Here is a 114,941-nt window from a genome sequence, read left to right as displayed (position 1 = left end):
GGCGGCGACGCGTAGGAGCAAGCGGGTTGCCAGACCGTGCAGGATCTGGGGTAGGGCCGCGGTGGCGTAGTGCAGCAGGGTCGGTGGGGTGGCTTGGAAGCGGTCTTTGGCGGTCAGCATTGCGGCGTGGGTGAGTTTCATGCGGTGTTGTGGGTCGGGTTCGCCGATCGGTAGTTCGCACAACATGATGGAGAATTGGTTGCCCGCGGTGCCGAGTTGCTCCTGGGTGCGCACCGATACCGGGATCGCGGCCACGGCGGGGGCGTCGGCTGCTGCGTCGTGGTCGTGTAGCCAGCGGCGAAATGCGGTGGTGCACAACGTCATTACCACATCGTTGACGGTGCCGCCGAAGCTGTTCTTGATCTGTTTGACGGTGTCGAGTGATACCGAGGCGAAGGCGAAGGACCGGTCGGGGCCGTTGGGGTGGTTACCGGGCAGTGTGGGATTGGCTTTGGGTATGTCGGTGAGTGTGTTCGACAATGTCGGTCCCAGGCGCAGCGGTAGGCGCATCCGATCGGCTTGGCGGGTCATCGTGTGCGCGATGCCGCGGCCGAGTATTTCGGCGGGGTTGGGCGTTCGTCCCAAGCGGAGCCCGTCGGGTGGTGGTGGTACGGGCTGGGGTTCGGGCACGATATCGAAGACCGCGGCCATGACCTCGGCTCCTGAGACACCATCGATCAGTGCGTGGTGCACTTTGGTGTAGATGGCTTGGCGGCCTTGGGTCAACCCGGAGATCAGGTGGCATTCCCACAGTGGTCGATTTCGGTCCAGGGGCTGGGCGTGCAGGCGGGCGGCGAGATCGGCCAGCGCTACATCGGTCGAACCTGCGGGTAGGCGTGTATCGCGTACGTGATATCCGAGGTCGATGGTGTCGCTGTCTTCCCAGTAGGGGAGGTCGAGACCTAATGGGACGGTGCGCAATCGCCACCTCAGGGGGGCGATCAGATGTAGTCGGCTCGCGATCAACCGTCGCAGCACCGTGACGTCCAGTGCGCTCCCCGCGGTGGAGGGCTCCAGTAGCGTGACCGACCCGACGTGCAGCAGCATGGTGGGTGATTCGGCATCGAGGAGCACGACGTCGAGCGAGCTGAGTTGCCGGGATGGCCCGGTTTCGCCCGATAACGGAATTTTTTGCGACAGCGTTGCCGGGTCAGCGGATGTGCCGCTGCCGAGTTGGCCCGGTGTCATGATGCGGACGTTCAGGTGGCGGGCGGGTTTCAGGTCGGCGTGGGACATAAGGGTCTCCGCGTTGTCGCTGGGTTCAGGACAGATTGCCAACTCAGTTCAGCGGGCGGTGTGAAGGTGCCGCGACGCTTGTATGGTCTGTCGGAATCTGCGGGCGCTAGGAACCGATAGAGCCGCTGTGCTCTTGCGGTGACACCGATGTCGTGTCGTAGACGCATCATTGATTTTAGTGGTCGGCGCAGTGCTGTCGGCCGCGGTCATGTGCCCTGCACGTTAATTCTGTGCAAACGACTCCTCGAATGTTCACTCGGATGCCCGCGCTGCCGCACTCACTGCACCGTCGACCTCACGGTCTCCCCGAGCTCGTCGTGGTCCTGGGTCCGCGTCCTGCTGCCTGCGGTGCTCGATCGAGCTGACGCTGAATCCATTGCCGTGCAACATGATCGGACACAGTCAGTTCGACCCTGGTTTTGTCCGTTTCGGGATACGGCGGCAGACCGGTCGACCCGGCTTGTGCGGGGATCAGAACATCGACTGATCGGTCGGGATCGGTTCGGGTTGGCGTCGTTGCGAGGGTAGTGCCATCGCGAGTTCCCCCCGTCGGGCAGCCCGCCACCACCGCTGTCCGGAGTCGATGGCACGCCGGATCTTGCGCACAGTCGGTACCTGTGTGAGCAGGTGTAGCTGATATCGCCACGGCATTTGGAGCCCGTGCCGAGCCGCCATCGCATAGGCGAACTGCACGGCGCTGCGGTCGAGATACCGGTCGGCGTGTTCGAACCAGATCATGCTGGTACGGGCGGCGGCCTGTATCGGGCGCATTGCAGCGCGCCGCTGCGCATCGTAGTTCTCCAGCGCGTCGGCGACCTCGGCATGCTCGTACAGGTTCTGTGCGAGCACGATGGCGTCGATGATTGCCAACCGGGTGCCCGAACCGATGGTGAAGTGCGTCGTGTGGGCTGCATCGCCGAGCAGCACCACGTTGTCGTGATACCAGGACTTGTTGGTTACCTCGGGAAAGCGGCTCCACCTTGCGAACTCGCCTCGTGTCTTGCTGATCAACGAGTGACCGTCGAGAAGGCGCGTGAATATGTTCTCCAGCACACGCAAGTTCTCCAGGTTGTCCAGGGAATCGAATCCCAGTCCATGCCAAGTCTGCGGTTGGCACTCAACGATGCAGGTGCTGATTTTTCCGGCGACCGACGGGTAGGCATGGAACCAGATCCAGCCGGCCGAGGTGTGTTCGAAGTCGAAGGTAAATCGGGTGAAGATCTTGTCCGTACCGAGCCAGATATATCGATTCTCGCCGAGTGTGACGGACGTGCCGAAACGACCCAGCTGCCGTACCCGGCTGTTCGCGCCGTCGGAAGCGACGATGAGATCGGTGCCGTCGAAGCCGGACAGATCGTGGACCTCTCGCCCGTGCTGGACATCGACGCCCAGGTCGCTCGCCCGTCGGGAAAGCACGTCGAGCAATGCCGCGCGCCCCATGCTGAACCCGTAGCCCCCGAAATGTGCGGTCTGGTCGTCGCGCACATGGATTGCCTGTTCACGCCACAGAACCGACCCGGCACGCACCGCCTGGGCGCTGTCGGGGTCATTCCGATACAGAATGTCGAGCAGGTCGTCCCAGTACACGACGCCCCAGCCGTAGGTGGACCCGGGCGGATCGCGGTCGATCACCGTGATGGCATGGGCCGGGTCGCGCCGCTTCATCGAAATAGCGAAGTACAACCCGGCCGGCCCGCCACCGATACACACAATCTTCATCTCGTCACCAGCGCCGGCCCGGTTGATCGAACCTGACTCCACATGATCGGTACTCGATATAACCGAGCCCGGCACGCTGTGCGTGTCCGGGCTCGGTTACCGGCGCTAGAAGCTCCCCCAGCCACCCCCGCCGAATGGGTTCCACCAGCCGGGGCCGTTACCCCAGCCGCCGCCCCAACCCCAGCCGCCGCCGCCCCAACCCCAGCCACCGCCGTGACCCCAACCACCGCCGTGACCCCAACCGCCGCCGTGACCCCAACCCCAGCCGCCGCCGCCCCAACCCCAACCACCGCCGTGACCCCAACCGGGGCCGTCGACGAGTTGGGTTGCAGACGTGGGCGTCGTTGCGCGCGCGGTAGGCGCTTGCGCTGCGGCTGCGACGACCGGAATCGCGGCAACCGCGGCTACACCGGCGGCAGCCGCCAGCCGGGCGAACTTCGTGTGTGAATTCTTTCTCTCAGTCATGATAGGGCTCCGAATGCTGTCCCGACCTGCTCGAATTCTACGCGGTTTCGCCGAACTCCAGAAGTCGCCGCAGTGGCCGATCTATAATGCCCGCCGCATTCCCGCCGTTGCCCAATCCGAGGATGCCCCCATGCTCCGTTGCCGTTGGCGACGGTTGCCAAAAGCAATAGGTGCTCGCGGCAACAGGGTTGACGAAGCCGAATCTACCGTGCACACTGCTCTCATTAGAGAGCGACGCTCTCGCGGTCTTATGGGAGAACGCACATGCAGGAAGTCTGGAAATGGGCCAACCTCACGCTGGCATTCGCGATGGAGTTGGTCGCGCTCGGAGCGCTGGGACTGTGGGGCTGGAAGACCGCCGCTGTGACTCCGGTCAAGCTCGTGTTGGCCGTAGGCGTGCCCATCCTCGCGGCGCTGGCCTGGGGCCTCTTCGCGGCGCCGCATGCGACATTCGGCAACCCAGTGCTCGCGGTCGTCACCAAGGTCGTGGTTTTCGGCAGTGCTGCGGTGGGACTGTGGGCCGTGAGTTACCGAGCGGGCGCGGTCGTCTTCGTCGCCGTCCTGGTAGCGAATCTGCTGGCGATCAGGTTTGGGCACCTGACCTCGTGAGCACGCCGCGTGATGTTGGTAGCGAGGCCGCGCCGACTGCGCACTCGAGTCAGCCAGGTGTGCGGTTCTGGTCAGCGGCCTAGGCGGGACGGCGTCGATGGCCTTCCGGAGGTGTCGGCTGTCGCGTAGGCCAGTGTCTTCCCACAGCGCGGGTGCCGGTGTGGCACCCCGGTTCGCGGGCGAGCCGGTCACTGCCGCATGGGACACCAGACTCGCGGTGACTGCCAGCCACGGCTTCCGTTGCTGAGCCGCGGGCTGGGTGGTGAGTCAGCCGCTCCCGAGTAGTCGAACGGGATCTAGGCGCATCCGGTGATTCCGCCGTCGAGCGGGATGATGGTGCCGGTGAGGTAGCTACCTGCGCGCGAGGTCAGGAAGGTGACCAGTCCGGCGATGTCGTCAGGCCTGCCGATGCGGCCGAGGGGGACTGTTTGGGCGACGTGTGTGCGGGCGGTGTCGGTGTCGAGCAGGAAGGCGGTCATTTTACTTTCGAATGGGCCGGGGGCGATGGCGTTGACGGTGATCGCTTCGGCGGCAAGGCGTTTGGCGAGGTGCCGGGTGAGCATGTGAAGCGCGGCTTTGCTCGCGGTGTAGCTGTAGTTGTCCATATCGGAGGGGCGGATGCCGTCTACTGAGCCGATATTGACAACGCGGGCCGGGTCGTCGGGTTCGGCGGCGGCGCGCAGTAGTGGCAGCAGGGCGACGGTGAGGTGGAAGACGCCTTCGACATTGGTGTGTATTACTCGATCCCATGCGGCGGGCGGGAATTCGTCCAGCGGTGCGCCCCAGGTGGCGCCGGCGTTGTTGACCAGGATGTCCAGCCGGTCGAACCGGGCGGCGACCTCATCGGCCAGGGTGTGCGCTCCCTCGGGGGTGGCCAGGTCGGCTGTGACCGCCACACAATCGCCGTGCTCGGCCAATTCGGTTGCCGCCGTGGTGATATCGGCGCTCTTGCGGGAGGCGATGATCACTCGCGCGCCCGCGGTGAGCAGGCCGCGCGCGATCATGAATCCGATGCCGCGGGACCCGCCTGTTATCAGTGCGGTCTTTCCTTCGATGTCGAACAGTCCTGTGGTCATTCGAGTCCGCCTGTCGGATCGGTATGTGCTGTTGGGGGCATGGATGGGGTGCGGCCAATTCGGCCAACGACACCTGAACGTCAGGCTTTCAGTGGCATGTCATGGCCCGAAAACAACCGTTCATACGGTAGCCGTGGCAGCAGCAGGCATTCCTCGACCGCATAATGGATCAATTCGATTGTGAACCAACGCTTTCGTGTCCAATCGTGGATCACATTGCGTGCCGCCACTATGGTGGCCGCGTAGTCGAAGGCCATGCCGCCCAGCCAGATTCGCAGGTGCACATCACTGCCGGGCCGGAGCCGCGCGTCGGCTGTCATGGCCTGGGCATCCTCGGGCGGCGTCGGACGAATGCCGCAGTCGAATCGGAGTCCATCACATGCTCCTGACTATTTCATCATATATGAACTATCCATCAGTTAACGCCGCTGAGCTGGCGGCGTCAAGCGTGCACTGTTTGTCGAACACCTGCCCGGGGTGCGGTCGGCCGGTGGCCTCGGAGCGGTGTAAGCAGAGCCGAGGACCGGCCATGCGATGTCGGCCGATGACCAGCGCGCGACCGTGCCCGCTCCAGAGCGAGAGCCCGCAGATCCCCGGGCCGGACTCTTTCATGCGCACTCGCCGACTGGGGTCGGCTCGGAAACCGCGGCCTTCTCGACCGCCGTTCGGCGCTCGATCAACCCAACTGTCACACCGGCGACGATGATCACGCCGCCGAAGACCTGTCCGAGCCGGACCGCCTCGCCGTTGATTCCCACAGCACCCAGCACACCGAACACCGGTACCAGGTTGAGGATGTTGACCGCGACGCTCGAGGTCAACCGGCGCAGACCGTAGTTGTAGAGAAGGAAGCCGCCGACGGAACATGCCACGGCCAGATGGGCGAGCAGCGCCGAGGTCGTGGCGTCCGGGACCCGCCAGTCCCCGATCTCGAAGAGCGAGGCGAGTAGGAACCCGGCGGCACCCGCCACGGTCTGGTGGTAGGTGAGATTCATCGCGTCCTGCCCGCGCCCCGCGTACTTGCCAAGCACGTTGTACCCGGCCCACACCAGCCCGCCGAGCAGCAGCAGGACATCACCGGACCAGCGCCCGCTGCCTCCGACTTCCGCCCCGTTGCGCACGACCAGGAAGGCTCCGGTCGTGGCGAGCAGCACGCCACCGACCCGCAGGGGCGGCATTCCGGCGCGGAAGACCACCAGCTCCACCAGCATGGTCATCAGCGGGTAGGTGGCCACGATCAAAGAGGCGTCGGAAGCGGTCGACAGTTCGACGCCGATGTTCTCCAGCACGAAGTAGACCGTGATGCCGAGTACGCCGCTCAGGTAGATCATCCGTCGCCGACGGGCATCCGGCCGCGCGACCGGATTGCGGCGCATGCGCACCATGATCCCGAGCAGCACGGCGGCGAGCGTGAAGCGGATGGCCCCGATGGTCAACGGACCGACATCCGCCAGCACCTTTTTGGTCACCGCATACGAACTGCTCCAGAACAGTGCGGCCGCCACGACCGAACAGATCGCCGAGATCCTGATCCTGCGCTCGTCCACCCCTGATGTCCCTTCCCGTCCGAACTTCCATCTCCGCCAGACCGCATAGTGGAGAAGCGCATCATGAACGGACTACAGCGTGCAAGCTAGCAATTAGTCCGGGAACATGGCACGCTTGCCGAACTAAATTCGAGTACCTGTGAGTGAGACGGAACATGGATGAACTAGATTCGGCGTTGCTGCGGCTTCTGCAGCAAGACGGTCGGCGCACCAACCGGGACCTGGCGCAGGAGTTGGGCATTGCTCCCTCCACCTGCCTGGAACGGGTGCGCTCCCTCCGTGAGCGCGGTGTGCTGCTCGGATTTCACGCCGAGGTGGACCTCCCCTCGATCGGCCGGGGGCTGCAGGCGATCATCGCCGTGCGGGTACGGCCGCCGACGCGTGCGATCATCGAGCAGTTCCAGGCCTTCGTGGCACGGATGCCGGAGGTGATCGGCGTCTTCGTGCTCACGGGCACCGAGGACTTCCTGCTTCATGTGGCGGTTCGCGACACCGACCATCTGCACGCGGTGGTCCTGGACAAGCTGACCGTGCGGCAGGAGCTCGCGGACGTGCGCACCTCGGTGGTTTACGGGCACCTGCGAAAGAGCGTCATCGAGCCGATTTGAGGCTCTCCCGATCGGTCCATTGCTTACCGGCGGCGGTCAGCCCGGCGACGAACCGAAAAATAAGTCCGACCATTAACAGGCAAACCCGATGCGAATCGTAATTTCGGATGCCGGATCGGCGATGGATAGACCGAAAGTCGAGTCCCAGCGGCCGGGTGGGATCTGGTTCTCGGTCGACAGGGTATGTCGTCGACCTTCGTGAACGAGCTCGTCGTCGCTGGTCACATGGGTTCGAGGTCGATGGGAGTGCGAGATGCGAGCATCCGAAGCCACGGTAATCGCCCGTCTTATTCAGAGTCGGAGTTACCTAATTTGCCGACCGGAATACTCATAACGGATCGAACGGGCGCCATGGACATGCGGCAAACTGTCGCCTATGCTCGGAGATATTCCGAAGTCGTCGATATGGCTGTCGGATATGAATATTCGAGTCCAAAATCTCTTTTCGTATGAAGGGGATATATCTATGGGCACAAGCACACACAGGGCACCCGACCCGCGTCGACAGAAGGTGGTCTCGATTGTCGTGGCGGGAGCGGTTCCACTGGCGCTCGTGCTCGGGGGAACCGCGATCGCGAACGTCGGCGCTATGTCGGCCACAGTGACCCGGTCCGTCTACGCACTGCCCGAGCCGCCTCCGCCGCACGTGCCTTCGCCCGAAGAGCCTCTGCTCGAGCAGCAGCACCCACGGCCCGAACCAGAGCAGACCCAGCCCGAGCAGACGAAGCCCGACCAGCCAGCTCAGTAATTTGTGGGCCGAGGCGTCGAACGTACGTCCCTGGTCGGCCCACGGCAGCGTCGCGAACTCGAAGTCGAGGTCCGCGAGTACCAACACGCCTGCCATTTGATCCTCTGCGCGTCGCGGAACGCCGCCAGCGCACTCTTATGTCTTCGAGCTCGTAGCCGTGATCCGGCTGTGCGGTGTCTTTGGCATGTCGATTGCCCATGCGTCGAAGCGTGCCGAAGCCGCGGCGAATGTCGGAGTAGTGCCTTCCGGGAACGACAGCTCTGGAACTGCTTTTTGGGTAGCCGACGGCCCCAGCATCACTATGGATGCGATTACGGTGACGGGATGTCGGGCGGCAAGCCATGTCCCGATGAGGCGGACTCTGTAGCGCAGCACTTCGCCGATCACCGCAGGCGGGCGCCCGGCCCGTGCGCCTGGTCCTCAGATACCGATCGTTAAGGTTCCTGCAAGGCCGACTGGCGAGGATGGGGGGCCAAACCCTCGATCTATCAATGGATTTCATATGCGCTCAGACTCCGATACCGACCGAGATCACCGAAATCGGAAAGACCCGATGCATAGCTCCCGATTCCGCGCCACTGTGATCACCTTGGCGCTCGCAGTAGCCGCCGGACTCGGTGTCACCGCGTGCGGCAAGACGGAACGCTGGTGCGAACGAGACCAAGACGATGTTGTAGTCGAAAACTGGCACTGCGAGCAAAACCTCGCGGGCTTCGAGTGGGAGCCCGACCACGACAAGCCGAAGACAAAGAAGAAGCCGAACAAGGCGAAGAAACAGACCAGATAACCGACTCTGCCCCACTGCCCCGGCCGATCCGAAGCATGCCGCCGCAGCCGCGCCAAGGTGAACCGTGTCCGGCCATTCGATGAAAAGATCGAGTGTTCTTGGTCGGCAGCATATTTCGACCTCGGCCGATTCTTGTCGGGGGTGGCACGATGAGCCGTGGCAGGCTCGATGCGAACGAGGGCAGCAGAATGACCGAGGTGCGCACCCGTGACAGGATTCGCGGGTCCCGGGGACCGGCGCGACCGGCTCGGGCTATCAATGGTTGGTTGATCGGCATCGCTGTTGGTCTCGCGTTGTTCCAGATGTTCTTGCTGCCGCTGGTGTTGCTGCCACGCGGCGCGATATGGGGCTGGACGCTGCTGGTCATGGTTTTGTCGACGACACCGTTCTGGTCGCTGCTCCATGAGGCCATCCACGGCAGTCTGATTCGCGGGCGTGCGGCTAACGACGCTTGTGGGCGTGTGCTGGGGGTGCTGTACGGTTCACCGTTCGCGATGCTCAAGGCGGGCCATCTGCTGCATCACCGGTACAGCAGGACACGGGAACGCACCGAGATCTACGACCCCGCGACATCCAGTTGGGTGCAGGCAGCGCCCGGGTATTACCTGCGGCTGTTCGGTGGTCTGTACCTGCTCGAGGTCGCGGCGGTGCTGCTGGCCGTGCTGCCTGCCTCGGTGCTGCGTCGCCTCGGTCGGCTGATGGACGCACCGGACTCTGTCACGGGGCTGCTTTTCGAACGTATCGCGCAGGCCAGGGTGCTGGGCCGGTTCCGTGTCGATGCGGCTGCGATCGTTGTGCTCTACGCCGCCGCGTTTGTCGCCTACGGTGCGGACGGCTGGATGCTGTTGGCGGCTCTGGGGGGGCGTGCGTTGGTTATCTCCCTGTCGGACAACGCTTATCACTACGGCACCGAACTCGACGCACCACTGGAGGCGATGAACCTGCGTACGCTTCGATCGCTCGAGCGTTTCGCGCTGAGCTTCAACCTGCACGGCGTGCATCACCGGCACCCGGGTCTGCGCTGGTACGAACTGCGTGCGAAGTTCCTGGACGAGGGCGGCCACTACCACCTCGGCTGGGCCACTGCGGCGGCGCGCCAGATCCGCGGCCCCAGCAAGCTCCGCTGAGGATCAGGTGCTGCGTTCGAACCACCGTGACCACGGGGTATCAGCCGCCGAAGCATTCATTCGGCAGGTGTACGTGCGGCGAGCTGGATTACCCTCTGCGGACGGTTCGGGTCCGCAGAGGGTGGGGTTCAGAGGGTGTCGAAGAACTCGAGCTTCGGGGGTGCGGCCAGAAGTGGCGCCATGAGCTTGCCAGCGGCGCGGAAGTGGTCGGAGCGCGTGTGGGCGTCCAAGGCTTCCTTGTCGGAATAGATTTCGAAGAAGCGGTAATTGTTGGGATCATCCTGGGAGCGGACCAGCTGGTAGGCGTGATTGCCGGGTTCGTTGGCCCGGACCTGGGCGACCAGATCGGCGACGACGGATTCGAACTCGGGGCCGGACCCGGCCTTGACGGTCACATCGGCGGTTACTGCGAGCATGGTTCTCCTCAGGGGTGAGTGGACTACAGACTGCATGGTTTCATCGATGCTCACAGCCGTGTCATCGAGATCGCTCAGGTAATCGCACGGCAGGCACCGTTGGGCGTGCAGGCCACATTGCGCAATGCCCGTGTTGCACAACGGGAAAGCGATGTGGCAGCCGAGGCCCTCGACAAATCGGCACAGGGCACGTACGGCATCACCATCGCCCACGGCAGTCCGATGCTGTCGCTCATTCCGAAAATGCTGTCCAGCACAGTGTCTTTCGCGGGCTTCTCGATGGGCATCAACTACGGCAGCAACAAGGTCCGCTACATCTCTCCGGTGCCGGTGGACGCCAAGTTGCGTGGCGTGATTCGCCTCGAATCGCTGACCCGCACACCGCACGGTGCGCAGGTCGTGTTCGGCGTAACGATCGAGCGTGAAGGTGCCGATAAGCCGTCGTGTGTAGCCGAAGTGATCAGTCTTCTCATCGAGTGACGTAGCTTCCGATCATGGTCGTGTTCCCCACCGTCCTCGGGGGAACACGGCCATTCGACGCTGAGGAACCAGATGACCATCACCATCGAAGACCCCTCGCCGGGCATCCGTGTCTTGACGATCGACCGCCCCGGCAAACGCAACGCTCTCGACGTCGACACCTACCGTCAACTGGCCGTCGCCATCGAGAGCGTGGATCAGGACCCGAGCGTGCGCGCGGTGGTGATCACCGGGCGCGGTGCGATGTTCACCGCCGACACCGAGCTCGTGGACTTCCGCGACGGCCCCGGCTTTCAGAACGCCGTGACCCTGCTACGAGCGCTGGTCAACTCTGATACGCCCATCATCGCCGCAGTCGAGGGCATCGTGGTCGGCGTCGGCGTAACCATGCTGCTGCACTGTGATTTCGCTTTTGCGGGTCGCTCGACCGTATTCTCGCTGCCTTTCGTCGAGCTGGGACCGACTGCGGAAGGCGGGGCCGGTCTGCTGTCGCAGGTGGCCGCCTCCGAAAAGGCGGCCGAAATGTTGTTGTTGGGCGATAAGTTCGGTGCGGGCCGAGCCGAGCGCGCCGGATTGCTGAGCCGGGTCGTCGAGGACGGCCACGCGTTGCATGCGGCCATCGAAACAGCTGAAGAGCTGCGCGAGTTGTCCGCCGAATCGGTCACGATCACCAAACGATTGGTGCGTCGAGGTCGTGGCGAAGTGCTGGAAGCGATCGACTTTTCGCCAGGCCCGCGGCGTCACCGCTGACCGTTCGGCGGCGATGAGCTGACGGACTGCGGCGGGATCGGCACCGAGAGCGGGGTCCGACAGTACGAATCCGGCGCCTTGTGGTCGGTGCGGATGCTGCTGACGCGGTGGATTCGCTGTCGGTGCTGTGCGTGGTCGGCGACCGGCCGCGGTGTCGGTGCCACCGAACGCCCGAATTCGGTGCTCAGGGGCTTATTCTGCCCAGGTGACAGGGGAACCGGCACGACCCTTTCGGCGGCGGATGCTGCTGCTGGCCGTCGTGGTTGTGCTGGCGGTGGGCGGGGCCGCGACTCGGCCGTTCAGTTGGCAGGCAACCGTGCTGGTGGCGGTGCCGGTGATCGTGGTGTCTGTGTTGGCGTTCCGCTCGCGACCCGAGCGGATTCCACCCACCGTCCGGCTGCGGCGCGGAGTGGTCGTTTGGTCGACGCTGCTGGTCGTCGCGTCGGTGTGGGAAGTGTATGCCTTTGTGCAGCAACCGGATTGGAGGCGAGCGAGCGACCTGCACCCGACCTTGTCGACGCTGCTGGATCCGGCGCTCGAGCAGCTGCCGCTGCGGTTGGCCGGATGGCTGGTGTGGCTGGGTGCTGGCTGGTGGTTGGTGTCGAGATGAGCGATCGGGTGATCGTCATCGTCGGGTTCCTGGTGGTGCTGGTGATCGCGCTCGGCATGGTCGTGGTCACGCATGTGCGCCGGGATCTGATCGCGCCCCTGGGGGAAACGATCGCGTATCTCACGGGCAATCGGGTGGCGCGGATTGTCGCTGTGCTCGTGTGGGCGTGGGTCGGCTGGCACTTTCTCGTCAGGTAGCGGGAGGCTCGCCGAGGTCCGAGGTCGTGAGATAGCCGAAGAGGCAATCGAATACGCCGATGCCCCGGAAGGGGCCGCTGGACCGGCCGAGGTTACGGGGTGGCGGGCAGGATCGGGGGCACGTATTCGAATGTCATGCCGAGCAGCCATACGAGCAGCAGAACCACCGGCAGGTGGAACAGGAACTGCAGGAACGTGAATCCGACGAGGTCGCGCGCCCGCAGTTTGAGCACTGCGAGCAGCGGCAGCATGAAGAACGGGTTGATGAGGTTCGGCAGCGCCTCGGCCACGTTGTAGATCTGCACCGTCCAGCCGAGGTTCATGTGGACATCAGTTGATGCCTGCATCACGTAAGGGGCTTCGACCAGCCATTTTCCACCGCCGGACGGGATGAAGACGCCGAGTACCACGGTGTAGAGGGCGATGACGACGGCAAAGCCTCCTCCGCCGCCGATGCTGGTGAAGAAGTGCGCGAGGTGTTCGGAGATGGTGAGGCCGCCCCGGCCTTTGGCTTTGGTGAGGATCGCGGCCATGGCGGCGTACAGCGGGAACTGGACGAGAATTCCGGCTGTGGCGGGTACGGCGAGGGAGATGGCCTGCAAGAACTTGCGCGGGGTCCCGTGCAGCACCAAGCCGAGCATGAGGAAGACGAGCAGATAACCGTTCAGGCTGCTGACCACGGTGAGCACCGGTTTGCTGGTGAGCTGGGAGATCAACCAGCCCACCGTCAACACCGCGGCCAGGACCGGCAGGATGCGGCTGTACTCGAGCCATTCCCCGGGCCGGGAGCGTGCAGCCACGTCCGCGGGCTGGTCATCGAGATCGACGTCCAGGTCCTGGGCGGTCTTGATCGCGGCGTCCTTCGGTGCGGAGAAGTGCGCGATCACCACCGTGAGCGCCATGATCACGGCGCACATGAGCAGGGACTGCCACGTGAAGATCGTGTGCCCGAAGTCGAGGACACCGGTGATTTTCAGCAGGGCCGGAGGCAGCGAGGTGGCGGTGGCCTGCAGCTGCGCGGCCGAGGAGGATATGCCCAGCGCCCACACCGCACCCAACCCCATGAACGCCGCCGCGCCCAGCGCGCGATAGTCCACGCGTAGATCGGCCCGACGGGCGATCGCGCGGGCCAGCAGACCGCCGAAGACCAGGCTGAGGCCCCAGTTCAGAAACGATATCGACATCGCGAGGAACGCAACGAAACTCACTGCGCTGCTGGCGGTTTGCGGCAAGGTGGCCAGTCGGTCGATGAGCCGGGCGATGGGTGGAGAGGTGGCGATGACGTACCCGGTGAGCACCACCATCGCCATCTGCAGGGTGAAGGCGGTCAGATCCCAGAAGCCGTCGCCGAACGCGTTCGCGACTGTTCGCGGGGACGAGCCGTTGGCCAGTGCGGCGACGGCCACGATGAATACACCCGCCAGCGCGACGACGTAGGCGTCCGGGAACCACTTCTCCGTCCACCTGGCGAGGGATTGCGCGACTCGCGCGAGACCCTTCTCAGAGCTGGTTGCTTCAACCTTGTCGGGGCTGGTTTCTGTATCGGCGGACGTCATCCCGTCGTTCCTCATCTTTCTCTCCGCACGAGGTTGTGCGGTGCATGTGACGCACCGCACAAGACTCGCCTGGCGAGTATCGATGCCCCGTTCGCGTCCAGGCAAGAGGGAAAGTTGCAGGTACCGTCTGCAAAAATGCAGAAATATCAGGTGGTGTGGCACTCCAGGTGACTCGGTTCGGCATGGAATCCACCGCTATCAGCGGCGTTTGCGCGGTACCGAGGCGGGCGGGGCCGAATTGGGCAGGCCGAGTGCGTGCGAGGCGTCGCGGGCCGCGGTGATCAGCAGTGGCGCGCAGGCGCGCACCTTCGCGCGATCGAGGTCGAAGGCCAAGGCCGATACGCTGATTCCGCCGACCGGCATACCGTGATGGTCGAGCACAGGGGCGCCGAGGCAGCGGGTGTGCGCCTCGTTCTCCTCGTCGTCGACGGCATATCGGTGATCCGAGTCGACCCGGACCCAGCCGAGGGCGGCCAGCTCTTGCAGAATCCGGTGCACGGTGGAGGTGGAAAGTCCAGTGGCCCTGCTTATTTCACTGATCCCGCGACAGGTCGGCAGTGCCTCGAGCACGAGCACCACCTTGGCGACCGCGCTCGGCGGGGAGTTCACGACGTGGTTCACCGGGCCATCCATCCACCGTCCACCACCAGAATGTGGCCGTGCACATAGGCCGCTGCGGGCGTGCAGAGGAAGACGATCGCGCCCGCGATATCCTCGGCCTCGGCCCACCGCCCGACCGGAATACGTTCGGTGACAGCGCGATTGCGTGCGGGATCGGCCCGCAGCGCGGCGGTGTTGGCGGTCGCGACATACCCCGGGGCGACCGCGTTGACTCCGACGCCGAGACCGGCCCATTCCGTGGCCAGTGCCTTCGTCAGCCCCGCAACGGCATGTTTGCTGGCGGTATACGCGGCGACATTGATGCCGCCCTGAAACGACAGCAGCGAGGCGACATTGACGATCCGGCCCGCACCGCGCTCGACCATGGTCGCACCGATGCAGCGCGCCAGGACAAACGCCGCATCGAGGTTGACGTCGAGTACCCGCCGCCATTCGGGAAGCGACACCTGGACCGCCGGACCGCGGCTGATGATTCCGGCATTGTTCACCAGCAGATCGATACGGTATTCGGCGGCAAGGGAACTCGCGAGGGCTTCGACGGCGGCGGAGTCGGTGAGATCCGCGCCCACGGTGCTGCAGGCGCGACCCAGCGCCTCGACCTCGGCAGCCACCGGTGCCAGGCCCCCAATCTCGCCGCCCGCCGCCGCGGCGAAGACCTGGCCGCCGCACTGCGCTCCGGACATCTGCTGGCCGGTATCGTCCTCGGGCGCCACGGCGACCACGCTGACCCCCCGACCGCCCGGGAATTGCATATTGCCCGCACCGGGCACGGGTGGCCCGACGCCCTCTGACCACGTCCGGCAACGCGGCTCGCAGCCGTCCGATGACACCCCCGGCGTCCGTCACCCGCATCAGCGCCCAGGTACTGGCCACCGTCAGCCGAGCGCAGCGAGCTTGCGCCGCAGCACCGTTCGCTCGCGTTCGTTGCCGCACAGCTTTGCCGCGCGCTCCAGTTCGGTGCGCGCCTCATCGGTGCGTCCCAGGCGGGTGAGCAGCTCACCCCGAACGCTCGACAGGAGATGCGAATTCGCAAGCGCCCCAGCCGCCAAGGTGTCCACGATCGGCAGCGCCGCAGCCGGTCCCTGGGCCATGGAGACTGCCACCGCCCGGTTGAGCTCGACCACCGGCGACGGGGCCAGTCTGCCGAGCGCCTCGTAAATGAGCACGATGCGCTCCCAGTTCGTCGTATCGACCGAGGCCGCGATGGCATGACATTCGGCGATCGCCGCCTGCAAGCCGTAGGCGCCGAGGCCACGGCCGACCTGCTCCGCGCGGGCCAGAGCGGCCCGTCCCCGGCGGATCGCGGCGCGGTCCCAGCGGCGGCGGTCCTGCTGCTCCAACAACACCGGCTCGCCGTCCGCTCCGGTACGGGCAGGAAAGCGCGCCGCGGTCAGTTCGAGCAGCGCGAGCAGACCGTAGACCTCGGGCTCGCTCGGCACCAGCCGGGCAAGCACCCGCGCGAGACGCTGTGCCTCGCCCGCCAGCTCGAATCGGATCAGCTCGTCACCGGAGCTGGCAGTCGAGCCTTCGGTGAAGATCAGATAGATCACGCTGAGCACCGAGCCGAGGCGCTCTGCCCGCTCTCGGGCCGACGGCACCTCGAACGGCACCCGCGCCGCCGCCAGAGTCTTCTTCGCCCGGGTGATCCTGGCCTGCACGGTGGCAGTCGGTACCAGGCCCGCCTTGGCGATTTCATCGCTGGTCAGACCGCCGACCACTCGTAGGGTGAGCGCCAGCCTCGCCTCCCGTGACAGCACGGGGTGGCAGGAGATGAATATCAATGCGAGCACGTCGTCATCGATCCGATCCGGATCCCAGAGCATGTCCTCGGCGTCGCGGTTGGGTTCGCGCCCGGAGACCACACCGCCCTCGCCCAGATCACGGGCGAGGGCGGCATATCTCTCGTCGAGGGCGGAGCGCCGACGGAACGCGTCGATCGCGCGCCGCCGACCGACGGTGAGCAACCACCCCGCGGGATTGCGGGGCGCGCCGTCACGCGGCCACGTCACCAGGGCCTCGGCCAGCGCCTCCTGGGCGAGGTCCTCGGCCAGCGCGAAATCACCGGTGTACCGCGCGAGTGCACCGACGATCCGCGCCGACTCGATCCGCCAGATCGCGGCGACGGCCGCCCGGCTGGTGTGCTCAGCCATTCGATCCGCTCAGAGCTGACCGGTCGCTTCCCGCCACTTGCGCTCCTTCTGGATCCACTCGTTGTCCTGCGGGAACTCATCGATCGTGGTGACCCGGCGGATTTCGGTCTTGAAGCCGGGACCGGTGAGCGGCGACCGCTTGGCCCACTCCACGGCCTCCTCCTTCGATGCCACGTTGAGAATGTAGAACCCGCCGAACAGCTCCTTGGTCTCGCCGTACGGTCCGTCGGTGACCACGGGCGTCTCGGAGGAATAATCGACGACCACGCCATCGGCGGCATCGTCGAGACCCTCCGCGGCGACCAGCACGCCCGCCCTGATCATCTCCTCGTTGTACCGACCCACGGTCTCGAGCATCTTGTCGAAGTCGAAATTCTCCATCCCCGCGTAGGCCTCGTCGGTGGCGCGCCAGATCAGCATGTACTTCATGGTTCATGTCTCCTCGGGTATCCGGGTCCCTCTCGGACCCTCTCACCTTCGAGTCGAACGGGGAATGCCGAAGATCGACGCGCCGCCGAAAAATCTTTACCACGCCCATAGCGGCACGCGAATGCACTTGCATCATTTGTGCATCAATATGAATCTACAGTGAGGGTATGGCCGCCTCCATCGTGTTGTTCACCCGGGATCTGCGTGTCCACGACAACCCGGCACTGCTCGCCGCGTGCCGCGAAGCCGAGTCGGTGGTGCCACTGTTCGTATTGGATGTCGACATCCTGGCAAGGCTGCGAAACGCGCCCAATCGGATGCGGTTCCTGGCCGCGGCGCTGCGTGAGCTCGACGAGCAGTTGCGGGCACGGGGTGGCAGGCTGATCATCCGCCGCGGCCGGGTAGTCGACGAGGTCGAGCGGGTTGCGATCGATGTCGGTGCGCGGAGTCTGCACCTCGCCACGGACGTCACCCGCTACAGCCGTGGTCGGGAGCACGCGCTGCGGGAACGGCTTTCGCGCATCGGTTGCGCCGTGCAGAGTCACGCGGCTTCGATCACCGCCGTGGATCCGGGTGCGATTCGGCCCGATACCGGGCGCGGCCATTACGCGATTTTCACGCCGTACTTCCACCGGTGGCTCGATACGCCGATACGGCGACCGCGCGCTGCGCCCGGCATGGTCACGGTGCCGCGGCTGACAAGTGAGCCGATACCGGACCCTGCCGACATCGGTGCCGGTTCACCCGAACTAGCGGTGGGCGGCGAGGCGACAGGCCGAAAGATGTTGGAGCAGTGGCTGTCCGGGCCGGTGCGCCGCTACGCCGATGACAAGGATATGCCCGCCGCCGATGGCACCTCGGGACTATCACCGTTCTTGCATTTCGGCTGTTTGTCCGCGGCCGAGGTGGTGACATGCACCGATACGGCCGGTCCGGGCGGATACGCTTTTGTGCGGCAACTGGCCTGGCGCGACTTCTATCACCAGGTGCTTGCCGACCGGGGCGAGGTGGCGGTGTCCGACTACAAGGCAGCGCACGAACCGTGGCGTTCGGATCCCCGGGCAGAGGCGGCCTGGCGGGCCGGGCGCACCGGATACCCGATGGTCGACGCCGGGATGCGACAGCTGCTCACCCAGGGGTGGATGCCGGGACGCGCCCGGCTGATCGCCGCGAGTTTCCTGGTCAAGACGCTGCGTGTGGATTGGCGGGCCGGGGCAGAACATTTCGAGCAATGGCTGGTCGATGCCGATATCGCGAACAACCGGCTGAATTGGCAGTGGATGGCGGGTACGGGCACCGACACCCGCTCCAGTCGTGTGCTCAACCCTCTGCGCCAAGCCGAGCGGTTCGATCCCGAAGGCGATTATGTGCGGCGCTGGCTGCCCGAGCTGGCGATGTTGCCCGGCGCGGAGATCCATCGACCGTGGCGGGCGGGTGTCGGCGCTGCCGACTACCCGCCGCCGATCGTCGAATTCAACGGAATGTGAGCATGATTCAGCGCGGTATTGCCCGGGGGCCTCGGACTCGGACCACTGCGTGCCCGCCTAGACCGGAGTCCGGCCGAGCCGTTCGACCGTCTCGGCCAGGCTTCCCATCCGAATGACCGCATCGGGCAGGATCGCATGGTCCCAGCCAGGTCCCCCGAGGTAGACCCGGGCACCGGCATCGATGCACGCGAGTGCCGCCGAGGTCAGAGCCGTCGCCTCTTGCTGGGACCAGAGCATGACGGCTGCGGGGACGGTAACTCTGGTGAGCGTGTCGTGCAGCGCGGCGGTGGGTACGTCCGGTCCGAGCATCTGCGCACCCGTGCCACGCTCTGCCAGCGCGGCGCGCGCCACCTCCAGTGGCAGGGAATGGGACTCGCCGCTCGTGCAGGCGAGGATCGTCGGCACCGGATCATGGGTGCGCGTCGGCGGTGCGGTCCGGTGCAAAGTCGCGATGATGCACCATGACAGCAGATGCTCGATATCCACGCACCCCTCGCCGTCGAGCTGGCGGGCGACGATATCGGCAAAAGCGGGGCGGCACAGTCGATCCCACGTGTCGACGACCCCGTAGGTACGCACATGCTTGTCCAGCAGTTCGCACACCATCGGCGTGTCGAGGGCGAACGCGGCGGACAGCAGGGCCTGGCGGTCGCCGAAGGTCAGCGCGGGTCCGCGCGCCGTGGCGGCCGCGCCGGCCGGTGTCGCGCCCGCGCGAATGAGTTCGACCATCCGGGTCAGCACTCCGATATCGGCTTCGGTGTACAACCGGTGCCGCCCGGGACGCTCCGGCTGCGGCCCGATTCCGTATCGGCGATTCCAACTGCGCAGCGTCGCAGTCGGGATCCCGAGCCGCTCGGCCGCCGTGCGGACCGAATAACCGGTCTGGTCCGGAGCGGGCATCGAACGGTGCGGCATGACCTGATTCTGCCTGTTCGTGGCTCGCGGATGCCTTCTCGACTCCGGCTCTCGCATGCCCGAGCATTTCGAGCACACCGTGCGGTGTGACGCTTTTGGCCCGCGGACGCGCGGGGACTACCGGCAGCCACTGCCGTTCCGATCAAGCACGGATGATGTTGTTGGAGAAGGCAATCGGTGCCTTGCCGCCACCCGGCATCAGAGGCCGGGTGGCGGAGGCGGTGGGGTTATTCGCGGGAGAGCATGGCGGCGGCTTCACGTTCGAGGTCGACGTACGGTTCGCCGCTGACGTCGACGGCCACCCGGTACAGTGTGCCGCCGGTGAACGCCCAGGGCGCGGTGCCGGGGTAGTCGTCGGTGACGGGTTCTCCGGTGTCGCGGCCTGCGCTGAGACCCTCGCCCGCGAGGGTGAATTTGCCTGGCTGCGTTCGGATCCGGCCCTCGCCGACCTTCCGGTCCCCGTGGAACAGGCTCAAAGTGCCGTGCGCGGTGCCGGGCGGGTCCTCACCGTCCTTGTCGAAAGAGGCGGCCAGGATTACGTTCTCGCCGGTCGGCAGATTCTCGGTGGCGACGATTCGCTGTTCCTCGCTGCCGAGGAAGTTGTATGCGTAGTGCAGCCGATTGTCCTTGACGTACAGCGTATGGCCGCCGAATCGGCCGCCATGCGCGAACAGCACCCCGGCCGCACCCGGTCCGGGAATGTCGGCGAGCGCCCCGATCGAATAGGAGCGGTTGCGGATGTTGACCGCCACCGACTCGGGAACCTCGGCCCCACCCGGCCGGTAGACGTACCGGTTGCGTGGCGCCGCGAGCTGCGGACGCGGGGTGGTCAGCACCTCGACGGCGGACCGGTCGTCGAGCGGGAACGCCTGGTTGGCACCGGCCTCGTGGAACCACAGCCCGATCATTTCCGCGAGCTTCCCGGGCTCCTCGACGGCGAGGTCGCGCAGCTCCGACCGGTCGACCTGGGTGTGGTAGAGCTCCCAGGTGTCCTCTGGGAAGTGACTCCAGCCGCTGACGGCGAGGTGGGTGGTGACAGCCTTCCAGCCGTCGTGCCAGATACCGCGGGTGCCGAGCATCGAGTAGAACTGGGTGTGCTTGGCAGTCGGGATGGTGGCCGCGTCGAAGCTGTACCGCATGCTCACGCCCTGCAGCGGGAGCTGGGTGTACCCCTTGACCGTGGCCGGGAGTTCGATCCCGAGGCAGTCCAGCACGGTCGGGACCAGGTCCACGGCATGGTGGTACTGGTCGCGGGTCTCGCCGCGGGCGGCGATCCCGGCCGGCCACGAGATGATGCACGGGTCGCAGGTGCCGCCGTTGAACGAATACCGCTTCCACATCTTGAACGGAGTGTTGAACGCCATCGCCCACCCGTTCGGGTAGTGGTTGTAGGTCTTGGTGCTGCCCAGCTCGTCGAGCATCCGCAGGTTCTCGGCCATGTCGTCTGCGATGCCGTTGAAGAACTTGTTCTCGTTGACCGAGCCGTTGGGGCCGCCTTCGCCGCTGGCACCGTTGTCGGAGACCAGAATGACGATGGTGTTGTCGAGTTGTTCGATGTCCTCGAGGTAGTCCAGTAGTCGGCCGATCTGGTCGTCACAGTGCGACAGGAACCCTGCGTACACCTCTGCCATGCGGGAGAACAGTCGCTTCTCGTCCGCGGAGAGGGTGTCCCAGGGGCGGGTGTAGTCCAGCGGCGGGAAGGGCTTGCCGTCGGGTCCGCTGCGCGTGTCGGGGGTGCCGATCGGATTCAGCGGGGGCAGTTCGGTCTCCTGGGGGACGAGGCCGAGCTCCTTCTGCCGCGCCAGGATCTGCTCACGCATGGCCTCGTAGCCGTCGTCGAACCGGCCCCGGTAGCGGTCGGCCCAGTCCCGAGGCACCTGGTGTGGTGCGTGCGCGCAGCCCGGCGCGTAGTAGAGGAAGACCGGTCGGTCAGGGGCGATGGCTTTGACGTCGTCGATGTACTGGATGGCTTTGTCGGTGATGTCGACGCTGAAGTGGTAGCCCTGCTCCGGAGTAGCTGTTTGCTGTGTGGGGTGGTTGTCGTGGACGAGATCGGGATACCACTGGTTGGTCTCGGCGCCCAGGAAGCCGTAGAAGCGCTCGAAGCCGCGGCCGACGGGCCAATTGCGCTTGGTGGAGGCCAGATTCATCTCGTCTTCGGGGCACAGGTGCCACTTGCCGACCATCGCCGTGCTGAAACCGTGTTCGACCAGAACCTCGGGCAGGGTGGCGCACTCGGGCGGAATGTGCCCGTTCCCACTCGGGAATCCGATGGCCGCTTCGCTGATGCAAGCCATCCCGTTGGTGGTGTGGTTACGCCCGGTCATCAAACAGGACCGGGTCGGCGAGCACAGGGCCGTGGTATGCCACTGGCTGTAGCGCAGACCGTTCGCGGCGATCTTGTCGATATTCGGCGTATCGATCGGCCCGCCGTAACAGCCGAGGCCGCCGAATCCGACGTCGTCGAGGACGATGTACAGGACGTTCGGTGAGCCGGGCGATGCTTTTGGCTGCTCGTATGGACCCCAGTCCGGCACGGAGTCGCGAATGTCGAGGTTGACTACACCCCTGAACGGTTTGGTCATGGTATGTCTCCTCTTCGATGCCCCTTTCTCAGCCAACCACTGGTCGTCGATGATTGCTAGCAAGTTGCTCGAATGATACGAACAGCGCCGACGAGGGGACGCCACCAAGCGGGGACGACGCACGCTTGTCGTGTGCCCGGCCTCGGTCGCAGGCTTGTGCCGATCACTGTCGAGTCGAACGGAGAACGTCGAATATCGGGTTGAACGACCCGCTTTCGAACCGCGAGTCAGCGGTGAAACAGATGTCGGATGCGGCTGCGGAGGCCGGGGGTCGGCCGCGGTAGGGGAGCGGCGGGTTCGGTTGTCGCCTCAGCTGTGGTTGCCTGCGCGAATCGCACGTGCAGCTGTTCGCGGACCTGGTCCGGGGTGTAGGCGCGGCGGCGGCGCTCAGCGCGCACGACCACCACGCCGGTGGCGACCACCCCGGCCGCACCTGCCAATCCCACTGCCTTCCACCACCTCATACCGCATAGGCTACTTCTATGACGGGGACGAGCATCAGTCTCGATCGGGCGCTCGAGCTCACCAGAACTGGCGATATCTGGTTGTTCCGTGGGCATTCGGCGGCCGATCGTGCGATTCGGATGACGACGAACAGTCCGGTGAACCATGTGGGAATGTCGGTCGTGCTCGATGATCTGCCCGCGTTGATCTGGCATGCGGAGCTCGGCCGATCACTGCCCGACATGTGGTCGGGTGTCGCGCACCGCGGCGTCCAGTTGCACAACCTGCGTGATGCGGTACTGGTATGGGCGCATCGCTACGGTCAGCAGGCATGGTTGCGCCAATTGAACCGTCCGGCAACCAAAGAGATGGAAGACAGCTTGCTGCGCACCATCGCCCGATTCGACGGAACCCCCTTTCCTTCCACCGCCGGTCTCGCCGGACGCTGGCTACGCGGCCGGGCACGCCTCCCGCGACCCCGGTCGCGCCGAACGGTCGTCCAGGAGTTGGAGAGCGCGTATTGCGCGGAGATCGTGGCCGCGACCTATCAGTCGATGGGGCTGTTGCCACCGGACCGAAGCCCGAATTGGTATGACCCCGGACGGTTTTGGAGTGGTGACGGGCTGCGGCTGAGTGGCGGTTACGAGCTGGGTGGCGAAATCGCCGTGGAGACACCCGTCTCCTGACCGGGCCGATGGGGCGCGCGGGTTCAGGAAGCGCGGAGACCGTCGAGCACGAACCGCAGGGATCGCTGCCATGCCGATTCGCCGGCGTTGTCGCCGAGAAGCGACAGCGCCCAGACAAGCTTCACCACGTCGTCGTCGGTGGCGTCGGCGCGTAGTGTCCCGTCGCGGCGAGCGCGGTCGAGCACTGTCGACAGATGTGTCATTCCCCGGCCCGACGCAGCTGCCGGTCCCGATCGCGGAGATCGACGTCGCGATCGCGCGATCGGCATTCGACTGGGTTTGGCCCGCGGTGCACGTCGTCGGTGCAGTGCTGCCCGGCATGCTCGAACGCGGTACCGGCGGGCTGTTTTTCGCGGGCGGGTTGTCCAGTGTGCGGCCCATGCCGATGCTGGGCCAGTTGGCTTTGGCCGCCACGGCGCTGCGCAACTATGCGCTCACCCTCAACGCCGCGCTGGCCGACCGCAATATTTACGCCGGAACGCTCACCATCGGCGGCTTGGTCGAACGCGGCGACATCCATGCCATGGTCACCGCTGATCCGGCGAAATGCGGGGCCGCAGAAGGACATACGCTCGATCCGGACCGCATCGCCGAGACCGGCTGGCGCATGTACGAGACGCGGGATCGCGCAGAGGCGGTGTTCGACGCCCTCGGCCAGTGACGGCGCGCGAATGCAGAACTCGCAGTGTGCCAATGTAATCGAGGCCGTTGCGGTGTGCACAATGGCGAGGGGGTGGGTATGGACTTCGGGCTTGACCTCCGGTCTCATTGGACTCGCGTGGCGATGCCCGGATAGTCGAGGATCAGGCCGTGCTGGTCGTAGGTCAGGCGGCAGGCGAAGTCGAATGCGGGGGCGGTGTAGTCGTAAAGCCGTTCGCCGGCACGCGAATACGTCTGCTCCAAGCGATCGACAGCAAGCCCGACCGCGCGGACGTATGCAGCTGGCGCGGACGTCGTTTGCCCGATCGGCAAATTCAGCCGGTGCACGGGAAACGTGTTGGTGACCGCTGAAGCTTCCAGGTCCAGATCCAGACACCCGCGCGGCTGCGGTGCGGGGATCCCATCGATCTGCCAGCTGCCCAAGCCATCCGATCCGATCACCGTGACGCGGGTCAGGCCGTCACAGCGGCCGGTGATCCGGGCGGACCTGGTCAACCACAATTGGTCCACTTCGATCACATAGTCCACGATCCAGGACTGGCCGTCCTCGGTGGCGGTGGTGACGCCCCGAACCTGCCGTCCCCCGTCGTCTGTGGTGAAGTATGCAACCTCGAAACCGGTTCGAGCCCCTTCGTGTCGCCAGGACGCGACTCTTGGCACTTCCATGAAAGTCATCGGCAATCTCCCCGGAATGTGGTCGGCAACTTGGCGTCTGGCAGCGACCGCGCGCGACTGTTCGGCATGCGGTCGGCGGCGCACGCTACGGGTTTGCGACCGGGCTCAGGCAGCTGGCCGGTGGGTCGACGAGCACGCAGATCGACGGGGCGCGGGTGGGGCGGTAACCGGCGGGGAGACCGCCCGCGGCGATTATCTGGGTGTAGGTGCCGACGCCATCGGTGGGGCGGCGGGTGAGGGTAGGGTCGGTGCGCACATCGACGGTGTAGAGGCCGAATCGTGGTGTGTAGCTGCCCCATTCGTAGTTGTCGGTGAGGCTCCAGTAGTTGTAGCCGATGACGTTCATGCCGTCTGCCTTGGCGCGCTGGATCCAGTAGACGGTGTCGCGAAGGTGATCGCTTCGGGTGTAGCCGTCGCCGCGGGGAATGCCGTTTTCGGTGGGCATGCCGTTCTCGACGATGTAGAGCGGCTTTCCCGGAAAGCGGCGCGAATAGTATTGCAGCGCATAGTAGATGCCTTCGGTGCGCACCGGCAGTTCCCAGATGCGCTGGCCGGGCAGCTGCGGCATTGCCGACCCGATGGCCCTGGTGATGGAACTCAGCAGCGACTGCACCGGATCGTAGGCGAAGTAGTAATCGACGCCCACGTAGTCGAGCCGGTTGGCGACGCGATCGACGAACTCACCGTTGACCTGCGCCTCCGAGCCGGCCACGTAGCCGACATTGCTGGTCACCTGGGCGCCGGGCTGGACCTGGTGGATGTAGTCGTAGATGGCGTTGTGGGCTTGGGCGAGGCGATCGAGCATCTCGGGTGCGCTCGCCGCGCCCCGGCCGGTCTCGTGCACGATGTAGGCGACCGGTTCGTTCACGGTGACCCACAACGGATTTCGGGATGCGTAGCGGTCGACGACCGTGCGCATATTGGCCAGCCAATCCTCGACCATGCCCGGATTGCGCCAGCCGCCGCGGTCGGCCGCCCAGCCGGGATAGACCCAGTGGTCCAGGGTGATCATCGGTCGCATCCCGGCAGCCACGATCTTCGCGATCACCGCGTCGTAGAAACCGAACGCCCCTGCATCCCAGGCGCCCGGCGCAGGCTGTACGCGAGCCCATTCGATCCCGATCCGGAACACCTTCACACCCAGCTCGGCCGCCAGGTCGATGTCGGAGGCGTATCGGTCGTAGAAGTCGACCGAATCGCGCAGTTCGTCGGCGCCGGAGTTCGCGATGTAACGCGTCCAATTGCTATCGGGCGCATGGCCTTCGGACTGGAAGCCGGATGACGCGACACCCCACAGAAAATCCGAGTCCAGTACCGGTAGCGCGTTCGACCGGATCGGCGGGACGGCCGAGGAGTTCGTGCACAGCAGCAGGGTCGACGCCGCGGCGGCGAGCGCGGCCAGGACGTACCGACGGAACCAACGCATCAATTCAGGGTAACTCGATTGCCGCTGGCGATGGACGAATCAAGAATGCCGGGCAGAATTTCGCGGTGCCAGCGTTCGGCCGCTATGCGGCGCTCGGCTATTCGCGGATTACAGCTCCGGCAACCGCTGACGCAGTAGGCAGAACTCGTTACCCTCCGGATCCTGGAGCACGTGCCACGGCTCGTCACCGGTCTGCTCGACATCGGCCGGTCGCGCACCGAGCGACAACAGCCGCTCCAGTTCGGCGTCTTGGTCGCGGTCGACCGGGTTCACGTCGAAGTGCAGCCGGAGCTTCGCGGCCTTCGGCTCCTCGACTCGGCTGAACACCAGCGTCGGAGCGGCCCCGCCGAATCCGGACGGCGGCCCGATCTCGATGCCGTCCTCCGGTTCCTCCCTGCTCAGCTCGACGTAGTCCAGCACCGAGCACCAGAAACGGGACAGGGCAACGGGGTCGGTACATTTGACGACCAGTTCGGACATGCGGCAGCTCATATGCTCAGACCCTAGACGCCGGGCGGTCTTCAGGTGGTGCGCCATGGCATCACGGGCCCACTTACCAGCGGCCGGTGTCGAGACGATCGCCCGGTGGTCAACTTTGCTGGCGGTCAACCAGATTCGTCCGGTCGCGCCCAAAGTAGCAGGGGCACAGGCTCGTTCAACGGCGTTGTGGCGGTAAGGGGCCAGGGCGGCGGCGATGACGGCGAGGATGCAGATTGCGCCGGAGATCGCGAAAGCGATGCTGTATGCGTCGAGGGTGGGTAGCAGGGTGCCGGTCATGGTGTGGGAGGCGAGGATTGCGGTCGCTGCCGCGGTGCCGATCGAGCCGCCGACCGAGCGCAGTGTCTGGTTGACACTGTTCGCGGCCGGTGCGGGCGGCGCCGCCGCGATCTCGCGTTTCGTCGGCGCGGCCAACGACGACACCGTTCGCGCGATACTCCGCGAACGCATCAACTCCGCCTTCGGAGACCTGCTCGCCGACCGCCTCGACGGCCCCGACACCGCCTTGCGCGCGGAACTTCTCGCCGCGATCATCGTCGGCGTCAGTTTCCTGCGCGACAAGATTCGGCACGACCGCGCTGTCGAGCGTCGACCGCGCCGCCCTCGGTGCTTACGTGGACCGGCTGGCCGCACCACTGCTTGCCACCGACCAAGTCCCAGAAGACTTTTCACCGGTCACATAGCGCCGCCAGCGGCAGCGCGCCGATTCCGGTAGGCAGTTCGAGGAAGTGATTCCGTAGAGTTCGGTCGAGGGCATCGCCGAGCGCGGATCAGGCGTTCGGCCGGAAGTCGAGATGGGGAGGCTCCGATCGAAACATCGCGCGCTCCGGCCGGAGGCGGACAGGACACCGCTACGGCACCGGGGTCCACGATCCTGACGGGGGCAGTTCTTGGTGTTGCGTTTCTCTTGTGTGTCCACCTCGACCGGGCTCCGTTCGTCACGAACCTGACCGGTCCCGATCGGCTTATCGTCCTGGTGGTCGGCGGGATTCTGCTGGGGACTTCCCTGCTGGGGTGGGCGATCAAGACGCTGTATCTGCTCGGTCGAGAGCGCCGGTGGTCCTGGAAAGTCGCCGCGGTGCCGATGGTTGTCGTCGCGGGGCTGTTGGCCGGGTTGATCTTTCGGCCCGCGAGCTTCGGTGCCGCACATCCGGAAATGGAGGAAGTCGCGGCTGGGATGCTGCGCGAGGCGGCGCCGAATACTCGTCGCGGCCTGAGTCTCGGTGGGCTCGATATCAGTTCGGTTCATCGCGAGTCCGATGGGCGCGTCTACTTCTACGACGCCGACGGCTTCGTGGGTTCCACCGTCCGCGGCTGGGTCTACTCGCCCGGCACCGAGCCGGTGGGGAGTAGCGCGCGCCGGTTCGAAAGGCTGTCCGGAGATTGGTATTCGTTCGTCTTCGACATCGACTGAGGCCGCCGGTGGCTCGACTCGACGGGCTGATTCAACCGCTGCCGAAGCGATCAGGAATCGAGAAGCGCTGGTCGCCGGGTAGAAAATAGCGTTAGTGCCATGAACATCACCATTAACCAAGCCGCTATCGAATCCGTCATCCTCGAGGTGCCCGACGCTGCGGCCGCAGAGGCCTTCTACACCGCCGCGTTCGGTCTCGGCGACAAGGTGCGCGTGCGCACCTCGGAGGCGCCGACGACCGGCTTCCGCGGCTTCATCCTCTCGCTCGTGGTGTCGCAGCCGAGTACCGTCGACAGCCTCATCGGCACCGCTGTCGCCGCGGGCGCGACGACACTGAAGCCCGCCAAGAAGAGCTTCTGGGGCTATGGCGGCGTCGTCCAGGCGCCGGACGGGGCGATCTGGAAGATCGCGACGTCGTCGAAGAAGGACACCGGTCCGGCCACCCGCGAGATCGACGATTTCGTGGTTCTCCTCGGGGTCGACGACGTCAAGGCGACCAAGCAGTTCTACGTCGACCACGGCCTGGCCGTTGCGAAGAGCTTCGGCAGCAAGTACGTCGAGTTCGAAACCCCGGCGTCCACGATCAAGCTGGCGCTCTACGGGCGCCGTGCCGCTGCCAAGGATGCTGGTGTGCCGCACGAGGGGACCGGGTCGCATCGGATCGTCATCGGCGGCAATGCCGGAGCTTTCACCGATCCGGACGGGTTCGCGTGGGAACCTTACTTGGCGTCCCAGTAGCACTCCACCACCGCGGTCGTGAACGGGAACCGCACCGGTGTCGGCCCGAAGGCGATCCGGCCCGCGGTTTCGGCCGCGGTCGCGATCACTTCGGCGACCGCCGTGGCTTCCTCGGCCGGGCAGTGCACGATTACCTCGTCGTGCTGGAAGAAGACGAGCTCGGCTCGGAGCCCGGCGTGCGTCATCGCATGACGCACGCCCGCCAGTACCAGCAGGGCCCAGTCGGCGGCGCTGCCCTGCACCACGAAGTTGCGGGTGAAGCGGCCGCGAGCGCGTGTCGCGGAGGTGCTGCCATACCCGTCCGCTTCGGGCGATGTGAGGGAGGCCGGCGGGCAGGTGCGGCCGAGCCAAGTGCGCACCAACCGGCCTTCTTCACCGGCGCGAGCCGCGTCGTCTACATACGCCACCGCGGCCGGATAACGTCGGCGCAGTTCGGCCATGTGGGTGAGGGCATCGCCGGAGGTCTGGCCGTAAATAGCGCCCAGCAGGGCGATTTTGGCCTGGGTGCGGTCGCCGCCGAAGACACCGGCGTACAGGTCTTCGCCGCGACCGGCCACCTCCATCAATCCCGGGTCGCGGGAGATCGCGGCAAGGACTCGCGGCTCCATCTGGTCGGCGTCGGCGACCACCAGGCGCCAGCCCGGGTCCGCGCGTATCGCTTGACGGATCACCTTGGGGATTTGCAGGGCGCCGCCACCGTTGGTGGTCCAGCGGCCGGAAACCGTACCGCCGGGCAAGTATTCGGGACGAAAGCGGCCGCCGTGCACCCACTGCTCGAGCCAGGACCAGCCGTGGGCGGTGTACAGGCGGTACAGCGATTTGTAGGCCAACAGTGGCGCTACGGCGGGGTGATCGATCTGCTGGAGTTCCCATTTTCGGGTGGAGGACAACAAGATCCCGACGCGGCCGAAGGCTCTGATGATGTCGTTGGGCAGGTCTGGCCGGACCCGCACACCTTCCCCGAATGCCCGCGACACCTCGTCGGCCAACTCCGCCATCCGGCGCGGCTCCAGCCCGCCGGGAAAGCGCTCACCCAGCAGCGTGTCCAGCAGCTCGCGGTGGACGTCGGCGCGCCAGGGGATCCCGGATCGGGCCATCTCCGTGGCAACCAGCATGCCCGCCGATTCGGCAGCAAGCAGCAGCCGCATACGTTCCGGATATTCGGTCTTCACCGTACGAGCCAGCTGGCCCGCGTAGACCTTCAGCAGTGCGTCGAACTCGTCCGTGCCGGGTGGCAGCGGTACCGGGCCGGATTCGAACAGTGACGGCTGGGTCTCGGCGGCACGCGCGGGCGCGTCCGGCGGGACGGGCAGGTTGTGCAGTCGCGCCCAAGCCGCCGCCAGCGAGCGGGCCTGACCCGACTGACCCTCCTCATGACCGATGAGCAGCGCCTCCGCGGCCTGCACGTCGTAGCACCGCTCGACCCGCACGCCCGCCGCCAGCAACGGTCGGTAGATCTCGGCCGTGGATCGCCAAACCCACCGCTCGACCTCGGGTCGTGCACGCACCGCCTCGGCGAGCGAGGGCTCGCGCACAACTGGTCCGGCGGGCCGGCCATCCTGATCGAGCGGACACAGAGTCGCACCTCCGTCGCCCGTTTCCGCCACCGCCCATCTCACGTCCCGAGTCTTGCACTGGGGTAGGACATCTACCGCGGTAGCGGGCTCGGGTCGGGAGGTTGGTCACCGACCCGACTGTGCTGCCGCCGCACGGGTGTCGAGTTGTGCGAGCGAGAGTGGGTGGCGCGGTGCGGAATCCAGGACGGTGGTCGATCGGACGCGTAGCTGGTCGTCGACGTGGAGTAGTTCGCCGGGTGCGAGTGCTCGCCAGCGTGGGTCCTCGTCGGTGCGTTCGCTGGCCACCACGACCGCGGGGAATTCGCGCAGGTGGCCGCTTCGGGTCCGGATTCCGGCTCGTCCGGCTTGGTCCAGGTGCCGATCGCCCTGTGGGCCGCCTGGTTCGCGTTCGAGGACGAAGAGGCCGTGGGTGTCGGGGTATCGGAGTGCCCACAGGTCTGTTGCCGTGGTGAGTACCAGGTTGAGGGCGTAGACGGGCAGTCGGTCCGCGATCCACCTGACCGCGTCGGTGATACCGGCGGTGACGTCGCCGTCGTGCTGATCGGTGCGCTGGGTGATCAGGGCGAAGAATCGTTCGGAATCGGTGTCGCCGTGTACCAGGTCCAGGTAGTCGCCGAGTTCGGAGTCCAGTTCGTCGAGGCCGTGCAGCACACCGTTGTGGGCGAACAGGCGCCCCCGTTGTTCGAACGGGTGGGTGTTGATGGGTTGCAAGCCGCCTGTGGTGGCGTAGCGGATGTGCGCGACGAACGTCATCGATTCTCGTTCGCGCGCCTCTCGAGCGAACTGGACGTCCTGGTACGCGGCGATCGGTTGTTTCTCCACCAGCGGGGCCTCGTCGGCGGTGAAGGTGCCGAGGCCGACGCCGTCGGGTTCACGTCTGCTCTGTATCGACAGACTGTCCGACGCATCCAGCAACCAGAACGTGGCACGCACGCGCCGCGGCGCGGCCGACAAACCGAACAAGCGACACATGGGACTCCTGCCTGGGCGTTGTCCGCGTGTGATGACTGTCCTGCGATCGTAGTCCCAGGTCAGCTGATCTTTGCGTTCCGGTCCGGAATCCCCGGGTCCGGTCCGGATTTCCTGTCCGGCCAGTGGACCAGGGAGTTCAGGGTGTGGGCCGACGCGGCTTCTCGATCGAGGAGGAACGCGCTCATATCGTGATCACGGCGCATCAGCGGGGGCGGGATGTCGGTAACCCCCTGTGTGCGCAAGTGATTTCGATTCTCAGGGGGACTGGTTATGTGGGAGTGGAGCAAACATGTCGCAGAGCACGCCGCCGCTGCGGCGTGGACCCGTCGACACGAGGAGTACCGACCAACGATTTGCGACCCGGAACCTGTGGCTGCACCAGGCAGCATGAACAACGGTGGCCCCGCAGCTGAGGACAACGGTGGGGAACATTCGACAGACAGCGCCGTCAAGATTCGACCGGAACCACCGTTGTTCCTGCGCTGTCGGCAATGCGGGTTGCGACTTCACGTGGTTGCAGATCGGTGGTGTCGATGACGTGGGCTTCCCGGCTGTGCCATGACCGGGCGGCGTCGTAATCGCCGAGGTGTTCCAGGCGCCATGCTGATCCCGGCTTGGTGGCGTCGGTTTCGATGGTCGCTGCGGCCACTACCAGGGCGCGCCAGGGCTGCCAGTCCTGGAAGTCCCGGACGATCTCGGAGGCGAGAACGTGGCGGAGCATTATCCCGACCTCTTCGGTGTCGAAGATCCGAGATCCGGGCAGCAATGCCGTCAATTCCTGTGCGGTCGTGGTCTTTCCGGCTCCGAAGGTGCCGTTCAGCCATATGATCACGTTTCGAGCGTATCGGGTTCGGCGTCGCGGCAGACGGTGTCGACGCCGAACCCCGGTCGGTTCAGCTCGTGGCGAGTGCTTCGCGGCGAATCCACTCGAGCAGGGTGGGGTTGTCGGCCGTGGTGATGACGCCGATGGTGGTGCGGACGTAGCGGTGGTCGTCCAGTAGGGCGAGCATGCTCGCGGCCAGGTCCGCGCGGGCGGTGAATCTGCCGTCGGCGTGGCCCTGGACGACGGTGTAGTCGGTGACCGACGGCAGGTGGTAGAGCCCGCTCGGGCGCACGATCGTCCAGTCCAGATCGGTGGACTGGATCAGGGATTCCATTCGCCGCATGTCGTGGTACAGGGTCTTACCCGCCACCCGCGTCACATATGGCAGTAGTAGGCGGTTGAACAGGAATCCGCCGTCGGAGTACGGGTGCGGGTCGACTCCGCTCGAGCTGACAACGGTGAGCCGACGTACCCGATGCCGTTCCATCGCGGCGACAATATTGGCCACACCACGCGAATAGGTGCTGATCGGTTCCTTCCCGGCGGGCACCCCGAGCGTCGACAGCACCGCATCCCGCCCTGCCACCGCGGTGTCGACGGCCGCCGGATCGAGCACATCTGCACCGACTACCTCGAGCCGATCATGATGCAGCGGAAACGAATCCGGCTGCCGGGTGACCGCCGCGACCTCATGTCCGGCGGCGAGCGCCTGGCCGGTGAGCAGGCGGCCGGTGCGACCGTTTGCTCCGAAGACTGTGATACGCATGAAGATTCGCCTTACGACACCAGAGCCGTGCGCAGCGGGGCCAGCGCCCGCGCCCACGCCAGCAACTCGTCGACCAGCCTGTGTACCGCCGCGACGTGCAGCTCACGCGGTTGGAAGTCGGCGAAATTCACGAAGTCCTCGCGCAGCGTCAGCGCCACCTGCGGCCCGATATCGGCCATCCGCAGCACACCTGCCTGCGCGCGCAGCTTCTGCACCGCCATGACCGCGCCGTAAATGCCGTAACCGACGTAGGCGACCGGCTTACCGCCCCATTCGCGGTGCAGGAAATTGATGGCGTTGGTCAGGGAGGCGGGCGGGGCGGTGTTGTACTCCGGCGTGACGAAGATGAAGGCATCGCAGGAGCCGATGCGCTCGGCCCATTGCCGGGTGTGCGGCTGTCGGCCTGGCTCCCGGCCCGCCGGGACGGGCTCGTCGAGCAATGGCAGCTGGTAGTCCTGCATGTCCACGAGCTCGAAATCCGCACTGTCGCTCGCGTGTTCGGCTGCCTGTCCCTGGACCCATCGGGCCACGCGTTCGCCGATGCGGCCGGGACGGGTGCTGCCGATGATGACGCCGATCTTCATATTCGATTCTCCTGTTGATCAGAAACTGGAAACGCCCGCGCGGGCGGACGAGAACGCACTGTGGGTGGTCATTTCCTTGAGTGCGACCGCGGTGCGTCCGGCGAAGTAGGCGCGCCGGACCGTGTCGTCGGCGTGGGTGAACTGTGCTACCGCGTCCTTCCTGCCCAGCGAGAGGCCGCGGCTGACGTACGGGAAGGAATGCGGTTTGGGCTTGCGGCCCGCGAGCAGGCGAGCGAAGTTGTCGGCGGCGTGAATGGCCTGCGGTAGGCGGTGTAGCAGGCGAAACGTGCTCCGGGCACGGCAGCGCAGTCGCCGACGGCGAAGATCCGCTGGTCGCTGACGCTGCGCAGGAACTCGTCGACGACCGCACGCCCGCGCACGTCGACCTCGAGGCCGCTGCGCGCCGCGAGGTCGGGTACGCCCGACACGATCGCCCACAGGGTCAGGTCCGAAGCCATCTCCCGACCCGACCGCAGCCGCACGATATCCGTTGCGCCCGAACCGACTTCGGCCACCTCGTCATCGATGATCTCGACGGTCAGTCGCTCCAGCCCGGCACGTACCCGCCGATGGGCCCCACTCGAAAGGCCGCCGCCCACCGAGGAACCGATCAGCCGCACTCGCAGATCGGGTCTGGCCTCGGCGATTTCGGCCGCGGTCTCGATGCCGGTCGGACCACCCCCGATGACGGTGACATGGTCACCCGCGGTGAGCGCCGCCAGCGCCGCGCGAGCTTGCTGCGCGCCTTCCCATGTGCCCACCGGCACGGTTCCGGGGATGGGCGACACCGTGCTGCCCACGGCCAGGAAGGCGTAATCGAAATCGATCCGCTCGCCGTCGGCGAGGGCGACGGTGCCCTCGCCGATCTTGTCGACGGTGCCTACCCGTGCCGTGATCCCTTCCCGCAGTACCTCCGCGAGAGGTGTTGCCGCCGAGTATGTTCCCGCGATCTGCTGGTGCAGCCGGACCCGCTCCACGAAGTCCGGGCGCGGGTTGATCACCGTGACCTCGGCATCCTTGACCTTCCTGGCCACCCGGTTCGCCACGAGCGTGCCCGAATAGCCGCTGCCGACTACGACGACCTGCATGTCAGCCTCCTGTCTTGGTAACTGGACGAACACAAGACGCTCGTGACCACGGTCCTGTGACGTCCGCGCTCACGTGACGGGCGTCACTGACGGCGGGTGTCACAAAGTGGGCAGGACCGGCGTCTCGTGTGTATGGCACAGTCGAGAGCAATGAGTGACGCGGGCGAACCCGAGCGCCTGGACCCCGCCACCGAAGCGTTCCTCGCGCACCGCAAGCTCCTGTTCACCGTCGCCTACGAAATGCTCGGTTCGGCCGCCGACGCCGAAGATGTCCTGCAGGAAACCTGGCTGCGGTGGGCCGATGTCGACCTGACCACGGTGCAGGACCAGCGCGCCTACCTGGTCCGGATCACCACCCGCAAGGCACTCGACCGGCTGCGCACCCTCGACCGGCGCAAAGAGTCCTACGTCGGCCCATGGCTGCCCGAGCCGTTGCTCACCGCTCCCGACGTGGCCGATGATGTCGAACTGGCCGACAGTGTCTCGATGGCGATGCTGCTCGTGCTCGAGACGCTGGCCCCGACCGAGCGCGCGGTGTTCGTACTGCGCGAGGTATTCGACCTGGCCTACGACGAAATCGCCGAAGCCGTCGACAAAACCCCCGCCGCGGTCCGCCAGATCGCCCACCGCGCACGAGCACACGTCGCCGCGCGCCGACCCCGCGGAGTGATCTCCTGGGACCAGACCCGCGACGCGCTCGCCGCCTTTCAACGCGCGGTGGAAACCGGCGATCTACAGCGCCTGCTCGAAATCCTCGCGCCCGATGTCGTCGCCCTCAACGACGGCGGCGGAATCAAACAGGCCCTCCCGCGCCCTGTCGTCGGGGCCGAGCGAGTGGCTCGGCTGTTCGCCGCCTACTGGAACACAATCGGAGCCGCGGCGACACTGCAACCGACACAGGTCAACGGCTACCCGGCGCTGATCATCCGGCTCGACGGCGAACTCGACACCGTCACCGCGGTGCGCATCGACAATGGCCTCATCAGCGGCATCTACTCCGTGCGCAATCCGCAGAAGCTGTCGCATATGCAACGTGAAACCTCGCTGCATCGCTGAGTCCGCAGCACTTCACCGCCGAAGCCGAAAATGCCGCTGATCGATTGTGCGCCAGGGACATCGAGGTGCCTATGCCGATGCTTCGATTGCCTGTTTCATTTCCTTGATGCCGTACTCGGTGCGGATTCGGATTTCGGGGGCGATGGTGTCGGGGAGGACGTCGGTTGTCCAGATCAGGCGGCCGCGCTCACCTTCGCTTCGGACCTCGAAGGACGCGTGGTGGTAGTCCAACGGCGGCCTGGCGCCTGCTACGACGGAGTAGGCCATTCGGCGGGTTTCGTCGTCGACGGAGACGATCAGTTCCCGGATTATGTGGCCGTCCGGAAATGTGAGGAAGCGTTCGACGCCCCGGATGCGGGTGTCGGCGACTCGGCCGGGGAGCAGGCGTGTGTGCACGGCCCCGACATCACGTACCACGTCCCAAATATGTTGTGGGGAAGCATCGATGACGATCTCGGTGCGGATGGTGGCCATGGGGTCGAGTCTTCCCCATCTCGGGGCGTGATCGACACACAGTGCTACGAGTCACGGATTGATCGGGTCGCCGTGCCAGGGGTTCACCCGAAGTCCCGCGCAAGAACAGCTCGGGCGCGAGCATCGGCCAAAAGCAGGCCCGCTTCTCGGCGCAGTCTGCCGAGTTGACGGCGCTGCTCGGCGTCGGGGGCTGTGCTCTCGAGTTCCTGGTCCAAGGAGCCGAGGGCGGATTGCAAGTCACCTACCGTCTCAACAGTCGTCCCGGTGCCGAGGTTTCGTGCTTCCTTGATGAGCTGGGCCAGTCGACCTTCCAGACTGAGCATTTCGCCTCCCGAGCGCGCACAGCTGCATGTCCGTCGGCGTCGCCGAAGTCCGGTCCGCCGATTGAATAAACCGCATCTATTGAGCCGTTAAATAACGGTACATCAAATGATGGAATGATGAAAGGGGCTGGCATCACCCGGAATTCACTGTGCTGTCGGACAATGGGGCGGTTGGTGATCACTCCTCCGGTCCGATGGGAGCCAGCGCTGTGCACGATGACCGTCGGTTGATCGAAGACCGCCTCGGGCGGGTCCTCGCAGAGCGGATCGTTCCGGCGATCTATCCGGAGTCGGTGCCGCTGCGGGCGTCGATCTGGGTTGCGCCGGACGAGCCGGTGCCGGTTGCCGAGGGCTTGGCCGCGCCTCGGACGCCCATCGAATCCGGTGCCAGGTGGGGCGCGCCATGGGGGACCAGCTGGTTCACGGTCGAGGGTACGGTGCCTGCCGAGTGGGCGGGCAAAACCGTCGAGGCGATCATCGATCTCGGATTCGACCGGAATATGACGGGCTTCCAGTGCGAGGGTCTGGTCTATCGGTCGGACGGGTCGCCGGTGAAGGGACTGCACCCGCGTAACCAGTGGGTGCGGGTGGCGTCCCCTTCGGTCGGTGGGGAGCACGTGCTGTTACATGTCGAGGCGGCTTCGAACCCGATCATCCCCTTCTTTCCGCCGAACGCTCTCGGTGACAAGCTCACCGCTGGTGACGACCCGCAATATCGGCTGGGCCGAATGGATCTCGCGGTTTTCGATGACGAGGTCTGGCAGTTGGTGCAGGATCTGGAGGTCCTCGGCGAGTTGATGCACGAGATGCCCGAGGAGCCTGCCCGCCGCTACGACATCGTGCGTGCGATCGAGCGCGCACTCGACGCCGTCGATCTACAGGATGTGAACGCCACCGCTGCGGCGGCGCGCGAATGCCTGGTCGATGTGCTGGCCAAGCCCGCGGTGCCGTCCGCGCACACGATTTCCGCGGTGGGGCACGCGCATATCGATACGGCGTGGCTGTGGCCGCTGCGCGAGACGGTGCGCAAGGTCGCGCGGACGACCTCGAATATGACCGCCCTCCTGGCCGACGAGCCCGAGTTCATCTTTGCGATGTCCCAGGCCGCGCAGTTCGACTTCATCAAGCAGCATCGTCCCGAGGTCTACGAGCGGGTCGAGCAGGCGGTATCGGAGGGACGGTTCGTGCCCACCGGCGGGATGTGGGTCGAGGCGGATACGAATATGCCGGGTTCGGAAGCGATGGCGCGGCAGTTCGTGCACGGTAAGCGGTTCTTTCTGACGGAATTCGGTGTGGAGAACGAAGAGGCGTGGCTGCCCGACACCTTCGGGTTCGCCGCCGGGCTGCCACAGATCATCAAGGCGGCCGGATCGAAATGGCTACTGACACAAAAGATTTCGTGGAGCCAGATCAACCAGTTTCCGCACCATACTTTCTTGTGGGAGGGGATCGACGGAACCCGGATCTTCACCCATTTTCCGCCGGTCGATACCTACAACTGTTCGATGCACGGTCGTGAGATCGCCCACGCCGCACGGAATTTCAAGGAGAAGGGCCGTGCGTCGATATCGCTCGCGCCGACCGGCTGGGGTGACGGTGGCGGCGGCACGACACGGGAGATGATCGCGAAGGCCGCCAGGATGGCCGATCTCGAGGGTTCACCGAAAGTGGTCTGGGACTCCCCATCCGGCTTCTTCGCCAAGGCCGAGGCCGAGTACGAGAACCCGCCGGTGTGGGTGGGGGAGCTGTATCTGGAGTTGCACCGTGGCACATTGACGAGTCAGGCGAAGACCAAACAGGGCAACCGTCGCAGCGAGCACCTGCTGCGGGAGGCCGAGCTGTGGGCTGCCACCGCGGCGGTGCGGAAGAACCTCGAGTACCCGTACGCGGCACTGGATCGAATCTGGAAGACGGTGCTGCTGAATCAGTTTCACGACATTCTGCCGGGCTCGTCGATCGCATGGGTGCATCGTGAGGCGGAGCAGACGTATGCGGCAGTGGCCGAAGAGTTGACGGCGATTATCGAGCGGGCGCAATGGGTGCTCGGCGGTGAGCGGGTGGGACCGAATATGTTCAACCCGACGCCGCACACCTGGCGAGCGGTTCCAGCCGGTGCGGCCGCTCCGATGGATTCGGGTGATTCATGCTCGGTGGTCGAGCGTGCGGGTGGCGGGTTCGTCCTCGACAACGGTCTGTTGCGGGTAGAAGTGGACGCGCGCGGGCTCGTCGCATCGGTTTTCGACCTCGAGCACCAGCGCGAGACGCTGCCACCGGGTTCGGTCGCGAATCTCCTACAGCTACACCCGGATTTCCCGAACTCTTGGGACGCTTGGGATGTCGATCTCTTCTACCGAAATCGGGTCACCGACCTGACGGCGGCGGAATTCGTTGTGGCAGAACCATATTCGGAAGAAGCAGCGGCGGTGCGGATCGGCCGCTCATTCGGGTCTTCCAAGGTCGAGCAGACGCTGACACTGCGGCCGGGTGCGCGCGGTCTGGATATCGACACTACCGTCGACTGGTACGAGACCGAGAAAATCCTCAAACTTGCCTTCCCCCTGGACATCCACGCCGACCGCTATGCGTCCGAAACCCAATTCGGGCACGTCTTCCGACCTACCCATACCAACACCAGCTGGGAGTACGCGAAGTTCGAAGCCTGCAATCACCGCTTCGTCCACTTCGCCGAGCCCGGCTGGGGTGTGGCGCTCGTCAACGACTCGACCTACGGCCACGACGTCACCCGTACTGTTCGAGCCGATGGTGGAACAACGACAACGCTGCGGTTTTCACTGCTGCGGGCACCCCGGTTCCCTGATCCGGAGACAGACCACGGTACGCACCACTTCCGGCACGCCCTGATTCCCGGCGCTTCGATCGGAGATGCCGTGCGCGCGGGCTACCGCATCAACCTCACCACCTCGCGCCCCGGTGTCGCCGAACCCGTTGCGCCACTGTTCACCATCGACAACGACGCCGTCGTGACCAGCGCCGTGAAACTCGCGGACGACAGCAGTGGCGACGTCGTGCTCCGCGTCTACGAGGCCCACGGCGGCCGAGCCTCGGCGCTGGTAACCACAGGCTTCGACAACGCCGGATTCCAAACCTGCGACCTATTGGAACGCCCCCTGCCAGAAGACACCTCCGCAACCCCGGAGGGCGCAGGAGTTCGCCTGCAGCTACGCCCTTTCCAACTCCTCACCCTCCGGTTCACCCTCCCGCAGGACTGATGACCACCATTCGCTGGTGTCGGTGGCTCTCGCCCGATGCCGCCATGAGCGCATGATGATCGTTTGACCAGTATGGAGGAGGTAGGTTCGCGCGAGTCAACTGGGAAAATTGCGTAGTCGAATACCCGTGTCGGGGTGCTCGACTCGGCGCAAACTCGGAGGTGACACCGGGGATGGCCGGGAGGAGGTGTTGCGTGGTCGAATCAGGTGCCACGGCATCGTCTGAGGGCGGGCGGCTGGGATTGCGGCGGCCCAGGTTGCTGCACCGGATGGCGGATGCCGATGTCACGGTGGTCATCGCGCCTGCGGGTTCGGGGAAGACGCACCTGCTACAGCAGCATGCCGCGGCCGACGGCGATGGCGTGGCTTGGTATCGGGCCGATCCGGACGATCTCGATGCCGAGCGTTTCGTGCGGCGGCTGCGGGCGGCGTCGGAGCACGGTCCGCGAACACTGATAGTGGATGATTTCCACTTCATTGTGGGCGGGCCTGCCGAGGCGGCCTTCGAACGATTCGCATTATCGGGTCCGGGTGTGCGTGTCGTCCTCGGCTCTCGGGTACGTCCCACCTTCAATCTGATGCGCGCGGAGATCGGTCGGGTGACCGTGCTGTCCGGTGACGATCTGCGCTTCCGCTGCTGGGAGGTCGAGGAGCTGTTCGCGAGCGTCTACGGCCATCGCCTGCCGCCGGACGAGGCGGCGGCGCTGTCCCGGTTCACCGATGGCTGGGCGGCGGGCTTGCACCTGTTCCACCTCGGCACCCAGACCCTCGGCGCCGGTGCGCGACGCGCGGCGATCCGCGCGCTCAGCGGGAGGGCGCGGTATCTGCAGGGCTATCTCGCGCGCACCGTGCTCGGTGAGCTGCCCGCCGAATTATGTGAATTCCTGCGCCGCACACACGTTTTCGAGACACTGACCGACGAGCGTTGCGACCGGCTGCTCGATCGCACCGATTCGGCGGCGCTGCTGGCCGAGTTGGAGCGGCGCCAGGCACTGACCAGTTCGGACGACGACGGCCACAGCTTCCGGTACCACGAGGTGCTGCGTCAGCATCTGGCCTCAGCCCTGCGCGAAGAACTCGGCGCGGCCGAGGCGGCCCGGTGGTGCCGCAAGGCCGCGACCCAACTCGAGGACGAGCACGCCTATCCGGAGGCGGCACGGTTGTTCGCGCGCGCGGAACACTGGACCGAGGTGGCCAGGCTGCTGAACACGCACGGGGCGCGGGTTGTCGGCGATCCGCGGAGTCCGGTGTGGTGCGCGGGCCTGCCCGCATCGGTGGTCGAGCAGGATCCCTGGCTGTCGTTGGCGACGGCTCGCCGTGAGGTTGCGGCCGGAAATCTGCGGCGGGGGTCGCAGCGGTATCGACATGCCGAGCGGTTGTTCTCCGAGCCCGATCTGCGTGATGCGGCTGCGCGGGAGCGGCGTCTGGTCGATATCTGGCTCGATGCCGCGCCGCAGGTCGAACTGCATTGGCTCGATCGGATCCGTGCCGCATCCATGCGTCGTCCGTTGGACTATGCCGACGATGACAAACACAGTGCCGGTATGGCTTTCGCGCACACGTGCGCCTTGCTACTGGCCGGTCACGTGCGTCGAGCCGATCAGCAAGCCCAGCTGTCGATCGACGATGCGACGGTCCCGATGCTCGAGCTGTGGACACAGTTCGTCGGCACCATCGCGGCGATGGTCTGTGGCGAGCACGTCGGGATGCGCATCGAGTTGCTCGCGGGTGAGGCCGAACGCGCGGGTGCGACGGCGTTGCTGCGGCAGTGCCGCGCGCTGTCACAGCTCGGCGGCTCCGAGGTCGCCGCGGAATGCGATGCGGCAGGCGATCATTGGGGAGCCGCGCTGGCGGCGGCGATCGCGGCGTATCGGGCATTGCTGGCGGGCGAGCCGTCGATGTCGTTGTGGCGGGCGGTCATCGAACGGTGCGTGCGGCTGCGCGCGGATACACCGAAGGCGTGGGCGTCGGCGTTCGAAGCCTTGGCGGCCGCGGCCGAAAATGCGGGGGATGCCGAAACCAAGGCGACGCGCGCCGAGGCCTTCGCTCGTGCGACCGGCGTACCCGGTGCTCGCGCGATCGCCTTGCTCGCCAACGCCGTCCGAACCGGCAACGTCGCCGCGGCGCCGTTCGCCGCCGCGCGTGCGCTCGCCGTGGAAATCGGTATGCCATTGCCGCAGGCGCTCGTCGACCGCGTTCGTGAGGCGAAACCCGTTGTCACGCTGCCGATCCCGGAGAACGCAGTGCTGCGGCTGCGCTGTCTCGGTGCCTTCGTCGTCGAGGTCGACGGCATCGAATTGGATCCGCGGACCCTCCGGCCACGCGCCGCCGCTGCCCTTCGCTACCTATCGATGCGCGCCGGGCGGTGGGTGCATCGTGACGACCTGGTCGCGGCGCTGTGGCCCGATCTGCCCGAGGCGCAGGCCCGGCAGAGCCTGCAGGTGAGCGTATCCGCGGTCCGGCGTTTCCTCGAACCCGATACCGGCCGCGGCAAATCGACGCTGGTGATGCGCCGGGGCGAGACGTATTCCCTTGTCCTGAACGGCCGTAGCACCGCCGACGTTGTCGCCTTCGAGACTGTGCTCGAGACGGGCCGGTCCGCACTGCAACTCGGTGACGAGGACCGGGCGCACAGTGCGTTCACGGCGGCGTTGGCCGAATACCGCGGCGAACTACTGCCCTCGGATGGAGCCGTCGAGTGGGTTGTTGCCGAACGCGACCGGCTCCGAACCCAGGCATCACTCGCCGGTGTCACCCTCGCCGAACTCGATTTGGGCCGCGATCGTGCCGCCGCCGCGATCGATGCGCTGCGGCGCAGCCTGGATATCGATCCGTACCTGGATCGCGCCTGGCGGCTGCTGATCTCGGCCTACCAGCGCGCGGACGATCTGGCCGCCGCGGAGCGAGCCCGGCGCGACTACGCGAAGATGCTCGCCGAGCTGGGCGTTCAATCCGCGAATCCGGTTACCGTGCTTGCCGGGCCAACTCGAACGGCACGTGCGCCGGGCACATCGCCTCGACCGCGCGTGCGATCCGCTGCCGGGTAGGCCCATCCCAGCGGTCGGGGGGTACCAGCACGACCAGGCGTGACACCGTATCGCCGGGGGCGACGGTGTCGGGTGTGCGGGACCATCGTGCGCCGCCGCTTTCCACCACCTCCACCTCGCAGCCGCACACCGTGCGGATGTGCTCCTTCATCGCCGCGACACCCCCGCGACGCGCGTGCATGCCGACTGCGGCCGCGACGACGGCACGCAGCCGATCCGTCGGCCACTGTTCGTCGGTGTCGGCATCGACCCAGCCCGCGAGCCAGGTCAGGAAGTCGGCGGGGGCGAGCGCGGGATCGACGTAGGTGTGCATGGCGTCGAGGGTGAGGAAGACCGGAGCGAGGATCTCGTCCATCCCGTTCGTCCAGCGCTGAACGAACGGGTCGTCCAGGTAGATGCCCGGCAGGAACTCGCCGAGCGGATGCGCCGACGGCAGCCCCGTGACCGTGCCCCTCATGACGTGACCTTGATCTGATGCTCGAACGAATACGCCAAACCATTGGGCGGCACGGTGATTCGCTGGGTTGCTTCACCGCGCGTGCCATTGATCGGATCGGCGGGGTACAACCGCAGGTCGTCGATCTGCTCGACGCCGTCGACACCCTGCAGCACCGCATACAGTTCCCCGGCCTGCACCGACCTGCCGAGCGGCCAACCCTGACCGCTCGGGCCATCGGTCACCGGGTGCAGATAGCTGTTGAGCGCTCGGATCGCACTCGCGCGGACCCGAGCCGGATCGCTGGTCGCACGTGCGCGCACCGCGCCGACGACGGTCACCCCGCGATAGCGCGGCGGTTCGACGATCAGGCGCGCCCCGATCATCCGCCGTTCGTCCAGATACGCGACGACACGCTGCAGCAACTCGTCGGACGGCTGCAGCCGTCCGAACGGGACGGTCGCCGTCTCGTCGCTGTCCACCTCGGGAACGATCAGCACCCGGACCACCGCCGCGTCCTGGCCCGTGCCCGCAAGACAGTGGGCGCGGGCTACGCGGGGCGAGGACGCCAGCGCGAGTAACTCGTAATCCCTTGTAGTGACGGCACGTTCGCGAGTGCGCAGCATCATCGGCGCGCGTAGTTTCGCATTCTCGACCGTCTCGCCGTCCACACCGCCGGTACCGGGTCGCCGGTTCTCGATGCGCGAAACGTATGGCAGCGAGCTGCGCAGCGAACGGACGGTGCCGCGCGCCACATTGCCGCGACGTCCGCCACCGGTCCGGTAGAGCGGTACCCGGATCGGGGCACCTTTCGGCGGCACGGCGCCGTAGTGGGTGACCGAGCCGTCCGGCTGACGGACGGCGGGTCCGAAGACGATGACGCCCGCGGCGGCGTCGAGGGTGAAGTGCTGGTCATCGGGTCGGCTGTCACCGAAGTGCTCGACCCGCATCCACTGCTGCCAGCCATCGCCCGCGGCGACCTCGACGACGATCTCCTCGTCCGGCTCGGCGACGACGGGTCGCTGGTCGAGCGGAAACTCTTGTGCTGGAACACCTTCGGACATACCGATGATCTCGTCGCGCACGATCTCGGCGTAGCGGGCGTCGACGGTTCCACCGATGGTAAAGGCCGAGGCGGCGAACACCCGGGGCGCGGCGGTATACGGCGGTTGGCCGGGGCGCACGGGCACCACGCGGCACCGCAGCCAGCCCGCCGTGCGCCGTTGGATCGGCGATGCCCGGTGCGTGGGCGGCACGTGCAGCACGACATCGCCGGGGCGGTTCAGTCCGCCGGTGTCGTCGCGTTCGAGTTCACAGCCCGCCCAGCGGCGTCCGTCCCATGCCTCCCACACGAGTGGTGGCTGGCGCGGGTCGACGCCGACACCTTCGACGCGGCAGTCGAATCGCAGCACAACGGCGCACGAGGGCACTGGATTCGACAGCCCGACGTACATCGTGTCGTCAGGTGCGGGAGTGGGGGAGAAGCAGGCGAATTGCGCTCCGGTGGTCAGCTCGTCGGTGCGATCGATCACGGGCCCGCCCGCAGCTCCGGTGGCGATCGCGCTCAATGCGCACGGCACGATAGGCAGGTCGACGGCGGTCGCGAAGACGACGGGTTCGATTGTCTCGGTGCGCCATTGATCGGGTCGGCTGGTGTCCTCGCGATCAGTGGCCGTCTGCGTGCCGACGGGCACCAGCACGACCTCCTCGCGCGGCGCGGAGAGCCAGAAGGTGACCGGCACTGTGGCGGCTGCGGGCGGGAACAGTCGAATGCCGAGGAGTTCGAGGAATTTCAGGTAGAGCCGGTCCGGCACCCGGTTGAGCCGGTAGAGCAGTTGGTCGACCACCATGGCGTACGTTTCCAGCAGGGTGACGCCGGGATCGGAGACATTGTGGTCGCTCCATTCCGGACAATGCTGCTGGACATAGCGTTTCGCGTCGTCGACGAGGTCCTGGAAGCCGCGATCGTCGAGGTTGGGCGCAGGCAACGTCACGACACACCACCCGATTCCGCGTGCTCCGGGATGACATAGAACGGGAAAACCAGATTGCGGGGGTCGTTGCGGCCCCGAATGCTGTATCGGACATCGATATACAGCGTTCCGCTGTCCACATCATCGAAACGCACCTGCACGGTGTCGACGTCGATGCGCGGCTCCCACCGCTCCAGCGCGGCGCGCACCTCGTAGACGATCTGCCCCGCCGTCGCGGCGTCCGCCGGTGCGAATGCGAATTCATGGATGGCACAACCGAATTCGGGACGCATCGGACGTTCCCCCGGTGCGGTACCCAGGATCAGCCGGATGCTCTCCTTGATCTCCTGGTCCGCTCCCACCAGCGCGATGGCGCCGGTGTAGTCGGTTCGCATGGGAAAGAAGGCCCAGCCCGCGCCGATGAACTGTTCGGCCATGGTCATCCTCCGATCAGGACGGTCGGGCAGCCCATGGCGATCGGTGCGCCACAGGCCGACAGATCGCCGACGCGGGCGGCGGGCATCCCGCCGATCAGCACCGTCGGACAGCCGGGACCCGCGATGGCCGACGGCGGGTGGACGGCAGGCGGCGGAAATGAGCAGATATGCGGCGTGCCGACGGTGGCGGCGGGCATGCCGCCGATCAGGACCGTCGGCACGCCCGGCGGGCCGATTACACCGGGGTGCGCGGTCGGATCCGCAACGCGAGCGGCGGGTGGCATATCGACCCCTTCCTTTCCGTCAGTTGATCCGGACCATGGCGGCGCGAACGGTCGCGGTCGCTCCGGCCGTCAATTCCGCACTGGCGCTGCCATTTACGGATACGGTTGTGCCTCGCACCTCGATGCCCGCGGTGCTGGAGATTTTCACCGGTCCGGCGCCACCGTCGAGGGTGATCCCGGATTTCGCGCCGAGTGAGATGTCGTTGCCGGTGAGCTTCAGGGTTCCGGTGCCCGCGTCGACCGTCACGCCGTTGCGCGCCGATATGGTGACCGTTCCGTCGCTGTGGACGGTGATCATGGTCTGCTGCTGGTCCAGGTCGAGGGTGAGTTTCTGGTCGCCGGTCGCCACATGGACGCCCTGGGCGCCCGCCGCCTGCTCACGGAATTCGACCCGATGGCCGGTGCGGGAGACGATCGAGCGCCGGTTCACCGCGCCGCTGGTGCGGTCCACGAGATCGCCCGCCCCGGTCGGGGGTGTGTCGACGCCGTTGTACAGGCCGCCGATGACGTACGGACGTCTGAAGTCGCCGTGCTCGAAGGCGACGAGTACTTCGTCGCCGACCTCGGGCAGGAAAAGCGCGCCGCGTTCGTGGCCCGCCCCCTGCTGCACGGTCCGGGCCCACACACTGACGAAACCATCGGCCAGCCACGGGAAAGTGATGCGGACCCTGGCCATATTCGCCGGATCGCTGTTATCGCTGACCTGTCCGATCACCACGCCCGCGAAACTCGCGCGAGCCGAATTCGCTTGTGCCGCACCGTTGACCAGTCCGGCGAGCGTGCGATCACGCCGTCCGCTGACGATGACGCTTGTCGTATATCCGGTCTCCGGATCGAAGGTGTGCCGCGACGCCGTCACGGTGTACTTGCCCTCGAACGGTTTACCGGCATTGGCGAGTGCAACGGCTGTGCCCGCGCGCACCTTCGGGTTGCCCCGCAGCACCGCCTCCAATTCCGCGAATCCGCTCGCGACCTGTTCGGCCAGTGCCTTACATGCGACGTCCACCTCACCCTGCGTGCCGTACGGAGCTTGCGCACCAACGAGTTTCGGTGCTTTGAACAAGCTCGCGAGGTCGTCCGGTCGCACGCCGTTCTCGGCCGTCACGGTCTTCGCGGGGGCATCGGCGACGACGGCTTTCTTGCGCGTCACATCCCAGCCGCGGACCTGGACGCCAGGTACCTGGTCGGCCGAGGTGACAATGGCGCGCAGCCGCAACACATTGCGCCCCAGCTCCAGGACGAGCGGATCCTCGGTCGCCTTGGCCTCGGTGCGCGGCGCGTTGCCCGCGGTGGTGGGCTTGCCGAAGTCGAGTTTGCCGTCGGTGACCGCCACCTCGACGCCGCTGTCCGCCGCGAGCTGGCGCAGCAGCTCCCAGTCGCTGACATTGCCCTGCGAAATCTGTTCCAGCACAGGACCACCCGCCGCGATCTTGCCGATATCGACACCCGCGTCGCTCGCGATCCGGCGCGCGACGTCCGCGGCCGACATGTGCTCGAAGCCGGTCACCCGCCGTCCGCGTTGCAGCCGATGCGATTTGTCGAGGCCACGCACGGTGGTGAAGGTGCCGGTACCGTCGAACTCCTTCTCGATCGCGGTGACCTCGGCCGACAGCAGCGGCACCGGGGTGTTCGCCTCATTGGACGCGACCCCGAGTTCGATCGGAACGCCGATCTTGATATTCGCCTTGTCCAGGACAATGTTCTGGGGGTCGCGGAAGCGCAGCACGAAAAGGTCTGGCGCGCTGCGGTTGTCGTCGACCATGCCGTGCGTGAGCAGTGCCGCGATATCGGCGGGCAGTGGTGTGCCCGCGATGCGGACGAGCAGCTGGTTGGTGAAATCCTGGGCGGGCACGGTTACCCCAGCTCTTCGGCGGCCGGGATGAGCAGTTCCGTACCGGGCCGCAACCGCATCGGGTCATCGATATTGTTGGCGGTCGCGACGGCGCGCCAGCGGGCCGGATCGCCGTATTCGCGCCAGGCGATCGAGGCGAGGGTGTCGCCCGCGATGACGGTGTGCATCGTGCGCGCCGTCAGGCTGCCCGAAGTGGGATTCTGTTTGGGCTGATCGGCGGCGATCTCCTCGATCGTGACCGTCGCGGTGCCGCGGATCGGCAGACCGCCCGCGGTGAACAGGGTGTATTTCACCGCCACCGAGCTCACATATGCGGTGAATCCGGTCAGCCCGCCCCAGTGGAAGATCACCCACGGCGGGCTCGACTTCTTCTTGTCGTGGCTCTCGTCGGTGGGTACGCAGCAGGCGAACAGCCGCTCGACCGTGTCGACAACCTTGGTGTCCTGCTGTGGGCCCGCGTCGAGAAACATTTCGAGCGTGAGCTTGGCGGGGTCGGCGCCCTTGAACTCGGGCACGCCGCTCTTCTTGCTGCCCTTCTGCGCATCCCGATTCCACTTGGCGGACTTGGTAACCGACAATTCCTTCGGGTTGAACTGGAAGTCGATCTGCCCGCGGCGTGGGCCGGGTTGCAGCGATCCCTTTTCCACCGGGGGGTCGCGCACCTCGAGGAACGCATGCTCCAATTTCGGTCGGCCGCTGCCGGATCGGTCGGCGCCCGCACTGCTGGCTGCGAAGGCGATCGGCGCGGGCATCTCAGGCCTTCCCCGGCTCGACGAAGCCGTGGTGGGTGATCTCGATGGTCTCCACGGCGACCTTCGGTGATTCGGCATTGAGCGAGGGGCCGGTCCAGCGCACCGGCATCACACCGAGCAGACCCCACTGCGCGACCACGGTGCCGTCGGCGGTCATGGCCCGAATCTGGCCGGTCTTCGCGCGCACACCCGTTGCGACGCTGCCGAACCACGCGGCCACCTTCGCCGTATCCGGGGTGACCGGACGGCTCAGTTTGATGGTGGAGAACTTGATTCGAGTGGGCAGCTGCCAGACGTAACCGTTATTGCCGCCCTCCTCGCGCTGTTCCATCACCACCTCGCAGCCGAGGCCCTCGCAGCTGTTGAATGCGCCGAGGCTCATATTGTCGATCGTCACGACGAAGCAGACGCTGACCGCGGGGTCGAGATCGGTTGGCATGGTGGTCTCCTCGGGTGATCAGAGGGTGAGGTCGAGGGCCGTGCCCGCACGCTCGCGATCGAGGCGCAGTTCGGCCTTGAGTTTGCGGACGATCGGGTCGTAGAGGCGGGCGACGAGTGCGTCGATGTCGGTGGGGGAGGTGCCGATGGGGGCGTTGGTGTCTGTCACGGTATTGCTCGGCTGAGCAATGGGCGTGGGGTCGGAGACGACGGCGGGTTCTGTGGTTTGCGGTGGTTCGGGAGGGCTGCTTTGCACGGGCGTGTCGGCGACATCCGTGGGCAGTGTTGGCGCTGCCACGGTTCGTTGTAGGGGCATCGGGGACCACACAGGCTGGATCGCGCGGTTGTGGGCGGCGGTGTGTGCAGGGTCTGGCGCGGATGTGGTTGTGGTGTCCGACGGGGTGGATCCAGTCGAGATGCCGAAGTCGAAGATGCGCTGAAGGGTTGGCGGGGCCAGGGGGTCTGGCGAGCCTGCGAGTGGGCGAGCAAGTGTGGCGGTGGTGGGGCGTGCGTGCCTCGTGGGTTGGCGCTGCGCAGTGATTGTCGTCCGGGGTGCGGAATGCGCCGGTGCAGCTGGCTGCCAGCCCGCTGAGCGTTGCAACATCGTGGGTAGGGCCAGCGTGCCGACTGTCCTCACTACGGGGGTTGCGCTGGCCGATGATTCGGTGGATCCAGGGGCTGGTGCACGGTGGGGCAGAGCGGAGGTGGCCGGGATTGGCGAGTTCGTATCGAACTTCACAGCGTCGCCGAAGTATTCGGGTGTCGGCTCGGACATCGCGCGCTGCACCGTGGTCGAGGCTCGGGGCGGAAGTGGAGCTGCCGGGACGTCCGTAACTTCAGGCCGAGTTTGGAGTTGCAGGGTGCGCGTCGCGAGTACTGGAGCAACGATGTCAGGGGACGCTATGGACGTAAATGCCGGGGGTGCAGCCGATTCGGAGTTCGAGGTGTGGCTCGCCGATGAGTCCGCCATGAAGTCGGGCTCATGCGGTGGCGCGGTCCACTGGGCTGACTCGGATGCGGTTCCGGGGCGTGGCGTGGTATCGGGAGATATCGCAGGTACAGGCAGCGGGCCGTCGACGGAGGTCGCTGTGTCGATCGCTCCGATGGTCGGCGCTGTTCGGCCGGAGATCGGCACCAATTCTTCAGAACTCGGCGTCGGTTGCTGGGAACCGGGATTCAGTTGCTCGGGGGTGCGCATTGGTTGCTCGGGGACGGGTATCAGTTGCCCAGAGTTCGGCACCGGGTGGTCGGAGGTGGGCACGGGCTGCTCGAAGGTGGGTATCAGCTGCTTGGAGATCGGCATCGGCCGCTCGGCGGTCGCGGAGGTGGGTATCGGCTGCTCGGAGGTCGGTACGGGCTGCTCGGAGGTGGGCGTCGGCTGCCTAGAGGTCGGCATCGGCTGCCCGGAGGTCGGTACTGGTTGCCTGGAGGTCAGCACGGACCGCTGAAAGGTCGGCATCGAGTGCTCAGATATCGACGCTGATTTCCCAGAAGTATCTGGAGCCCAACGGATTTCGGAGTAGTCGTCGTACGATCCCGCGCGCTGAAGGGGCAAAGTCGCGCTGGCGCCCATCGCCTGGGGCGTCGGCGGTGAGACCGGTTCTGTTCGTGCGTCGGCCGATCGTTCGACTGTGCGACGCATCATGTCGTGTGTGCCGCCGACGTAGCTCCGCTGGATGCCGGGCGGTTCGGCGGGCGGCGGGTATGCGAGCCCCGAATCGCCTTCGCCAGCGGATCGTTGAACGAACGGCGGCGTCGAATGCGCAGGGTCGTTGGTCTCCGGCAGGGGAGCGCCGAGCCCGTACCGCCGTGGACGCAGGGGCGAGATCGAGCGCTGTACCGGCACCGTCGAATCGGGATGCGTCGGTGCCGGTTCGGACGATGTATCGACCGCCGCGGTGGCGACATTTACTCGGCTCTCCGGCTCGTCACCCCCCGAGCTCAATGGCTCAGCCGATTCCGAATCATACTGCGCGACTGAAGAATCGCTTGCCGATGAGGAGTCCTGCGGAAGTGGCGCTATTGACTCTGGTGTCGACGACGGCGGAATCGTCACGGTCGGCACCGGACGAATCTCCGGTTCGAAAACGCGCCTGGCCGACACGAACTCGTTCCCAGGCTGTTCGAGGCGGGCGAGAACCACCGGACCTGCCGAGCCCAACGGCCCGGCCGAGCCCACTGGACCTGCCGAGCCCAACGGAGCTGCCCAGCTCACAGGGCCAGCGGACCCCGCCGGTACCGCAAACTCGCGCAGCATCACCGCTGGCTGGTGCTCACTCGCTACCTCCGACCCATCCGAGTGTCGCTGCACAGCAACCGGATTGCGATCGAGCCCACCCACGAACCCGGACGGCGCCTCGGCATCGACGGCATGCATCACCGGCTCCCGAAAGGACGGATCCCGATGCGAGACCAGCCCATCCGCGAACCGCACCGGGCCACTGATCAGCGATGGCGTTGCAACAGTCCGTTGCATCGGCCGCATCGCGGGCCAATCGCGCACCCGCACAGCAGGTTCCGGCTCACGCACCGACTCGGTGCCCCGCCACGAAAACAGCCGTTCCAACCACCCCATCGCTGATCACCTCCCTCGGGCTCTGGTATTGATGCGGTCGATCTCATCGGCGAAGCGCCGCCGATCCGGATGCTCCAGGTCGAGTATTTCGGCGAGTGGCCAATGGAAGTGGTAGGCGACGTACGAGATCTCCTGGAGCAACGAATCGACCCCGTACGTCGCTATTCCCCCACGCGGCTGCCCGCGAGGTCGATGGTGAATTCGTGCGCGCACTCCGGGCAGGCGACCCCGGCCCTGCTGTGTCCCTCGGCATTGATCCGCTGGTACAGATCCTGCAGAAAGGCCAGGTCGGATGCGAACAGATCCTCGACGATGCTCGCGTGGATATCGGTGAGGGTGCCCAGTCGGGTGATCACCCGGGCGATCAGCACGACCGACAGATACGCCGGATTCTCCCGGACCCGATCGTCGCGCAGGGGCACCAATTCGTCACGCGCGGTGGCCAATCGCATGGTGCCGCTGCGGTGCACAGTTCCCGACGGGTCGAGATAGCCGCGCGGCAGCACGAACGGAAACTCCGTCCGCATTACCGGCTCCGGCGTCGGCTCGACCCGCGTATCCACCGCTACCGCGCCCAGTCGGTCGATCCCACTGTGCACGCGGCGCATTACTCGACCTCGAGGTTTTCGTAGGTGATGACCAATTTCTCGGTGAGCACGCTGGTGTCGCCCGCCTTCAAGGAACCGATTTCCAGCGACTTCGGCCAGGCATTCGTCAGCTTGTAGCGCTTCATCGCTTGACCCTCGTAGTCGTAAACGATGATGGCCCCGCCCTTGCGCGCCGCGCCCATCTTGCCGAATCGCGAATCCTTGACCCACTTTTCGAAGCTGTTGTCACCGGTGAGACCGCGCGTCAAGGTGACCTCGCCGGCCTTGTACCGGCCGGGCAGCTTCTTGATGACATACTTGCCGTCGGCGGTGTTCTGTTTGAGTTCGATGACGTCCTGTTCGAGCTTGAGGCCCGACACTTCCGAAATCTGTTTGATCACCACACCGTCGATCTCCAAACCGAAGGAATGGCCGACCGACGTGTCGAGGTCTGGGAGCGCCATGATGTCCTGCTTTCTGTGGGGGTCATTCGTTGACGAGGCTGGTGCCGCCGGAGATCTGGGCGAGGCGGAAGACCACGAATTCGGCGGGTTTGACCGGGGCTACACCGATTTCGCAGACCACCTGACCGACGTCGATGGCCTCGGCCGGATTGGTTTCGCGGTCGCATTTGACGTAGAACGCCTCGTCGGGGGTGAGTCCGAACAGTGCGCCCTTACGCCATTCGTTCACCAGGAAGGCGCTGATCGTGCGCCGGATGCGCGCCCACAGCGCGTCGTCATTGGGTTCGAACACCACCCACTGGGTGCCGTTCAGGATGGATTCCTCCATGTAGTTGAACAGCCGCCGGACATTCAGGTACCGCCAGGCCGGATCCGAGGACAGCGTGCGCGCACCCCACACCCGGATTCCGCGTCCCGGGAAAGTGCGAATGCAGTTGATACCCAAGGGATTCAACAGATCATGTTCGGGCTTGGTCAGTTGCACGCCGAGGGTGAGCGCACCGCGGACAACCTCGTTGGCCGGAGCCTTGTGCACACCCCGCGACTCGTCGTTGCGCGCCCAGATCCCGGCGACATGACCGCTGGGCGGGACGAAGCGCCCGGTGCCCGCGGCCGGATCGAATACCTTGATCCACGGGTAGTATAGGGCCGCGTATTTCGAGTCGTACCCGGCCTTTTCGACCCGCCACTCCTTGACCTGCTGCGGACCGAGCGCAGGCGGCGGATCCAGGATCGCCACCCGATCACCCATCAATTCGCAGTGCGCGATCATCGCGAGCTGCACGGCCTGCACCGATTCGAGATCGATCGCGCCCCGCTCGTAGGCGCTCATGAGATCGGGCACCGCGACCATCGTCACCTCATCGATCGCCTCCAGCCCGGAGAAGCCGGTGCGATCGGCGACATCACCGACGTAATCCTCGGCGCACACGCGGTCCGGCGTCGGCTTCGGTGCGGGCGGCACCGCGAGGGTCACGCTGCCGTAGTCCGGACGGGCAAGTGCGCCACCGGAACTCAGCTCCTCGATGGAAATGAGCTTCGACTGTGCCCGCACGGCCGTCACCACATTGTCCTTACCGCGTTTGGTGGTGACCGGCCCGATCGTTTCCTCCACCTTCGGGCCCCGCTTGACGATGATCGTGAACTGATCCTCCGGCGCACCGTCACCCGCCGCGGCGACCTCGACGGTGATATCGGGCTTCACATTGCCCGGAGCCAGTGCCGCAACCCGATACCCGCCCAGCACCGCCTGACGCGTACCGGCGGGAAGTTCCTTGTTCCCCTTGTCATTCCCGTTGCCGTCCACGCCGACCCGGATCACATAGCAGGCGCCACCGCCATTGCCGAAGAACCCGTACACCGCATGCGCCAGATAGCTCCCGTCGACGAAATCGCCGAACTGCTGACTGAACTGGCTCCAATTGGTGATGAGCGTCGGCTCGTTGAACGGCCCACGCTCGGCGAACCCGACGAAGGCCGCCACCGCCGTACCGACACCCTCGATCGGTCGCGACCCGGCCTCCACCTCCTCGACATACACGCCAGGCGACAGATAGGTGGGCATTGGGCCTCCTCATTCCGAGGTGAACTGTTCCCACTTAGCGTCGTACGACTGTGGTCCTCGCAGTACGTCCCCGCGGCGAGCCGATAGGGAACAGGAAGCTGCCCCATCGTGCAGTCGGACGCGCAGGCTCGAACCCGAGCGATGTCCAATCGGTTTTGTCAGTGGTCAGGTATCTCTCCCGCTGGTAGCCAGCAGATATAACGCGTTGGCGGACAGTGGGTTTCCCCATGCCGGGCGGCAGGTGGGGATGGTCAGTTGGTGTGGGTGGTGGGGGTCTGCTCGATGAGGGTGGCGGTGGCGCGGTCGAGGAATTCGCAGAACTGCTTGTGCTCGTCGGGGGTGAATCGGTCGGTGAGGGCGCGTTCGAGCACGATGACTTCCTGGTAGGCGCGGTTGAGCAGGTCGTGGCCTGTGGGGGTGAGGGTGGCGATCATGACCTTGGCGTGCACGGGCGACGGCTTGCGGTCGATGAGTTCTTTGTTCTGCATGCCGGTCAGGACGGTGGCCATGCTCTGCTGGGTGACTCCGCATGCGCGGGCCAGCTGAGCACCTGACATGGCGTCGTCGCGGAACAGGGTCAGCAGCACCGTGTATTGGGTCATGGTCAGCCCGTAGCCGCGCAGCACGGCCTCGTGGTGGGCCATGAGCGCCTGCTCGGCGCGGCGGATGCGGGTGCACACGTATTCCTCGACCGGCACGTCCGCCATGTCACAACTCCCTCAGTTGACTCAATTAGCTGATACTGCTTAAGTTCCTGAGTATCAGGATACTGAGTCAACACAGAAAGTTGTATGTGATGAAGGCTGTAGTGCTGGACACCGACGATCAGTTCCGGATCTCGGAGATTGCCGAGCCCGTGGCCGGGCCGGGCGAGGTCGCGATCCAGGTCGGCTATGCGGGGGTGCAGTACGGTGACGTGCTGGTGCGCGGAGGGCACTTCCCGATCCCGCGCCCGTTCGTGCCGGGCTTCGAAGCTGCCGGCGAGATCATCGCGGTGGGCGAGGGCGTGGACAAAGCCCGGATCGGTGAGCAGGTCGTCGCGCTGATCGGCGGCGGCGCCTACGCCGAGATCGTGACCGCGCCGGCGGTGCTGGCGATCAATGCGTCGGGCGTGGACCAGCGGAGGGCGGCGGGGTTCGGGTGGGTGACGCCGACCGCCTACGACCTGGTCCACACCGTCGGCGGGGTCCGTGGCGGGGACAATGTGCTGATCCATGCCGCGGCCGGGGGTGTCGGGTCGCTGGCCGGGCAGTTCGCCGCCGCGGCCGGCGCGCAGCGGATCGTCGGGGTGGTCGGTAACCCCGGTCAGGTCGAGTACGCGCGCCGGTTCGGCTACCACGAGGTATTGACCCGAGATCAGTTCCCCGATGTTTTGGGTGAGGAGACCTTCGATGTGATCCTGGACCCGATCGGCGGGCCCACCCGGATCGCGAGCCTGGCCCGGCTGGCGGCGCACGGCCGGATCGTGGTCTACGGCAACATCGCCACCTTCGAACCGGTCACCGTGTCGGCCAACGACCTTCTGATGCACGGCCAGTCCCTGCTGACCTACAACAGCAACCTGGCCAGCCAAACCCACCCGCAGCGGCTCGCCGACAGCGCCGCTCGCGCCATGGCCCTGGTCGCAGACGGGTCGGTGCGCATCGATATCACCGCCGAATACACCCTCGCCGACGTCGAGACCGCGATCACGAACCTGGCGGGCGGCGTCACCCACGGCAAGAGCATCGTCCACATCGGATGACCCATCGTCGGCGATCCGGCGCATGACACCTCCTCACGTGTCCTGCGCCGGATCGGTGACCGTGCTGGCAGCGATGGCGCCAGCGTCGGTCACCGCCGCCGCGAAAACCTTTGTGTCAGTGGACCTTTCGGAACAGGAAAGAGCCACTTCACCGAGGCCCTCGGTCAAGCCGCCGTCGGCGCGGGCATGACCGTCGCCTGGTTCACCATCGAGGACCTCGGCGGCCTGGTCCGCCGCCACCGTGTGGGCGACACCATCAGCAAAGCCGTCACCCGCAACGACCTCGTTATCTTCGACGACATCGGCCTCCTGCCGGTTTCCGCCGACGCCGCCGAAGGCTTCTACCGCTTGGTCGACGCCGCATATGAACGACGCAGCCTCGCCGTCAGTTCGAACCTGCATCCTTCTGGATTCGACGAGATCATGCCCAAAACCCTGGGCCGTCTGCTCCTTGGCCTCGCCGAGGGCGTACAGCGCCTCGAGGCCGTGGCGAACCTCGGCGTCGCGCGCCTCCTGCGACAGTCGACTCCTGCACCACGCCCATGTCGTCGTCACCTCTGGCGACAGCCACCGCCTCACCGAAGCCGTCAGCGGCAACGGCGTCGTCGCCCTCAACTGACCCTGGCGCCCAGGCCCCGCCAGGCGGGGCTTCCGCAACCCCATAGCGGGGGAAATCTGCTGACCGCCACTGTGTTCCACGAACTGGCCGCCGGGGAGGACCTCCTGGCCGCTAGCACGGTTTCGCCCCTCTTCGGCGTCGGTGATGCGTCAGTGACGTCGCTGCTGTCGTCAGATCTGTCGTCTGCTGTGTGTGGCGTACCACACACCATTGAATTCGACGCCTAAGGTCTGACTCGGTCCGCCCATCAGGGGCAGTTGAGTGGAGGGATTCGAAGAATGAAGTTCGAGAAGATCACTGCTGCCGTTTTCGTGGCCATCTCGGCCGTGGGTATCACTGCGGCAACCGCTCATGCAGAGCTGGCCGTGACGGAGCAGCCGACTGTGGGGGACACGACTTCCGGTGTGGATCATGGAATCAACTACCGGATCACCGCTTCGCCGGTCGACAGGGTCGTTATCGCCACCGTCGAGAATGGCAAGTTCGAGATCGCGCAGAACGGTGCGGCGGTGCTCGAGTCCGGCGACGGAGCGGCGGTGACCGAAGTGCCGCAGTGGTACGCCGTCGGCGGGCGTTCGATTGCGATTGCGCAGCACATCGGTGCGGACGGCCGCACCCTGACGCTGACACCGACCCCGACGGAAGATATTGCGCAACTGCATGACATCAGCTCCTACGACCGGCTCAAGGAGCAGATCAACAAGAACCTGCCTGGCGTCGTCGGCGGTGCCATCGTAGGCGGCCTCCTCGGGGCATGCCTGCCCCTGATATGGGGGATCAGCATCCCCGCAGGTGTGCTGATCGGTGGAACCGTCGGCGGATACGTCATGGGCGGCCCGGACTTCCTCGACGCCGTACAGGCGCTCGCCACCGGCCAGCCGTGATCACGGGCAGGTGAAATAGCCGACAAGTGGGCCACCACACGAAACCATGAGGGCGGCGAACAGGTGCGATGGCTTCCCCGCCACATGCCACCACGCTGTGGTTGCCGCTGGTCGATTTCTGGCTTTTCGACGACGACCGTCTTGTCCTGTTCGGCCACTTCGCTGGTGACGGCCAATGGTTCGGCAACGAGCAGATCGAGGATGCGGGGTGGTTGCCCGGTGACGCGCGGCATTCGAATCGGCCTGGGAGTTGGGAACTCCGCACACTGAATACCACCCTGCCCTGAAGTGACCAGCAGTAGTGCCAAGCAGGCTCGCGAGGCCCTCGGCAACCGGCTTCGGGAGATCAGGTTGGATGTGTGAATCTCGGTGCGAGAGTCGGCATCTCGCGCCGGATGGCACTTCACCAAGATATCGAAGTTCGAGAACGGCACATACGCCGGTACGTCCGAGAGTGGGCCACACGACGGCGTAGGAGGTTTATCCCCTTCGGTCTGTCTCAGTTCTGTTCCCGCCCGTGCCCGCGTTGACGTTGGCGTTCCGCGCGTTCGCGCTGCTGGTGTATAGAGCGGTCCCGTTCAGCCTCAACGCGTGCCCTTGCCTGGTCAGGATCGATCATCTGGTGTGGGCTGTCGCTGTTGAGTCCCATAATTCCCATGATCTCCGGCGATAGCCCGGCCTCTCTAGCTAGCGCTCGGGCGTTCTCGCGTTCCTGCTCCGGCGTCCGCTGCGGTACAGGTGGTGGCATCGGAGGTTCTTGACCGCGTGTGGGTTTCATCTCGAGGACTATGTCTTTGCGGTCGTTCTCTCGCTCTTCCCTCCGCGCGGCTAGCCTCGGGCATTCGCCGAAATCCCCCAACGTGGGCTGGTGTAGCGAAGAAACATGCTTCGACCTGTGATTATCAGCTCTGCTGAGGTAGGACCGCCGTGGTCTGAGGGGCACCTTTCTGGTGGACGTGGGCGGCGGGTAATCGGGGCAGATGCGCGGTTCTATATCGGGACACCTGAGCGGCTCGACCTGGCCCCGGTTTGCCGTGTCGGTGGGCCCGACGCCTACGAGTGGGCAGGCGCCAAACGGGTTGCCCAGGCGGCAACTTCGGTCAATGGCTCCGTTTTCAGCTGGTATACGCGGCGGTTGGCGTGCTCGACGTAGGTCACCAGTCCGGCGCGACGCAGGATGCTCAGGTGCTGTGACACGGTCGACTGGCAGGTGGTGAAGTTGTTGGCCAGTTCACCGGCCGTGTGCGGCCCTCCCGCGAGCAGGTCGATGATCTTTCGACGGGTCGGGTCGGCGATCGCCCGGAAAACATCCTCGGTAGCTGCTGGTCTGGCCATAACCTGCAATGATAGAGTTTCGCCGAAACTCGATAATGAGGAGTCTTGATGCGATTCGTGTCCGTGGTGTCAGTTCCGGTGAGCGACCAGCAGCGAGCCAAGCGCTTCTATGTCGAGCAGCTGGGTCTCGATGTGATCGCCGAGGCCCCGTTCGGCGATGAGCTGCGCTGGATCCAGGTCGGTATTCCGGGTGCCGAAACCAGCCTGACCCTGGTCAACTGGTTCGATGAGATGCCTGCCGGATCGCTGCGCGGGCTGGTCATCGACTGCGAGGACCTCGACACGGACTACCGAACGTTGGTCGAACGCGGGGTCCCGTTCATCGGGCCGCCCGAGCCACAGCCCGGCGGCATCTTCGCCATCCTTGTCGACCCGGATGGGAATCGGATCAGCCTACGACAGGCTGGGAGTTAGCTCGTCCATCGATATCGTCCGGCACTTCATTGCCGGATATGCGCGAAAGGCGCTCTGAGCTGCGATAATCCGGTGTGCTGAAGACTGGAATACGCAGGATCGGAGCACCTTTCTGGTGGGGAAGTCTACTTCGCCGTACCCGCGGCTGGCCGTGGACGGGCATGGTTCGGGGGTAGTGTCGCAGGCCGGAGCGGTGCTGCTGGTGCGGACCGCGGAGAGAATTGGGCTGGTCGAGGGCTTGTCGGCGGCGTTGATGCCGTGGCGCAAGCCGATGGCGTCGCATGATCCGGGCAAGATCGTGCTGGATTTGGCGATCTCGATCGCGATCGGCGGCGACTGCGCTGCCGACATCGCTCAACTACGTTGTGAGCCCGGCGTTTTCGGAAACGTTGCTTCGGATCCGACGGTGTCGAGGCTGGTCGCCGATCTCGCTCGGAACGCACCGAAGGTGCTCGCGGGGATCGCCGCAGCGCGGGCCGATGCTCGGGCAGCGGCGTGGGCATTGGCCGCGCAGGCGGCACCCGATCACGACATCAGCGCTGCGGATCCGCTGGTCATCGATCTGGATGCAAGCCTGGTCGACGCGCACAGCGACAAAGAACGAGCTGCGCCGACATTCAAGTGCGGATATGGATTTCACCCATTGAATGCGTTCATCGACCACGGCCAGGACGGGACCGGAGAACCCGCCGTGCTCGAACTGCGACCCGGCAACGCCGGCAGCAATACCGCAGCCGACCACAAACAAGTTCTCGACGCCGCGCTCGCGCAACTACCGTGGCGGCCCGGCTACCGCGTCGGCCGAAAAGTGCTGGTGCGCACCGATGCCGGTGGCGGCACCCACGAATTCCTCACCCACTGCCACAAACGCCGGGTACAGTACTCGGCCGGGCTCACCCTCACCGAGACGATGACCGAGGCCGTCGACCAAGTCCCGAAACATGCCTGGACACCGGCTTACAACGCCGAAGGCGAGCCCCGTGCCGGGGCGTGGGTCGCCGAGATCACCGGCATGCTCGACCTGACCGGGTGGCCGCCCGGGATGCGGATCATCATCCGCAAGGAACGCCCGCACCCCGGCGCGCAACTGCGATTCACCGACCGCGACGGACTCAGGTTGACCGCATTCGCCACCAACACCCGCCGCGGCCAGCTCGCCCACCTCGAACTGCGTCACCGGCGCCGCGCTCGCTGCGAGGACCGGATTCGTCATGCCAAGAACACCGGGCTACGCAACCTGCCCTACCACGACTACCAGGCCAACCGAATCTGGCTCGCGCTCGTCGCACTCGCGCTCGACCTACTCGCCTGGATGCCGATGCTCGCCCTCGCCGACCACGAGGCACGCCGCTGGGAACCGAAAACCTTACGGCTACGTCTGTTCTCGACTCCCGCCCGCCTGGCACACCACGCCCGGCAAACCCACCTGCGATTGTCGGCCCACAACCCCTGGACCGAACTCACGCTTACCGCACTGGCCCGCCTACAACCCGGATAACCAGCCCAAAACCGCCCCTACAAGTCGAAGGCCAACCATTCCCGGGCCCGTGGAACCCGGCAGCCACCCCGCTGAACGGGACCCCGCCGCTGCCATCTTGCGGCCGGCACGGCCGCAGACGGCAATCCGAACCCGATCAGGCCAGCACATCACCCCAATGAAAGATCGAGGCTAGCACTTGCTCTTTCTGTGCATCGCTGAGATATGAGCCGAGACTGTTGACCATCTCCCGCGCTTGCGCTTCCTCGCGCTCGCGGACCTCTCTTGCCTTCAGCGTGGGGTCGGTGCGCTCTCTGGCGACGGCTGCCGGTTCCGCCTTATCCGGGTCGCTTTCTCTGATGCGTGCGTCTGCGGGTTCTCGTTCAACCGCTCTACTCTCGGGTGCTTTCTCCCGTTCCCGCTGCGGACGCTCTTTCTCCCGCGCCGGTTCCTCCCGTGATTTCGGCTCCCGCGCCCGGACAATCTCGCGGATCTTCTCCAACCGTTTACGTGCGCGGTCAGCACGAGTCAGCTCGTACGCCCTGATCAATTCGAGTTGTTTGGACATCAAGGATTGCCCGAGCCGGACAGCTCGCGCCGCATCGGCGCGGGAAACTATCTCGTGATGAAACCTGCCGGGAAAATCGCGAGACAATTCGTGCATGTCCTCGCGTACTTTATCGGGAAGCTTCTCACCTTCGACCGTTTCCCAAGTGCTGTGTGTCAACTGGTGGGATTCGAGCCCTGCCCGCTCCTTTTTTAACTGCTCGTGGGCATCCCGCTCATTGACCCTACCCGATTTGCGCTCCACACTTCGAGTTCCTCGGCCTTCGGTCCGCGCTGAATCCAGGACTCGTGGACCTTCACTGGTCCGGATCTCGAATTGACGGACCCACCCTTTTTCCGGGGTCTCCCCCCGCTCGTGCGCCCTGCCCAGTTCGAAATACAGACCCTTTTCGTAGTTGGACAGGTCGCGTCGAACAGTGTCATATTCATCGGGCACGTCAGTACCCACCCCCCCGTTTAACGTTTACGCGAAGAATCAGACCAGGTGCGTGCTGCTATGTGACGGCTCGGGTTTTCCGTGCCCGGCGAACAGCTTCGGTGATGTTGTATTCGATCATCTCGGGTCCGTCACCGTCGTCGAACAGGCGCTTCGCTATCGACACCATAGACACGTCGGAGATCCGGTCGTCGCCGAGCCGCACGGACGGCCCGAAATCGTCGTACAGTGGCGGACCCCATTCCGGTATGTTCATCCAGCCATAACCCGCGCGCCGCACGTAGCATTCGCCAAGGAACAGGATGAATTGGTCTGCGGAGTCGCGGTTTTCTATGGCGAAGAATCCGGCCCGGTCGCCGAACAACTCTTTCGCCGCTTCCATGATCCGAGTCGACATCGGCGGTTTCCACCATGGCGAATCGCTGGTCATGTCGGGGATGGTCCGGGTAAGGAATGCCTGCACCTGTGATTCGATGCGTTCGGGCGCAACCCAATCCAGCCATGCTTGTGTTTTCTCATCGAATTCGATTTCGAAACCTATTTGTTCGTCATTCCCCACGCTGATGCCTCCGTGTGGTCGTCGTTGCCCGTCTGTGTCAGTGTCTCATTGCCGTTCGACACGTGTGCTTGGTCGGAGCACCCCCGCGTCGATCAAAGTCCAGACAGCCTCATGCTTTGCGCCGCATGAATCGGCGTCGCAGTTGATGCGCGCACGGAATACGCGGCGCGCTTCATCGACGCTGTACGGGTAGTCCGGTGCACGGTGGCACTGGTCGCGAGCGATGCGAGCGAGTATTTCCGTGCTGGGACGTTCCCCGTCGACATGCATCGGGCGGTCGACAAGGTACGGCAGCACATAGAAGACCACAACGCCCAACGTCAAAACCCCGGCGACGGTGGTGCATACAACTCCAGTAGTCGACACTGCTAGTCGACCTCCGTGTCGTCTATCGAGATCGGCTCGACGGCGATCACGGCGTGCTCGTCTAACTGATGAAGGTCATCCAGTGCGAACGCGAACGTCTGGCCGATAAACCCGTGATCGTCAACAGGTGCCCATGATCCGTCGTCGTGCTGCAACCAGCCTGCTGGGCGATCGGATCTGGTGTTGGCGTCGCGCAGCGCGAGAACAATTGCGCGGCTTGCGCTCTCGATATCGGCCGTGCAGTAGTGGCAAATGCCGGTATTCGGCTGGGCGTCCTCATAGGTGCAGCGGGGGCAGAGCTTCACTTTCGGCTCACCGAGCGCCATTTGGCACCTCTGTGGGTGGTTCGTAGTCACCGGTGCCGGAGGACTCGACACCCCGGCACCGGGACGGTTCTTCGGGATCGGTCTGAAAGTCGAACTCGCTGATCGCAACGCCGAATTGTGCAATCACTTCGGCGGGTGGCGGCTGGCACCAACCGACGAGTTCGGGCCTAGGTGGGCCGACGAACGGAATACGTTGCGGTACTGCCTGATGTTCGTTGGCTATGCCCGGCGTCATACTCACTAGCGTCGCCCTGGGCGTATCGGATCGATGCGTGAATGCGTCCACAGCTGTTCACGTTCGCTTGGGCCGCCGCGCGGCGGGCGCATTGCGCTTAAGCTGGGCTTATGGATAACGGCGCAATCGTCGGGGCACGACTTCGCCAGGTACGGGAGTCAGCTGGGCTGTCGCTGTCGCAGCTTGCCGCTCGCGTCCCTTGGGGTAAGACAACGCTGGCCTACTACGAAACCGGTGAACGCACCGCGACGGCGGACGTTATTTCGTGCTACGAACGAGTATGCGCACCATTCGCCGATGCCGTTACCTCCGTCGAGGTGTTGGGACGTGCAGACGTGGATAGGCGCAGCTTCCTGCGAAAAGCCGCCTACAGCGCTGCGCTGTCCGCCACCGGTCTCGTCGCTCAGTCCGACCTTGCCCGGTTGATCCGAGTAGACGACACACGCCTGGTCGGGATGCCAGAAATCCTTGCAGTGCAATCGGTTACAGATGCTTTTATCAAGCTGGATGAAGCTCGCGGAGGGGGAGTCGGCCGGACTGCGATTGCCGAACTCCTGGCTACCGACATTGCCGCCATGCTGCGAGCTCGATACCCCGACGAAAAGACGCGGATGCACGCGTTTTCAGCCGCCGCTGAGCTGGCCTACCTGGCCGGATTCAAGGCGCACGACTCAGGCGATGACGGCGTTGCACAACGGTACTTCCTCGGCGCGCTCAGGCTGGCCGAAGAATCGAAGATGACCGGACAAGATGCATTCGTCTTCCGCATCCTTGCCCTGCAAGGCACCGACATTCGGCAACAGAAATTCAGCATCGACCTTGCCACGGAATCCGAACGCCGCGCCGCCGGGAAGATCGGCCCAGACGCAATGGCACTGTTCACAGTCGCCGTTGCCCGCTGTCATGCCGAAACAGGCAACAAGCCAGAAGCTCTCGCCGCCCTGCGCCGGGCCGATCCGTACATCAACGCAGCGATGACCAGCGAGCAACCACGATGGATTGCGCTGTGGTGCCCGAACAAAGCGACCGTGGTCGACCAGTCGGCCAAGTCCCTGCTAGCGGTCGGAGAGCTTACCGCCGCCGAGCAGCACTACCAGCTTGCTACCACTATCTGGTCACCCGACACACACGCGCGGGTATACGCCCTGACGGCAGCCGAAACCGGGCTGATCCGGTGGAGGATGGGCGACCACACAGGAGCCGTGTCGATGTGGCAGCCATCGGTAGAAGTCTTGTCGGCAGTGAATTCGGCACGAACCACGAAGGTATTGGCCAAGATACGCCGGACGGCACCGCAAGCATTCACCGCCACAGGAGAGTTGCTCACGGTCTGAGTGGAACCCGGTTGCCGACGCCGGGCTGCAGTCGTTTGCGACCAGTTCGCTCCTGCGCGCCGCTCGAAGTGTGGCTGTCCGGCAAAGCAATCGATGGCACAAAGGCATACAAGGGCGGCCCACGCGGAGCAGGGTAGTACTCGATGCCACAGATGGTGCTCGACCTGCCGAAGTGCTGGTCTCCGTTCGGCACTGTGCAGGCCCGCATCGGCGAACTGGAACAGGCGTGCACAACATGGACGTCCACGCTCGACGCAATGGACGGCGTCCAGTCGGGGCGCACCAGAAATGTTGCCCGCGACATACGCGCAACCGTGGCACAGTACCGGCATATCGCGGGCATGAGCGAGATCGATTTGCGGGCTGAGGAATATCTAGCCGCGAGTGGAACGTAGGACAGGGGTCATATGGCAAACGAAGTGTTCGAAGTTGTGCCGGTCGCACATGTGATCGGTGGCCGAAGCGAACCGACAGACGATCACTGGGGAGGTACCGAGACAATCATCCGCATAGATGACCCTCGGTTCACCGAAGAGTCCGTGCAGGGCTTGGACGCGTTCAGCCACCTCGAAATCGTCTTCCGGTTCCATTTGACCGATCCAACGGACCTGCACTTCGGTGCACGCAGTGCCCGCGACAACCCGGCATGGCCCAAGGTCGGGATCTTTGGACATTGAAATATGCGGCGCGTCAACTGGCTCGGGGTTTCCCGGACTCGACTGCTTCGCGTTGACGGCTTGGACTTGCACGTAGCCGAGCTGGACGCGGTGGACGGTACTCCTGTGCTGGACATCAAGCCATGGTTTGCGGAGTTCGGGCCGCGTGGCGAGATCCACCAGGCACCATGGTCAACCGAGATGCTGAAAGACTATTTCTAAGTAACGCAAAGCGCTGAGTGGTCATAGTGTCGTCAGCACGAATCGCTTGCCCGGATCGATCATCTTGCGCACGGTCATGCCCTTGGCGTATTCGCCGAGGGCCGTCATATTCCAGCCGTACGCGTCGCGGGTGAGCATGCACATGAACACGCCCGTGGTCGGCTCGCCTTTGGATAGTTCGAAACGCACCAGCTCCGTATCGGATTGATCGTCTACCAAGCGGCAATACGCCCGGTTCACCTAGTCGAACTTGTGGCCCGCGAACGAGTTCACGGTGAAGACCAGTGCGTAGACCTCGGGTGGTAGCGCGGTGAGGTCGACCGTGATGACCTCGTCGTCGCCTTCGCCGTGGCCGGTCAGGTTGTCGATCGAGGCGGCACTCGACAGTATCGAGCTCGCCGCGGGACGTCCGCATATCGTGAAGCCGAAAGTTCAGCCCCAACCTACGACGTTCGAAGACGAACTCACCGAGGACGAGTTGATCGAGCTCAACGAGCGGCGCAATCAGTCCTGGTTCCGCTAGCTCGCGCCGTTGTCCCCGGCCAGCACAGCGTTGAGCCTTGTTCTTGCACAGGCTATTCGGCGAAGCGGATCCACTCCTGCGCGGCGACCACTACCGCGCGCTGCGTCCGGGCGTTGGCTATTCGTCCATGGCTCGTCACGGCGACCGCCGGACGATCGTTTCGGCGGTGGCGCGTATCGCGAGTTCACATGGATGCGGATGCTCGGCGGAGGGCGTCGAGGGTGGTCTCGGGGGAAGTGTTGAAGCAGAATCGAATTCCCGGGGCCGCCTCGACTATGGCGTTGACGATGTGCTCGAACAGCAGGGTGTGGTCGGGGAAGGCTCGTATCGCACCGCCGATCATCACGAGGTCGAATCGCTTGTCGGCGAGCAGGGTTCGGATTTCGGTTTCGGCTTGGTCGGGCGATGCGCCGACCAGGTATGGGGTGATATCGAATTCGGTGTCCCGTAGGGCATCATTCGCGGCGCCGATCCTGGCGGTCAGTTGTGCCTCGTCCAGGTCGGGGAAGCGGTTGTAGTCCATGGCTTGTGGATGCAATCCGATGGTCAGTGCCCTGGGCCGTACGACTGGTTCGGTCATTGAGAGTCCTCTGTGGAGCGTGGGGCCCGCGCGGTCGCGTGGGATCGTGAGGTCAGGTTCGACACAATTGCTTTGTAAGCAAAGGTAATTTACTGGGCAAGGTATGTCAACAGAGCCCGGTCTATCCCTGGACGACAGCGTTCGAGCCATCGCGCTGCTCCCGCCACGGCTGGTCGGGCGTGCGAAACGCGTGCCGGTTGCACAGCTCGGGTTGGCGCCGCGTCATCTGTCGTGGGTTCGGGTCACAGCAATCGGGGGAGCGGACGATGTGTCACTTGCCCGCCGCAGCTTTGACATCCGACGCCAGTTTGGACAGCGCGTCGGCCGTGATCGCGACGTTCTCGAATTCGGCTTTTACGCCTTGTTCCGCGAGCCGCGCCGGGACGGTGTCACCGGGCTTCACATCACTGGGCAGGACGCCCACCGTGACTATCTGGTGCGGCGAGAATGCGACAACAGTGTAGGACTTTTCGTCGATGGTCACGACGGCCGGGATATCGGATCCGGTCTTCATATCGACGTCCGGGCTGAACCGCTCCCGATTTCGTACCGCCTGGCCGGTAGTGGCCTCTCGATACTTGGCAGCCATAAGAGATTCGAGCCTCGACTTGAATCTCGTGGTCACCTTGGCCTGCGCCGTCTCGTACGGCTCACCGGGGTAGTGCTGCGCGATGAGATTTTCGATGACTTCTTTTCGGAGGAAGTCCTTGTCACTCATCTGGTGTTCGCCCTGAGGTGTGGTGGACATGCGGCTGTAGCGATCGTGTTCCTCCGCGAGTTTGTACTTCTGGCGTTCGCTCGACTTCGCTTCGTAGATCTTGTGAATCCTGACCACACGCCTGTCGTTCTCCATGCCGAGAGTTGCGAGAATCCCGTCGGTGAGAGATCGGCCGCCCATGCTGAGACGACGTCCCGCTATGAATTCCGGCTGCGGTCGTCCCTTGGCATCCTGCGCTGGTTTGCCGGGCTTCGAGGGATGCGTCCTGGCTTTGGCGCGGGCCAGCATTCCCTCCATGATCGCCGACTTGATCAGATTGACGTTGGGCGCTTGGTCGAAGACATGGGTGATCTCAGCTCGGTCGAGTCCGCGGGCCTGCAGCTTTGTCGCAGGGGGTTTATCCCATTGGATCCCCTTGCCCGCTTTGGCGGCCGTCACCTGCGTCGCGCGTTGTACTTCCGCGTGCACCGCCCAGTGATCGCCCTGCTGCACGGGCTCGACCACCTGCAATCCGTACCGCAGCCGGACCGCGCTCAGCAGCGGTCGCAGCACACTTTCGCCGACTGTCTTGCCGGAGAATCGGTTCGCGATCGACACACCGGTCGCGAGTCCACTCTCGAGCCGCTTCTGCTTACCCTCCGGGCTGTCGTCGCCTCCCCGAAGCTTGGCCTTCACCTTGTCCGCGGCTCGTCCGGCCGCCTTCCCGAGTTTCGAATTCTTCAACTTCCCCACGAACTTCTTCCCGTACTTCACCGCGACACCGATGAGCTTGTCGACCACCTGGCCGACTGGCTTCTGCACCGTCTCCAGGATCTTCTTGATCTTGTCGGCAATTCCGCCGAGGCCGAGGAGGCTGGCCAGGCCGCTGATGAGCATGGGGACGGTCTTGGCGAGGGTGCCTTCGATCAGGGCGGCGACTTTGCCGACACCGCCGGAGGCGATCGATTCGACCGAATCCAGTACCGAGTCGACGAATTCCTCGAGGCGCTCGGCATTGTCCACGAACCACATGACCGCGTCGTAGATCATCTTGCAGGCCTTGACGAAGGCCGCCGCAGGGTTGAGTAGTGAGATCAGCCAAGTGATTCCGGCCGTGATCACTTTGCTGATCACGAATTCCCGGATCTGGCCCATCACTTGCTCTTTGAGGTCGGTGATCTTCTGCGCGATCCACTTCCACAGTCCCGGAATGCCTTCGGTGACGATCGCCTTCACGAAATCGACGGCACCCTCGATCTTCTGCATCGCGGGTTCGCCGACCACCTTGACGATGCGCGCGCGGATCGAGTTCCAGGTGAGGCCGAGCAGTGAAAGCAATAGCGTAATAATGCCTTTGAGGTCGAACTTCGCCGGAATCTCGATGCCTGCCTCGGCGAGGGCGCCGAACAGCCAGCCCTGCAGCCCCTTCTTCAGGTGCGTCCCGATATTCGACATGAAGTTGCTGATCCCGGCCTTGACCGCATTGACGAAATTGCCGAGGAAGGCGATCGGATCCTTGATGATCTTCTCGACCGCGCCCGCCGCCCGCGCCAGTACGCCCAGGAGCATGTCCTTCAGCTTTTTGATCGTCTCGATCGCGCCGCCGACCGCATCGATCGTCTTGCCGACCAGCCCCTTGTTCTCGTCCTGAAGTTTCTTGATCTCCTCGTCGATTCCGTCGCGCGCCTCGCTGTAGCGGGTCGCCAGATCGTCGACCAGCGACTGCTGCTTCTCGTCGACGGATTTCTCCAGATCCGAGAATTGCGAGCCGATTTCGTCGACGGCCTGCCCCGCGAGCTTCCGCAAATTAGCCGGTTGGTCGGCGACGAACTTCTGAACTTGCGTGCGCCCCTGCGCAATCCGCTCTTTGGCGCGATTCAACTCGGTTCCGACGGTGTCGGCGATATCGCTGATGACCGCCGACATTTTGGACTCGTAGAGCTTCTTGGATTCCAGGAAGAGGTTGTTCGCCTCGGCAGGCATATCGAGGAGCAGGTCCTTCACCCACAGGGTTGGTCCGAGCGGGCCGCCGTAGCGGCGCAGCTTGTACTGCCACATCCGCTCCTTGTGGTCGGCCGTGAACGCCTCCTTGGCCTTGCGTTCGCCCTCCTCGAACTTCTGGGCCACCAAACCGTCCAGACCGGTGAGGATCTGTTCTACCTCGGTCTTGGTGGCGTCGAAGAATTTCTTGATCTCCCCGGTGATGCGCGCGCGTTCGGCCTCGTCCTTGGCTTTGGCGGCGTCCTTGCCCGCTCCCGTGGCCTGCAGTGCGGCGGACTTGGCCGAACCCATCGCGGCCAGACCGGTTTTCGCGCTCGCACCGGCCTGATCCTTGGCCGCGGCGAGGGTGGCGGCTTCCTGCTGGCGGAATTGCGCGGGCGCTGCGGCGTCGTGGGCCTGCAGCTCCTTCTTGGCGTCCAGCGCGCCGGTGAATTCGGGCTCATTGGATTTCGCGAGTTGTTCGTCGGTGACCCCTGCCTCGGCCATTTTCGCGTTGGTCTCACAGCTGCCCGCGCCGAGCTGGACCTGTTCGGTGGGTGCGGGTTTCGGTACTGCCGCCGCCGGATCGGGCGCGACGGGTTGGCGGGCCGGTGGCGCGGCGGGGATCGTGGTGACCGGTTTGTCTTTGGCAACGGAGGTGTCCGGTGTCGCCTTGGTGGTGTCGGCGATGTTCTTCGCCGAGGCTTCCTTGCCCGCGCCGACCTTGCCGAGCACCTCGTTCTTGACCTGATCGGCCTTGCCCGATGTCGCGAATTTATCGGCCTCGTCGAGATTCTTGGGCGCTTTGGCCGCGATCGCGGCATTGACCGCGGCGATGAATCCGGCCTTGTCGAAGCCCGCCGGCTTCGCTGCCGCCATGGTCGCGGTGTGGGCGGCTTTGGCCTGTGCGTCTTTATCGTCGGCCGGTGCGACGGCAGCGTCCCGGGCCGCCTCGACTTCCTTCGCCGGTGCCGGATGTGCTTTTGCCGCGGCCGATTCCGCCGCTACCTGATCGGTCGCCGCCGCGAACTTCGGATCCTGCTTCGGTGTCATCGGGGTCGGAGCCACGGTGGGCGGCAGACATGCCGACGCCCCCTCGCCCGCGCTGAGTCGCTGAGCGAACAGCGCGGCGACGGCGCCGTTGCCAGCGGTCGCCTGCAGCCGCTGCATCGCATTCGCGGCGCCGACCGCGCGCACCGGAGTCGCCGGATTATGCGGGGGCCGAGGCAGTTTCGATTTGCGGGCGGGCTCGGGCATGCTCTGACTCCGATCGAATCACCGGCCTACGCCGACTCCTCTTCCTCTTCGCTCTGGGCGCGCTGGACATACGTTTGCGCCGTCGGCTCGTCTTCCTCCTGCTCGGCGGGCGCTTCGGTCCGCTGGACCTCGGCCGATTCGTCGGCGCAGCGCTGCACCGCGGGCCCGGCGGTCACCGCTGGCGCGGACATCACGCGGTCGGCATTGGCTACGGCCTCCCGTTCGAATCGGTCCGACGGGTCGCTGACCTTCACGCCCCCACCGGCGTCGGTACCATCGACCGGGCCGCTGCGCTGCTGCACCACATGGGTGAGTTCATGGGCGAGGGTGTGCCGTCCGGCATCCGATGACGGGTCGTAGGTGTCGCGCTGGAAGACGATATCGGAGCCCACCGTGTAGGCGTGGGCGTTGACGGATTTCGCCGACTGATGCGCGCGATCATCGGTATGCACACGCACATCGCCGAAATCCTGTCCGAAGCGGGATTCCATATCGGCGCGCACCTCGGGCTCGAGCGGGGCGCCGCCGCCGGATCCGATGACACCGTGCACCGGCGACTGTTCTTCGAATAGCGTTGTCGCACCGGCATTTCCAGCGGTTCGCTGCAATCCGAGCAGGCCGCTCGGGGTTACCGCGTCCAGCCGTCCCGACAGTGCCGCGCGCAGTTGCGCCGCCGTCGGGTCCTCGACCCGGCTCGACTTGGGGCGAACTGTTTCCTCGGCGGTCTCGTGGTCATGTGCTCGCATGATTCCTCACTTGGCGTGTCGATCCTTGTCGGCTGCGTTGTCCGTCGCGGCGTCGGTACGGGATTGCGGTACGACGCAGACGTGGTCGTCTTTCACCGCCTCCCGCCACACATAGCCCTGGTTGCAGGTATCCGGACCGTAGGTGTGGTCGGTGGCACTGACCCGTGAAGCGGCTTGGCTGTTCTCGGTTTTGGTGCGATCCGCGATCGTTTGGGCGACACATACGTGGTCGTCGGGTTTCGCGAGCCGGAAGACGAAGCCCGGCTTGCACGGTGGTCCCTGCGAGACCGTCACGGTGACCACCGTGTCCTTGGCGACCGCTGTCTTCGCGACGGGGTCGGTCGATATCACGGCACTGTCGGCGATCTTGGTATCCGGCTGTTCGACCACCTTGGTCTTCAGCCCGGCCGCGCTCAGAGCCGAGAGTGCGTCGGCCTTCGGTTTCTTGGTCACATCGGGGACCGGGATGGGCGCTGGACCGCTCGAGACGGCGACATTGACCGCGGATCCCTTGTCCACCTTGGATTTTGCTGCGGGATCGGTGGCGATGACCTTGCCAGCGGCAACGGTGGCGCTCGACTGTTCGGCGATGTCGACGGTCAAACCGACAGCCTGGATCTTCTCGGTCGCTTCGGCTTTCGGCTTTCCGACCACATCGGGTACCTCGACCTGTTCCTTACCGCCGGTGCCACCTGTACCGCCGGTCGTGGTCGGTGGAGCCACCGTGGTGGTCGGTGTGGGACCGGTCGACACCTTGAGAACGATCTTGCTGCCCGGTTCCTTCTTTTCCCCCGCCGCGGGACTGCTCGAGATCACCAACCCTTTGGCAATTGCCGGATCCGGCACTTCGATGGACCGCTCGACCTCGAATTGCCCCGCTTTCAACGCGGCCTCGGCATCGGCCTGCTTCAACCCCTCGACATTGGGCACCTCGATCAGGCATCCGCCGTCACACGGCCCGATCGACACGAACAACTGAACCGGCTCACCGTGCTTCAACTCATATCCCGCAACCGGTTTGGACTCGATCACCTGGCCCAGCTGCACATTCGGATCGGCCCGCTGCACGATGACCGGCTTATAGCCCGCGTTCTCCAGGATCTGCTCGGCAGCGAGCTGGATCATTCCGGTGGTCCCCGGCACCGTGTCCTTGTGCTTGGGCACCAGCGCGATAACAGCCAAAGTCAGCGCGAGCAGGACCACCACGGCGGTCGGCACCCACCACGGGAAGACGGGAACCTGATTCCGCACACCGTTCAGCCCGATCGGGGGAGCGCCGTCGGCCGGACTCACCTGAGCAGTGAAGGCATGAGATTCGGTGCGGCCGAACCACTTTCGCGATCCGCCGACCAATACCGGCGTTTCCGCGCTCGCTCCCGGCGCGAGGGTGGTGATGGCCTGCGGTGGCTCGAAGGTCAGCGCACCGGCCCGGTCGGCGAGCACCACCTGCACGCCCAGCGGAACATTGCCGAGATTCGTGGCCACCACGGTATGCCGCGCGGGTTTGCGCCCGCGACTGGATTCCGGTTGCAGCGCCGCCTTCAACTCGGTGAACGAGCCGATGGTCACCGTGCCGGAGACCTTGTCCTCGACCCTGGCATTCACCCGCGACCGCGCGCCCACCACGAATGGCGCGCGCCCGGCCCGCACCCAGGCATCGCGTGGTGGTGCGAACCGGAGCACCGCGGTGACCTTCGCATCCGGATATACGCTGAGCACAGCGGGTTCCAGATGTGCGAACTGTCGCAGCGGACCGGCGACGCCGAGTTCGAACTCCTCCACCCGGGTGCCGGTGTTGTGTACGGTCACCGTGCTCACCACGACCGCGCCCGGATCGACGCTCAACTCGGTCGGGTCCATGGTCACCCGGACCCCGAAGCGCTGTGGGCTCGACGGTGTCGCCGGACCGTTCGGTTGCCGAGGCGCCCCTGGGAAGACCCCGGCCGTCTCGGCGCGCGTCGGGGTCGGCGGCATTGCCGCCGGATCCGAGAACGCCGTCGTCGCCCAGCCCAGGTACGTGCGGCACTGCGGATTCACGCAGAATTCGGCATTCTCGGAGTTGGGCTGTCCGCAGTTCGAACATTCGCGCACGGCCGATCTCCTTGTCGTCACGTGAGTCGAGTATGCGTGGCGGCGACGCCGCCGACAGTCGGCCGGCGTGACGGCGAAAGGGCAGCCAATACTGCCCGATCGGGCAATCCGCACTAGCGCAGGGCTTCGTGGTATTCGCCGAATTCCGTTGCCAGAGTGAGTCTTCCGAGCTTGCGGTACTCCCGGTGCACACCGGCGACGAGATCGGCGGTGCGCAGTTCTCTTCCGGCGTCGGCGGCCAGGTAGGCGGCGGTGACGACGGCCGAGCGGATATTGCCGCCGGACAATTCGAAGCCGCGGGCGCAGAAATCCAGGTCGAGATCCGTGGCTCGGGGAATCCTGGTGCCGATGCAGCGCTCCCACAGGCTGCGCCGCGCGCTCTCGTCGGGCAGCGTGTAGTTCACTACGACATCCAGGCGGCGGGTGAACGCGTCGTCCAGATTCGCCCGCAGATTCGTCGCGAGAATGGCCAGTCCGTCGAAGGATTCCATGCGCTGCAGCAGATAGGCGCTTTCGATATTCGCGTAGCGGTCGTGTGAGTCGCGGACCTCGGTGCGACGGCCGAACAAGGCGTCCGCCTCGTCGAACAACAGCACCGCGTTCACACCCGCCGCCGCGACGAAGATGCGCTCCAGATTCTTCTCGGTCTCGCCGATGTACTTGTCGACGACCGTCGCGAGATTCACGGTGTAGAGGTCGAGCCCGAGATCCGCGGCGATCACCTCCGCCGACATCGTCTTACCGGTGCCGGAGTCGCCCGCGAACAACGCCGTGACGCCGCGGCCACGTCCGCCGCCCGGCCGCATCCGCCACTCGTCGAGCACCAGTGCGCGCTGCCTGGCGCGCAACGCGACCTCGCGCAGTTGGTCGAGCGCCGGCGCGGGCAGCACCAGATCCGGCCAGCCGACGCCGGGTTCGATCCGGCGGGCCAGTCGCTCGAGGCCCGCGCCGTTCTGGGCGCGGGCGCCGCGGCGTAGATCCGCCGCAGAGACCGGCCGCCCGGACAGTTCGGCGTACGCGGCGGCCGCTGCGGCGGCGCGCGCGACTTGTTCTGGGGTCAGCACGAATTGCATCGTCGCGGCCGCTGGGTCGAGTTCGTCGGGCAGTAGGTCATCGAGGGTGCTGCGCCACATGCGGGTGCGGTCCTCGGCATTCGGTGGCTCGATATCGAAGGTCAGCGGCTGCCGGGCCACCCATTCCGGATCCCATACCGCCGTGCCGACCAGTACGACGCAGGCCGACGCCTCGGCGATCTGCCGGATGGTTTCAGGTCGTTCGGTGAAAACATCGATACCGGCCGCGATCAGCACCGCTCCGGTCAGTCGTGCCTCGAGCACCGCGGCGGACAGTAGGTCCGAATGTTCGGCGACCCGGCGCAGGTCGATGATCAGTGCGGCGCGATCGTGGTGTCGCGCGGCTGCTACGGCGGCGGCGACACCGCCCCCGCCGGGACGTTCCCGTAGATAGAGCAGCGGCGCGCGGGTCCGCAGTGCCGCGACCAGTCGGGAATCGGCGGCGTCGGGGCACGGCGGTTCCGGCGAGATCGCCTGGCGCAGTTCGGGTTCGGGTGTGTTGTCACCCAAGAGGTATCCGACGACGCGGTCCGGTACACGCAGTGTCCTCGACAGCAGCGGGCGGTCCGCGTCGTCGACCGCGATCAGACCCCCGCGCACCAGCGCGCCGGTCGCGGCGAATCTGGCGCGCCCCTCCGCCGCTGCGGCGGGCACACCACACAGCGAAAGGGCAAGGCCCACAGTCGCTCTGCGACGGGTCACGTCATCATTGAGATAGCCGTACAGCCATTCGAACCTGGCGTCCACATCCGGTATCAGTGCGACGAGCAGGATTTCGACATCGAGGGCATCGAGTCCGAATGCGTCGACCACCTGCGCGAGCCGCACCTCCTTGCCATCGGCCCGCGCCGCAGCGGCGGCGGAATCGGCATCGATGACGCCCTGTGCCTCCGGTTGATCCGGGCCGACCGGCTCGTGCTGGGTCCGCAGCAGCCGATCGACCGCGTCATCGGAGAGATACAGACCGCGAAACGGGTCGTCCGGCTGCGGGTCGCCGACGCGGCGCTGCGCGACCGCCCGGCGCACTCTTGCCTCGACAATTCCCAAGCGGGCCAACAGATATCGCAGACTCGACGCACTCACCGCGATACCGCCTTGCGTGGCGCGTCGACGGTCGCACCGTCGCGGTCCTGCATACCGACCGTGACACCGTCGGTGGCGGGCGGCGCGGCAGGCAGCCGTCGGCCACCGTCCGCGGGGGCGGTGACGACGAGATCCAGCGACGGCTTCAACTCCCCGCCGAGTGCCGACCAGACGTCGGCGAAAGAGCGATCCTCCGGCGGTGGCAAGGCGATATTCAATGCCACCGGCAAGCCGATATCGCCCAGCGTCCCGGTCAGCGAGGCGGGCGGAATCTGGTCGTGGCGCAGGAAACACGACAGCAGCGCCGACAGCAGTCGATGCTCGTCCTCGGGCCGCTGGGTCCACGCCGTGATCAGGTAGGAGAGTTTGAAATACCGGGGACCTTGGTGTCGGTTGACCACGACACCGCGGTCGTCGTACTCGTTGATGAGCCCGCGCTGGCGTCGCCGCAGATCCTCGCGGATGTCGTAGAGAAACATATTGACTGTCGGCGAATTGCGCCGCGCGGCCCAATCTTTGGTCGGCGCGTCGAACACCACATCGACCTCGTTCCGATCGACCGCATCGGCTCCGATCAGCGTCCGCAGCGCCTCGTCCACCTCGACGAACACCGTGTCACCAGCCTTAGATCAGGCCCTGGCGCAGCGCGTAGGCCACGGCATGGGACCGGTTGCGCAACTGCAGGCGGCTGGTGATGTCGTGCAGCGCATTTTTGATGGTGCGCTGCGAGTAGCAGAGTTTGGCGGCGATCTCGGCCGTGTCATCGCCCTCGGCGACCAGGCGCAGGATCTCGATCTCCCGCTGCGAAAGACCGGTCAGGCTGAGTCCGCGCGGATGCAGCACTTGGCGCTGCAACCGGCCGACCTGATCGAGCAGCCGGCCGAGCAGATCGGGCGGCACCGTGCCTTCGCCGCGCGCCGCGGCACATGCCGCACGGGCCAGGCGTTCGGCCGAAGCGTCCTGCCGGCGCACCAGTCCCGCGATTCCGGCCTCGACCGCCGCGGCCAATCCGTGCTCGTCGAAATCGGATGCGACGAGTACCGGACGGCAGCTGCCGCGCTGCAGGCGCCGCAGCGTCTGCAGGGTGGACTCGTCGACGGTATCGGCGACGACCAGTGCGACGACGGCCCGTGTCGGATCGTCGGCGACCAGCACCTCCGTCCGCGACCGCAACTGGGCGATGAGACCGGCGCGCGAGATCGGGTCGCGCGCGTCGACATAGACCGCGGTTCTCTCCATCGGAGCACCTCTCGTGAGGACTGGGCTTCGAGTGCTCTCGATGCCTGGAACTCGAGCATCCGCGGACTTCTAACCGTGCACTCATCAAGAACTAAACGTGCAGGTCGTTGCCCGTTCGGGCACGGTATTCGAGGGCATCGGCGCAGGTAGGGGCCGATATTGTTCGCGGCGGTCACGATCGAGGCGGCTGCGCGGTGGCGGACCGGGCAGATGCGGTGCGGTGGGTGCGCGGCCACGCTGTTGTCCATTCCGCATTCGAGCGCGTGGGGACACCTGGATGGGATCGATTCGTAATAACCGCGAACCGCATCGTCGGCTGGCGATGGTGCTGGTGTTGGTGGCGATGGTCGTCGTGATGGCGGTGGGTGGTCTGCTGTCCGGGAATCGGATCGGGTACGCGGGCGCCGCGCCGGTCTCGACCTCACCCGGTCCGGCTCCGGTCACCGCTTCGCCCGGTCCGGCTCCGGTCACCGTTGTCACCGGAACCACTGTGCCGCCGGTGGTTTCGTCATCTGCTCGGGTCGTGCCGACAACCGCTACGACGACTACGACATCGGCCGTACCGTTGCGAACGACGGTTGCCGCCACGACGGTGACTTCGTCTGGGACCGCGACAAGCACCGGGGCGACGACAAGCACTGGGCCGACGACAACGACCACGACATGCCCGAGCACGACAGGACCGACCACTGTGACCGGTCAGCCTTGCGGCACCAAAGTACCGGTTTGTCCAACAGTCACAACAACGGTCACCAGCTCGGCCGTTCCGTGCATCGAAACCAAATCCGGTATCTCCTCGACGATTTCAACCATCGTGACGACGACGATATCGACAACGGCGACCACAACCACGGACCGCCCGGTGGTCGTGACCAATGACGTGCAGATCCCGCCGCCGCCGCGCAATCAGCCCGCCCCTGAACGCACGGTCCCCGACGATCTCTCGCAATCGTCGCCGTGCGCGGTGATCACCGGCCCGATGGCCAAGGGCCAGTACACGGTTTCGTCGCCGTTCGGTCAGCGCGGCGGTGAATTCCACCGCGGCATCGATCTCGCCGCGCGGGAGGGCACCCCGATTTATGCGGCGCTGGACGGCAAAGTCTCGGCGGCAGGACCGGCAACCGGATTCGGGAACTGGATCGTCATCGACTCGACGACATCCACCGGTCAGGTCTCGACCGTCTACGGACATATGTACGACAACGGTCTGCACGTCAAAACCGGTGACATCGTGAAGGCGGGTCAGCACATCGCCGATGTCGGCAGCAATGGCCAATCCTCCGGCGCTCATTTGCATTTCGAGTTGTGGCAGGGCCTGCGACTGGGCAGCGGTAAGGCCGTCGATCCCGCGCCGATGCTGGAGCAGGCCGCGCCCGCGGCGTCGCAGTCGGCGCTGAAGATCGCGCATGCGATAGCCGACTGTGCGGTGCGTCCGGGGACGGGCCTCGCGCCGGGCAAGGTGCCGCAGGAATTCGTGCCGTGGTTGGTCAAGGGTGCCGCCGAATGCCCGAACAGCGGTATCACCGCGCCGCTGCTGGCCGGACAACTGAAGGCGGAGAACAACTTCAACTACGGTGCGAACGCTCCGGTGTCGTCGACCGGTGCCAGGGGCCCGGCGCAGTTCATGCCCGGCACCTGGGAGACCTGGAAGGTCGACGCCGACAACAACGGTGTCGCCGATATCAACAGCATTGCCGATTCCGTTGTGGCACAGGCGCATTTCATGTGCAAGAACTGGAAGGACACCTCGGCCGGGGTGAACAGCGGTTCGTTGCGGGGCGATGCGGTCGATCTCGCGTTGGCCGCGTACAACGCGGGCTTCGGGGCGGTCCAAGCCGCGGCCGGTATGCCCTCCGGCGGTGATTACACCACCCAGACCCGGCCGTATGTGCGCACCATCAGGGATCTCGAACGCCAATTCGCCTCGGCCGACTTCAGTGCGACGCAGGATCAGCAGCCTGATCGTGAGGCCAAGGCGGCACAGGCGGCGAAGGAGTATCTCGGCACCGAATACGCCTGGGGCGGCGGAAATACCAAGGGTCCCACGCTCGGTGGTTTCGATTCACCCGGTTTGGCGAGCTACGTGACCTATGTCGCGACCAGTGGTGGCACCACGCTGCCACGTACCGTCCAGCAGCAATGGGCGCAGGGTCATGAGATAGTCGCCGATCAGGCCAAACCTGGCGATCTCGTGTTCAGCGAATGGAATTCGAACGGAACACCGCGGCACGTCGGCATCGCGATCGGCGACGGCCGGATGGTGCACGCGTCGAGCACCGACGGCGCGGTTGTCGAGGCGGCCATTGCCGCCGATGCCAAGGTACGGAGCATGTCATGAGCATTCGCCGAATCGTGCTGGCCCTGCTGTTCGTGGCCTTCGGTATCGCGTCGATCAGCGGTTGCGGTTCGACGGTGCGCGGCCTCGCACTTCCGGCCCCGCTCGGTGCCGCCGACACTGCGGATCCGAATATCGTTCTGCGCAATGGCTTCTCGACGATGTTCGGTTGGCGGCCGCAGAGCGACAACTCACCCGACGACGCTTACGCCCGCGCCCGTCCGTACCTCACCGACCAACTCGGCGCCCGCGCTCGCGAGACCACCTCCGGCGGTTCGAAGACGCAGTGGAAAGCGTGGGCGGACGCCAAGGCGAAGGTCGAGGTCACCGTGCAGGTCACGACCGACGAACATCCGGCGGATCAATCCGCGCGCATCGATCGGGTGGTGCTGATCGGCCAGACGATCACCGATGCGGCGGCGAAACCGATCGAGAACATCGAAATCACGGTCTGGGCAACCGTTGTGCAGACCGAACAAGGCTGGCGCATCCACGCCATGCACTTCTGAGGAGGTTGCCATGTCCAAACCGCGGTACGCATTCATCCTGCTCGCGTGGCTCGCCGCGGCACTGTGCGTCGCGTGTTCCTCGACGCCGTCCGGTAGCGATGACAAACCCGCCGACAACGCGGCGATCGAGACCATCACCTCCGGCCTGCGGACCATGTTCACCTGGCACCCGGGGACCGATACCAGCAGGTTCGACGCATTCCGGCGCGCAACGCCCTGGCTTACCGACAAGTTCGCGGCGACCTCGGCGACGACGTCCGAACGGGGGCCGGGGGTGCAGTGGGATCAGTGGGCGCGTGCGCGTTCCACCGTCGAGGCCACTGTGCTGATCCTGGGTACCGAGCACGGTGCCGATACAGATCAGCGGCTCGATCGGCTGGCGATGATCACCCAGGATGTCAAAGCGCCCGACGGCACCGTTGTCGACAGCATCGACCTCACCGCCAAGGTGACCCTGCAGCGCTCCGGCCGGGACTGGCGCATCGATTCGGTCGAATTCGTCTGAGAGGGTCGAGCACCGGACAGCATGCGCTGGTGGAGTGGCGCTTTCGGGCGATACCGCAACCAGCACATGGTGATCGCCGATCCGGCATGTGGGGTGTTATCGGCGTTCGGGGTGCGTGGTGATGGGTGGGTGCATAGGCTCACGGGGCTTGATTGTTCGAATGCCTGGAGTTTTCTCGATGACGATGCCGACCTCGGCGCACGGCCGTGCACCGTTCACTTCGCCGATCGACACGGATGGGCCGCGGGTGGCGTTGTACACGCCGGAATTCGCGGCGGATCCGCATCGGGCGTATCGGGATATGCGTGAGCGGTACGGGGCGCTGGTCCCGGTGGATCTGGCGCCGGGAGTGCCCGCCACATTGGTGGTCGGCTATTACTCGGCATTGCAGATCCTCAATGATCCGGACCATTTTCCGGCCGATCCGCGCACCTGGCAGCAGAGTGTGGCCGCGGACTGCCCGGTGCTGCCGATGATGCAGTGGCGACCGAACGCCTTGCGCAATGCCGGTGAAGCGCATGCCAGGTATCGGCAGACCAATGTCGCGGGCCTGGAGAAGGTCGATCAGTATCACCTGCACGATACGGTGGCGAAACTCGCTGTTCCGCTGATCAATTCGTTCTGCGGGGACGGGACGGCCGATCTGGTGCGCCAGTACGCGTTTCCGCTCTCCTTCACGGTGCTCAACGCCATGCTCGGCTGTCCGGACGATATCGCGCAGCAGGCCGCGACCGGTATGGCCGCGATCTTCGAGGGGATCGATGCCGAGCACGGCAATCAGTTGCTCGTCGGGGCGATGCTGGAATTGACCCAGCTCAAACGCGTCGAGCCCGGCGACGACATCACTACCCGGATGCTGCGGCATCCGGCGGCGCTGAGCGATACCGAGATGGTGCACCAGTTGGGCACGCTGTACGGCGCGGGCATCGAACCGCAACAGAATCTGATCGTCAATGCCCTGCTGCTGATTCTCACCGACGAGCGGTTCGGCGGCAGCGTGCTCGGCGGGACCATGTCGACCAGGGACGCGCTCGACGAGGTGTTGTTCAACAATCCGCCGATGGCGAACTTCTGCATCACATTTCCGCGCCAGCCGATCCTGATCGACGATGTCTGGCTACCCGCTCACCAGCCGGTCGTCATCAGCATCGCCGCCTGCAACACCGATCCGGCGATCGTCGCGAATCAGTACGCGGGCAATCGCTCCCATCTGGCCTGGGGCGCCGGACCACACGTATGCCCCGCGAATTCGATGGCCTACATGATCGCCCAGGACGCCATCGACCAACTACTCGACGCACTACCCGAGATCCGCCTCGCGGTGCCCCCCGACCAGCTGACCTGGCGACCGGGCCCCTTCCACCGCGCACTCACCGCACTCCCGATCGCCTTCCCGGAATCCCCGCCACTATTGTCCTAGGAATCTGCTGAAAACAAGGCTTGTTCCGGTGCCGCCGCTGTGGCGGCCTTCGATATTCATCTGTGGGATGAGTCGTCGTAAGAATTGGCCCGGAATCGCGTGTCGACGAGTTTCACGGCCGGGACCTCGCTACGAATCTGTTTTAGCGCCGCAATGAACTAGCTACTCGTGTGGCAGCCTCATCGGAATTGCGCGGTTTGTGGTACCAAAGCAATCAGTGCCGGTCAGTTTTGTATATTTAGCGCAAAATGAGATCAGTGGACCGCTCCCGCCGCTAAGTCACCTGACAATTGGCTCGCGATCATTGAATATCCCCGTCCGTCCTCTGCCTATCCACCGACCTGTTTCCGAGATGTACAGGTCGTATATTCCTCGGATATCCGTTCGTCCCCGATGCCGATGACCATCATGTGAAGCTCGAAGGCTGCCCCGCCGCAGGTGCTCGGCGGCATGTCGCCCGAGACTCGCAGCGCCATCGGCGGACGGCAGGCCCGGTGCTGCTTCACTCACGGTGTGGTGACGAAGGTTGCCGCTGATATACGTGTGCCCCGATCTGTGGCGATGCAAAAATGCGCAATCAATCACCACCAGGACCTGTGTCAATCGCTGTATCGGCGGTAGGCTTCAGCAGTATTGCGCCGACGGTGACAGCTTGCCGAAGGTGCGGTCACCATCCTGTGATCCGACCGCAGGATGGTACGAATATTGTGTCGATTCGATTGCAATAATGAAATTTCTATCAGAAAGTACGGCTGGTAGAAATCTGGCAGCAACGAACCTGCATCGATGTAGACTGACATTTATGTCGGCCGATGTCGGCCCTGGTCAAACTCGGCTACTGGTGGCGGAAGATCACCCTATGGTGGTGATGGCGTTGGACTCCGCGTTCGAGCTCGTCGATGACATCGAGGTCATCGAAATAGCGAGCTCGGTCGCGGACACCATTGGTGCTGCAAGCCGTCACCATCCGCACGTCATCCTGCTCGACCGGCGACTGCCCGATGGAGATGGGATCGATGCGATCGAGCGGCTGCGCACTGTCGCCCCGGAGACCAGGGTGCTGGTCTTCACCGGGGATGCGAATCAATCCATCGTCGACCGTGTGATCGCGGCGGGTGGCGCCGGACTGGTGCTCAAGACCGGAATGTTCGACGACCTACTGGACGCTATTCGGCGGGTCGCCGCCGGCCAGGATTGCTTCGACGTCGACCTGGGGTACTGAGCGGCTGCACAGGCGAAGTTAGGTAGGTACAGCTAATGGTCCACGACACCGCGACCATGGATCGAGTAGGCAGCAACGACGAAGAACGCCTGCAGCCCCTTTTGGATGGGCTCAAAGCGGTGCGCGATGGTGACTTCCGGCGGTCCCTGCCCAAGGTCGGTGATCCGCTGCTGGACGAGATCGCCACCGTGTTCAACGGCATGGTGGACCAGCTCTCACTGTTCACCACCGAGGTCACCCGTGTCGCCCGGGAAGTGGGCACCGAGGGCAAGCTCGGCGGCCAGGCGTCGGTGCCCGGGGTCTCGGGCACTTGGAAGGATCTGACCGACTCGGTGAATGCGATGGCGGACAACCTCACCGCTCAGGTCCGCGACATCGCCGGCGTAGCCACGGCGGTGGCGCGGGGTGACCTGTCACAGAAGATCACCGTGGATGTCAAGGGAGAGTTGCTGGAGCTGAAGAACACCATCAACACGATGGTGGATCAGCTCTCGGCGTTTGCCGGTGAGGTGACCCGTGTCGCCCGAGAGGTGGGCAATGAAGGACGGCTGGGCGGTCAGGCGCAGGTGCCCGGCGTGTCGGGCACATGGCGGGACCTCACCGAATCGGTGAACATCATGGCGGGCAATCTCACCGGGCAGGTCAGGTCGATCGCGGAGGTGACGACCGCGGTGGCGAAGGGCGACTTGTCGCAGAAGATCACCGTGGATGCGCGTGGCGAAATCCTGGAGCTGAAGTCGACCATCAACACGATGGTCGACACCTTGTCCTCGTTCGCCGACGAGGTCACCCGCGTTGCTCGCGAGGTTGGTACCGAAGGTCAACTCGGTGGCCAAGCCCAGGTACTGGGAGTCTCGGGCACCTGGAAGGGACTGACGGAGTCGGTGAACTTCATGGCGGATAATCTGACCGATCAGGTGCGTTCGATCGCCCAGGTAACCACCGCGGTTGCGCGCGGGGATTTGTCGCAGAAGATCCGGGTCGATGCCCGGGGCGAGATCCTGGAGCTGAAGGACACCATCAATACGATGGTCGATACCTTGTCTTCGTTTGCCGACGAGGTCACCCGCGTTGCTCGCGAGGTTGGTACGGAGGGGCGGCTCGGCGGCCAGGCCGATGTGAAAGGCGTATCCGGTACGTGGAAGGGCCTGACCGAGTCCGTCAATGTGATGGCGGACAATCTGACCGATCAGGTGCGCTCGATCGCTCAGGTCGCCACCGCGGTTGCGCGCGGGGATTTGTCGCAGAAGATCCGGGTCGATGCCCGGGGCGAGATCCTGGAGTTGAAGGACACCATCAATACGATGGTCGATACCTTGTCTTCGTTTGCCGACGAGGTCACCCGCGTTGCTCGCGAGGTTGGTACGGAGGGGCGGCTCGGCGGCCAGGCCGATGTGAAAGGCGTATCCGGTACGTGGAAGGGCCTGACCGAGTCCGTCAATGTGATGGCGGACAATCTGACCGATCAGGTGCGCTCGATCGCTCAGGTCGCCACCGCGGTTGCGCGCGGCGACCTGTCGCAGAAAGTCACCGTCGAAGCCAAGGGCGAGGTCGCCGTGCTGGCGCAGACCATCAACACGATGGTCGATACCTTGTCCTCGTTCGCCGACGAGGTCACCCGCGTCGCCGCGGAGGTGGGTACCGAAGGCATCCTCGGCGGGCAGGCGCGCGTGCCCAATGTCGCAGGCACCTGGAAGAGTCTCACCGACAATGTGAACTCGATGGCGGGCAACCTGACCAGCCAGGTTCGATCGATCGCCCAGGTCACCACGGCCGTGGCGCGCGGCAACCTGTCGCAGAAGATCGACGTCGATGCGCGCGGCGAGATCCTGGAGCTCAAGACCACGATCAACACCATGGTCGACACGTTGTCGGCGTTCGCCGCCGAGGTGACCAGGGTGGCACGCGAGGTAGGTAAGGATGGTCGGCTCGGTGGGCAAGCCGAGGTAGAGGGCGTATCCGGAACCTGGAAGCGACTGACGGAGAACGTCAATGAGCTCGCGGGCAACCTGACGCGTCAGGTGCGTGCCATCGCCGAGGTCGCGAGCGCGGTGGCGACCGGAGATCTCACTCGATCGATTTCTGTCGAAGCGCAAGGTGAGGTCGCCGAACTCAAGAACAACATCAACACAATGGTGCAGTCCCTCCGCGAAACCACCCGCACCAACGAAGAGCAGGCATGGCTCAATACCAACCTGGCGCGGATGTCTGGACGCCTACAGGGACACCGGGACCTCAGCGCGGTCGCCCATCTGATCATGAACCAGCTCACCCCGCTCGTCGGCGCCCAGTACGGTGCGTTCTTCTTCATGGAATCCGAAGACAACCGCGTGCAGTTGCGGCTGATCGCGGGTTACGGGCGCAATGCGGGCAACGTCGCATTCGAGCTGGGCCAGTCGCTGGTCGGGCAGGTGGCGCTGACCAAGAAGGCGATCGTGGTCGACCGGACACCGCCGGACTACGTCCAGATCAGCTCCGGTCTCGGGGCCGCGCGACCGGTCAACTTGATCGTGTTGCCGATCGTGTTCGAGGACCAGGTGCTCGGTGTGATCGAACTGGCCTCTTTCAGCCGGTTCACGCTGGTACAACAAGATTTTCTGGAACAGCTGATGGAAAGCATCGGCGTGAATGCCAACATGATCATGGCCAACGCGCGCACCGACGCCCTGCTCCAGGAATCGCAGCGACTTGCGGGCGAGCTGCAGCAGTCCAATGCGGCACTCGAAGAAAAGGCAGAGCTGCTGGTCCGCCAGAACCGCGATATCGAAATCAAGAACTTCGAAATCGAACAAGCCCGGCAAGAGATCGAGGAACGTGCCCAACAGCTCGCGCTGGCGTCGAAGTACAAGTCGGAGTTCCTTGCGAACATGTCGCACGAGTTGCGCACACCGTTGACCAGCCTGCTTATCCTGGCGGGCATATTGGCGCAGAACACCACCCGGAATCTGACCTCGAAGCAGGTCGAATTCGCCAACGTGATCCAGTCCGCCGGCAAGGATCTACAGCAGCTGATCGACGATATTCTCGACCTGTCCAAGGTCGAGGCCGGGAAGATGGACATTCAACGGGAGTTCGTGCCGCTGCAGCAGCTGCTGGAATACGTGCAGACCACGTTCCAGCCGCTCATCAGCCAGAAGGGCCTCGAGTTCGAGGTCGATGTCGAACCGGGCGTTCCCACTCACCTCAACACCGATGAGCAGCGGCTGCGGCAGGTGCTACGCAACCTGTTGTCCAACGCGGTCAAGTTCACCGACAAAGGCATGATCCGGCTCACGGTGTGGCGACAGGACGACCGCATCGCGTTCTCCGTGAGCGACACCGGAATCGGTATCGCAGAGCAAAACCTGGAGAACATCTTCACCGCGTTTCAGCAAGCCGACGGCACCACCAGCCGGCGATACGGCGGTACCGGCCTCGGTCTGTCGATCAGCAGGCAGGTGGCGAACTTGCTCGGCGGTGAGATTCGTGCCGAAAGCCGCCTCCGCGTCGGAAGTACGTTCACGGTCTATCTTCCGCTGACACCGCAACTGGAGGTCGCGGCCGAGTCCAGGACGCGGTCGAAGCCGATCGATCGTTCCATACTTGTCATAGAAGACCAGGACAGCAGGCCGCTGACCCGGATGGTCCGTGGGGTCGTCAGGGCTCTTGCGGACACCGCAGGGTCGGTCCGCATCGAGTCCGTCGGTACCCCCGACAAGGCAATCGAGGCATTGCCGGCCTGTCCATATCGGTGTGTCCTGCTGGACGCGAGTCTGCCGGGCGTCGGCACGCCGGAGTTCCTGCGTGAGCTCCGCGAGGGCACGGAGTCGAGAAGTATTCCGCTGCTTGCACATCCGGTCTATGAACTCGGCCCCGAACAGGCACGGCGTATCGAGGCGGATGCCCGGGACCAGCAGGTCGAACTGGTGGCTTCGCCCGATGAGTTTTGCGAACGGTTCATCCTGTTGCTGACCCATCCGCACCGGACCGAGCTCGAAACACCGGCGCGGCAGGCAGACCAGCCCAGACTGGCCGGACGCAAGGTCCTGATCATCGATGACGATGCGCGCAATGTGCTGGCGATCGCGGGAGTGCTGGAACTGAACGGGATGTCGGTGGACCACGCGCCCAACGGGCGAAAAGGCATCGAAACACTCCAGGCCACCCCGGGTGTCGATGTGATCGTGATGGACGTGATGATGCCGGAGATGGACGGATACGCCACGACGGCGGCGATACGGAGAATGCCCCGCTTCGACCGGCTCCCGATCATCATGGTCACCGCGAAGGCCATGGCGGGAGATCGGGAGAAGAGCTTGGCATCCGGCGCCAGTGACTACATCACCAAGCCCGTCGACCCCGACGAACTGCTGGAGTGCATCGATCGCTGGCTGCAAGCCGGCGACCGGCCGGGCGGCGAACCAGACCCGGTGGTGGAGCTCGATGTCCGGGCGTAAGCCACTGTTGTCCTAGGACCGACGGTGCCTCCCCGGCGCGCCCCGGTCGTGCCAGGCTCGGCTCATGCGACTGAGTATTTCTCTTGCCGACTTCACCTGGCCGGATTCACCGGGTGCGATCGGCCCGCGAGTCGACCGGATCGTGCGGGCCGCCGATCAGTCCGGGCTCGACTCGGTATTCGTCATGGACCATCTGTTCCAGATCGGTTCGAACGGCCCGGCGGAACACGACATGCTCGAGGCCTATTCCGCGCTGGGGTACATCGCGGCGCGGACGGAGCGAATTCGGTTCGGTGCTCTGGTCACCGCCGTCAGCTATCGGGATCCGGGTCTGCTGGTCAAGAGCGTCACGACCCTCGATGTGCTCTCCGGTGGCCGTGCCTGGCTCGGCATCGGCGCGGCCTGGAATGGTGATGAAGCCGCGGGTCTCGGCCTGTTCTTCCCGCCGACCTCCGAGCGATACGAGCGCCTGGAGGAGACTCTGCGGATCGCGAAGCAGATGTGGGCTGCCTCCGAAAAGCCTTTCCACGGAAAGCATTACACGCTCGAACGGCCGCTCAATGTTCCCAACGCGCTGACCCGCCCGCACCCGCCCATCATGATCGGCGGCCAGGGTGAGCGAAAGACACTGCGCTTGGTCGCGCAATACGCCGACGCCTGCAATCTGTTCGGTGAATCCGCCGAGACCGTCGCGGCCAAACTCGAAGTCCTGCGCGGACATTGCGAAGCCGTCGGCCGTCCGTACGAGGACATCGAAAAGACCATGGTCGCGTACTGGTACCCGGATAAATCGGTTGCCGAGCAGGCGGATTCATTCGCCCGCTTTGCGGATGTGGGTATCCAGCACGTCGTACTCGGCCGCCCCGGCCCGTTCGCGGACGAGGACTTCGAGCAGATCGCCGAATTGGTGCGCGCGGTCGCCGACCTCTGATTTCGATCAGCCGATCGAAGCTGGATATGCAGTGGGTCGTGGCCAGGTGCAGTTCACCGGGCGCTGGTCGAATGGGCTGGCATTGTTCGCCAGGGAGGAAGAGGGCATGACCAGCATCGATACTCACAGCAATGGGACCGTCGCCACCCGCGTCGAGGAATTGACGGCGGTATTCGAGCGGGGGCTGCAGGAGAATCTGGGGGTCGGCGCGTCGCTGGGGATTCGGCTGGAGACGGCGGGGGACGGGTACACCCGGTACTACCTCGATCCGAATCCGGCCACCATCAACGCCATGTTCACGGTGCACGGCGGGGTGATCGCGACGCTCATGGATACCGCGATGGGCAGTGCGGTATTCACGAAACTCGGTGACGGCGTGGCCTATACGACGTTGGAGCTGAAGGTGAATTTCATTCGGTCGGTGACTTTGGACGGATCGCGGCTCACGTGTGAGGCCAATGCGATTCACGTCGGGCGACGCACCGCGACCGCGGAGGGGCGGATCGTGGATGCGAACGGCAAGTTGATCGCGCATGGCTCGACCACGATTCTGGTGCTGAATCCGGAGCAGTGAAATGAATAGCCCTGCCTCCGAACATGTGGAGGCAGGGCTATTTGTCAGGCCAGCGCGTTGCACTCGCCGATGAAGCGAACCAATTCGTCGAGCCGATCGGATCTGGCATCCACCGTCCGGTCGATCACCTTCACCAGATGCTCATAGGCTTCGGTGTGGTCGTAGGAGGCCACATCGGCGATCTTCAGCGCCCACCGCCAGTAGCCGCGCATGGTATCGGCCAGTGGCATGCGGAAATTGGCGATGACATCGCGGATCGGCTCCACGGTCGCATCGCCCTGCACCCGCAGATACCGTCCGACCACATCGGCCATGAAGCTGAAATGCCTTGCCTCGTCCCGGGATAACCGGCCCAGCACCGCCGCGAGGATCGGGTCGCCGACCACATCGCGCAGGTGCTGGTAGTACATCTGGGTCGCCTTCTCCTGCACCAGCGCGTAGGCGAAGAACTGCACCGGATGGTCGTAGGGCAGATCGAACGGCTTCTGCCCTTCGATCGCCAATTCTTCACGGAGAGAGCCACGTTCAGCGATGCCGGATGCTTCCTGGTACCGCGTGAGTGCGCGTGCGTGGGTATCCTCCTCCAGCGCCCACCGCACGGTGAAGTGGTAGAGCTCGCGGTTGTGGACGAAGGTGGCCCGGTCCACGGTGTCGTCCACCGGGAAGTGCCGGTGGTACACGTCGAAATAGCCGGGCAGATGATCCTCGATGAGGGTGACGAACTGCACCGCCGAGCGCTGCCCCTCGGTGAGCCGGCCCGCATCGGCCAGCGACCAGTCGAAGGCGGTCTCCACATCCCAGGCCCGCGTGGCCGGGGAGGCGGCGAGGAAGCCGTCGACCGCGGCGGCCACCTCGTCGACCGGAATCAGAGCTGACTCCATACTCATCCACGTCTCCTACCGGGCATTGCGACAGGTCAGCGCGTAGTGCTTGGTCGTATAACCCCATCCGGCATTGGCGATCTCCAGGTAGTGCCGCAGCTTCGCGGCCAGCCCGGGGCCGTGCGCGTCGATGCGCTCGGCGGCGGCGTCGACATTGGCGATCCAGTCATCGATGGTGCGGCGGTAGTGCTCGGTGAGGTCGTCCACCGCGATGATCGAGAAACCGGCGTCCTCGGCGGCGGTCAGCAGCTCCGACAGTGGGCGCAGATCACCCCAGCCGAAAATATCCTCACGGACGAATTCGGTGCCGACGCGGGTGTCGAAGGCATTGCGGGCGGAGGCATTTCGAAAACAGCTTTCCGAGACGTAGAGTGCGCCACCACGCCGCAGCACCGCCCGTGCGCGCCGGAAGACCGCGCCGAGGTCGGGCATGTGCACGATCGAGCCGAGCAGGGTCACCGCGTCGAAGCTGCGCACCGGCAGGTCGAGCTCTTCGAAGTGTCCGACCTCGGTGTGCACCCGTTCGGTGACACCACGCGCGACGGCCTGTTCGGCGATGTACTCGTGCTGCCGCGGTGCCGGGCTGACTCCCATTGTGTCGCAACCGAATTCCTCGGCCATGAACAGGATCAGCGAACCCCAGCCGCAGCCGACATCGAGCAGTCGCTCTCCGCCGCGCAGTCCGAGCCGATCGGCGACGAAGCGCAGCTTCTGCCGCTGCGCCTGCTCGAGGGTGACTGTATTCACCCGCCCCGCCGACTCCGTCGGCTGCCATCCCCCAGTCCGCGAGTTGTACAGCGCCGAACTGTATTTGCGCAGCGGGTCGAGGAACTGGCCGAAGATATCCGGATCCAGGTCGTAGTGCTGGTTGGTATCGGCGGTGACGGTCATGCCGCCGCCTCGTGCAGGGCCCGATCGACCACCTTGACGACATCGGCGAGCGTCGAGAGACCGAACACGTCCTGGTCCTCCAGCTCGATGTCGTAGGTGCGTTCGATCTTGGCGACCATGCGCAGCACGCGCACCGAATCGACGCCCGCCATGCCGCGCAAGTCGACGTCGGGGCGCAGTTCGGCCTCGGCGATGCCGGTCTCGGCGGCGGCGATATCGGTGACGGTGCGCAGGATGTCGTCGGCGGTGTGGGTCATTGCTGAACTCCATTCGAAGAGAGGGCATTCGCGGTGGTCAGTGCGTGTGAGAGCAGGGCGACCTCGTCGTCGCGGAGGGTGAGTTGATGGCGGACCGCATCGAGTTCGAACGGCTGATAGGCCGCGCTGGATGTGGCGCAGACGGTGCCGTCGGCGTCCAGGATCTCGGCGGACGCCTGAATCGGCTGCTGCGATTCGGATAGTGTCGCCACACAGTGGTATTCGTGGTCGATCAGCAGTGGGGAAATGAATCGGGTGCGCTGCGAGATCGTGAATGCGGGATGGTGGCGGGCCAGCACGATGAGGTTGCCCATCACCTCATCGCAGATCACGCCGATGAGCCCGCCGTGCACAACCCCCGGGTAGGACTCGAAGCTGCGTCCGAGCCGGAACCGGGCCTGGAGGCCGTCCGGATGCGGTTCGAACTCGAGCCGCAGCCCGGACGTGTTGTGCGGGGAGCAGCCGAAGCAGTGGTAGTCCGGAATCACCGACCACGGCACCTGAACCGAGCTGTGTCGCTCCATGAGCTAGGCGATCGCGTCGGCGAGGGCGCGGCGGACCTTCGCATTGGAGGACAGGTCGAGGCCGGTCATATTGGCGAAGGTGCGGCGCACCTTGTCGTGCAGCACCTCCAGCTCACCCTCGGCGGCGACCTGTTCGAGGAACAGATCGAACCCGGTGTCGATGGTCTCGTGGTCGCCGAGTTCGCTGATGCCCGCCTTGAAGGTGCTCACCGGATGCTTGATCTTGGCCTCGGAGCTGTAGACGTAGAGGGTCTCCAGCACCGAGGGCAATTCCTCGGGCCGCTGCTCCAGCCGCTTGGTGGCGTAGTGGATGAATTCGCGGGCGTGTCCGGCCTCGTCGCGGCTCGCATTGAGCAGCAGGCCCTTCAGTACCGGCTCCTGCACCCAGCTCGCGACGGCGCGGTAGATGTGGTTCACCGTGAGTTCGGAGATGATGTTGGTGGCGAGGGTGGCCGAGGGAGTGCTGCCGGGCGCGTAGGGCTCGCGCATGGAGTCGACGGCCTTCTCGTCCACGCTCTCACCGACCGCGCCGAGCCAGGAGCGAAATGCGTAGTGGTGCTGCACTTCCTGGTAGCCCCACACCACGGCGAAAGTGGAGAAGTCGTAGTCGTCGACGAATTCGTTCATGAAACCGTGTACCGCGGCGATGACATTGGATTCGCCCATCGTCGCGCTCTTGGCCAGGGTCACGTATTCGGGACGGACCAGTGCGCGGTCGACGGCGTCGAGGTCCAGATCGGTCAGCCGCCAATGCAGGCGCTCGTAGTGACGGAAGACTTCATAGCTGTGCACAGGAGGCTCCAGTTCGGTCGAAGGTCATTGCCGTGGGGAGATGAGGTCGCGTGCGGCGAGGCGCTGCAGTTTGCCGCTGCTGGTGCGTGGAATGCTGCGTGGTGCAACGAGATACACCTCGACTGCGGCGAGTCCGAGCTCGGTGGAGATGCGGCCGCGGATCTGATCGGCGAGTTCGTCGGCCGCGGCGCCGGTGCGTTCGGATTCGGCGATCAGCGCGATGACATCCGCGCCATCGGGATCGGTCGCTGCGGTGCAGCGGCCCTTGTAGATGCCGTCGAGGTCACGCACGGCGGCCTCGACATCCTGGGCGTAGTAGTTGACGCCGCGCACCGTGATCATGTCCTTGCAGCGGCCGGTGACGAAGAGTTCACCAGCACGCTGGTAGCCGAGATCGCCTGTGCGCAGCCAACCTTCGGTATGCAGTCCCGCGACGCTCGACGAGTCGGCGGTCAGATAGCCCTCGGTCACCGAGGGGCCCTGGATATGGATTTCACCGACCGCGCCGTCCGGAAGTTCCGCACCGGTACCGAGATCCACGATCCGCAGTCGCAGATCGGCTACCGCGGAGCCGACACCGGCAACGGCGCGCGCACCGGGAGTCTCGGGCAAAACAATCTGTGCCCGAGCATCTTCCGCGAGTGCGGTGCGGTCAACCCACTCGAACAGCGGCTCGCGCCCGAGCGGTGGGAAGGCCACGGCGAGGGTGGCCTCGGCCATGCCGTAGACCCCGAACATCGTCGAGGGCGCGAAACCGGCGGGCGCGAAACGCTCGCAGAACGCCTCGACCACATCGCGGGAGATCGGTTCGGAACCGTTGAAGGCGATGCGCCAGCGCCGCAGGTCGTAGTCGGTGACCTCGTCCGCCGGGATGGCGTTGAGCAGCGCCTCGTAGCCGAAATTCGGCATGGCGGTGATCGTGGTGCCGCTGGCCGCGAATTCCGCGAGCCAGCGGGCCGGATCCTTGACGAACGCCAGCGGCGACCAGACGTGCGCTGGAATTCCGCGCAGGATCGCCGACAACGTGCCGAACAGGCCCATATCGTGGAACAGCGGCAGCCAGAACCCGCCCTGATCGGTCAGGTCGAGCGCGATGCCGGTGCGGATCGCGGCCAGCCCGCTGAGGGCGTTGTGATGGGTCAGGCGAACGCCTTTGGGGGTGGCCGTGCTGCCGGAGGTGAACTGCACGATGGCCAGGTCGTCGGCATTGATGGTGGGCAGCGGGGAGCTGTCCTCGGTGGATAGCGTTGCCGTGTCGACCAATTCGACGTTCACTGCGGTGTCGAGCAGCGCGGCAAGATCGGCGAAGCGGTGCGACACCAGCACCGTGCGCATCCCGGCGGCCGCCACAATGGTCGCGAGCTTCTGCGGATATCCGCTCAGCTGCGCGGAACCGGCGGGCAGAGGCAGGGGAGTCGCGGCACCGCCCGCCGCCGCGACACCGAACAGCCCGATCAGGAATTCGGGTGCGTTCGGGCACAGGATGCCAATGGGCTCGCCCCGCTGAATTCCGCGCCGGACCAGCGCTGCGGCAGCTGCGCGGGAGAGCCGGTCGAGTTCGGCGTAGGTCAGCGTTTCCGAAACCGACCAAAATGTGGCGGCCACCTCGGGGTGCTCGGCCGCGATCCGGGCCAGCCGGCCCGGCAGCGTTTCGACCGATTCCGCAGAATTCATGTCTGCCACGACAACAGCGAATTGTGACAGCGCCTTGAACGCATTGTGAATTACGGCCTGCGATAAACATCCGCGATCATTCAATCGCGTTGCCCGATAAGGTATTCGGGCTATGGCGCGATAGGAACGGGCAATCGTCGCCGTACCGCCGGGTGCGACGGCACCACGATGGACCGGAATTGTTTTCGCCCGGTGTCCATTTCGCATTCCATTCAGGAGTTGCCGGTGAGTTCCGACCATTCCGCGGTCGAGGAGTCGACCCCGGTGCAGCTGGCGGTCGTCGAGAGCGTCGCACCGCATATGCGACACAATCCGTATGACAGTTATGCGGTGTTGCGCGACGCGGGCCCCTTTGTACCCGGACCGCACGATATGCACCTGGTCACCCGTCACCACGAGGCACAGACGATCATGCAGGACCCGCGCTGGAGCCACGCCGAGGAACCGCAACTGCTGCACGGCGACAGCGATGTCGAACTGCCCGGCTCGTTCCTCTGGATGGAGCCGCCGGAGCACACCCGATTGCGCGGACTGGTCAGCAAGGCATTCACCGCGCGCACCGTCAGCGGCATGCGGGATCGGGCCGAACAATTGGTCGACGATCTGCTGGCCGAGATGCTCGCCGCGGGCGAGGTCGATCTGCTGGATGCGCTGGCCTATCCGCTCCCGCTCACCATGGTGTGTGAGCTGCTCGGCGTCCCGGCCGAGGCACATGAGCACGTGCGTCAGATCTCGACCGGCATCGCTCGCGGGCTCGATCCAGACCTGCTGCTCTCGCCCGAGGAATTGGCCGCACGAACCGCGGCGGTGCACGCCTTCCTCGAGTTCTTCGGCGATCTGGTGGAGCAGCGCCGCAAATCCCCACGCGAGGACCTGATCACGGCGCTGGTGCAGGCCGATGACGCGGGCGCTCGGCTGACTCGTACCGAATTGCTGGGCACGCTGCTGATTCTCGTGGTCGCCGGGCACGAGACGACCGTCAACCTGATCGGTAACGGGGTGCTCGCGCTGATCCGCGATCCCGAGGAGTTCGAACGGCTGCGCGAGTTCCCGGAACTGTGCGAATCCGCCGTCGACGAGGTGCTGCGCTACGACGCGCCGGTGCACCTCACCACTCGCACCGCGCACGACGTGATCACCGTTTCAGGACGGACTTTCGCGCCCGGCGACGCGGTGATCGTCCTGCTGGCCTCGGCCAACCGCGACCCGCTTGCCTTCCCGGACGCCGACAAGTTCGATATCGCGCGATACGCCAGGGGGCGAAAGGCCGAGCGGCACTTGTCCTTCGGCCTCGGCCTGCACTACTGCCTCGGTGCGCCACTCGCTCGACTGGAGATGCAGGTGGCGCTGCGTGCTATCGCCGATCGCGTCGGTGCCATGACCCTGCTCGAGGAACCGCGGTATCGGCCGAATGTGGTCGTGCGCGGCATGTCCGAACTTCATGTGCGGCTGGAGGAAAAATGAATACAGCCATCCCTATTACGTTCGATGCCTTCGATCCCAGCGAGCGGGCGGACCCGTATCCGGCATACCGTCGGGTGCGCGATGCCGCCGCACTGTTCCCGTACGAATTCGGCGATGTGCCGGTCACTGTGATCACCCGCTACGAAGAATGCGCCGCCATCCTCACCGGCTCGGACTGGGGTCACGGCTACGCGGCCGGAATCAGCCCGTTCCGCGACACCACCGCCGCGATTCCGGGTTCGTTCGTACGGATGGATCCGCCCGAACACGGCCGCTATCGCAAGCTGGTGGCGAAGGCGTTCACACCGCGGCTGATGGCGGAGCTGGTTCCGGTCGCCGGTCAGGTGGTCAGCGACCTGGTCGGCGCGGCGGTGCGCCGTGGCGAACTCGATGTGCTCAACGATCTCGCGGTACCCCTCGCCGTGGCGATGGTGCCGGTGCGGCTGCTCGGCGCCGATCCGGCCGATGGCGCACTGTTCCGCGAGTGGCAGCTGGCGATCGCGCGGGGCAGCGACCCGGATTCGCTGCTCGGCCCGGACGAGGTAGCCGCGCGCGGCACCGCGGCAATGGAGTGTATGGGTTACTTCGCCCGGCTGATCCAGCAGAAGAAGGCGAATCCGACACCGGATCTGTTGAGCGCGTTGGTGGCCGCGAGCGGTGAGCAGCTGACCGAGCCCGAGGTGATCGGGATCGCGCTGCTGACGCTGGTCGCGGGCATGGAGACCTCGATCAACCTGATCGGCAACGGCATGCTCGCGCTGCTGCGTAATCCGGCTCAGCTGCAACTGCTTCGGGACAATCCGGAGTTGATCGGCCCGTCGCTGGACGAGATGCTGCGCTACGACGCCCCGACCCAGTTCACCATCCGCGTCGCCCTGGCCGACACCACCGTCGGCGAGCACGAATTCCGTCGCGGCGACGGCGTGGTCGTACTCACCGCCTCGGCCAGCCGGGACGATCGCGTATACCCGGACGCGGACACCTTCGATGTCACCCGCTACTCCGGAAACCGCCCGGCGCGCAAGCATCTCGGCTTCAGCCTCGGCATCCACTACTGCGTCGGTGCGCCGCTGGCGCGAATCGAGGCGGAGGCGGCTCTCGGCACCCTGCTGGACCGGGCCCCGAAACTCGAACTCGCCACCGAAACCGTCGAATATCGGCCCAGCCTGATCCATCGCGGCATCGTGTCGCTGCCGGTGTCCCTGTGAGCGAGCGAACCGAAGCCACAGCCGGTCACCGAGCGCAGCGCGGCGAAGGCATGAACGAGCGGCGGCACGCGGTGGTGCTCGGCGCGGGCATCGCCGGATTGCTCGCCGCCCGGGTGCTCTCCGAGCACTATGCCCGGGTCACCATATTCGATCGCGACATGGTGGCCGGCACCGCCACGCGACGCGGTGTACCACAGGCACGGCACCTGCACGGGTTGCTGGATCGCGGCCGGACCATCATCGAACAGCTGTATCCGGGTTTCACCTCCGAAATGGCCGACCGCGGCGCGACCACTGCGGAGGCTTTGGTCGGAACCCGTTGGTACGTAGGCGGATTGCGGGCCGCGCCGACTCCGACCGGGCTCACTTCGGTAATCGCGACCAGGCCGCTACTGGAAGAGGTACTACGCCAGCGGACGCTCGCCACACCCGGCGTGCGCCTGTGCGAGGGGATGGCGCGCGGCCTGATCGGCGATGCGGCGCGGGTGCGTGCGGTGTCGGTCTCCGGCGGCTACGGTGCGGAGGCGCACGCCACCGACCTCGTCGTCGACGCGACCGGCCGTGGTTCCCGGGCGAGCGTATGGCTGGCGGCCCTCGGCGCGCGGATCCCCCTGGAGGAACGCCTCGAGGTCGATCTCGGCTACACCTCCGGATTCTTCCGCTGGCGGCCCGGACAATTGGGCGGCCAATCCTCGGTGATCATCTCCACCGGCCGGAACGGCCGTGGTGGTGGCGCGATTCGGGTCGAGGGCGACCGCTGGCACATCACGCTGGCAGGCATGCTCGGCGACCATCCGCCGACCGATCCGGACGGCTTCGCCGAATTCGCCGCCACCATCGCCGCACCCGATATCCACGAACTCATCACCACGTCCGAACCGCTCGATGAGTTGGTGCCGCACCGGTTCCGCGCACCGGTGCGCCGCCGATTCGAGCGGCTTTCCACTGTGCCGCAAGGCTTTCTGGTACTCGGCGACGCGCTGTGCAGCTTCAATCCGCTGTACGCGCAGGGCATGGCCGTGGCCGCACAGCAGGCCTTGGTCCTGCGTGACTGTCTGCGCGCCGGATCCGAGGCCGGGCTACCCGCCCGGTTCTACTCCGCCGCGGGCAAAGTGGTCGATGTCGCGTGGCAGCTCGCGGCGGGTGCCGACCTCAGCCATCCGGGCGTCATCGGATCGCGTACGACGCGCACACGCCTCACCAATGCCTATGTCGCCCGAGCGCATCGTGCCGCACATATCGATCCGCAGGTCGCGCGCACCTTTCTGCGGGTCGCCAACCTCGTCGAACCGCCCGCGGCACTCCTGCACCCGTTGATCGCGGGCCGAATCCTGCTGCGCGGCAACACAAAACCGGCCGCAGTAGCCGAACGCACACCGATCCTCATCGAACCGGCGAGGTGACGGGTCCGCAATGTCGCGCCCCGCACCGCCACATTCCGACCGGCCGCACCGCCAGTTCGGCGGTGCACCGCACAGAAGGGACCACCCCGACATGTCGCAAGCGAATACGGCGGTGGCGGATCAGGATTCCGCCATCCAGACCGCCATCGCCCAGTTATTCGGCCCGGAAGGCAGGCCCGACCCCTACACCCCCGCACGGGTTCTGCGCGAAGCGGGCCCGCTGCATCGGACCCCGCTCGGCCACCACCTGCTGACCCGCTACGAGGACTGCACGGCCGTTCTTTCGACCACGGCGTGGAGTCATGCGGAAGAGGCCGCGATGATGCATCCCACCGTGTCGCCGGATGATGCGCCCGAGGAACTGCCCACTTCGTTTCTCTGGATGGAGCCGCCGGACCACACCCGGCTGCGCAATCTGGTGACCAAGGGCTTCACCCCGCGCATGGTGACCCGGCTGCGCCCGCGCATCGAGCAGCTCACCGAGGAGCTCGTCGACAATGCTTTGGCCGCAGGCGAATTCGATCTCGTCGAGATGATCGCCTACCCGCTCCCGCTGATCATCGCCTGCGAGTTGATCGGCGTGCCGCCGGAGGCCTACGAGAAGGTGCACCAGTGGTCCCAGGACCTGGCGCGCGGGTTCGATCACGACTACACGCTGCCCGAGGAGGCGCTGAAGGCCCGCAGCGCCGGTTCGCGCGGCTTCATGGGCTACTTCCGTGAGTTGCTGAACGAACGGCGCCACGATCCGAAGGACGACCTGCTGAGCGTGCTGTCGCAGGTCGAGGACCGCGGCGATGTGCTCACCGAACAGGAACTGCTGGCCACCTGCATCACCACCTTCGTCGCCGGGCACGAGACCACCGCCAATCTGATCGGCACCGGCATGCTGCAGCTGATGCGCAATCCGGGCGAACTCGCGGCCCTGCGCGCACGTCCCGAGCTGACCGCATCCGCACCCGACGAACTGCTGCGGCTGGAGCCGTCGGTGCAGATCACCACCCGCGCCGCCACCCGGCCGATCACCGTCGCCGGACATGAGTTCGAAACCGGCGAAGGGGTTGTGGTGCTGATCAATTCGGCCAACCGCGACGATGCCGTCTTCGCCGATCCGGACCGGGTCGACGTCGCCAGGTATTCCGATCCGATGAATCCGGCCAAGAAGCACCTCGGCTTCAGTCTAGGCATCCACTACTGCCTCGGCGCACCCCTGGCACTGCTGGAGATGGAGGTGCTGCTCGACGTGCTGTTGCGGAAAGTGCGTGATATCGAGCCGCTTTCCGACGAACCGCCCTATAAGCCGAATGTGGTCATCCGCGGCCTGGAAGCTCTGCCGACGAGGTTCACCGCCAAGTGAGTTGTGCTCGGACCCGGTGTGATAACGCACCGGGTCCGAACGTGAGCGAGCGTCAGCGAGTGAACCATCAACACAGCGCGCAATTGCGCACGACGAAGCCGAGCGCCAGCGAGGCGCAGTCGTGAGCGAGCGTCAGCGAGTGAACCATCAACACAGCGCGCAATAGCGCACGACGAAGCCGAGCGCCAGCGAGGCGCAGTCGTGAGCTATTCGCTATTGCCTGGGTCCGTGGTTTCGGGGATGCTGGATAGTCGCGACTCCGCGATAGCACATATGCGAAACGCATAAGGGTCAGTTCACCCGGCCGCAATGGTCTCGGCGAAAACCGTCCGACCGCGGTTCATCCTCGGTTACCTGGCTCCGCTAACGTTTCGGGTACGCGGAATAAGGAGCCTGCGGCATGGAGTTCCGACATCTGGTTTCATTCATCACTATTGCCGAAGAGCTGCATTTCGGCCGCGCAGCGCAGCGCCTGCATCTCACGCAGCCCAGTCTCAGTGCCCAGCTGCAGAAGCTGGAGAAATCACTCGGCGTGCAACTGGTCGCACGTAACTCCCACGAGGTCAAGCTGACCCCGGCGGGCCGAGAATTCGAGAGTCAAGCCCGCATCATCGTGGCCCAGATGGACCGGGCCGCCCAGGTCGCCAAGGCGACCGCCGAGGGGCGCGCGGGCACCCTCAATATCGGTTACAACCTTCCGGCCAGCAGACATGTGCTGCCGGAGGCGCTCACCGGAATGACCGAACGACATCCCGATATCGTGGTGTCGCTGTGGGAGAAGCGCACCGGCCCGCAGCTGGTGGCGCTGGCCGACGGCTCGCTCGACGTGGCGCTGGTCTACGGCCACCCGAGCACCTCGGACTTCTCGTATCGCCGATTGCTGCACCGGGTTCCGCTGGTCGCGGTGGTCGGGCGAAGACACCGCTGGGCCGACCGGCCCGGTGTGCCGTTCGCCGAATTGGCGGGGCAGGAGTGTGTGCTGTTCGCCCGTGAACAGTGTCCGGCCATGTACGACTCCATCTTCCGCGCGGCCGCGGACACCAGGATCAGCTTGGCGGTCGCGCATACCGCGGATGATCCCGGTGCGACCGCGCATATGGTCTCGGTGCGTCCGTTCGTCGGATTCGCCTCGCTGCCGCGCGCGATCTCGATGGGGATGGGTGCGCCGGGCAGTAGCTCGGTGGCGGTCAAACTGTTCGATCCGGTGCCGACATTGGATTTGTACGCGGTGTGGCGTACGGATGAGACGAATCCGGCGGTTTCGTTTTTCCTGGATTGCATCGATTCCCCCGAACCGGCACGTATAGATATTGCCCGCGCGCTATCGGCTTGAGGCCTTCGATAGGCCATGACATTCGCGCGGTAGGAACCTCTGTATAGGCGGGGACGTAATTCGTTGCCGCCGACCAGAATTCGACATTGTGAATACAGTGTCAGTGACCGAGAACGGAATCGACCTCCCGGACGACGCGAGTTTGTACTCGGTGATTTCCGGTGCGGCCGCGGCACATCCGCAACGGCATTCGCTGTGCGGCGCGGACGGGACCCAACTCACCTGCGCCGAAGTGGACCGGCGCGCTCGGGCGCTGGCCTCGGCGCTGGCCGGGCGTGGCGTGCAGGCCGGGGATCGGGTCGCGATCCTCGGCCGCACGAGCCTGGAGTGGGCGCTGCTGGACTGCGCACTGCTCGCCCTCGGCGCGGTGGTCGTGCCGGTGTATCCGACCTCCTCGGCGGCGCAGATCGAGCACATCCTGCGCGATAGCGGCAGTGCCTATTTCGTCGCCGAAGACGAGTCCGATGCAGCGCGCCTGCGGGCCGCGGGTGCGGGCGAGGTCTGGACCTTCGCGCTGATCGCGGAGTGGACGGCCACCGAGATCGACGCGGATCTCGGTGCCCGCATCGCCGCGGTGCACGCCGATGACCTGGCCATGATCGTCTACACCAGCGGCACGACCGGCGTCTCCAAGGGATGCCTGATCACGCACCGCAATATGTTCGTATCCTCGGCCAATACCGTGCGCCGGACCGGCGAGCTGTTCGACGGCACGACCGTGCTCGCGCTGCCGCTTTCGCACGTCTTCGGCCAGACCATCCTGTTCGCGTGCCTGTTCGGCGGCAGCCGTACCCATCTGCTGCCCGGCATCCCGGACCTGGTTCCGGTGCTGCCGACGCTGCGGCCCACCTTCCTGGCCCTGATTCCCTACGGCCTGGAGAAGATTCGCAAGTACTGCCGAACGATGCTGTCCGGCACCGAGGAGCAGGAGGCGGTGGCGCGCGGCCTGGCAGTGTTGCGTGACCAGGCGACACCGGACCCGTCCGACCATCCGGTGGCGGCCGCGCTCGGTGGGCAGCTGCGCTCGGTCATCTCCGGCGGCGCGTCGCTCGACGAGTCGACGATCGGGTTCTACGCCGGATTCGGTGTGGTGCTGCTGAACTGCTACGGGCTCACCGAGGCGGCGACGGCCGTGACGGTCAGTGCCCCGGAAACCAATCGGCTCGGCACCGTCGGGCGACCGATTCCGGGCACTTCGGTCGCCATCGCGGAAGCCGATGGCGAAGTGCTGGTCGGCGGCCCGCACGTCTCGCCGGGCTACTGGGGTGCGGCGGCGGACCAGACCGTCGTGGACGACGAAGGTTGGCTGCACACCGGCGATATCGGTGAACTCGACGCCGACGGCTACCTGCGGATCACCGGGCGCAAGAAGGAGATCCTGGTGACCTCCGGCGGCAAGAATGTCGCGCCCGCGCCGCTGGAGGACCGGGTGCGGCTGCATCCGCTGGTGAGCAACTGCATGGTGGTCGGTGACGGCCTCGACTATGTCACGGCGCTGGTGACGCTGGATCCGGTGCAGGTGCAGCGCTGGCGCGGCGACCATCCCGACGGCGATCTCGAAGCCGCCGTGCAGTCCGCGGTCGACGACGCGAATTCCCTTGTCTCCCGAGCGGAATCGATCCGCACATTCCGAATTGTGGACGGCGACTTCACCGTTGACGACGGATTGCTGACCTCCTCGCGGAAACTGCGCCGAGCCGCGATCGCGGCGGCCTATTCCGCCGATATCGACTACCTCTACCCGGCACGCCAACCCGCGCGATAAGCGCGGCCGATCTCGAAATCGAATTCGACTACCGGAAAGTGATGCGAACATGTACGACGTCATCGTTGTCGGAACTCGGGTTGCGGGTTCCCCGCTGGCCATGCTGCTCGCCAGGAAGGGTTACCGGGTCCTCGCCGTGGACCGCGCCACCTTCCCGAGCGACACCCCCTCGACCCACTACATTCACCAGGCCGGACTCGGAATGCTGAAGTCGTGGGGTCTGCTGGACGAGGTGGTGGCCTCCGGCTGCCCGCCCATCCGGCACCTGAACTTCTCCTACACCGACATCGTCATCAAGGGCTTCGCCGATGTCGCGGCCGACGGCATCGACGCCGTGTACTGCCCGCGCCGCACCGTGCTGGACAAGATCCTGGTCGACGCGGCCGGCAACGCGGGCGTCGAGGTGATCCACGGATTCTCCGTCACCGAGCTGGTGTTCGACGAGGATCGGGTGGTCGGCATTCGCGGGCGCATCCGCGACGGTGCGGAACAGGAGTTCCGTGCCGGTCTGGTGATCGGTGCCGACGGATCGAATTCGACCGTGGCGAAGGCGGTCGGCACCGAGGTGTACGAGGGTTCCCCGGCGGCGTGCTTCGTCTACTACTCCTACTACGAGGGCGTCGACTGGGGTATGCAGCACCGCACCGGATTCGGCGAGCAGCAGTTCGCGTCGTGGCCGACCAATGACGGACTCGCGCTGGTCGCGGTGATGCGCAAGCGCGACCGGTTCCGCGACTTCCGCACCGATCCGGATGCCGGTGTACAGGAGATCGTCGACCAGATCGATCCGGAAATCGGTGCGCGCCTGCGGGATACGGGTAAGCGGGTCGAGCAGTTCCGGCCCATGCTCTACCCGGACAACTACCGTCGCCGCTCCTACGGCCCCGGTTGGGCGCTGGTGGGAGACGCCGGTTACCACAAGGATCCCTTCACCGGCTGGGGCATTACCGACGCCTTCAAGTACGCCCAGCTGCTGGCCGATCTGGTCGACGCGGGCCTGTCCGGCGCCCGGCCGCTCGATGAGGCGCTGGCCGAGTACCAGGTGGAGCGCGATGCACAGAGCGCGAGCACTTACGAACTGACACAGAGCATTTCGGAGCTGTCGCTGACGCCGTACTACGACTCGGTATTCCGCGCGACCAGCTATGACGAGGACTACTCGAAGAAGTTTTTCGGGCTGATCGCCGGAATCTACTCGCCGGACAAGTACTTCGGCGAGCAGGAGCTCACCGAGCTGTACGAGAAGGTCGACTTCCCGGTCGACGCGCGGCATGTCACCAACGACGGGGTGACGGCATGAACGGCCCCGGCCTAACCGCGTTGGGGGACAGCTTCGTCGAGGGCCGCGGTGACGCCGCGGCCGGTGGCGGCTACCGCGGCTGGGTGCCCCGACTGGGCGGCCAGCTCGGCCTGCGACCCGCTGCCGTGCGCAACTTCGGTGTGCACGGGGCCACGACCAGCATTGTGCTCGAACAGCAACTGCGCCGGGCTGTTTCGGCGCGATCCGGGCTCTTCGGTGTCGTCGTCGGCGTGAACGATCTGGTCAGTGACTTCGACCCGGACCGGTTCGAGCGCAATCTCGGCACCCTGTTCGGCACGTTACGTAGCACTGGCGTAACGGTTTTCACGGCAAGCTACCCGGACATTCCGGCCCGCCTGCCGGTGCCGGACGGCTTCCGTGCGCTGCTGCGGGAGCGGTTCGACTTCGCGAATACGTTGCTGGCCGCGGTCACCGCTGAAACCGGCACGCTGCTGCTGGATATCGCCGCCCAGGCCGAGTGGGAGCAGCCCGAGGTGTGGACCGCCGATGGTCTGCACCCGAGCTCGCTCGGTCATCACATGTTCGCCGCGGGTGCGGCCGAACTCATCGCGTCGCGTACCGCGACCACCGTCGCCGCCTGATTTTCCACCCGGTTCGAGAGGAACTTTCGTGACAGACGACAGACGCCTGGCGCGCAACCCGATCGCTATTGTCGGGATGTCCGGGCTGCTGCCCAACGCGCACAACCATCGAGAGTATTGGCAGAACATCGTCGACGGCGTGGACTGCACCACCGAGGTGCCCACATCGCGCTGGAGCCTCGACGATTACTTCGACGCCGATCAGGACGCGCCTGATAAGACCTACTCGCGTCGCGGCGCGTTCCTGCCCGATATCGACTTCGACCCGCTGGAATTCGGGCTGCCGCCCAATCAGCTCGAAGTCACCAGCACCATGCAGACGCTCAGCCTCGGTGTGGCGCGCGATCTGCTGATCGATGCGGGCGCGGTCGATTCCGCCTGGTACGACCCGGGCAAGACCGGCGTCGTGCTCGGCACCACCGGTCCCGTGCCGCTGATGCATCCGTTGGCGGCACGACTTTCGACACCGGTGTTGAAGGAGGCGGCGCGCTCGGTCGGACTCTCCGATACCGACGCCGATGCGATCGCCGACAAGTTCGTCGCGGCTTTCGCGCCGTGGGAAGCGAATTCGTTCCCGGGCCTGCTGGCCAATATCACCGCGGGCCGGGTCGCCAATCGCCTCGGCCTCGGCGGTATCAACTGCACCGTCGATGCGGCGTGTGCGGCATCGCTTGCGGCACTGCGGACGGCCATCGCCGAACTGCAGGACGGCCGGGCCGACATGATGATCACCGGCGGTGTGGATACCGAGAACACCATCTTCATCTACATGTGCTTCAGCAAGGTGGGGGCGCTGTCCGCGAACGGACAGATCAGCCCGTTCTCCTCCGATGCGAACGGCACGCTGCTCGGTGAGGGCATCACCATGCTCGCCCTGCGGCGGCTGGAAGACGCACGTCGCGACGGCAATCGGATCTATGCCGTCATCCGCGGCCTGGGTTCCTCCAGTGACGGCCGGGCGAAGAGCATCTACGCGCCGCGGGCGGGCGGGCAGCGGGTCGCCCTCGATCGGGCCTATGCCGACGCCGATTGCTCACCGGCGGATGTCGCGCTCATCGAGGCGCATGCGACCGGTACGCCAGTCGGCGACAAGACCGAGCTGACCGCGCTGAAGTCGCTGCTGTCCGACGCGACTTCGGAGCCTCGCTTCGCGGCGCTGGGCAGTGTGAAGTCGCAGATCGGGCACACCAAGGGTGCCGCGGGTACCGCCTCGGTCATGAAACTGGCACTCGCACTGCACCAGAAGGTGTTGCCGGGCACCATCAATGTCGACGCGCCCAATGCGGAGATCGCGCCGGATGACGCGCCCTACTACGTGAATACCCGGACGCGGCCGTGGATCCTGGATCCGCAGCGTCCGGTGCGCCGGGCCGCGGCCTCGGCATTCGGGTTCGGCGGCACCAACTTCCACGTCGTGTTGGAGGAGGCCGACTCCGGTCGCACCGAGCCGGTACTGCATCGCACCGCGCAGGCGCATCTGTGGCATGCGACCGATGTGGCCGGGCTGGTGGATGCGGTCCGCAGTGTGGATGGCGTCGACGGCGGCGATATTCCGGAGGACCACGCGCGCATCGGATTCGTCTCGGTCGACGATGAGAATGCCGCGCACCTGCGGGTGCTCGCGGTGGACGAACTGGTGCGCAATGCCGAGGCCGTGGCCTGGGATCACCCGGAGGGCGTGTACTTCCGGGCGGCGGCATTGCCGGAGCGCAAGATCGGTGCGCTGTTCGCCGGGCAGGGCAGTCAGTACGTCGATATGGGAGCGGATGCGGCACTGAGCAATCCGGCGGTGGGCGCGGCCTTCGATGCGGCCAATATCGCATTCACCGGCGCGCCGGTGCGGCTGTCTTCGGTGGTGTTCCCACCGCCCGCCTTCGACGAAGAGACATCGTCGGAGCAGGAAAAGTCTTTGCGCCGAACCGAATTCGCACAACCCGCGATCGGCGCGCTGTCGTCGGGGCAATTCAGGGCGCTGGCGGAGTGCGGGTTCCGTGCGAACGGATATCTGGGACACAGCTTCGGTGAACTCACCGCGCTGTGGGCCTCCGGTGCGGTCGGCACCGAGGACTTCTTCGCCCTGGCCCGGGCGCGCGGTGCGGCGATGACGGCGGCGGCCGGTGTCGAGGCCGGGACCATGGTGGCGCTCGGCGCGTCGAGGGAGATCGCCGAGGAACTGCTCACCGGTGTCGACGATGTGTGGATCTGCAACCATAATGCGCCCGATCAGGTCGTTATCGGCGGCGGGCCGGAGGGGATCGCCGCCGTGGTCGAGCGGGCCGGTGCGCGTGGGGTGGCCACTCGGGCACTGCCGGTTTCCGGTGCGTTCCACACGCCCTATGTGGCGCATGCGGTGGACGCCTTCGCCGACGCGACCGCTGCGGTGACGATCGGTGCGCCCGACGCGCCGGTGTATGCGAATACCCCCGACGCCCGCTATGGCGATGATGTCGCGGCCAATCGCGCGCTGCTCACCGGACAGCTCAGTAAGCCGGTCGAATTCGTCGCCGCGCTGACCGCGATGCGTGCGGACGGCTGCACGGTATTCGTGGAATTCGGGCCGAAGCAGGTGCTGACCTCATTGGTGCGGCGCACCCTCGGCGACGATGTCATCGCCATCCCCACCGATTCCGGTCCCATCGGCAATAGCGATCTCGCGCTGGGACGGGCGGCGATGCGGCTGGCCGTGCTCGGCTTCGGCCTGCACGGCATCAATCGGCACGCCGCGCCTTTGCCCGCATCGCGCACCTCGAATCGTGCGATGACCGTGACGATCTCGGCGCCCGAATATGTGCCCGAGACTCGGCGCGCGGCGTATGCGGCCGCACTCGACGACGGCTATCGCGTCAGTGTCGCCGCACCAACTCCTGTCGACACCGTCGTCGATCCTCAGCCTGAAACGCTGCCGGTGGCAGCAACTTTCGCCGAACCAACGGAGACGACTGTGTATCAGCCCTACGATTCGGGCTCGGACGCACTCGACAGTGCGCTCGTGCAGCACCTACAGACCCACCGTCAGTTCCTCGACGGGCAGCTGGATATGGCCCGCAACCTGGCCGGGGCGCTCGGCAACGGATCGCTCGACGAGGCGACCGTGCGGGCGATCGAAGCCGTGAAGGATCACGGTGTGGCGATCAGTGAAAGTCATTCGCGGGCAAGTGAAGTGCTCGCGCAGTTGGCCGAGCTGGAGGGTGGATTCGCGCCTGTTGCGCGGACGGCCGTGACGCGGCGGGTGGAGTCCACTCGGCAGACGGCGATCGAGTCGGCGCCTGAGCGTCGGCCGTTGGCTTCCGGGGGCGTCGGTACCTCTGGTGCTGCCGAAACCGATGCGACGCATTCGGGGATCTCCACCAATGGTGGACCGGTCACTCCGGAGTTCAACGGTGGCACTGCCGCTTCCCAGGTCAACGGTGGCGTTGCCGCTGCGCCCGAGTTCCAGGCCGATGGTGGCCTGGAGTCCGCGGCATCCAGCTCTCAGGCATCGACCGACGCACTGCTGAGCGCGTTGCGGGAGGTCGTCGCCGAGAAGACCGGGTATCCGGTGGAGATGGTGGATCCGTCGATGGATCTGGAGGCCGATCTCGGTGTGGACTCGATCAAGCGGGTTCAGGTGATCGGTGCGCTGCAGGAGCTGTTCCCGCAGTTGCCGAACCTCGGGCCGGAGCAGTTGGGGACGCTGCGCACGCTCGATCAGATCGCGGGTTTGCTGGGCGCGGATGCGGCGGCCTCGGCGGGGCCGGGCGCGCCTGCCGCGGCTCCTGGAACTGCTGGGTCGACTGCACCTGCGGTTGCCGGAACTGCTGCTGCTGCGGCACCCACGGCTGGTGCCGGAACCACTTCGACGGCCACACCCACGGGTGACGACCTGCGGATCGCGTTGCGGGAGGTCGTGGCCGAGAAGACCGGTTATCCGGTCGAAATGGTGGATCCGTCGATGGATCTGGAGGCCGACCTCGGCGTCGACTCGATCAAGCGAGTCCAGGTGATCGGCGCACTCCAGGAACGGTTTCCGGACTTACCCAGTCTCGGTCCGGAGCAGCTCGGCACGCTACGCACGGTGGATCAGATCGTCGACGAGCTCGCGTCGGTGGGTGGTGATGTCCACCCAAAAGCTGAGGCCGCGGCCGAAACGCCGCGGTATGCCGTCGAACTGATCACCCTGCCGTCGCTGGACCATGCTGTTGCCCCGTATCACGCGGGCGGTGCGGTCGCATTGATCGACCTCACCGGTCAGGCGGATGCCGACTGCGCCGCCATCGAATCCGTGCTCACCGAGCAGGGCTGGTCGGTGCATCGGACGGATCCGGCAGACCTGTCGGATCTCGATTCCGTCGATGTCTGCCTCGCGGTGCTGAGCTGTGAGTTCGCCGATTGGGAGGCCGCACAGCGGTGGCTCGGCGCGGCCGTGCTGACCGCAGGTCATGCGGTGCCGCGCTTGGCGAAGACCGACGGTCGGGCGGCGTTCGTCACGGTGACCCGGCTCGACGGTCAGCTCGGTTTCATCGGCACGGCGGGTCCGATCACCGCCTTGCTCGGCGGTGTCGGCGGTGTCGTGAAAACCCTTGCGGCCGAGCAGCCCACGCTGTTCTGCCGGGCACTCGATTTCGACCCGGAAATCACACCGGTGCGACTGGCCGAGCTGGTCGCCGCGGAGTTGCACGATGCCGCGCGTGACACGCTCGAGGTCGGTATCGATGCGGCGGAGCAGCGCAGGACGCTGGTGCCCAGTGCGCATGCGCCTGCCAGTTCGGTCAGCATCGTGCGTCACGAGCAGGGGCCGAGTGTGCTTACGGCACAGGATGTTCTGCTCGTCACGGGAGGTGCGCGTGGCGTCACCGCCACGTGCGTCCGGGCGCTGGCACAGCGGAGCGAGACGCGCTTCGTGCTCCTCGGTCGCTCTGAACTGACACCTGAACCGGACTGGGCTGCAGGCGTTTCCGATATCGAGCTCAAGGCCGCCGCGGTGCGCGCACTCGCCGGTACCGGAGCAAAGCCACGCGATATCGAGCGTGCGTGCGCCCAGGTACGGGCCAGCCGCGAAATCAGCGAAACGCTGACCGAATTGAGTTCGCGGGCAGAGTATCTGGCCGTCGACGCGACCGACGAAGCGGCGGTGCGCACCGCACTCGCACCGTGGCGCGACGCCATTACCGGCGTCGTGCACGGGGCAGGTGTGCTGGCGGACTCCATGCTCACCGACAAAACGGCCGAATCCATCGAGCGGGTACTGGATCCCAAGATCTCCGGGCTGGCCACCGTGCTGGCCGCACTCGGCGAACTACGGCATCTGGTGCTGTTCACCTCGGTGGCCGGACTGTTCGGTAACGCGGGTCAGGCCGACTACGCCGCCGCGAACGAGGCACTGTCTCGATTCGCGGTGAGCTATCGGCGCCGCCATCCCGACTGCCACGTCACCGCGATCGACTGGGGTGCCTGGGACGGCGGCATGGTGACGCCCGAACTGCGCGAGCATTTCCACGCTCGTGGCATCGCCCTGCTGGACCCCGCGACCGGTGCGGCGGCCTTCACCGAACAGTTCACTGCGGACCGACACGACGACGCGGTAGTACTGATCGGTCCTGCCGAAAGTCTCATGGGCGATACGACAGTCGATCCACCCGCGGTGCGGGCCCGGCGGATCATCACCGGGATCACCGACGATCCGATTATCCAGGCGCACCGAATCGGCGAACATATCGTGCTTCCAGCCACGTTCGGCATCGGTGCGATGGTGCACCTGGCCGAGCGCGGCTTGCCAGGCCGAATGGTCGTCGGTGCCAGGGATTTCCAGGTCCTCAAGGGAATCGTGTTCGATCATCCGGTGGACGAGCTCGAGATCGAACTCGTCCCCGGCGAGTCGGTCGATGGCATAGCGCTGGTCGAGGCGACTGTCCGCGGTGATGATGCGCTGCACTTCCGGGCGACGCTGCTGCTGGCTGCCGGAGCCGATCAGCCGCCGACCAAGACGATCCCGACCGGATCGGTCAGCGACGCGAATATCTACCGCGATGCCATCCAGTTCCACGCGCCCGCCCTGCAGGGCCTGCGCACGGTACTGGCGGCTTCGGACGAGGCGATCGTGTTCGATTGCGCCTTGCCCGCCGCGCGAGTGGCCGACGGCGCATACGCCGGTCGCCTGCACGACCCGGTCCTCGCCGACTTGATCCTGCAGGGCCCACCGGTGCTCGGCTACCGACTCCTCGGGGCGGCGTATCTGCCACTGGGTGTCGGCCGCGTGGACTACTACCGGCAGCTGCCGACCGACGAGCCGTTTCTACTGACGGTGGACAACCCGCGGCCAGGCAGCTTCGATGTCCGGATCGACGCCACCGCGACAACATCGGATGGGACAGTGCTGCAACGCTTCTCGGATGTCACCGTGGTGACGACGCCGGATCTGACCGCGAAATTCCAGGCTTCGGTGCGGGGGTGGCTGGCATGACGGTTATCGAGTTCGACGGCGTGCCGTTCGATCCGGTCGGCGGTGCTGCCGCCCGGGTCGCGTCGGCTGCGGTCCGCGAGAGCCCGGCAGTCGGCGAGAGCTCTGCGGTCCGCGAGAGCCTGGAGGTGCACGAGAGTTCCGCGGTCCGCCAAAGCTCGGCGGGCCACGAGAATTCGGCGGGCCGCGAAAGCCTGGCTGTACACCGAAGCAGGGCGGTGGACGAAAGCCCGGCCGCGCAGCAACGCCTGGCCGCGCACCGAACGTCTGCGGGCCATGAAGCGCCAAGGGGGCATGAACTGCCTGTGGTACAGGAAGTCACAATCTCGACGGCCACGGCGCAGGCACGTACGCAAACCCCGGGTCCGCTCACCGAGATCCGTTCGGGCGTTGTCGCCGCCCACCGCGCGGCGCTGACCGCCCAGGTCGCACTGCAACGGGCGATATGGCAGCGGACGGTGCACCCGCAGGTCCCGTCGGCGGACCAGGGCCACAGCGGCCAGTCCATTTCGAGCGCACGCATCACCGCCGCACCGGAGTGGACATTCAAGCCGCCGGTCCGCACCACCCGCACCAGCCTCGATCGAGCAGCGCTGGCACGCCTCACCGAGGGCGATGCCGTCGGCGTATTCGGATATCGGCGCGCCGGCGTCGAATCCGTGGCGCGACTCGCGGCGGCGGGCCCCTTGGTGCTCACCGAGGTCGTGGCCATCGAATTGCGCGGCGGCACCGGAAACGGCCGCTTGGTAGCGCATTTCGACGGCGATACCCGAGCGGCCGCAGTACAGGCGGCGGAGGTATTCGCACTGTTCACCGGCATGCAGTTGTGCCTCTCGCGGAGCACGCTGGTGAGCGAGCCGGGCACCATCGAAAGCAAAACTGGCACAGTCGAATTCGTGGTCACGGAAATCGACCTGGTGCCCCGGCCGCATGTCACCGGCACCGCGACCATCGCGGGTTCCGCTCCGCTGCGGGTCACCGTGACGGTGGCCGAACCGGCGGGCGCGGGCGTCGGCCCAGGTGCCGCCGTACCTGGCCTACTGCTCAACGAATTCCACATGACCCATCTCGCCCGCGGCGATCAAGCCATCGCCATGGGCACCGAATTCGCCGAATACACCGGCGTCCGGGCGACCCGCCTACCGACGGGTGGGCTGCTCCTGGTCGATCGTGTCATCGAATTCGATGGTGCCCGTGGCAAATTGGATGGCGCGACGTACCGCACCGAATACGACTCACCCGCCGATTCCTGGTACTACGGCGATACCGCCAACGAATCCATGCCGCATTTCGTGTACATGGAGATCTCGCTGCAGGCGGCACTGCTGATGGGCTACTACGCCGGTCCCACCCTCACCCAGCCGGGTGTCACCCTGAGCCTGCGCAACCTCGGCGGCACCGCCACCGTCCTGCGCCGGATAGATCTGCGGGACAAGACAATCGAGCAGAACTCGCGCCTGCTTTCGACGACGATCCTGCCCGGCTCGTCACTGCAGAATTTCGACTACACGCTGAGCGTGGACGGTGAACCCTTCTACACCGGCGAGACCATGTTCGGGTACTTCAGCGACGAAGCCCTGGCAAACCAGACCGGCCTGGACGCCGGACGGTCCGTCCCGACCTGGCTGGACGAGCATCCGCAAGCCACCCGCACCATCGATGTCGCCGCTCGCCGAGCGGATCCGAATGCCCGGCTGTGTGCCCGCCGCACCCTGGCACTGATCGACCGGATCGACGTAGTCGACGGCGGCGGAAAATACGGTGCGGGATATCTGCATTCACTGCGCGAAATCGACCCGTCGGATTGGTATTTCGCCCGCCACTTCCACCTGGACCCGGTGATCCCGGGATCGCTCGGAGTGGAATCGGTCATCCACGCCATCCAGGAGTGGATGCTCGATGCCGGATTCGCCGACACCATCGGCGATCCGGTCTTCCGCATCCCCGCCGATATCGCCTTCAGCTGGCGCTACCGCGGACAATTCCTGCCGACCGACGGAACGGTGCGGTTGGAGGCCCACATCAAGGAAATCCGCAGGGGCGCAAACGGTGTCACCGTCATCGCGGACGGTTCGCTGTGGAAGCCGGGGCTGCGCATCTACGAACTGGTCGATCTGGCAATCGAACTCGGTGAGCGAGAGGAGCGGCCGTGACCGCATCGTCAACCACCGTCGTCGCGGAAACCGCGGACGACATCACGGCCGTACTGCTCGACGTACGGCAGCCGTGCTGGATCGTGCGGCACGACGGCCGGGTGGGCGCGACCTCGGATGCCGCGGTCGCGGCGCGGTCGCAGGTGCTCACCGCGGTCGCGCCGCTGCCGCCGGAGTCGCTCGGGGACAAACAGTTCCACGCAACGCACGGCGTGCGCGCGGCCTATGCGGCAGGTGCGATGGCCAATGGCATCGCCGCTCCCGCCTTGGTTGCGGTGATGGCCCGTGCGGGCTACCTGGCATCGTATGGTGCGGCCGGGGTGACGCCCCCGGCCGTGGATGCGGCGCTGGCCGAACTCAGCTCGCTGGGAAAGCCCTTCGCCTGCAACCTGATTCACAGTCCCTCGGAACCGGCGCTGGAACGCGCGATCGTCGATTCCTGCCTGCGCCACGGCGTGCGCTGCGTGGAGGCCTCGGCGTTCATGGGCCTGACCACCGAGGTCGTGCGATACCGGGCGGCGGGCCTCGGCATCGACCGGCACGGCCAGATCGAGGTGCGCAATCGCCTGATAGCCAAGGTGTCCCGCGTGGAGGTCGCCGAACCCTTCCTGCGACCGGCGCCTATCGCTTTGCTCCGCCGACTGGTCGAATCCGGTGATCTGGCACCGGAACAGGCCCGCCTGGCCGAGCAGGTGCCGATGGCCGACGACATCACCGCGGAAGCCGATTCCGGCGGCCACACCGACCGCAGGCCACTGCTCGTGCTGTTCCCGGAACTGGTCGCCGCGCGCGATCGGATTGCCACCACCGTGCCCGCAGCGGCAGCGGTACGGATCGGTGCCGCAGGCGGCATCGGCACACCCGCCGCCGCGGCCGCCGCCTTCGCGCTGGGTGCCGCCTATGTGGTGACCGGTTCGATCAACCAGGCCACCTGTGAGGCGGCCCAGTGCGAAACAACCAAACAGCTACTGGCCCAAGCGGATTTCGCCGACTGCACCATGTCGCCGTCCTCCGATATGTTCGAACTCGGCGTCCAGGTCCAGGTCCTGCGCCGAGGCACCATGTTCGCCGCCCGCGCCCAGCGCTTGTACGACACCTACCGCGCCTACACCGGACTGGATGACATTCCCGCCGACCTGCGCCACGACCTCGAGGCCACCTTGTTCCGGCGGCCACTGGAAACGGTCTGGCAGGACTGCGTCACCTACTTCACCGAACGCGACCCCGGACAGTTGGTCGGCGCGGATGAAGATCCAAAACGCAAGATGGCCTTGGTATTCCGGTGGTACCTCGGGTTGTCCTCCGGCTGGAGTATCCGCGGCGAAGCCGACCGCACCGCCGACTACCAGATCTGGTGCGGCCCCGCCATGGGCGGCTTCAACAATTGGGTCGCCGGAACCTACCTCGCCGCCATCACCAACCGCCACGCAGCCGACATCGCCGACCAAATGATGCTGGGCGCCGCCTATCTCACCCGAATCGCCCAACTTCGCACCGCAGGCGTACGGCTACCAGCCGAATGCGCCCGCTTCGTACCGCGCCCCATCCAGCCGCGCTGAGGAGCGCAACAGGATCGCCGTTTGCGCGATCCTGCGTCGGATTCGGAATCACCACGGTCGCGTTGCATTTCGAGTCGGATGCAGATGCGGTGCGACCCAGGGGGAGGAGGTCCGTAGGTCCGCCCGCAGCCAAGCGGCGTGCGGCCTCGCGCAGGTGTCGCCCGGCCACCCAGGGGCCGAATGGTCTGCCCCGGTCCGGTTTTCAGCTCGGCGGGGCGGATTGGTCGGAAACGGGCTGGGTGAACGGTGGGGTGTCTTGCTGACAGACTGTGTGGGGTGGGGGGAGTACGCCTCGGACGACGTAGTTGCTTTCGTGGGCGTTCGCGCAACTGCTCAGGTTGTTCAGGGTGGTGTGCCCGTATCCGGCGACGGTGAGCAGTCGAGCGTTGCCGAGTTCGGCGGTCGTGGCCTGGGCGGCTCGATACGGGGTGGCGGGGTCGAAAACGGTGTTGACCGTGAGGATCGGTGTCTTGGACCGGTTCCATGGGCCGGTGTACCGGTGGGCAGCCTTTCCTGGCCAGGTGGAACACGCCTCGGTTATCCACGACCAGAAGGGCCCGACCGTCCCGGCTCGCAGAGTAGCGAATTTGGCCAGGGGGCCGTACAAGTGTGGATCGGGTGGGTTGGGGCTCTCGCTGCACACCAGCGCATAGACCTGCTCGACGCCCGAGTAGCTCTGCTGCTGGGCGGGCGCCGCCGCCGACGAGTCGCCTGCGGCGGATTGCAGGACCTCGCTCGTGACCGAGGTCATCGAAGCGGTGCTCTGCGGTGTCTGGCCCAGCCAGAGGTTCTGCAGCAGATCGGCCAGCGACGACCAGTTCGGGGCCGAGTCCACGGGATGAACCAGTTGCAGGGCTGCGCGAACGAGGGAGGCGGTGAAGGCGTAGGTGAACATGCCCTGCGGATGGGCGAGCAGGCGGTGCAGCAATAGCTCGTACTTGACTCGGGTCGCCCAGGGATTGTCGACCGCGAAGGGGCACGCGCTGCGGCCGGCTCGGCTGCACAGATC

108 protein-coding genes and 1 pseudogene (2 of these 109 only partly in view) are annotated in these 114,941 nt (G+C 65.6%); 47 read left to right on the top strand and 62 right to left on the bottom strand.

Going from position 1 to position 114,941, the window contains the following annotated elements; all coding sequences use genetic code 11:
- From ACQPZ2_RS34975 to ACQPZ2_RS34965, 3 genes are all read right to left on the bottom strand, one after another.
- On the bottom strand, positions 1-1,236 hold the 5' portion of the coding sequence (locus tag ACQPZ2_RS34975) for a WS/DGAT/MGAT family O-acyltransferase (RefSeq protein ID WP_433522326.1). 255 nt of this gene lie to the left of the window's left edge; 1,236 of the gene's 1,491 nt are visible here — the first part of the coding sequence; the start codon lies at positions 1,234-1,236; its stop codon lies off the left edge, out of view.
- Between the two features lie 471 nt (positions 1,237-1,707).
- The gene (locus ACQPZ2_RS34970; RefSeq protein ID WP_433522325.1) at positions 1,708-2,901 is read right to left on the bottom strand and encodes an FAD-dependent monooxygenase; all 1,194 of its coding nucleotides are present in this window, start codon (positions 2,899-2,901) and stop codon (positions 1,708-1,710) included.
- Between the two features lie 159 nt (positions 2,902-3,060).
- Complete coding sequence (locus tag ACQPZ2_RS34965) at positions 3,061-3,420, bottom strand: hypothetical protein (RefSeq protein WP_433522324.1); 360 nt, start codon at positions 3,418-3,420, stop codon at positions 3,061-3,063.
- 264 nt (positions 3,421-3,684) lie between these two features.
- Here ACQPZ2_RS34965 and ACQPZ2_RS34960 point away from each other — a divergent pair, with 264 nt between their 5' ends.
- Positions 3,685-4,029, top strand: a complete 345-nt coding sequence (locus tag ACQPZ2_RS34960) for a YrdB family protein (protein ID WP_433522323.1) — start codon at positions 3,685-3,687, stop codon at positions 4,027-4,029.
- A 296-nt stretch (positions 4,030-4,325) separates the two neighbouring features.
- On the opposite strand, the gene ACQPZ2_RS34955 is transcribed toward ACQPZ2_RS34960, so the two are convergent.
- The 3 genes from ACQPZ2_RS34955 to ACQPZ2_RS34945 all read right to left on the bottom strand — a co-directional run bounded on the left by ACQPZ2_RS34955 (position 4,326) and on the right by ACQPZ2_RS34945 (position 6,652).
- Positions 4,326-5,105 carry a glucose 1-dehydrogenase gene (locus ACQPZ2_RS34955; protein WP_433522322.1) on the bottom strand — a complete coding sequence of 260 codons (780 nt, stop codon included), beginning with the start codon at positions 5,103-5,105 and terminating at the stop codon, positions 4,326-4,328.
- A gap of 80 nt (positions 5,106-5,185) precedes the next feature.
- Positions 5,186-5,425, bottom strand: coding sequence for a hypothetical protein (locus tag ACQPZ2_RS34950; RefSeq protein WP_433522321.1), 240 nt, complete (start codon positions 5,423-5,425; stop codon positions 5,186-5,188).
- 288 nt (positions 5,426-5,713) lie between these two features.
- Positions 5,714-6,652 (bottom strand): DMT family transporter, encoded by a 939-nt coding sequence (locus ACQPZ2_RS34945; RefSeq protein WP_433522320.1) that lies wholly within the window; start codon positions 6,650-6,652, stop codon positions 5,714-5,716.
- A gap of 155 nt (positions 6,653-6,807) precedes the next feature.
- Here ACQPZ2_RS34945 and ACQPZ2_RS34940 point away from each other — a divergent pair, with 155 nt between their 5' ends.
- The 3 genes from ACQPZ2_RS34940 (at position 6,808) to ACQPZ2_RS34930 (ending at position 9,922) form a co-directional block, all read left to right on the top strand.
- Entirely contained in the window at positions 6,808-7,260 is a 453-nt protein-coding gene (locus tag ACQPZ2_RS34940; protein ID WP_063040920.1) for an Lrp/AsnC family transcriptional regulator, read from the top strand.
- Between the two features lie 1,301 nt (positions 7,261-8,561).
- Positions 8,562-8,795 (top strand): hypothetical protein, encoded by a 234-nt coding sequence (locus ACQPZ2_RS34935; RefSeq protein ID WP_433522319.1) that lies wholly within the window; start codon positions 8,562-8,564, stop codon positions 8,793-8,795.
- Positions 8,796-8,944: 149 nt separating this feature from the next.
- Complete coding sequence (locus ACQPZ2_RS34930; RefSeq protein ID WP_433522318.1) at positions 8,945-9,922, top strand: fatty acid desaturase family protein; 978 nt, start codon at positions 8,945-8,947, stop codon at positions 9,920-9,922.
- Positions 9,923-10,050: 128 nt separating this feature from the next.
- Here ACQPZ2_RS34930 and ACQPZ2_RS34925 read toward each other — a convergent pair whose 3' ends face one another.
- Positions 10,051-10,338, bottom strand: coding sequence for a putative quinol monooxygenase (locus ACQPZ2_RS34925; protein WP_433522317.1), 288 nt, complete (start codon positions 10,336-10,338; stop codon positions 10,051-10,053).
- Between the two features lie 18 nt (positions 10,339-10,356).
- Here ACQPZ2_RS34925 and ACQPZ2_RS34920 point away from each other — a divergent pair, with 18 nt between their 5' ends.
- The 4 genes from ACQPZ2_RS34920 (at position 10,357) to ACQPZ2_RS34905 (ending at position 12,375) form a co-directional block, all read left to right on the top strand.
- Positions 10,357-10,818 (top strand): dehydratase, encoded by a 462-nt coding sequence (locus tag ACQPZ2_RS34920; RefSeq protein ID WP_433522316.1) that lies wholly within the window; start codon positions 10,357-10,359, stop codon positions 10,816-10,818.
- 72 nt (positions 10,819-10,890) lie between these two features.
- A complete protein-coding gene (locus ACQPZ2_RS34915) occupies positions 10,891-11,568 on the top strand; it encodes an enoyl-CoA hydratase/isomerase family protein (protein ID WP_433522315.1) in 678 nt (225 codons plus the stop codon).
- Between the two features lie 205 nt (positions 11,569-11,773).
- Positions 11,774-12,178 (top strand): hypothetical protein, encoded by a 405-nt coding sequence (locus ACQPZ2_RS34910; protein ID WP_433522314.1) that lies wholly within the window; start codon positions 11,774-11,776, stop codon positions 12,176-12,178.
- Positions 12,175-12,375, top strand: coding sequence for a DUF6186 family protein (locus ACQPZ2_RS34905; protein WP_433522313.1), 201 nt, complete (start codon positions 12,175-12,177; stop codon positions 12,373-12,375). The genes ACQPZ2_RS34910 and ACQPZ2_RS34905 overlap by 4 nt, the downstream gene beginning before the upstream one ends.
- 92 nt (positions 12,376-12,467) lie before the next feature.
- Here ACQPZ2_RS34905 and ACQPZ2_RS34900 read toward each other — a convergent pair whose 3' ends face one another.
- The 5 genes from ACQPZ2_RS34900 to ACQPZ2_RS34880 all read right to left on the bottom strand — a co-directional run bounded on the left by ACQPZ2_RS34900 (position 12,468) and on the right by ACQPZ2_RS34880 (position 17,131).
- Positions 12,468-13,931 (bottom strand): short-chain fatty acid transporter, encoded by a 1,464-nt coding sequence (locus ACQPZ2_RS34900; protein ID WP_433522312.1) that lies wholly within the window; start codon positions 13,929-13,931, stop codon positions 12,468-12,470.
- A gap of 198 nt (positions 13,932-14,129) precedes the next feature.
- Positions 14,130-14,552 (bottom strand): helix-turn-helix domain-containing protein, encoded by a 423-nt coding sequence (locus ACQPZ2_RS34895; protein ID WP_433522311.1) that lies wholly within the window; start codon positions 14,550-14,552, stop codon positions 14,130-14,132.
- The gene (locus ACQPZ2_RS34890; protein ID WP_433522310.1) at positions 14,549-15,265 is read right to left on the bottom strand and encodes an SDR family oxidoreductase; all 717 of its coding nucleotides are present in this window, start codon (positions 15,263-15,265) and stop codon (positions 14,549-14,551) included. Before ACQPZ2_RS34890 ends, ACQPZ2_RS34895 begins: the two co-directional genes overlap by 4 nt.
- Positions 15,266-15,427: 162 nt before the next feature.
- Entirely contained in the window at positions 15,428-16,702 is a 1,275-nt protein-coding gene (locus ACQPZ2_RS34885; protein WP_433522309.1) for an RNA polymerase sigma factor, read from the bottom strand.
- A gap of 9 nt (positions 16,703-16,711) precedes the next feature.
- The gene (locus tag ACQPZ2_RS34880; RefSeq protein ID WP_063040952.1) at positions 16,712-17,131 is read right to left on the bottom strand and encodes a YciI family protein; all 420 of its coding nucleotides are present in this window, start codon (positions 17,129-17,131) and stop codon (positions 16,712-16,714) included.
- Between the two features lie 167 nt (positions 17,132-17,298).
- On the opposite strand from ACQPZ2_RS34880, the gene ACQPZ2_RS34875 reads away from it, so the two are divergent.
- On the top strand, positions 17,299-18,618 hold the full coding sequence (locus ACQPZ2_RS34875) for a cryptochrome/photolyase family protein (protein ID WP_433522308.1): 1,320 nt from the start codon (positions 17,299-17,301) through the stop codon (positions 18,616-18,618).
- Between the two features lie 57 nt (positions 18,619-18,675).
- Here ACQPZ2_RS34875 and ACQPZ2_RS34870 read toward each other — a convergent pair whose 3' ends face one another.
- From ACQPZ2_RS34870 to ACQPZ2_RS34860, 3 genes are all read right to left on the bottom strand, one after another.
- Positions 18,676-19,533 carry a MerR family transcriptional regulator gene (locus ACQPZ2_RS34870; protein ID WP_433522307.1) on the bottom strand — a complete coding sequence of 286 codons (858 nt, stop codon included), beginning with the start codon at positions 19,531-19,533 and terminating at the stop codon, positions 18,676-18,678.
- Positions 19,534-19,760: 227 nt separating this feature from the next.
- Positions 19,761-22,118, bottom strand: coding sequence for an arylsulfatase (locus ACQPZ2_RS34865; RefSeq protein WP_433522306.1), 2,358 nt, complete (start codon positions 22,116-22,118; stop codon positions 19,761-19,763).
- A 227-nt stretch (positions 22,119-22,345) separates the two neighbouring features.
- Positions 22,346-22,582, bottom strand: coding sequence for a hypothetical protein (locus tag ACQPZ2_RS34860; RefSeq protein WP_433522305.1), 237 nt, complete (start codon positions 22,580-22,582; stop codon positions 22,346-22,348).
- A gap of 18 nt (positions 22,583-22,600) precedes the next feature.
- Between ACQPZ2_RS34860 and ACQPZ2_RS34855 the strand changes: the two genes are divergently transcribed.
- The gene (locus ACQPZ2_RS34855; protein ID WP_433522304.1) at positions 22,601-23,248 is read left to right on the top strand and encodes a hypothetical protein; all 648 of its coding nucleotides are present in this window, start codon (positions 22,601-22,603) and stop codon (positions 23,246-23,248) included.
- A gap of 23 nt (positions 23,249-23,271) precedes the next feature.
- Here the strand turns inward: ACQPZ2_RS34855 and ACQPZ2_RS34850 are convergent, their stop codons facing one another.
- Positions 23,272-23,451, bottom strand: a complete 180-nt coding sequence (locus ACQPZ2_RS34850; RefSeq protein ID WP_433522303.1) for a hypothetical protein — start codon at positions 23,449-23,451, stop codon at positions 23,272-23,274.
- Here ACQPZ2_RS34850 and ACQPZ2_RS34845 point away from each other — a divergent pair.
- Entirely contained in the window at positions 23,445-23,909 is a 465-nt protein-coding gene (locus tag ACQPZ2_RS34845; protein ID WP_433522302.1) for a hypothetical protein, read from the top strand. The two genes, ACQPZ2_RS34850 and ACQPZ2_RS34845, sit on opposite strands and share 7 nt — an antisense overlap.
- Positions 23,910-24,013: 104 nt before the next feature.
- Here ACQPZ2_RS34845 and ACQPZ2_RS34840 read toward each other — a convergent pair whose 3' ends face one another.
- The 3 genes from ACQPZ2_RS34840 to ACQPZ2_RS34830 all read right to left on the bottom strand — a co-directional run bounded on the left by ACQPZ2_RS34840 (position 24,014) and on the right by ACQPZ2_RS34830 (position 26,501).
- Entirely contained in the window at positions 24,014-24,583 is a 570-nt protein-coding gene (locus ACQPZ2_RS34840; RefSeq protein ID WP_433522301.1) for a putative glycolipid-binding domain-containing protein, read from the bottom strand.
- 85 nt (positions 24,584-24,668) lie between these two features.
- Positions 24,669-26,009, bottom strand: coding sequence for a family 1 glycosylhydrolase (locus ACQPZ2_RS34835; protein WP_433522300.1), 1,341 nt, complete (start codon positions 26,007-26,009; stop codon positions 24,669-24,671).
- Positions 26,010-26,117: 108 nt separating this feature from the next.
- Positions 26,118-26,501, bottom strand: coding sequence for a VOC family protein (locus ACQPZ2_RS34830; RefSeq protein WP_433522299.1), 384 nt, complete (start codon positions 26,499-26,501; stop codon positions 26,118-26,120).
- Between the two features lie 202 nt (positions 26,502-26,703).
- On the opposite strand from ACQPZ2_RS34830, the gene ACQPZ2_RS34825 reads away from it, so the two are divergent.
- The 3 genes from ACQPZ2_RS34825 to ACQPZ2_RS34815 all read left to right on the top strand — a co-directional run bounded on the left by ACQPZ2_RS34825 (position 26,704) and on the right by ACQPZ2_RS34815 (position 28,659).
- Positions 26,704-27,222, top strand: coding sequence for a hypothetical protein (locus ACQPZ2_RS34825; protein WP_433522298.1), 519 nt, complete (start codon positions 26,704-26,706; stop codon positions 27,220-27,222).
- A 192-nt stretch (positions 27,223-27,414) separates the two neighbouring features.
- Complete coding sequence (locus ACQPZ2_RS34820) at positions 27,415-27,921, top strand: hypothetical protein (protein ID WP_433522297.1); 507 nt, start codon at positions 27,415-27,417, stop codon at positions 27,919-27,921.
- Between the two features lie 99 nt (positions 27,922-28,020).
- Positions 28,021-28,659 carry a glyoxalase gene (locus tag ACQPZ2_RS34815; protein WP_433522296.1) on the top strand — a complete coding sequence of 213 codons (639 nt, stop codon included), beginning with the start codon at positions 28,021-28,023 and terminating at the stop codon, positions 28,657-28,659.
- Here ACQPZ2_RS34815 and ACQPZ2_RS34810 read toward each other — a convergent pair.
- The 6 genes from ACQPZ2_RS34810 to ACQPZ2_RS34785 form a co-directional block, all read right to left on the bottom strand.
- Positions 28,641-30,266 (bottom strand): bifunctional 3'-5' exonuclease/DNA polymerase, encoded by a 1,626-nt coding sequence (locus tag ACQPZ2_RS34810; protein ID WP_433527605.1) that lies wholly within the window; start codon positions 30,264-30,266, stop codon positions 28,641-28,643. The genes ACQPZ2_RS34815 and ACQPZ2_RS34810 overlap by 19 nt on opposite strands.
- 75 nt (positions 30,267-30,341) lie before the next feature.
- Entirely contained in the window at positions 30,342-31,208 is an 867-nt protein-coding gene (locus ACQPZ2_RS34805) for a class II glutamine amidotransferase (protein ID WP_433522295.1), read from the bottom strand.
- A 448-nt stretch (positions 31,209-31,656) separates the two neighbouring features.
- Complete coding sequence (locus ACQPZ2_RS34800; RefSeq protein ID WP_433522294.1) at positions 31,657-32,040, bottom strand: hypothetical protein; 384 nt, start codon at positions 32,038-32,040, stop codon at positions 31,657-31,659.
- A 61-nt stretch (positions 32,041-32,101) separates the two neighbouring features.
- On the bottom strand, positions 32,102-32,797 hold the full coding sequence (locus tag ACQPZ2_RS34795; protein WP_433522293.1) for an NAD(P)-dependent oxidoreductase: 696 nt from the start codon (positions 32,795-32,797) through the stop codon (positions 32,102-32,104).
- A gap of 11 nt (positions 32,798-32,808) precedes the next feature.
- Positions 32,809-33,381: an NADPH-dependent FMN reductase gene (locus ACQPZ2_RS34790; RefSeq protein WP_433522292.1), complete on the bottom strand. Its 573-nt coding sequence runs from the start codon at positions 33,379-33,381 to the stop codon at positions 32,809-32,811.
- A gap of 146 nt (positions 33,382-33,527) precedes the next feature.
- A complete protein-coding gene (locus ACQPZ2_RS34785) occupies positions 33,528-34,469 on the bottom strand; it encodes an NAD(P)/FAD-dependent oxidoreductase (RefSeq protein ID WP_433522291.1) in 942 nt (313 codons plus the stop codon).
- 150 nt (positions 34,470-34,619) lie between these two features.
- Between ACQPZ2_RS34785 and ACQPZ2_RS34780 the strand changes: the two genes are divergently transcribed.
- A complete protein-coding gene (locus ACQPZ2_RS34780; RefSeq protein WP_433522290.1) occupies positions 34,620-35,525 on the top strand; it encodes an RNA polymerase sigma-70 factor in 906 nt (301 codons plus the stop codon).
- Positions 35,526-35,594: 69 nt separating this feature from the next.
- Here the strand turns inward: ACQPZ2_RS34780 and ACQPZ2_RS34775 are convergent, their stop codons facing one another.
- Both ACQPZ2_RS34775 and ACQPZ2_RS34770 read right to left on the bottom strand, forming a co-directional pair.
- Positions 35,595-35,999, bottom strand: a complete 405-nt coding sequence (locus tag ACQPZ2_RS34775; RefSeq protein WP_433522289.1) for an SRPBCC family protein — start codon at positions 35,997-35,999, stop codon at positions 35,595-35,597.
- 83 nt (positions 36,000-36,082) lie between these two features.
- Positions 36,083-36,322, bottom strand: a complete 240-nt coding sequence (locus ACQPZ2_RS34770; protein ID WP_433522288.1) for a hypothetical protein — start codon at positions 36,320-36,322, stop codon at positions 36,083-36,085.
- Between the two features lie 209 nt (positions 36,323-36,531).
- Here ACQPZ2_RS34770 and ACQPZ2_RS34765 point away from each other — a divergent pair, with 209 nt between their 5' ends.
- Together ACQPZ2_RS34765 and ACQPZ2_RS34760 are read left to right on the top strand one after the other, a co-directional pair.
- Positions 36,532-39,552 carry an alpha-mannosidase gene (locus ACQPZ2_RS34765; protein WP_433522287.1) on the top strand — a complete coding sequence of 1,007 codons (3,021 nt, stop codon included), beginning with the start codon at positions 36,532-36,534 and terminating at the stop codon, positions 39,550-39,552.
- A 194-nt stretch (positions 39,553-39,746) separates the two neighbouring features.
- Positions 39,747-42,599, top strand: a complete 2,853-nt coding sequence (locus ACQPZ2_RS34760; RefSeq protein WP_433522286.1) for a BTAD domain-containing putative transcriptional regulator — start codon at positions 39,747-39,749, stop codon at positions 42,597-42,599.
- Here ACQPZ2_RS34760 and ACQPZ2_RS34755 read toward each other — a convergent pair.
- From ACQPZ2_RS34755 to ACQPZ2_RS34695, 13 genes are all read right to left on the bottom strand, one after another.
- On the bottom strand, positions 42,517-43,056 hold the full coding sequence (locus ACQPZ2_RS34755; RefSeq protein ID WP_433522285.1) for a phage tail protein I: 540 nt from the start codon (positions 43,054-43,056) through the stop codon (positions 42,517-42,519). The genes ACQPZ2_RS34760 and ACQPZ2_RS34755 overlap by 83 nt on opposite strands.
- Complete coding sequence (locus ACQPZ2_RS34750) at positions 43,053-45,029, bottom strand: putative baseplate assembly protein (protein ID WP_433522284.1); 1,977 nt, start codon at positions 45,027-45,029, stop codon at positions 43,053-43,055. Before ACQPZ2_RS34750 ends, ACQPZ2_RS34755 begins: the two co-directional genes overlap by 4 nt.
- On the bottom strand, positions 45,026-45,445 hold the full coding sequence (locus ACQPZ2_RS34745) for a GPW/gp25 family protein (protein WP_433522283.1): 420 nt from the start codon (positions 45,443-45,445) through the stop codon (positions 45,026-45,028). Before ACQPZ2_RS34745 ends, ACQPZ2_RS34750 begins: the two co-directional genes overlap by 4 nt.
- 2 nt (positions 45,446-45,447) lie before the next feature.
- Complete coding sequence (locus ACQPZ2_RS34740; RefSeq protein WP_063041004.1) at positions 45,448-45,729, bottom strand: PAAR domain-containing protein; 282 nt, start codon at positions 45,727-45,729, stop codon at positions 45,448-45,450.
- A 19-nt stretch (positions 45,730-45,748) separates the two neighbouring features.
- Entirely contained in the window at positions 45,749-47,581 is a 1,833-nt protein-coding gene (locus tag ACQPZ2_RS34735; RefSeq protein ID WP_433522282.1) for a VgrG-related protein, read from the bottom strand.
- Positions 47,582-47,583: 2 nt separating this feature from the next.
- On the bottom strand, positions 47,584-48,333 hold the full coding sequence (locus ACQPZ2_RS34730) for a LysM peptidoglycan-binding domain-containing protein (RefSeq protein ID WP_364476660.1): 750 nt from the start codon (positions 48,331-48,333) through the stop codon (positions 47,584-47,586).
- A gap of 1 nt (position 48,334) precedes the next feature.
- Positions 48,335-48,772: a phage tail protein gene (locus ACQPZ2_RS34725; protein ID WP_063041010.1), complete on the bottom strand. Its 438-nt coding sequence runs from the start codon at positions 48,770-48,772 to the stop codon at positions 48,335-48,337.
- A gap of 18 nt (positions 48,773-48,790) precedes the next feature.
- Positions 48,791-48,940 carry a hypothetical protein gene (locus ACQPZ2_RS34720; RefSeq protein WP_433522281.1) on the bottom strand — a complete coding sequence of 50 codons (150 nt, stop codon included), beginning with the start codon at positions 48,938-48,940 and terminating at the stop codon, positions 48,791-48,793.
- A gap of 2,412 nt (positions 48,941-51,352) precedes the next feature.
- Positions 51,353-51,559 (bottom strand): DUF6760 family protein, encoded by a 207-nt coding sequence (locus ACQPZ2_RS34715; RefSeq protein WP_327096452.1) that lies wholly within the window; start codon positions 51,557-51,559, stop codon positions 51,353-51,355.
- Positions 51,508-51,954, bottom strand: a complete 447-nt coding sequence (locus ACQPZ2_RS34710; protein ID WP_433522280.1) for a hypothetical protein — start codon at positions 51,952-51,954, stop codon at positions 51,508-51,510. The genes ACQPZ2_RS34715 and ACQPZ2_RS34710 overlap by 52 nt, the downstream gene beginning before the upstream one ends.
- Complete coding sequence (locus ACQPZ2_RS34705) at positions 51,954-52,397, bottom strand: phage tail protein (RefSeq protein WP_040699500.1); 444 nt, start codon at positions 52,395-52,397, stop codon at positions 51,954-51,956. The genes ACQPZ2_RS34710 and ACQPZ2_RS34705 overlap by 1 nt, the downstream gene beginning before the upstream one ends.
- A gap of 22 nt (positions 52,398-52,419) precedes the next feature.
- Positions 52,420-53,961 carry a phage tail sheath family protein gene (locus ACQPZ2_RS34700; RefSeq protein WP_433522279.1) on the bottom strand — a complete coding sequence of 514 codons (1,542 nt, stop codon included), beginning with the start codon at positions 53,959-53,961 and terminating at the stop codon, positions 52,420-52,422.
- Between the two features lie 251 nt (positions 53,962-54,212).
- Positions 54,213-54,668: a MarR family winged helix-turn-helix transcriptional regulator gene (locus ACQPZ2_RS34695; RefSeq protein WP_063041020.1), complete on the bottom strand. Its 456-nt coding sequence runs from the start codon at positions 54,666-54,668 to the stop codon at positions 54,213-54,215.
- An 89-nt stretch (positions 54,669-54,757) separates the two neighbouring features.
- On the opposite strand from ACQPZ2_RS34695, the gene ACQPZ2_RS34690 reads away from it, so the two are divergent.
- From ACQPZ2_RS34690 to ACQPZ2_RS34675, 4 genes and pseudogenes are all read left to right on the top strand, one after another.
- Positions 54,758-55,705, top strand: coding sequence for a quinone oxidoreductase family protein (locus ACQPZ2_RS34690; RefSeq protein ID WP_433522278.1), 948 nt, complete (start codon positions 54,758-54,760; stop codon positions 55,703-55,705).
- Between the two features lie 96 nt (positions 55,706-55,801).
- Positions 55,802-56,324: pseudogene (locus ACQPZ2_RS34685) on the top strand (ATP-binding protein); the annotation flags it as partial.
- 278 nt (positions 56,325-56,602) lie between these two features.
- Positions 56,603-57,208, top strand: coding sequence for a hypothetical protein (locus ACQPZ2_RS34680; RefSeq protein WP_433522277.1), 606 nt, complete (start codon positions 56,603-56,605; stop codon positions 57,206-57,208).
- Positions 57,209-57,276: 68 nt separating this feature from the next.
- A complete protein-coding gene (locus ACQPZ2_RS34675) occupies positions 57,277-57,495 on the top strand; it encodes a DUF6879 family protein (RefSeq protein WP_433522276.1) in 219 nt (72 codons plus the stop codon).
- Between the two features lie 766 nt (positions 57,496-58,261).
- Here ACQPZ2_RS34675 and ACQPZ2_RS34670 read toward each other — a convergent pair.
- Entirely contained in the window at positions 58,262-58,543 is a 282-nt protein-coding gene (locus tag ACQPZ2_RS34670) for an ArsR/SmtB family transcription factor (protein WP_433522275.1), read from the bottom strand.
- A 48-nt stretch (positions 58,544-58,591) separates the two neighbouring features.
- Between ACQPZ2_RS34670 and ACQPZ2_RS34665 the strand changes: the two genes are divergently transcribed.
- Positions 58,592-58,957, top strand: a complete 366-nt coding sequence (locus ACQPZ2_RS34665) for a VOC family protein (protein WP_433522274.1) — start codon at positions 58,592-58,594, stop codon at positions 58,955-58,957.
- Between the two features lie 115 nt (positions 58,958-59,072).
- The gene (locus ACQPZ2_RS34660; protein WP_433522273.1) at positions 59,073-60,455 is read left to right on the top strand and encodes an IS1380 family transposase; all 1,383 of its coding nucleotides are present in this window, start codon (positions 59,073-59,075) and stop codon (positions 60,453-60,455) included.
- A 136-nt stretch (positions 60,456-60,591) separates the two neighbouring features.
- On the opposite strand, the gene ACQPZ2_RS34655 is transcribed toward ACQPZ2_RS34660, so the two are convergent.
- The 3 genes from ACQPZ2_RS34655 to ACQPZ2_RS34645 all read right to left on the bottom strand — a co-directional run bounded on the left by ACQPZ2_RS34655 (position 60,592) and on the right by ACQPZ2_RS34645 (position 62,688).
- Positions 60,592-61,245 carry a hypothetical protein gene (locus tag ACQPZ2_RS34655; RefSeq protein WP_433522272.1) on the bottom strand — a complete coding sequence of 218 codons (654 nt, stop codon included), beginning with the start codon at positions 61,243-61,245 and terminating at the stop codon, positions 60,592-60,594.
- 250 nt (positions 61,246-61,495) lie between these two features.
- Positions 61,496-61,996, bottom strand: coding sequence for a hypothetical protein (locus ACQPZ2_RS34650; RefSeq protein ID WP_433522271.1), 501 nt, complete (start codon positions 61,994-61,996; stop codon positions 61,496-61,498).
- Between the two features lie 368 nt (positions 61,997-62,364).
- Positions 62,365-62,688 carry a hypothetical protein gene (locus ACQPZ2_RS34645; protein WP_433522270.1) on the bottom strand — a complete coding sequence of 108 codons (324 nt, stop codon included), beginning with the start codon at positions 62,686-62,688 and terminating at the stop codon, positions 62,365-62,367.
- A 345-nt stretch (positions 62,689-63,033) separates the two neighbouring features.
- On the opposite strand from ACQPZ2_RS34645, the gene ACQPZ2_RS34640 reads away from it, so the two are divergent.
- The 4 genes from ACQPZ2_RS34640 (at position 63,034) to ACQPZ2_RS34625 (ending at position 65,135) form a co-directional block, all read left to right on the top strand.
- Positions 63,034-64,257 carry a helix-turn-helix domain-containing protein gene (locus tag ACQPZ2_RS34640; RefSeq protein WP_433522269.1) on the top strand — a complete coding sequence of 408 codons (1,224 nt, stop codon included), beginning with the start codon at positions 63,034-63,036 and terminating at the stop codon, positions 64,255-64,257.
- Between the two features lie 152 nt (positions 64,258-64,409).
- On the top strand, positions 64,410-64,652 hold the full coding sequence (locus ACQPZ2_RS34635; RefSeq protein ID WP_433522268.1) for a hypothetical protein: 243 nt from the start codon (positions 64,410-64,412) through the stop codon (positions 64,650-64,652).
- Between the two features lie 12 nt (positions 64,653-64,664).
- On the top strand, positions 64,665-64,934 hold the full coding sequence (locus tag ACQPZ2_RS34630; RefSeq protein ID WP_433522267.1) for a hypothetical protein: 270 nt from the start codon (positions 64,665-64,667) through the stop codon (positions 64,932-64,934).
- A 3-nt stretch (positions 64,935-64,937) separates the two neighbouring features.
- Positions 64,938-65,135 carry a TrmO family methyltransferase domain-containing protein gene (locus ACQPZ2_RS34625; protein WP_433522266.1) on the top strand — a complete coding sequence of 66 codons (198 nt, stop codon included), beginning with the start codon at positions 64,938-64,940 and terminating at the stop codon, positions 65,133-65,135.
- Between the two features lie 21 nt (positions 65,136-65,156).
- Here ACQPZ2_RS34625 and ACQPZ2_RS34620 read toward each other — a convergent pair whose 3' ends face one another.
- Both ACQPZ2_RS34620 and ACQPZ2_RS34615 read right to left on the bottom strand, forming a co-directional pair.
- Positions 65,157-65,375, bottom strand: coding sequence for a TerD family protein (locus tag ACQPZ2_RS34620; protein ID WP_433522265.1), 219 nt, complete (start codon positions 65,373-65,375; stop codon positions 65,157-65,159).
- A complete protein-coding gene (locus ACQPZ2_RS34615) occupies positions 65,376-65,462 on the bottom strand; it encodes a hypothetical protein (protein WP_433527604.1) in 87 nt (28 codons plus the stop codon). It lies immediately after the preceding gene.
- On the opposite strand from ACQPZ2_RS34615, the gene ACQPZ2_RS34610 reads away from it, so the two are divergent.
- Positions 65,461-65,658 (top strand): hypothetical protein, encoded by a 198-nt coding sequence (locus ACQPZ2_RS34610; RefSeq protein ID WP_433522264.1) that lies wholly within the window; start codon positions 65,461-65,463, stop codon positions 65,656-65,658. The genes ACQPZ2_RS34615 and ACQPZ2_RS34610 overlap by 2 nt on opposite strands.
- 184 nt (positions 65,659-65,842) lie before the next feature.
- On the opposite strand, the gene ACQPZ2_RS34605 is transcribed toward ACQPZ2_RS34610, so the two are convergent.
- The 9 genes from ACQPZ2_RS34605 to ACQPZ2_RS34565 all read right to left on the bottom strand — a co-directional run bounded on the left by ACQPZ2_RS34605 (position 65,843) and on the right by ACQPZ2_RS34565 (position 77,256).
- Positions 65,843-66,238, bottom strand: coding sequence for a hypothetical protein (locus tag ACQPZ2_RS34605; RefSeq protein ID WP_433522263.1), 396 nt, complete (start codon positions 66,236-66,238; stop codon positions 65,843-65,845).
- A gap of 271 nt (positions 66,239-66,509) precedes the next feature.
- Positions 66,510-70,172, bottom strand: coding sequence for a phage tail protein (locus ACQPZ2_RS34600; RefSeq protein WP_433522262.1), 3,663 nt, complete (start codon positions 70,170-70,172; stop codon positions 66,510-66,512).
- Between the two features lie 26 nt (positions 70,173-70,198).
- The gene (locus tag ACQPZ2_RS34595) at positions 70,199-70,918 is read right to left on the bottom strand and encodes an eCIS core domain-containing protein (RefSeq protein ID WP_433522261.1); all 720 of its coding nucleotides are present in this window, start codon (positions 70,916-70,918) and stop codon (positions 70,199-70,201) included.
- 6 nt (positions 70,919-70,924) lie between these two features.
- Positions 70,925-73,009 carry a PASTA domain-containing protein gene (locus ACQPZ2_RS34590; RefSeq protein ID WP_433522260.1) on the bottom strand — a complete coding sequence of 695 codons (2,085 nt, stop codon included), beginning with the start codon at positions 73,007-73,009 and terminating at the stop codon, positions 70,925-70,927.
- Positions 73,010-73,122: 113 nt separating this feature from the next.
- Positions 73,123-75,165, bottom strand: coding sequence for an ATP-binding protein (locus ACQPZ2_RS34585; RefSeq protein ID WP_433522259.1), 2,043 nt, complete (start codon positions 75,163-75,165; stop codon positions 73,123-73,125).
- Entirely contained in the window at positions 75,162-75,776 is a 615-nt protein-coding gene (locus ACQPZ2_RS34580; protein ID WP_433522258.1) for a DUF4255 domain-containing protein, read from the bottom strand. The genes ACQPZ2_RS34585 and ACQPZ2_RS34580 overlap by 4 nt, the downstream gene beginning before the upstream one ends.
- Before the next feature lie 13 nt (positions 75,777-75,789).
- A complete protein-coding gene (locus tag ACQPZ2_RS34575; protein WP_040699842.1) occupies positions 75,790-76,404 on the bottom strand; it encodes a helix-turn-helix transcriptional regulator in 615 nt (204 codons plus the stop codon).
- An 84-nt stretch (positions 76,405-76,488) separates the two neighbouring features.
- Positions 76,489-77,094 carry a hypothetical protein gene (locus ACQPZ2_RS34570; protein ID WP_433522257.1) on the bottom strand — a complete coding sequence of 202 codons (606 nt, stop codon included), beginning with the start codon at positions 77,092-77,094 and terminating at the stop codon, positions 76,489-76,491.
- Between the two features lie 9 nt (positions 77,095-77,103).
- Positions 77,104-77,256: a hypothetical protein gene (locus ACQPZ2_RS34565; RefSeq protein ID WP_433522256.1), complete on the bottom strand. Its 153-nt coding sequence runs from the start codon at positions 77,254-77,256 to the stop codon at positions 77,104-77,106.
- A gap of 10 nt (positions 77,257-77,266) precedes the next feature.
- Between ACQPZ2_RS34565 and ACQPZ2_RS34560 the strand changes: the two genes are divergently transcribed.
- The 8 genes from ACQPZ2_RS34560 (at position 77,267) to ACQPZ2_RS34525 (ending at position 88,336) form a co-directional block, all read left to right on the top strand.
- On the top strand, positions 77,267-78,742 hold the full coding sequence (locus ACQPZ2_RS34560; protein WP_433522255.1) for a peptidoglycan DD-metalloendopeptidase family protein: 1,476 nt from the start codon (positions 77,267-77,269) through the stop codon (positions 78,740-78,742).
- Positions 78,739-79,248 (top strand): hypothetical protein, encoded by a 510-nt coding sequence (locus ACQPZ2_RS34555; protein ID WP_433522254.1) that lies wholly within the window; start codon positions 78,739-78,741, stop codon positions 79,246-79,248. The genes ACQPZ2_RS34560 and ACQPZ2_RS34555 overlap by 4 nt, the downstream gene beginning before the upstream one ends.
- Positions 79,249-79,258: 10 nt before the next feature.
- On the top strand, positions 79,259-79,753 hold the full coding sequence (locus tag ACQPZ2_RS34550; RefSeq protein WP_433522253.1) for a hypothetical protein: 495 nt from the start codon (positions 79,259-79,261) through the stop codon (positions 79,751-79,753).
- Between the two features lie 178 nt (positions 79,754-79,931).
- The gene (locus tag ACQPZ2_RS34545; RefSeq protein ID WP_433522252.1) at positions 79,932-81,173 is read left to right on the top strand and encodes a cytochrome P450; all 1,242 of its coding nucleotides are present in this window, start codon (positions 79,932-79,934) and stop codon (positions 81,171-81,173) included.
- An 802-nt stretch (positions 81,174-81,975) separates the two neighbouring features.
- The gene (locus ACQPZ2_RS34540) at positions 81,976-82,395 is read left to right on the top strand and encodes a response regulator (protein ID WP_433522251.1); all 420 of its coding nucleotides are present in this window, start codon (positions 81,976-81,978) and stop codon (positions 82,393-82,395) included.
- Between the two features lie 35 nt (positions 82,396-82,430).
- Positions 82,431-86,831, top strand: a complete 4,401-nt coding sequence (locus ACQPZ2_RS34535) for a HAMP domain-containing protein (protein WP_433522250.1) — start codon at positions 82,431-82,433, stop codon at positions 86,829-86,831.
- 64 nt (positions 86,832-86,895) lie between these two features.
- Positions 86,896-87,762 carry an LLM class F420-dependent oxidoreductase gene (locus ACQPZ2_RS34530; RefSeq protein WP_433522249.1) on the top strand — a complete coding sequence of 289 codons (867 nt, stop codon included), beginning with the start codon at positions 86,896-86,898 and terminating at the stop codon, positions 87,760-87,762.
- Positions 87,763-87,793: 31 nt separating this feature from the next.
- Entirely contained in the window at positions 87,794-88,336 is a 543-nt protein-coding gene (locus tag ACQPZ2_RS34525; RefSeq protein WP_433522248.1) for a PaaI family thioesterase, read from the top strand.
- A 44-nt stretch (positions 88,337-88,380) separates the two neighbouring features.
- On the opposite strand, the gene ACQPZ2_RS34520 is transcribed toward ACQPZ2_RS34525, so the two are convergent.
- From ACQPZ2_RS34520 to ACQPZ2_RS34495, 6 genes are read right to left on the bottom strand one after another with little or no spacing between them, the layout of a single operon-like run.
- Positions 88,381-89,223 (bottom strand): acyl-ACP desaturase, encoded by an 843-nt coding sequence (locus ACQPZ2_RS34520; RefSeq protein WP_433522247.1) that lies wholly within the window; start codon positions 89,221-89,223, stop codon positions 88,381-88,383.
- Between the two features lie 9 nt (positions 89,224-89,232).
- Complete coding sequence (locus tag ACQPZ2_RS34515) at positions 89,233-90,108, bottom strand: SAM-dependent methyltransferase (protein WP_433522246.1); 876 nt, start codon at positions 90,106-90,108, stop codon at positions 89,233-89,235.
- Complete coding sequence (locus ACQPZ2_RS34510) at positions 90,105-90,365, bottom strand: acyl carrier protein (RefSeq protein ID WP_063041064.1); 261 nt, start codon at positions 90,363-90,365, stop codon at positions 90,105-90,107. Before ACQPZ2_RS34510 ends, ACQPZ2_RS34515 begins: the two co-directional genes overlap by 4 nt.
- Entirely contained in the window at positions 90,362-90,889 is a 528-nt protein-coding gene (locus tag ACQPZ2_RS34505) for a PaaI family thioesterase (RefSeq protein ID WP_433522245.1), read from the bottom strand. Before ACQPZ2_RS34505 ends, ACQPZ2_RS34510 begins: the two co-directional genes overlap by 4 nt.
- Before the next feature lie 3 nt (positions 90,890-90,892).
- Positions 90,893-91,681, bottom strand: coding sequence for a ferritin-like domain-containing protein (locus ACQPZ2_RS34500; RefSeq protein WP_433522244.1), 789 nt, complete (start codon positions 91,679-91,681; stop codon positions 90,893-90,895).
- 24 nt (positions 91,682-91,705) lie between these two features.
- Complete coding sequence (locus tag ACQPZ2_RS34495) at positions 91,706-93,355, bottom strand: fatty acyl-AMP ligase (protein ID WP_433522243.1); 1,650 nt, start codon at positions 93,353-93,355, stop codon at positions 91,706-91,708.
- A 225-nt stretch (positions 93,356-93,580) separates the two neighbouring features.
- Between ACQPZ2_RS34495 and ACQPZ2_RS34490 the strand changes: the two genes are divergently transcribed.
- The 11 genes from ACQPZ2_RS34490 (at position 93,581) to ACQPZ2_RS34440 (ending at position 113,932) form a co-directional block, all read left to right on the top strand.
- Complete coding sequence (locus tag ACQPZ2_RS34490; protein ID WP_433522242.1) at positions 93,581-94,819, top strand: cytochrome P450; 1,239 nt, start codon at positions 93,581-93,583, stop codon at positions 94,817-94,819.
- On the top strand, positions 94,816-96,027 hold the full coding sequence (locus ACQPZ2_RS34485; protein WP_433522241.1) for a cytochrome P450: 1,212 nt from the start codon (positions 94,816-94,818) through the stop codon (positions 96,025-96,027). The genes ACQPZ2_RS34490 and ACQPZ2_RS34485 overlap by 4 nt, the downstream gene beginning before the upstream one ends.
- Complete coding sequence (locus ACQPZ2_RS34480; protein ID WP_433522240.1) at positions 96,024-97,430, top strand: FAD-dependent oxidoreductase; 1,407 nt, start codon at positions 96,024-96,026, stop codon at positions 97,428-97,430. The genes ACQPZ2_RS34485 and ACQPZ2_RS34480 overlap by 4 nt, the downstream gene beginning before the upstream one ends.
- A gap of 91 nt (positions 97,431-97,521) precedes the next feature.
- Complete coding sequence (locus ACQPZ2_RS34475; protein ID WP_433522239.1) at positions 97,522-98,784, top strand: cytochrome P450; 1,263 nt, start codon at positions 97,522-97,524, stop codon at positions 98,782-98,784.
- A 400-nt stretch (positions 98,785-99,184) separates the two neighbouring features.
- Positions 99,185-100,117 (top strand): LysR family transcriptional regulator, encoded by a 933-nt coding sequence (locus ACQPZ2_RS34470; protein WP_433522238.1) that lies wholly within the window; start codon positions 99,185-99,187, stop codon positions 100,115-100,117.
- Positions 100,118-100,220: 103 nt separating this feature from the next.
- Positions 100,221-101,882: an AMP-dependent synthetase/ligase gene (locus ACQPZ2_RS34465; RefSeq protein WP_433522237.1), complete on the top strand. Its 1,662-nt coding sequence runs from the start codon at positions 100,221-100,223 to the stop codon at positions 101,880-101,882.
- Between the two features lie 49 nt (positions 101,883-101,931).
- Positions 101,932-103,182: an NAD(P)/FAD-dependent oxidoreductase gene (locus tag ACQPZ2_RS34460; protein ID WP_433522236.1), complete on the top strand. Its 1,251-nt coding sequence runs from the start codon at positions 101,932-101,934 to the stop codon at positions 103,180-103,182.
- The gene (locus tag ACQPZ2_RS34455; RefSeq protein ID WP_433522235.1) at positions 103,179-103,784 is read left to right on the top strand and encodes an SGNH/GDSL hydrolase family protein; all 606 of its coding nucleotides are present in this window, start codon (positions 103,179-103,181) and stop codon (positions 103,782-103,784) included. Before ACQPZ2_RS34460 ends, ACQPZ2_RS34455 begins: the two co-directional genes overlap by 4 nt.
- Positions 103,785-103,812: 28 nt before the next feature.
- Positions 103,813-110,223 (top strand): SDR family NAD(P)-dependent oxidoreductase, encoded by a 6,411-nt coding sequence (locus ACQPZ2_RS34450; RefSeq protein ID WP_433522234.1) that lies wholly within the window; start codon positions 103,813-103,815, stop codon positions 110,221-110,223.
- Positions 110,220-112,373 carry a beta-hydroxydecanoyl-ACP dehydratase gene (locus ACQPZ2_RS34445; RefSeq protein ID WP_433522233.1) on the top strand — a complete coding sequence of 718 codons (2,154 nt, stop codon included), beginning with the start codon at positions 110,220-110,222 and terminating at the stop codon, positions 112,371-112,373. Before ACQPZ2_RS34450 ends, ACQPZ2_RS34445 begins: the two co-directional genes overlap by 4 nt.
- Positions 112,370-113,932, top strand: coding sequence for a PfaD family polyunsaturated fatty acid/polyketide biosynthesis protein (locus ACQPZ2_RS34440; protein WP_433522232.1), 1,563 nt, complete (start codon positions 112,370-112,372; stop codon positions 113,930-113,932). The genes ACQPZ2_RS34445 and ACQPZ2_RS34440 overlap by 4 nt, the downstream gene beginning before the upstream one ends.
- 202 nt (positions 113,933-114,134) lie before the next feature.
- Here ACQPZ2_RS34440 and ACQPZ2_RS34435 read toward each other — a convergent pair whose 3' ends face one another.
- On the bottom strand, positions 114,135-114,941 hold the 3' portion of the coding sequence (locus ACQPZ2_RS34435; protein ID WP_433522231.1) for an alpha/beta hydrolase. It continues 792 nt past the right edge of the window; the window shows 807 of its 1,599 coding nt (coding positions 793-1,599); the start codon falls outside the window, past its right edge — the gene reads right to left on this strand; the stop codon is at positions 114,135-114,137.

This window comes from Nocardia pseudovaccinii (assembly GCF_050942345.1).
GTDB classification, from domain to species: domain Bacteria; phylum Actinomycetota; class Actinomycetes; order Mycobacteriales; family Mycobacteriaceae; genus Nocardia; species Nocardia pseudovaccinii.
Note: the sequence above shows the minus strand (reverse complement) of the source record. Positions and strands in the feature narration are given on the sequence as shown.

Coding starts and splice junctions, on each gene's coding strand:
- ACQPZ2_RS34970 (WP_433522325.1), bottom strand. CDS start 2,901: ATGAAGCGGCGCGACCCGGCCCATGCCATCACGGTGATCGACCGCGAT.
- ACQPZ2_RS34965 (WP_433522324.1), bottom strand. CDS start 3,420: ATGACTGAGAGAAAGAATTCACACACGAAGTTCGCCCGGCTGGCGGCT.
- ACQPZ2_RS34960 (WP_433522323.1), top strand. CDS start 3,685: ATGCAGGAAGTCTGGAAATGGGCCAACCTCACGCTGGCATTCGCGATG.
- ACQPZ2_RS34955 (WP_433522322.1), bottom strand. CDS start 5,105: ATGACCACAGGACTGTTCGACATCGAAGGAAAGACCGCACTGATAACA.
- ACQPZ2_RS34950 (WP_433522321.1), bottom strand. CDS start 5,425: ATGACAGCCGACGCGCGGCTCCGGCCCGGCAGTGATGTGCACCTGCGA.
- ACQPZ2_RS34940 (WP_063040920.1), top strand. CDS start 6,808: ATGGATGAACTAGATTCGGCGTTGCTGCGGCTTCTGCAGCAAGACGGT.
- ACQPZ2_RS34935 (WP_433522319.1), top strand. CDS start 8,562: ATGCATAGCTCCCGATTCCGCGCCACTGTGATCACCTTGGCGCTCGCA.
- ACQPZ2_RS34930 (WP_433522318.1), top strand. CDS start 8,945: ATGAGCCGTGGCAGGCTCGATGCGAACGAGGGCAGCAGAATGACCGAG.
- ACQPZ2_RS34925 (WP_433522317.1), bottom strand. CDS start 10,338: ATGCTCGCAGTAACCGCCGATGTGACCGTCAAGGCCGGGTCCGGCCCC.
- ACQPZ2_RS34915 (WP_433522315.1), top strand. CDS start 10,891: ATGACCATCACCATCGAAGACCCCTCGCCGGGCATCCGTGTCTTGACG.
- ACQPZ2_RS34905 (WP_433522313.1), top strand. CDS start 12,175: ATGAGCGATCGGGTGATCGTCATCGTCGGGTTCCTGGTGGTGCTGGTG.
- ACQPZ2_RS34900 (WP_433522312.1), bottom strand. CDS start 13,931: ATGACGTCCGCCGATACAGAAACCAGCCCCGACAAGGTTGAAGCAACC.
- ACQPZ2_RS34885 (WP_433522309.1), bottom strand. CDS start 16,702: ATGGCTGAGCACACCAGCCGGGCGGCCGTCGCCGCGATCTGGCGGATC.
- ACQPZ2_RS34880 (WP_063040952.1), bottom strand. CDS start 17,131: ATGAAGTACATGCTGATCTGGCGCGCCACCGACGAGGCCTACGCGGGG.
- ACQPZ2_RS34875 (WP_433522308.1), top strand. CDS start 17,299: ATGGCCGCCTCCATCGTGTTGTTCACCCGGGATCTGCGTGTCCACGAC.
- ACQPZ2_RS34870 (WP_433522307.1), bottom strand. CDS start 19,533: ATGCCGCACCGTTCGATGCCCGCTCCGGACCAGACCGGTTATTCGGTC.
- ACQPZ2_RS34865 (WP_433522306.1), bottom strand. CDS start 22,118: ATGACCAAACCGTTCAGGGGTGTAGTCAACCTCGACATTCGCGACTCC.
- ACQPZ2_RS34860 (WP_433522305.1), bottom strand. CDS start 22,582: ATGAGGTGGTGGAAGGCAGTGGGATTGGCAGGTGCGGCCGGGGTGGTC.
- ACQPZ2_RS34855 (WP_433522304.1), top strand. CDS start 22,601: ATGACGGGGACGAGCATCAGTCTCGATCGGGCGCTCGAGCTCACCAGA.
- ACQPZ2_RS34850 (WP_433522303.1), bottom strand. CDS start 23,451: ATGACACATCTGTCGACAGTGCTCGACCGCGCTCGCCGCGACGGGACA.
- ACQPZ2_RS34840 (WP_433522301.1), bottom strand. CDS start 24,583: ATGACTTTCATGGAAGTGCCAAGAGTCGCGTCCTGGCGACACGAAGGG.
- ACQPZ2_RS34835 (WP_433522300.1), bottom strand. CDS start 26,009: ATGCGTTGGTTCCGTCGGTACGTCCTGGCCGCGCTCGCCGCCGCGGCG.
- ACQPZ2_RS34830 (WP_433522299.1), bottom strand. CDS start 26,501: ATGAGCTGCCGCATGTCCGAACTGGTCGTCAAATGTACCGACCCCGTT.
- ACQPZ2_RS34825 (WP_433522298.1), top strand. CDS start 26,704: ATGACGGCGAGGATGCAGATTGCGCCGGAGATCGCGAAAGCGATGCTG.
- ACQPZ2_RS34815 (WP_433522296.1), top strand. CDS start 28,021: ATGAACATCACCATTAACCAAGCCGCTATCGAATCCGTCATCCTCGAG.
- ACQPZ2_RS34805 (WP_433522295.1), bottom strand. CDS start 31,208: ATGTGTCGCTTGTTCGGTTTGTCGGCCGCGCCGCGGCGCGTGCGTGCC.
- ACQPZ2_RS34795 (WP_433522293.1), bottom strand. CDS start 32,797: ATGCGTATCACAGTCTTCGGAGCAAACGGTCGCACCGGCCGCCTGCTC.
- ACQPZ2_RS34790 (WP_433522292.1), bottom strand. CDS start 33,381: ATGAAGATCGGCGTCATCATCGGCAGCACCCGTCCCGGCCGCATCGGC.
- ACQPZ2_RS34785 (WP_433522291.1), bottom strand. CDS start 34,469: ATGCAGGTCGTCGTAGTCGGCAGCGGCTATTCGGGCACGCTCGTGGCG.
- ACQPZ2_RS34780 (WP_433522290.1), top strand. CDS start 34,620: ATGAGTGACGCGGGCGAACCCGAGCGCCTGGACCCCGCCACCGAAGCG.
- ACQPZ2_RS34775 (WP_433522289.1), bottom strand. CDS start 35,999: ATGGCCACCATCCGCACCGAGATCGTCATCGATGCTTCCCCACAACAT.
- ACQPZ2_RS34770 (WP_433522288.1), bottom strand. CDS start 36,322: ATGCTCAGTCTGGAAGGTCGACTGGCCCAGCTCATCAAGGAAGCACGA.
- ACQPZ2_RS34755 (WP_433522285.1), bottom strand. CDS start 43,056: ATGAGGGGCACGGTCACGGGGCTGCCGTCGGCGCATCCGCTCGGCGAG.
- ACQPZ2_RS34745 (WP_433522283.1), bottom strand. CDS start 45,445: ATGGCCGAACAGTTCATCGGCGCGGGCTGGGCCTTCTTTCCCATGCGA.
- ACQPZ2_RS34740 (WP_063041004.1), bottom strand. CDS start 45,729: ATGCCACCCGCCGCTCGCGTTGCGGATCCGACCGCGCACCCCGGTGTA.
- ACQPZ2_RS34730 (WP_364476660.1), bottom strand. CDS start 48,333: ATGCCCGCGCCGATCGCCTTCGCAGCCAGCAGTGCGGGCGCCGACCGA.
- ACQPZ2_RS34725 (WP_063041010.1), bottom strand. CDS start 48,772: ATGCCAACCGATCTCGACCCCGCGGTCAGCGTCTGCTTCGTCGTGACG.
- ACQPZ2_RS34710 (WP_433522280.1), bottom strand. CDS start 51,954: ATGCGCCGCGTGCACAGTGGGATCGACCGACTGGGCGCGGTAGCGGTG.
- ACQPZ2_RS34705 (WP_040699500.1), bottom strand. CDS start 52,397: ATGGCGCTCCCAGACCTCGACACGTCGGTCGGCCATTCCTTCGGTTTG.
- ACQPZ2_RS34700 (WP_433522279.1), bottom strand. CDS start 53,961: ATGCCCACCTATCTGTCGCCTGGCGTGTATGTCGAGGAGGTGGAGGCC.
- ACQPZ2_RS34695 (WP_063041020.1), bottom strand. CDS start 54,668: ATGGCGGACGTGCCGGTCGAGGAATACGTGTGCACCCGCATCCGCCGC.
- ACQPZ2_RS34690 (WP_433522278.1), top strand. CDS start 54,758: ATGAAGGCTGTAGTGCTGGACACCGACGATCAGTTCCGGATCTCGGAG.
- ACQPZ2_RS34680 (WP_433522277.1), top strand. CDS start 56,603: ATGAAGTTCGAGAAGATCACTGCTGCCGTTTTCGTGGCCATCTCGGCC.
- ACQPZ2_RS34675 (WP_433522276.1), top strand. CDS start 57,277: ATGGCTTCCCCGCCACATGCCACCACGCTGTGGTTGCCGCTGGTCGAT.
- ACQPZ2_RS34670 (WP_433522275.1), bottom strand. CDS start 58,543: ATGGCCAGACCAGCAGCTACCGAGGATGTTTTCCGGGCGATCGCCGAC.
- ACQPZ2_RS34665 (WP_433522274.1), top strand. CDS start 58,592: ATGCGATTCGTGTCCGTGGTGTCAGTTCCGGTGAGCGACCAGCAGCGA.
- ACQPZ2_RS34645 (WP_433522270.1), bottom strand. CDS start 62,688: ATGGCGCTCGGTGAGCCGAAAGTGAAGCTCTGCCCCCGCTGCACCTAT.
- ACQPZ2_RS34640 (WP_433522269.1), top strand. CDS start 63,034: ATGGATAACGGCGCAATCGTCGGGGCACGACTTCGCCAGGTACGGGAG.
- ACQPZ2_RS34635 (WP_433522268.1), top strand. CDS start 64,410: ATGGTGCTCGACCTGCCGAAGTGCTGGTCTCCGTTCGGCACTGTGCAG.
- ACQPZ2_RS34630 (WP_433522267.1), top strand. CDS start 64,665: ATGGCAAACGAAGTGTTCGAAGTTGTGCCGGTCGCACATGTGATCGGT.
- ACQPZ2_RS34625 (WP_433522266.1), top strand. CDS start 64,938: ATGCGGCGCGTCAACTGGCTCGGGGTTTCCCGGACTCGACTGCTTCGC.
- ACQPZ2_RS34610 (WP_433522264.1), top strand. CDS start 65,461: ATGACCTCGTCGTCGCCTTCGCCGTGGCCGGTCAGGTTGTCGATCGAG.
- ACQPZ2_RS34605 (WP_433522263.1), bottom strand. CDS start 66,238: ATGACCGAACCAGTCGTACGGCCCAGGGCACTGACCATCGGATTGCAT.
- ACQPZ2_RS34600 (WP_433522262.1), bottom strand. CDS start 70,172: ATGCCCGAGCCCGCCCGCAAATCGAAACTGCCTCGGCCCCCGCATAAT.
- ACQPZ2_RS34595 (WP_433522261.1), bottom strand. CDS start 70,918: ATGCGAGCACATGACCACGAGACCGCCGAGGAAACAGTTCGCCCCAAG.
- ACQPZ2_RS34575 (WP_040699842.1), bottom strand. CDS start 76,404: ATGGAGAGAACCGCGGTCTATGTCGACGCGCGCGACCCGATCTCGCGC.
- ACQPZ2_RS34555 (WP_433522254.1), top strand. CDS start 78,739: ATGAGCATTCGCCGAATCGTGCTGGCCCTGCTGTTCGTGGCCTTCGGT.
- ACQPZ2_RS34550 (WP_433522253.1), top strand. CDS start 79,259: ATGTCCAAACCGCGGTACGCATTCATCCTGCTCGCGTGGCTCGCCGCG.
- ACQPZ2_RS34545 (WP_433522252.1), top strand. CDS start 79,932: ATGACGATGCCGACCTCGGCGCACGGCCGTGCACCGTTCACTTCGCCG.
- ACQPZ2_RS34540 (WP_433522251.1), top strand. CDS start 81,976: ATGTCGGCCGATGTCGGCCCTGGTCAAACTCGGCTACTGGTGGCGGAA.
- ACQPZ2_RS34535 (WP_433522250.1), top strand. CDS start 82,431: ATGGTCCACGACACCGCGACCATGGATCGAGTAGGCAGCAACGACGAA.
- ACQPZ2_RS34530 (WP_433522249.1), top strand. CDS start 86,896: ATGCGACTGAGTATTTCTCTTGCCGACTTCACCTGGCCGGATTCACCG.
- ACQPZ2_RS34520 (WP_433522247.1), bottom strand. CDS start 89,223: ATGAGTATGGAGTCAGCTCTGATTCCGGTCGACGAGGTGGCCGCCGCG.
- ACQPZ2_RS34515 (WP_433522246.1), bottom strand. CDS start 90,108: ATGACCGTCACCGCCGATACCAACCAGCACTACGACCTGGATCCGGAT.
- ACQPZ2_RS34510 (WP_063041064.1), bottom strand. CDS start 90,365: ATGACCCACACCGCCGACGACATCCTGCGCACCGTCACCGATATCGCC.
- ACQPZ2_RS34505 (WP_433522245.1), bottom strand. CDS start 90,889: ATGGAGCGACACAGCTCGGTTCAGGTGCCGTGGTCGGTGATTCCGGAC.
- ACQPZ2_RS34495 (WP_433522243.1), bottom strand. CDS start 93,355: ATGAATTCTGCGGAATCGGTCGAAACGCTGCCGGGCCGGCTGGCCCGG.
- ACQPZ2_RS34485 (WP_433522241.1), top strand. CDS start 94,816: ATGAATACAGCCATCCCTATTACGTTCGATGCCTTCGATCCCAGCGAG.
- ACQPZ2_RS34475 (WP_433522239.1), top strand. CDS start 97,522: ATGTCGCAAGCGAATACGGCGGTGGCGGATCAGGATTCCGCCATCCAG.
- ACQPZ2_RS34470 (WP_433522238.1), top strand. CDS start 99,185: ATGGAGTTCCGACATCTGGTTTCATTCATCACTATTGCCGAAGAGCTG.
- ACQPZ2_RS34460 (WP_433522236.1), top strand. CDS start 101,932: ATGTACGACGTCATCGTTGTCGGAACTCGGGTTGCGGGTTCCCCGCTG.
- ACQPZ2_RS34455 (WP_433522235.1), top strand. CDS start 103,179: ATGAACGGCCCCGGCCTAACCGCGTTGGGGGACAGCTTCGTCGAGGGC.
- ACQPZ2_RS34445 (WP_433522233.1), top strand. CDS start 110,220: ATGACGGTTATCGAGTTCGACGGCGTGCCGTTCGATCCGGTCGGCGGT.